This window comes from Photobacterium sp. GB-1, from assembly GCF_003026165.1.
Lineage (GTDB): Bacteria > Pseudomonadota > Gammaproteobacteria > Enterobacterales > Vibrionaceae > Photobacterium.
In genome coordinates, this window is the sequence record NZ_PYOB01000003.1 from 230,686 (window position 1) to 345,907 (window position 115,222).

Genomic DNA, 115,222 nt, shown 5'->3' on the forward strand with positions numbered 1-115,222 from the left:
TATTAGGTAGTTTAAAATGCTTATGTTCAATATACATATTCACTCCTTATATATCTGCCACAAAATTAAATCCAAAATCTATACCAATATTTAATCCTTTTATAACAATAAGTTATTTGTCACATATGTATGGATCCTATGATCTTGCACTTAAAGGGTGAGCTTTTGAACTATTCTGGTGCAGAATTTAACTTTTTATTGGACTGCTTTAGGGCTTTTCCACAACCAGGTTTATAGTTAGCGTAAGTTATAATTAAGCCTGATATTACAATGAAAATTGCACCAATGATGGTATATGTTGTTGGAATTTCATTGAAAAGCCAGTAGCCAAAAATACATGAAAACAATATCTGAAAATAGAAAAATGGCGCTACGTGAGAGGCTTCAGCCACGTTCATGGCTTTGATTAAACACAATTGTGACACGATAGTCACAATTGGAATTGTGAGAAAATAGGGTAATGCTGTTAATGTCGGTGTTTTCCAAATATCAGGCTGAGCAATGAGTAGTATTGTTGCAACTGAACCTAAAACAAAAAACGAGTTAATTAAAACAGAAATAAGAGATATTTTTGAGTCGATAGTCTTGGTTATCAGGTTATAGCCAGAGGTCGTTGCTGCAATAAGTAACGGCAATAAATAGACCCAATGCAAGCCATCGACATTAGTGGGATTGATAACAACAACTACGCCAATAAAGCCTAAGATTGTTGCGATAATTTTTGGTAAGGTTAGGGTTTCTTTAAAAAAAATGGCACCACCGAGCATATACGCTACACTGCTCATTTGTACAATAACGATATAGATTTCTAAAGGGATATATTTTAAAGAGATCACCGAAACTACAGCACAGGTTAGGAACATCGCAGCACGGATCAATAATTTACCGTTGGTGGCCAGTATTGCGGTTTTCGTCTGTTTTGGCATAAAAAGCAGCATAAATACAAACGGGATCGCAAAGCGGAAAAATACCATTTGAACGGGATGGTAACCATGCTGTATCAAATACTTATCAGCGCTGTCTTTAATAGTAAGTGATAGTGTCGCAATAATGATTAAGAGTGCGCCAAGCATATTATTGTATTGAGGTTTCATGATGTTCTAGCCATTTTGCTAAACGTTCTGTATACATATCAAAAAGTAATTATAAAGAGGTATGCTGAACCAGAAAGAAACCAGATGTGAAAATACTTGGATAAAAGCGAGATTTTAACTATTAGGTTACGCCATTGAAAAAAATTGATCAGTTAAAGCTATTACTATCTGTTGTCTATATCAGTATAGCGCCTAAGAATTTAACTCATTCTAATAGGAGAATGAAATCTTGGGAGACGGTTCTCGCTCTCACTATACCCTTTCAGATGGTACTTTTAACCATTAACATCATCCTAGAGAGTTTTTTTAGCGTTCATATTCCTATTGAATTGATGTTTGTTTTGATAGGGGCTGCTACTATTGGACCTGCATTGATGATTAATCATATTGTCAGTAAAATCGATAATGTAAAAAAAGCATGGAACTACATCGAAATAGATAAAGCAGACCGCAAAGAGACAGTCTTTTTTATCGGTGCGTTTTACTTTATTACTCCAATCATTTCGTTATTGCTTATCGTAGGGCTGGTAATTTGGCTTAAATGATCAATCCATAAACGTGCCTTTTACTTTTATAAAAAGATAAAGTGTCAGCGATATTTTCACTACTCCCTAATATGCCTATAATTATACAGAACATGGTAATGATTTTACTTATGGTGTAACACTTGTTGGTACACTAGTACCAAATTCTCACATGATAAATAAAACAGTCATTTATCAAACATTCAGTAAAAATGCGATTGATGTAATAACCCAATAAATTAATGGTTGGAACGCGCCAACTGTTGTTGAAGTAAATGATATTGGAAAAGATTATAATATTACGGTTCAGAATTTAACGGTAAATAATATTACCTTAAACTCTGATTCGGATTGTAATCGATTAATAAAACCATTTAATGTTTGTCAATTAAGCTTTAGCGTTAATAATGAAAAAGATGCTTTTATTGAGTTAGGCTCTTTAGGTAATTCACTAAAAGTGAATGTTGTTAATAAGACCAAATCTGATGACTTAATTCCATATCATCATGACAATAACGATAATTATAATGGTGGCGGTGGCGGCAGTCTTAATTTTATAGTTCTTTTTCTGCTATTTGGTACAGCTTTAGTGCGTAAACGTTGAGTTAGTAGGCAAGTAAAAATAATTTAAAGGTCACTTAGGTGGCCTTTTTTAATGGCTACATAATACAAAATTAATTCTCACCAAGATATTGCATGTAACACACTCAGTAAAACCTTGTATGAAAAATAGCCAGTGGTGTTTTTTGTTGCTCGCAAGATAATATCCTTTTTTGGAGGCGAAACAGGTGATTTACACATTATCTCTCAATGTGTTATGCGATAAATGGATGTAAATTTAGTTGTTTACTCTAAATGATCGATGTTGCACTTTTGTAAATAAATGCTTTGAATTGTTATGTTGTTGTGTATTATGCACTGGCTCGACAGCAAAATAGTGTTATTAGTAACTATCAAATTATAAAAATACAACATAACAATCGGAGATGAGCAATGGATAAATCGCTCTCAAAAAAGATCTTTGTCGGTCTTTTTGCAGGTCTAATAATCGGCACAGCAATCCAATATATTTTTAATGATATCGCACTCTTTGATACTTACTTATTAGGGGCAGCAGAAGGGGCTGGGGGGATGTTTGTATCCCTAATCAAATTGCTTGTTGTACCTTTAGTTTTTGTGTCTATTGTCTGCGGTATCGTGGAGCTAAAAGATGTTAAAGCTTTTGGTCGTCTTGGTGGTAAAACTTTTGCGCTTTACATTATTAATACCATTATTGCGATCAGTGCTGCGTTAGCTGTAGGTATGATTTTCCAACCGGGTAAAGGCGCGAATTTAGCAGGAAGCGTGTCTGAATCCGTTAAACTTACAACAACAGAAACGCCTAATATCTTTGATTTAGTGGTGAATATCGTACCAAGTAACCCAGTTCAAGCTTTTGCTAATGGTGACATGTTACAAATCATCTTTATGGCAATTTTAACGGGGCTTGCGATTCAAGCATTAGATTCACGTGGTGGTCCAGCTATTCGTACTTTTAAAGTAGCTAACGAAATTATGATGAAGCTGGTTGGCTTAGTGATGAGTCTTGCGCCATACGGTGTATTCGCGCTAATGATCCAATTAGGGGCAACACTGGATTCACATACGCTGTTATCTGTTGCAGGTTACGTAGCGTTAGTTGTTAGCATGTTGGTGTTCTGGATCTTCATTTTCTATCCAATGGCTGTAAGCATTGCAACGGGTACATCACCTAAGACATTTTTGCGTGCAACACGTGAGCAGGTTTTATTCTCGCTATCAACAGCAAGTTCAAATGCAACCATCCCAGTTACCATGCGAACCCTAACGGAAAAGTTAAACGTTTCGAAATCTGTTGCAGGTTTTGGTGTACCACTAGGCGCCACAATGAACATGTCAGGCGTATCTATTTATATTGCACTAGCAACCATCTTTGTGGCTAACGCATTTGGTCAACCTATTAACTCTTCAGATATTGTGACATTAGGTTTAACTATCTTGCTACTGTCTGTGGGCGCGGGTGGTGTACCGGGTGGCGGTATCGTGATGGTAGGTGTATTGCTTAACCAATTAGGACTACCTGCAGAAGGTTTAGCTATTGTTGCAGCTGTTGACCGTATTAACGATATGTTCTGTACGTCATCTAATGTAGTTGGGGATACGGCAGTAAATACCATTGTTGCTAAAACCGAAGGTGCTATTGAAGAGCCAGTAAATGCAGAAGTAAATCCTGCTTAAACGAAATTAACACAATGATAAAGCGGAGCTTAGGCTCCGCTTTTTTATAGTTGATGATTGATAATTCGGATTTTATAACTACTTACTGTTTATCTTTCCGTTCCCGTAAATCAATTTTTTCAACTTATTACATCGATTATTCAACTAAAATCAATCCAAGCGACTCTGAATAAAGCTGTAAAACAACTTGGTAATAAAATAGGCTACTGTGTTGAATTCGTTATAGTGAAAGTGCGTTTTTAACTGTGGTTTCAAATTCTTCTTGGGTTTGCTTATTCAATGTATCACTGAAGTAAACCGAGTCTTCACCAACAGGAACTCGTGCATCTGTAATTTTACCTTCGGCCACTGACAGTATGGCATCAGCGACTAAATCTGGTGAAGGTCCATTGTTGATCATATCTACAAGTTGAGGGAGAAGGGCGCTCGCTTGAGTGGCATAAGGCGTATCTTCACTTGTTGTTTTAGTGTTCGCTTTAAGCCCATTTTTTACAAATCCAGTTTTGAATAGACCTGGCGCGACCGTATGAACCTTAATACCAAATGGATTTAGTTCATAGCGTAACGAATCAGTAATACCCTCAACCGCATACTTGCTTGAGTTGTAATGAGTTAACAGTGGAAGACCCATCTTACCTAAGAACGAGCCAACGTTAATGATCATACCGCTTTCGGCTTCACGCATGAATGGAATTACTGCACGACAAGTTCTGAACACACCAAATACGTTTACATTGTATTGGAGTATGAGTTCTTCATCAGTCCCTTCTTCAACACTAGAAACGAGGCCATAACCCGCATTATTAACGAGAATATCAATTTTACCGCTATCTTTGACAATAGATTCAATAGCCGAATTGACGCTATCAGTATTTGTTACATCACAGATAACCGGCGTAATAGTTAGGTCATTAACAGTAAAATCATTTTTTAATGTCTCTCCAGTTTCAGCATTACGAACTCCTCCGTAAACTTTATATCCTTTTGCCGCAAAAAGTTTTGCTGTAGATAAGCCCATACCTGAATTTGAACCTGTAATAAATACCGTTTTCTTATTCATTTTAATATTTCCTTAATCTAGGTCAATAAAGTTGCATTTAAAATACACCTTTAAATTTACAGGTGTCAACAGTTTTGAGGTTTGCAGTGATATGGAATGCTGAATAGCGTTGAAAATCATGGTTTAGCCAAAGTCGAGTGAAGCTTTGTTGAATGTATACGGGGGAATAAATTTTACTGTCGTTGCAAAGTCTCTGTGGATTACAAATAAAATATATAACCCATAACTCCCAATAGTTAATTTAATAAATGTCCTTAAATTGATACTTATAGTCTAAATGTCGTTATTGGGTGCTCATTAAACCCATGTAAGATGTTGCTATCACATCGATATGGGGATAACAAAATGTTAAATACTAAAGACATTCGTAATATTGCGATTGTTGCTCATGTTGATCACGGCAAAACGTCACTTGTAGATCAACTATTAAGACAAGCTGATGCATTAACACGTAGAGAAAGCACACAACGATTAGTGATGGACTGTAATGCTCAAGAACAAGAAAGAGGCATCACTATTTTATCGAAAGTCACGGCAATCGACTGGAAAGGGGTAAGAATAAATATTATCGATACGCCTGGACATGCTGATTTCGGTGGCGAAGTTGAACGTGTTATAGATATGGCAAATGCGGTACTTGTTATTGTTGATGCAGTTGAAGGACCGATGCCACAAACACGATTTGTTGCTCAAAAAGCGATAAATAAAGGTTTGAAACTATTGGTTGCAGTGAATAAAGTCGATCGTCCAGAGGCACAGCCAGAAAAGGCAATTGATCAACTTTATGATTTGTTTGTAACGCTAGGTGCTGATTGCGAGCAGCTCGATTTTCCAGCAGTATCATGTTCAGCGAAAGAAGCATTTGCCTATGACACCTTTGGTGAGGCTGATACTGAAAATGGCATGGCGCCATTGTTAGATATGTTAGTTGAAAACGTCGCTTCACCAACGGTAACCGTTGAACAAGAACCTGTTATTCAAATTCATCAACTTGATTACTCAGAATATCTTGGTTTGATTGGGATAGGGCGTGTTATTTCAGGATCCTTTCATCGAGGCCAAAAAGTAGCAGTTAATGCGCCTGGTGAAGATGCACGTTTCTGTCAGATCAAAGAAGTCTATCATCAACAAGGATTAAGTCGTGTTGCCGTTGATTACGGTGTGGCTGGCGATATTATAGCCTTAACAGGGATATCTGATATTGCGATTTCAGATATTGTTACTTCACGTGGCAATGATGTTGAGCTTGAAGCACTAGAAATTGATACGCCAACTGTTTCTGTGAAATTTAGCGTGAATGATTCTCCTTTTTCAGGTCAAGAAGGTAAGGTATTACAATCTCGAGAATTAGCAGAACGCTTGTATCTCGAAGCTTCACACAATGTATCTCTGCATGTTACTGAGGCAGAAGAGGCAGGCGTCTATGAAGTTTCAGGTCGTGGTGAATTACACCTTGGGGTCTTAATTGAGAGTATGCGTCGAGAAGGGTACGAGTTCTCTGTATCTCGCCCGACGATCTTGTTGAAATCCGATGCAGGTAAGACGCAAGAGCCTTACGAGAAATGTTACGTTGATTGCGCCAATGAATTTATGGGCAAGGTTATTGAAGAGATGGCTTACCGTAAAGCACAATTCGAGCATAGTCAGCCATTGGATAATAGTCATCAACGATTATTATTCTTAGGGCCAAAACGTGGATTGTTAGGTATTAGACATACTTTACTAAGTTTGACCGAAGGTTCTGCAAGTATTCATAAGGAAGATGTTGGCTACGGTAAAAAAATCGTTGGTGATATTGGTTGTAGGCGTGAAGGCGTACTGGTTTCAAATGGTATTGGCAAAGCTTTAATTTACTCTTTATCTTCGTTACAAGAGCGAGGAAGGTTGATGATTAACCATGGTGAACAGGTTTATCAGGGGCAAATTATTGGAGCAGCATCTAATGACACCGATTTATGGGTGAACTGCCGCCAAGGTAAGAACCTCGTTCGGATGTGGAGAACAGTGGCAGATAAAAATTATGCCATGAAAGCCATTATGAATTTCAGTGTAGAGCAAGCACTAACGTGGATTAATAGTGATGAACTGATTGAGGTAACGCCAAAAGCTATTCGTCTTAGAAAAGCGATGTACAGCTATTAGTTTATAACAAAACAGGCTTAACCATTATTGTGCATAAGCGCATGTTTTAAAATAATTACACTTTAAGCCCAGCGAGTTTTGCTGGGCTTTTTTGTGTCTAACATTTATAGCAATAAATCTATTTAATTGTAGAGTTAATCCATTGCTTGTTAGGCTATTAATCTGTTATTTCTCATTGACTAAGTATTGTTCGAATGTTTCTAACTGCACTGGATTATCAATACCAAAGTGCTGTTTTAATATTTGATGAAAAGACGAGACATCATTGATAAAAGTTTCTGTAACGGCATCGGCGTGAGCTAACTTCAAACGGTTATTTAAAAGAATATTATTACCATACTCTGTTCTTGCCACGACAACTACCTGAGTTGTAAATCGTGAGTTGCTATGGGTGGATGCATAATGATTTGCATATTCAATGTCGCCATCACAGACATAACTCATATCTAAGCTATATTGGTTTATCCATTGCTCTTGAACTTTACATTGCAACATCATTCCAAAGAACGCATCTTCGATAAATCGAAAGGTTTGTTTCTCTTCTTTAAGCTCTTGATTAAACGTAATTGGTAGTGGTGCTCTGGGGGTATTTGAGCCAAAACCAGTATCAACAAGCCATTGTTGTTCATTGAAAGTCACAATATTGACTAAATGCCCGCGACCGGATGGATTTTCAGATAAGTGGACTCGAGCTAACTTTTTCTCCACATTAAATTGAAGCGTTTTAAGTACGCGATTCATTAAGCTATTTAATTCAAAGCAATATCCGCCTCGATTAGAATAAACGAGCTTATTAAAGATTTTATCTTCTTCAAGTTCGATCGTATAACCATTGACGATATCAAGATTTTCAAAAGGGATACTGCTATGTTGGCTTTGATGCAGAGCGAATAGAGTCGTTAAATCAGGGGATGTGTTTCCTTGAAAACCGATTTTTTCTAAATAAGCTGATAGCATTTCTTTATTCATATTGGATCTCTAAACTTGTTCTTGCTGAGGGAATGCTTCAATACATTCATTTGTTAAAGCGACTTTGCACCCTCAAGTTAAGTTGAGGTCAAGGGGGAGCTGAATATTATTTACACTTAAGCCATATATTTCATCATTAAGGAAACGGAGCCAAATGTGATGCAGCAAACAATAGAAAGCCAACGCTTAATTTTGAGACCATTTACGCTAACAGATGCTGAACGAGTAGCTAACTTGCTAAGTGATCAAAGAATTTCTGACATGACAGCAAATATACCTTATCCATACTCTGTATCGGATGCACACACTTGGATTCAGGGACATAGCAACATGTTCTTAAGCGGTACAGGTATTGTTTACGCCATCGTTTTAAAACAAACAATGGAAGTCATTGGTACGGTTAGTTTCCCGAAAATAGAAAATGGCGTAGGTGTGCTTGGGTACTGGCTGGGTGTTCCTTTTTGGGGAAATGGTTATGCGACTGAAGCGTCAAGCTTATTAATTTCGTACATGAAAGAGCACTGTGGCTTAACGCAGTTACAAGTAACCCATTTAGCTGATAACGCACGTTCAAGATCGGTTATCAACAAGCTTGGCGTAACCTATAAAGGTAATCAGATAAACCACATGCAAGGAAAAGAGCGTGAGGTTTGTGTTTACCTTTCTACATTATAAGCTCACTTTAATGACACGGTCTGACATTAAAATACATTTGCAAATGTTGTATTGGTAATTATTAAGCTAAATTCTATCAATGACTGATGATATATCACTTAAAAGTAGTTTTGCATCATCGCTTTTCAGCTGTAATAAGGCCATAAAAAGGAGATCAGTGATAACATTCTGTGCGGTTCGCGAAGAAATTGAAGAGCTTCGAAATTGTTTTTCATCGGCAATAGTGTCAATCGTATAGTGGGCTAATTGCCGTAAGGGGCTCTTTTTTATATTTGTTAACGCAATGACTGTCGCGCCTTTGTCGTAAGCTGATTGTGCTGCCATTATTATCTCACGCCGTTTTCCTGAAAATGAAATAGCGATGAGTATGTCGTTTTTCGTTAATGTATTCGCTGTTGCGATTTGCACATGTGTATCTTGTTCAGTGAGTGCAGTAATACCTAATTTTAACAGCTTAAAAGTGAGATCTTTGGCGGTTAATGCTGAACCCCCAATGCCTACAATTTGTATGCGATGCGCTTGATTTAGCCGTTTTACGATAGCTTCAAATTCTGAAAAGTTGATAGCGTTGGTTGTCGCAATCATAGCGTGTGTTTTCTCTTGTATTAACTTTTGTGCAATCGTTATTGAAGAATCATCGCTATGGATCTTGTTATGAATAGGTCTTTTGGGTTCTAGAATGGCATTTTGTTGAGCAAGATCTTCAATTATGGCAAGTTTTAGTGCTGTAAACCCCTTAAAACCAAGCCGTTGAGCAAATTTGATCACACCAGATTGTGAAACACCTACCTTTTTCGCTATATCTTGGCTGACATAGGCACTTAACGAAGCTGGGTCTTCAAGAATAAAGTCTAATATCTTTACTCCATTACTCGATAAGCTACTTCTTTGGTTTTGCATTCGCTCTAAAATACTCATATTTCCCTAATTATATTGAATTAATTATTCAACGAGACCTAAACATTATTCATTTAACCTGAATGGAATTAACTATCTGAATAAATAAGTTATTTTTATATTCTTTAGAATGTTTAAAAGAGTTGTGACTCGTATTTATTCTCTAATTTTGGCACAAAATGAATAATTTTAGTTGTGATAACTATCACTTAAATGAATTTTTTATTCTATATGATGCCTCTCAACAAAACCTCCAAGTGAAGAGAGCAGATAATGAAAATTGATCTAACAACCTTAGTGACAGAAAGCCGAAATAAAGATAGTGAAAACATCGATATGCTATCAACGGTTGAGATGTTGAAAGTTATCAATCAAGAAGACAAGAAAGTGGCACTTGCAGTAGAAGCCATTATTCCTGAAATTGCCAAGGTTGTTGATCTTATCGCTAATGCTTTCCAATCTGGTGGACGTTTGATTTATACCGGTGCGGGTACATCAGGTCGATTAGGTATTTTGGATGCCAGTGAATGTCCTCCTACATACGGTTCTAATCCCGATTTGGTGGTTGGCTTAATTGCTGGTGGTCATACAGCGATTTTAAAGGCGGTTGAAAATGCAGAAGATAATGTTGAATTAGGTGCAAGTGACTTACAACAGATTGGTTTTAATGAAAAAGATGTGCTTGTTGGCATTGCTGCAAGCGGACGTACGCCGTATGTCTTAGGTGCAATGAATTACGCAAAAAGTATCGGTGCAACCGTTGCTACCTTAAGTTGCAATGCGAATAGTCCAATGACGCAGATAGCAGATATTTCATTAACCCCCATTGTTGGGCCTGAAGTGGTAACGGGCTCTTCAAGAATGAAGGCCGGTACTGCACAGAAATTAGTACTAAATATGTTAACCACAGGGGCAATGATCCGTACTGGGAAAGTCTTTGGAAACTTAATGGTTGATGTTGAAGCAACCAACGCCAAACTTATCCAACGTCAAAAAAATATTGTAGTTGAAGCGACAGGGTGCAGTGAATTACAAGCAGCGGAGGCACTTGCGCAGTGTAATAACCATTGTAAAACCGCAATCCTTATGATTTTACTTGATATTGATGCTGAGTTGGCGACTGCAAAACTCGGTAAGCATCATGGCTTTATTCGTCATGCACTTTTAGACCAAAAATAATAAAACAATCGGTTATATCGAGGATCATAAGATGGCCAAAGTAACTGCTTCAATGATGCAAGAGATACTCACTGCAATCGGCGGTAACGAAAACGTTATTAAATGCGGTAATTGCATGACGCGATTACGTCTTACACTACGAGATGACAGCTTAGCTGATCGTGACTCAATCAAACGTATTGCAGGCGTGATGGGGTTAGTTGAAAGTGACGATCAATTTCAGATTGTGTTAGGACCGGGCAAAGCACAAACTGCAGCTGAAATGATGAATAGTATGCTTGAGAACGAGCAAGGTGAGGAGAAAACTTCTCCAAAAACACATTCCGACCTAAAAGATGTGGCTTCTGCACATAAACAGCAATTAAAGAAAAAACAAACCAGTGCAGCACAACGCTTTCTAAGCAAGTTTGCAACTATATTTACGCCTTTAATCCCCGGTTTCATTGCTGCAGGTTTATTACTCGGTATCGCGACCTTGCTGGAACAACTTTTTGTTATAGGGCAGGCCTCGCCTAATGCGCATTTACTTGATTTAATTGCGTATATGAAAGTTTTCAGTAAAGGTTTATTTAGCTTCTTAAGTATCCTTATTGGCTACAATGCGCAGCAAGCGTTTGGTGGTTCAGGGGTAAACGGTGCGATTTTAGCGTCACTGTTTGTACTTGGTTATAACCCAGATGCAACGTCTGGCATTTTCTCTGGAATGAACGACTTTTTCGGCAATGGTATCGATCCACGAGGCAATATTATTGGGGTTCTGATTGCTGCCATTATTGGTGCAGGCGTTGAGAAAAAAGTCCGCCAATATATTCCAGATAATTTAGATATGATCTTAACTTCTATGATCACCTTGTTGATTATGGGCGCTGTTACCTTTGTGATTATCATGCCAATTGGTGGTGAGCTATTTAAGGGGATGTCATGGTTATTTATCAACTTAAATGGTAATCCATTCGGTAGTGCGATCTTAGCCGGTTTATTCTTAATCTCAGTGATGTTTGGTATTCACCAAGGTTTTGTTCCGGTTTACTTTGCTCTTATGGACGCACAAGGATTTAACTCACTTTTCCCGATTTTAGCCATGGCAGGAGCAGGGCAAGTAGGTGCAGCACTGGCTTTATATGCTAAAGCGAAAAAAGAATCTTTGTTACGTCTGCAGGTAAAAGGGGCGATCATTCCGGGATTATTAGGTATCGGCGAGCCGCTTATCTATGGTGTGACATTACCGCGGGTTAAACCTTTTGTTACTGCATGTGTGGGGGGCTCTGCGGGTGGTTTCTTTATTGGGTTAGTATCGTATCTGGGATTACCGATTGGTTTAAATACAGTATTTGGTCCATCTGGTATTGTTGCTTTACCGTTAATGACCTCAAGTTCTGGTATCTTTGCAGGTATGGCCATTTTTACCATTGGTTTGCTGATTGCTTATATCGTAGGTTTTGTCGCAACATGGTTCTTTGGTACGAAAAATGTCGATTTAAGTTAAAATGATAAGGAAGGCTTCTTAGTATAAAAGATGAAGTAAATAAAAAACGGTGCAAAGTGCACCGTTTTCAGGGTAAGTTGAGTTTTTAAAAGTGATATATTTATGGTTTAACTTACCGCTCATAAAAATTAAATTTTTTATATAATAAAGAATCATTAGCTAGATAATGAATTACAAACTTCTTTTGTTACAGTGTCAGTTGTAAAGCCACCAGATCCTGAAAACCAATAACGTATACCAAGTCCATTGTGTATCTCATAGCCGTATTTTTCACATAAGTAAGGAAAGGAGTCTTTTTCTACATCTGATTTATATATTGTCCATTGCCAGTGTGGGTTTCGTAACATGTATGCAATAGTCATTAGTGATTTTTCACTATCAAAATATACTTTAGCTGTAGCGCCTCTCATACCCTCAATTTCAGTATCATTAACACTTTTTGCTATTTCATTCTTAATTTGCGGAGGTAGATTTCCTTGATATTCAGATTCTGGAAGAGATATACTTAATGTTTGACATCCTGTCAATGTAATCATCAAAAAAATAGAGCTAAGAATTATTTTAGACATGATACTTCCTGTTTGACTTACTAATTAAGAATAAAATAGTAGTATTTAACATTAAGCATTATCAAGTAAAAATTTACTTTTATGTATGGGAAATATTCTGAATGTGATAAGTGTAATAATTTGTTAAATTAACGATATAAAATTTTTGGAGCTTTAAGACTTATTATTACGATCTGAAAAGTTAATTATAAAAAAGTTTACCAACACTTGTGCAATAAAGCGGAGCAAAAGGCTCCGCTTTGTCGTTTGTTACTCCAGAGAACGATATAGTTTGAAATAATAATATTATTGAGATATTTCTTTTAACTTATCGATAATGGGTTTTGACGTAATCATCATTGGCTGTGAATTCTCGAATCCCATTTTATTTTCTTTAACTGTGATTCTGGCTTTTGCCGCGATGAAGGCCATTATAAATGAAGCATTTTGTGCAAGCTGTTCTTTAAAGAAAGCTTCACCAAAATAGGTAAATTCAGAGGTGTTGGTACAACCAAATGATGGTTGGCTTGGATTGCTCGCGGTAATAACTAAAGTATGTAAACCTGCAATTTCATTAGCGAATTGTCCTGAGAAACACGATGAAACCACGACAACTTTCCACTTTATTTTTGACTCAACGAGGGATTTTTTAAGATCTTTAGGTGTTATTAACTCTTTATGGTGCGGCCAAAATTTAGAGTGTAAGCCTTTTTCAAAAGAACCATGTCCAGTAAGAAAAAGAAAAACAATATCTTCATTTTTGTCGATAGTATTACCAATATCTTTTAATACATTATCAAGATTCGATAGTGTAGCCATCGGAGCTTCATTGATAGTTGATGAGTGATTAATCAATGTGACAGAGCGTCCTTTGGTATCAAATTTGTTATCAAATAACTGTTGTGCATATTTAACTTCTTTACTAAATACGTTCTGACTAGAGTCTGCAGCAAAACCTACAAAATATAAGTCTGTTTTATTTGGGCGTTGTGGTAACAATTTTGAAGTTTGCTGTTCAACTAAAGATGGTTGAGCTAGCAGAAGTTCCTTCGACGCACAGCCTGAAAGAATTGCGAAAGAAAGTGCGATAAGTATTAATTTAGGAACAGAAGTAATGGGCTGAATGGTTGCATTTAACATGTTCTTTATTGATCTTTTTAGTCATTGATAATTCTTTATACAAAACTGAAGACTTAAATTAGAGCAATAAATACAGTTTATCGAGTGGCTTCACAACCTCATTTGTAATTTATTTACATTGTAAGTATAAAAACTTTGTTAATTAAGAAGCTGAAAGAGTAGGTTTCACGATTATATTTTCTGTAAATAATGAATAAAAAAGCCGCCATAGTTAGGTAGGGAACTATGGCGACAAAATGGTAATACCTAGGTAGTTAGTCGGATATTACCAATGTAGTAGCTATTTATTAAATCTTATTAGTAAAGGTACGGCTAATTACATCTTGTTGTTGTTCACGAGTCAGTGAGTTGAAACGCACTGCGTAACCAGAAACACGAATTGTTAGCTGTGGGTATTTCTCTGGGTGCTCAACAGCATCAAGTAACATGTCACGGTTTAATACGTTCACGTTTAGGTGTTGACCACCTTCAATGCCATCTGTTGTGCCTGCTGCTTCGTGGTGGAAGTAACCATCCATTAGTGCTGCAAGGTTTTGTTTCTGTGTTTCTTCATCTTTACCTAATGCATTTGGCACGATAGAGAAGGTGTATGAGATACCGTCTTTCGCGTAAGCAAATGGGAGTTTAGATACAGATGTTAGTGATGCAACCGCACCGTTTTCATCACGACCGTGCATTGGGTTTGCACCTGGGCCAAATGGCATACCAGCACGACGACCACAAGGGGTATTACCTGTTTTCTTACCGTACACAACGTTTGATGTGATGGTTAAGATTGACTGTGTTGGAATTGCTTCACGGTACATGTGCATTTTCTGAATTTTCTTCATGAAGCGCTCAACAAGGTCGCAAGCGATATCATCAACACGTGGATCGTTGTTACCGAATTTAGGGTAGTCACCTTCGATGTTAAAATCGATTGCTACGCCATCTTCGTCACGTACTGGTGTTACTTTCGCAAATTTAATTGCTGATAATGAATCAGCAACAACAGAAAGACCTGCAATACCACATGCCATAGTACGGCGTACATCGCGATCCATTAATGCCATTAGTGATGCTTCGTAGCTGTAACGGTCGTGAGAGTAGTGGATGATGTTCAGTGCTGTCACGTATTGTGTTGCTAACCAATCTAACATTGAATCAAAGCGTGGCATTAGTGAATCAAAGTCTAATACTTCATCTTCAATTTTTGCTACTTGTGGGCCAACTTGGGCTTTAGATTTTTCATCAATACCGCCGTTAATAGTGTATAGCAGACCTTTTGCAAGGTTAGCGCGTGCACCAAAGAACTGCATGTGTTTACCAACAACTTGTGGGCTTACACAACATGCGATTGCGTAGTCATCGTTGTTGAAATCAGGACGCATTAGATCATCGTTTTCGTATTGAACAGATGATGTTTCAATCGATACTTTCGCTGCGTACTTTTTAAAGGCAATAGGGAGTTGCTCAGACCAAAGAATAGTCATGTTTGGCTCTGGTGCAGGACCCATTGTGTGTAGTGTGTGTAGGTAACGGAATGTGCTCTTCGTTACTAAAGTACGACCGTCAACACCCATACCAGCCATTGCTTCTGTTGCCCAGATTGGGTCGCCAGAGAACAGTGAATCGTACTCAGGTGTACGTAAGAAACGAACCATACGTAGCTTCATGATGAAGTGGTCGATCATCTCTTGCGCTTCTTGCTCGTTGATCAAGCCGTTTTGAATATCACGCTCGATAAATACATCAAGGAATGTTGATGTACGACCTAGTGACATTGCTGCGCCGTTTTGAGATTTAACCGCTGCTAGGTAGCCAAAGTAAGTGAACTGAATCGCTTCTTGTGCTGTGCGAGCAGGTGCAGACATATCGATGCCGTATTTCAAGCCCATTTGACGGATGTCTTCTAGTGCTTGAACTTGATCTGCTAACTCCTCACGTAGGCGAAGTGTTTTTTCTAGATCATGGCCTTGCTCTAGGAATGCTTGAGTTGACTTGTATTGTTCTTGCTTGTCAGCTTTTAGAAAATCAATACCGTATAGCGCTAGACGACGGTAGTCACCAATGATACGACCACGACCGTAAGCATCTGGAAGACCTGTGATAATACCAGATTTACGACATGCTAGGATTTCTTTAGTGTATAGGTCGAAACATGCTTTGTTGTGTGTTTTACGGTAGTCAGTGAAGATCTTCTCTACACTTTCATCCAGTTTGCGACCGTATACTTCACACGAGTTTTTCACCATGCGAATACCACCGTTAGCGATGATTGAACGCTTAAGTGGTTTATCAGTTTGTAGACCTACGATTTTTTCGAGATCTTTATTGATGTAGCCTGCATCGTGAGAAGTAATTGTTGATGGTAAATCAGTATCGAAATCAACCGGCGCGTGAGTGCGGCTTTCTTCTTTAATACCTTCTAGAACGGTATTCCATAGTGATGTTGTTGTTTCTGTAACATCGGCTAGGAAAGACTCATCCCCTTCATAAGGCGTGTAGTTAGTCTGGATGAAGTCACGAGTGTTAACTTCTTGCTGCCAGTTACCTGCGCTAAAACCTTTCCACGCTTCTAACATTTCTGTAGTAGGGATTGTCATAATGTTTACCTCAATAGGTGATATATGCGAATGCGTTATGATGAAACTGACTCACCATAAACTTAAAATCTGATGTGTGTTGAGCACGATCGGCTGATTTAATTCACTGCTTTGGAAGCCTATTTTTTATTATTCAACAGTCGTCATTTCGCTGTCTTAACTGCTTCTTGGCTTGAGATAAATACTATGATTTATAAGGCTATGAGTAAAATGAATGGTTTTCATTTTTTAAATGCATTGAATGCATACATGTGAATAATACATGATGTATAGATAGATATATGTATTAATAAACAATGTGTTATACGTTTATTTGTATCAATATGATGTTAGAAGCATTTTGTTGTGTTTAAGAACTTTAATTCAAAAAAAGTTTAGACTTATTACATTTTTCTATAATTAGGCCCTGATCCGCTTTCTGGTGGCGTCCAAGAAATGTTCTGAGAAGGATCTTTTATATCGCAGGCTTTGCATTGCAAACAGTTACTTGCATTGATTTGAAATTTCACTTGGTTATTTTCTTCAATAACTTCATAAACACCTGCAGGGCAGTAACGTTGGCTAGGTTCATCAAACGCTTTTAGATGTTGGCTTATTGGTATTTGAGCATCTTGTAATTGAAGGTGACAAGGTTGATCGTCAGGATGGCTAATAGAAGCAAGATAGAGTGAAGAGGTTTTATCAAAGCTTAATTGGTTATCAGGTTTGGGGTAACTTATCTTGTTTGTTTTTGATATAGGCAGTAGGCAAGTATGATCTGGCACATTGTTATTAAGCTGCCATTTTGCACGACCACTAAATAGACTTTGCTCTAAATAGGTTGCAATAGCGCCACTCAGTTGACCGAATTTATGGATATTTGCAGTGGTATTTCTCGCTTGATGAAGTTCATCATACAGCCAGCTACTTTCAAAAAGAGCGTTATAGCAAGGCTCGGTATGGGAATGATCACGAATTAACTCACTGTATACCGCGCTTGCCGCTAACATCCCGGATTTCATCGCGGTGTGGCAGCCTTTTAATTTGTTCATATTCAGGGTACCAGCATCACAGCCTATTAATACACCGCCTTGGAATGACTGTTTGGGTAGGGAGGCTAACCCCCCTTTGGTAATCGCTCTTGCACCGTATTCAATTCGTTTTCCGTTTTGAAGAACTTGCGCAAATAGAGGGTGATGCTTTAGCCGTTGAAATTCATCAAACGGGCTAAGGTAAGGGTTACGGTAGTTTAAGTCGGTAATAAGCCCTACTGCGATATGGTTATCACCAAGGTGGTACATAAAAGCGCCACCCGTTGAACTTGATTCGCTTAGTGGCCACCCCAAACTATGGATCACTCTGCCTTGTTGATGCTGTTGCTTGGGAACCTGCCAAATTTCTTTTATCCCTAATGCGTAATGTTGCGGTTGTTTGTGCTTATCGAGCTTAAGTTGTTTTATTAGCGCTTTTCCTAAATGTCCTCGACTACCTTCGGCAAAAATAGTGTAACGCGCATTAATCAGCATACTGGGTTGATAGTTTTCTTTTTTGTGACCTTGTTTGTCTAATCCCATTGCTTTGGTTGTAATCCCCTTTACGGTGCTCATGTAAATGGGTAAATCGGCATTATCACTTGTTACGCTGTCACTCCTTTGGTGTTCAAACTGTATTTTGTCAGCGCAAAAGCCAGGGTAGATTTCGACACCCAATAGCTCGGCTTGTTTTGCTAGCCAACGGCATAACTCACTTAAGCTAACAATATAATGGTCGTGATTTTCAAACACTTTTGGACGTAATAAAGGTGGGATTGAAAATACTGATTGTGAGTTGGTTAACCAATAAAACTCATCATGTTTTACTTTGGTACGGACTGGGCAATCAGTATCTTGCCAGTTTGGTAATAATTCGTTGAGTGCGTGGGGATCAAATAAGGCGCCAGATAAAATATGTCCGCCGATTTCGGCACTTTTTTCTATTACAGCAATAGAGAATGGTCGCTGATGCTCTTTGGCTAATTGCGCAAGTTGGATAGCACTAGCAAGCCCGGCAGGTCCTGCGCCGACGATTAAAACATCAAAAGAGATACTGTCTTGAGCACTTTCTTCCTCTGCCATAGATGACTCCTTTATTGCTTCATTTAACTATAGTCCAGTTGACGTAAACGTAAATTCAACTAGGCTCAAAGAAACAAAGGCGTTCCTGTATTAGCCGTTAAATCAACGACTTCTTATTAGAGGTATGTGATATGGCAGAATCTACAATCCGTATATTAGTGGCGATTAAGCGCGTGATTGATCCTTATGTAGCGATCCGTGTTAAGGATGATAATAGTGGTATTGACGATCATAATGTGAAGAAAACCATTAATCCTTTTTGTGCAATCGCACTTGAACAAGCCGTACAGTTTAAAGAACAAGGGATAGCGTCAGAGGTCGTTGTTGTTTGTATTGGGGATGATAGTTGCAATGAATCATTAAGGACGGCACTCGCGCTAGGGGCCGATAGCGCTATTCATATCAATACTAATCAAACTGAAAGTGACGATGTAACAAATATCACCCCGCTAAAAATAGCAATGCTGTTATCTGTATTAACTATACAGAACAAGAGTGATGTGGTGTTAATGGGGAAACAGTCTATTGATGGCGATAACAATCAAACACCTCAAATGCTGGCGGGAATATTAGACTGCCCACAAGCGACTTATGCTTCAGAGATTAACTATGACAACCCTTCGATATTAGATGAGCTTATTGTGACTCGTGAAGTCGATGGTGGTCTTGAAACTTTGGCGGTTAAAGTTCCTTGTGTGATTAGCTGCGATTTACGACTTAATACACCCAGATTTGCATCACTTCCAAATATTATGAAAGCGAAAGCTAAACCATTAACGACTATTTCGTTGCAAGACTTTATTGAAAAAAATAGCGTGCAGTACCCATCGCTGGAAAATCTGATAAAGACAACGTCTCAAACAATACTTCACTATAACGCGCCAAAACCACGGACAGCTGGGGTTATGGTCGACAATGTTGATGCACTTATTGATAAGTTAAGTCATGAAGTAAAGGTGATCTAATGAAGACAGAAAACATTTTGATTATCGCAGAGCATGATCATCAGAATATTTCGTTAGCTACACGTAAAGTTGTTACTGCGGCAGCTTCATTACAGTGTTTTAGCAAGGGGTTAAGTATCCATATTGTCGTGGTTGGTTTTCAATGTGAATGTGTTGCACAGCAGGCAGCAGAGTTAGCCGATATTGATAAAGTGTTATTGGTGGATGATGCTTGTTATCAGCATGGTTTGGCAGAAAACGTCTCTAAGGTCATTAAGGATATTGAATCAAACTATAGTCATATTTTTATGAGCAGTAGCACATCAGGTAAAGATCTATTGCCGCGAGTATCTGCGATGTTGTGTATAGAGCAATTATCCGATGTGATGGCATTTACTGGTTTAGATGCAGTCGTTCGTCCTATTTATGCCGGTAACGTAACGGTTGAGGTTAAGTCTTGTGAGGCTGTTATGGTGGCAACAATTCGCAGTGCTAGTTTCGAGCCTTGTGGGTTATCGGAGCAACCCGCCGAGCAAGAATTGCTAAAGATAAGTCATTCATTAACCCGTACCCGATTTGTCAGTATGCAAACGAGTAACCATGAGCGACCAGATCTTACTACAGCACGTGTTGTGGTCGCAGGTGGGCGAGGTGTTGCAAGTAAAGATGGATTTTTATTGATTGAGCAATTAGCAGGTACCTTAGACGGTGCGGTTGGTGCTTCTCGCGCAGCCGTGGATGCTGGATTCGTACCTAACGATTACCAAGTAGGGCAAACCGGGAAAATTATTGCTCCAGAACTTTATATTGCTGTTGGGATCTCGGGTGCAGTTCAACATATTGCTGGGATAAAAGATGCAAAAGTGATTGTGGCTATTAATAATGATCCTGATGCAAGTATATTTTCTTATGCCGATTACGGTTTAGTGGGAGATTTATTCGATTTAGTCCCTGAGCTTTCATCTAAATGTAAATAGGGTGCGTTGAGAATAATTTTTCACATTTTATCTTAAAAGGGATGAGTATGTTTCTTAAGCAATACAAGTTATAGAAACTGATCCTTGTTTAAAAAGCACTCTAAATGATGGCATTTTTGTTATATTTGTAAGTTAAATGAAATATTTATAGGTATTCACTAATTATCACTTCCTTTTTGGTTTAAAAGACTAGTAATTTATGGTTGAGTGGTTCATTAATCTACTGTTAAAGTTAAATATTATTTTTCATTATCGTTGTTGTATTTTTATTCTATTTTAAAATCATAGGCTTATTAAAAAACAAATCTTATAGCAATTTAGTGCTAATTTGATATGTGAATAGTTATTCCTTATAAGTAATGCCAGTATTCATTTACTGAATGAAAAACGAATTAAAAGGAATAATTATGAGAAGAGACTCTAGCACATTACTAGGACACCCTAAGGGGCTGTTCTTATTGTTTGGTACTGAACTATGGGAGCGATTTTGCTTTTATGGCATGCGCGCCATTCTTGTCCTTTATTTAACTTCAAAAACAATGGACGGTGGTTTTGGCTGGACAGCAAAAGATGCGCTAAGTCTTTACGCGACTTATACCGGACTTGTCTATCTTACTCCTCTCATCGGTGGTTGGATTGCCGATAACTTTTTAGGACAACGCCGTTGCGTCATGATAGGTGGTGTGGCAATGGCTGCTGCACAATTTGTTCTTGCATTACCTAACTCGGTTGTTGGGGATTCTGCATTGCATGTTTTTTATGCTGGCCTAACGTTGATGATCATCGGTAATGGTTTATTTAAAGCCAATATCTCAACTATGGTTGGTGATCTTTATGATGAAGGTGATAACCGTCGTGATGGTGCATTTACCATTTTCTATATGGGTATCAATTTAGGTTCGCTACTTGCTGGTATTATTGCAGGTACAGCTGTAACAATCTGGGGTTATAAAGCAGGCTTTGCAACTGCTGGTATCGGTATCTGTATTGGTTTAACGCTTCAAATGTTATTTGCACGTCGTTATTTGGGCGATATTGGTATTGAGGCTGCGGCTAAACGTGATGCAGCTAAAAACAAGTCAGGTAAAAAAGAGCCATTAACAAAAGTTGAACGTGATCGCTTAAAAGTTATTATGGTCATGGGTCTGTTCGTTATTGTCTTTTGGGCTGGCTTTGAACAAGCCGGTGGATTGATGAACATTTACACCCAACAGTATACAGATCGTATTATTGGCAGCTTTACTGTACCAACAGAGTGGTTCCAATCACTTAACCCGTTCTTCATTATTACGTTAGCGCCTGTTATTGCTTCATTATGGGTAAAAATGGGCTCGAAGGAGCCAAGCTCACCAATTAAATTTGCAGCAGCATTGTTCTTCCTAGCAATTGGCTTCCTATTCATGGTGGGAGCAGCGTTAGAACAAGGTGGTGATTTAACTGTTAAAACATCAATGCTATGGCTTGTAGGTGCGTATTTCTTCCATACATTGGGTGAACTATGTCTATCACCAATCGGTTTATCGATGGTAACGAAACTTGCACCATTACGCTTATGTTCACTACTAATGGGTGTGTGGTTCTCGTTTAACGCATTAGCGAACTATGCGGCGGGTATTATTGGTTCACATATTGGCGATGCTGGTGCGCTATCTATCTTTGGTGGTATCGCAATTGCTGCAACGCTATCAGGTCTTATTCTTATCGTGTTCTCAGGAAAGTTAGTTGACTGGATGCACGGTGCAGAAGGCCAACCAACGACTGCAATGAAAGAAGCGGAAGCTACACTTGCAGAAGCAAATTAAAATTTAAACGATTCATCTCTTCGTTTAGCCCATAGTTAGGAATAGCTATGGGCTTTTTTGTTATAATTTGAAAAGTAACTGTTAGATATTCGAAAATTAATATGGCAGGTATTAGATAAATGATATCGAAAAAGGCTGTAAGCTTATAGATGCTAAATAACTATAGAATTAAAAATGTAACTTTTTGCTCTAACCGTGCCGTTTTAAGTAATGGTGAAAAACAACAAGTACTGAACTTCACAGAAGCTAAGTTACTCGAAATTTTGTTAAGCAAGGTTAATGAAACAGTGTTCAAGGAAACCTTAAAAGAGTTTGCTTGGCAACATACTGTAGTAACTGATTCTTCTTTAACGAAATCTATCGCTAAGCTCAGGAAAGCGCTGGTCTTTTTTTTCGAGGATGAAGAATTAATAATAACTATTCCAAGAGTAGGCTATAAATTTGTTTCTAACGATGTGATAACTATAGCTAATGTCGAAACGAGTATTGAAGAACCTATTACAATTAAAAGTGATGAAAGTGAAAATCTTCAACCTACTGAATATAAAATAAAATCGAAAATAAGTGTGCGTAATAAAATATTACTTACATTATCGATATTATTAATTGGTGGATCGTTATTTAATTTTTTACGTTTACTCCCTTCTAAAAATGAACAATTTATTGCAGAAGGTTATCATGTAACAGAGCTGACTAGTGGCGGATTTTCTCATACAGTTATCACTCGTAAAGGAATGGAGTTAAACCCAAAGCTTAGCTTTTTATTATCGCAGCAGAAGTGTAACTGCCTATTTTTCGTCGATAAAATTTCAGGCCATTTTAATATTTCTTACTTTGATCCCAAGAATGCAAAAGGGAAAAGCTTTATTTTTGATGAGAAAAACCTTGTTGAAAGGTTAAGAGTAAACTTATCTCAAGGAGAGCAGTAATGAAAATGTGGTTACTGTTTGCTATTTCAGCATGTATATTCGGCTCTTCACTCTGGTTTAGCCATAATCAGTTTGTTAATCACGATAATTTTTCTTCCGAACTACGTGAGTCCACTGAACTACATGGTGATTGGCATATTCTTACCAAGGTTAATTTTACGAACAATAAATATACAGCAGAAGTTTTTGTTGATGGAAGTGGTATTGATGAAACTGCCATTTTTAGAGAGAAAGGGCGTTTGTATAGTTTCTACAATGGTAGTTACCGTGTGAAATCAGATCTTACTTTACTTCAACAAGCAAAAGTGGATAACGCAACAAAAGCATCCCCTTACACACATTTTTTATTTACTTCTCAACAAGGAAAGTATAGAAATTTTAAGATGATATATAACGACCAGCATGTAGTGATTATTCATGTTAATGATAACGACTATGTACAGTTATATGTTAAGAGTAACCCTAGTCAATAAAAATAACGGCGATATGAAATGCAATATCGCCGTTCAGCATCAGATCGAATTAGAAGTGGTATGTCACATTTGTCATTAGCGTTGCTTCGTTTTGGAGGCTAGTTTTTAATAGAGCAAAAGTGGAATCATCCTCAGCAGTATGAAGTGTATAGCCTAGCTCGCCACCAAATGCCCAATGGTTTAAGTTATACTCAGCGCCTGCTTGAAAACCATATACCATTCCATCAAGATTGCTGTTGTCTTCAGCCATTTCGTAGCCTAGGTTAGCACCAGCGGTAAGATTAAAATTATTAGTTAAGTTGAAGACGTAATCATACTTAGCTTTTACTGTATCTAAGCCTGTTGAATCACTTTCGTCTTTAAAAGCCAGTTCTTCATGAGTGTAACCTAAGGTTAAGCGATGATGATCATTAAGCGTTACGCCCCCATGAATACCGTAAATCGCGCTATTGTCCAAATCCGAATCATTATTTCCAAGAGCTGACTTTGCTTCCATTGCGCCAGAAAGTCGTAAACCAAGATCAGCTCCGACAAAGTAATCTTGTTTAATTTCTGCATGTGCTGAAGTAACTGCGAATGCTGAAATAACAAGTGCTAATGGAGTAATAATCTTTTTCATGTTTTATCCTATTTATTGTATGAATTTTAAAACTAAGTGTTTGTCACCCTAAGTTGCTAATTACAATAAGTTGGAATGACCTAAATGCTAAGGGAATAGCAAGGAGAAACGCGGATAAAATATAAATCAAATTAAAACAGTAAGTTAACTTTTTTGTTTTAGAAGTATTTATAATTATTCCTCAAGGAATGAAGTAATAATACATTGCTTTATATTAATTGAGTGGTGTTTTAAATAGACCGGTAGCAATGTTTAACAATCACTACCGATCTTTGTCGACATTAAAGGCTTTTGAGTTTATATATCATCCATGATGTCAGAAGTAAGCTACAAAAAGGTAATGCGACCCATACACCGTCAACGCCAAAAATATGCGCGAACGTAAAGATAAAGATAGAGATCAGGATTAACTTGCCACCAGTTAGTATCGACGCTTCTTTTGCCATGTTAATTGACTGGAAATAGGTTGCACCAATGAGTAATAACCCTTCAAAAGGTAATCCCCAAAAATAAAGGTGCATACCGTTTATCGCAACAGGTTGAAGCAGTTGATTATCACCCGCGAATAAATACACGACATAATCGGGTAAACTATAAAGTATTGTGACGCCAATGAACGCGACAACAAGAGTAACAGCAAAAGCAAGGTTTCGTGCTTTGATCACACGATCTTTTAAACCTGCACCTGTATTAAAACTGGTGATCGGTTGTGTGCCTAATGCAATGCCTTCGAAAATTAAATAGAAGAAAGCCTCCGTATAACTCACGATGCTGTAGGCAGCAACATGAATCGGTTTACCGACCATCAAGAAAGCTTTGTTATGCAAAATTAGTACGACAGATAGGTACATGTACATGAGTAAACTTGAAGTACCGAGTTGTAATATTTGTAAGCAGGTATCAAGTTTAAGTTTGAGGCTTTCCCAATGAATGCGTAGTACTGACTTATTGCTAAAGAAATGCTGTAAACACAATATACTAGTAGCAGCTTGCGATAGCATTGTGGCAATAGCTGCACCTGTTAATCCCCAAGGGATCACCACAATAAATAGCCAGTCTAAGAAAATATTCAGTAGACCACCGAAAATCATGATGTAAGTCACGCGTTTGGGTTGTCCATCATTACGTAATAGTGACGAAAAGGCCATTGAGATAATGGCAAAGAAACCCATACTGAAGTACCAGAAGAGGTAATCTTCTGCCATTGATAGGATCTCTCCCTTTGCGCCAACCCATTGCAGTATATCTGTGCCAAATGTGACCCCTAATCCACAAATAATCAGTGCAGCAATTAGGCATAAGCTGAATGCGTTACCAACAATATTTCTCGCTTCCTCTGTTTTATCTTCACCCAGCTTTATCGAAACTAATGCTGATGCACCCATACCAATAAGAGCACCTATGGCGTAAAGAATGGAGCCAATCGGATAGCCAAGTATGATCGCTGCAAGTCCGTCTTCACCAATAAAGTGGCCCACAAACATGCCATCGACAGCCACATAAATGCCGGTGACCAACATGGCAGCGATAGTTGGAAGTGTATAACGCCAAAATAAACGAAAAATAGAATCGTCACGTAATGATAACGGTTGAGACGATGAGACAGACATAAGAACATTCCGTGTATGGTGATAGGAGATATCACACTAAAACCGTTTAAGTTGCATTACACTTATTCGGTTAGATTAAAAATTTGGCGCATTTTAATCGGAATGGGGCGTTAGTCAATCTTATAAATTGCAGTTAAGAATAGATAACGTAAAACAGGGGATTGATTATCATGTCGTACAAAAGGATGTTTTAGAGACACACTGCCATTTGTTAAATGAAAGCGTTGTTTTACCGACTCAGCAAAACTGCTCTCACTGGGTTGAAGCTTGATTCCTGTTGCAGCATATTCAAGATGATTATCAGGTAATTCACCAAGCCACCAAGCGGGAATTTCCTTACTCGCTTTACTGCGATCGAACCAATGATCAGCAATCACCATAAGGTAATGTTCACCATGAGTAGAAAACTTGTTTTTCACTTGCTCAATAGTATTAAGTAATGCATCTCTACGGGCTTTATTGGCACTAATGAAGTGATGGGCAATCACCCAGATATATGAATGTTCGTGCTGTAAGCAATAGATAGCTTGCGATGCATGTTGGCTTTGATCTGTGTGGGTAATTTTGACAGGTGTGTTTTGTTGGGCACAATTAGCTGCAATACGGCGGCAAAGTGTTTTCGCTAAATGATCTTCTTGCATGCCTCGGCTATGAATCGTTGGGTAGTGTTGCTCACATAGCAACATGCAATCGTGAGCAAATTCCTCAAGGCTCGTTGCTAAAATATCACTGAACAAAATGAATGACCTTCATGAAATAACAGACACAACAACTAAAGATGCAAGGAGTTTATCGTAGCATAAAATTTTGCAATGTCATGTAATTCATGAGGTTTTAATAATAAATGACAAGTAGATAAAAAAAGACCTGTACCAATTGGGATTTAGGTACAGGTTACTAGACAGTGAAAAGCATTCACTAAAATTAATAGGTGTTGTGTGGATTAATTTGATGTCGTCGTTTTCTGATCTCTGTTGATACCAAGGTTAGTTAATCCACGTTTAAATTTGTCTCTGCGACTTAATAAAAGCAAGCTTGCAATAACGATATAGATGACTGGTTCAGTAATACCAGATTTGACAGACCATAAATAATGAATTGGGCTCAATAATAAAGCAAGGTATACCCAGTTATGAAGTTTTTGCCAGCTTGTTCCTAATATACGTTGTAACTTCTGAGTAGAAGTCAAAGTCAATAATAATAAAATTAGCCAGCTAATTGCACCAATAGCTAAATACGGACGTTGAGTGATTTCCTCACCGACTAAAGACCAGTCAAATCCTAAGTCAAGCGAGACATAAACACTCAAGTGTAGCAATGCCCAAAAAAAGCTATATAAGCCCAATACTCTCCGTGTTTTTACCAAAGCCCCTTGTTTTAAATACATGGCAATTGGACTAATAAGCATTGTAATAAATAATGTATTCAATGCCGCTTTTCCTGTGAAGTGTTCAATGTCCTTAACTGGATCAGCACCAAAACCACCATTGAATGTTTGGAGAACTAATACAGTAAGAAAGAATAAGCTAACGGCATGAATTATTACTTTCAGCCAAGTAATATGTTGAGGGGTTAGCTTTAAAAAACGCTTCTTTCTTTGAGATTTCATTATTAGTAGTTCCTTTTTAGATCCATGCCTTTATACAAGCTCGCAACAGCATCCGCATAACCGTTAAACATGGTGGTAGGCTGACGTCGACTACTGAATATATTCCCTTCTCCTATAAAACGTTCACTTGCTTGACTCCAACGAGGATGATCGACTGTTGGGTTTACATTGGCATAAAAGCCATATTCATCAGATGCTAAGATGTTCCATGTTGTTGGTGGCTGTTTGTCCGTTAACGTAATACGTACAATCGATTTAATGCTTTTGAAGCCATATTTCCAAGGTACGACTAAACGAAGTGGAGCGCCATTCTGTGGCGGGAGAGTTTTACCATATAACCCAACAGACAAGAGTGTAAGAGGGTGTAGCGCTTCATCAAGGCGTAATCCTTCCACATACGGATAATCAATGCCGCCACCTAATGAGCGAGATGCTTGTCCTGGCATTTGCTTTGGATCATAGAGGGTCTGAAACGCGACATATTTCGCGCGACTAGTCGGATCGGCACGTTTAATAATATCGCTTAAGCTAAAACCAATCCACGGAACATTCATAGACCATGCTTCAACACAACGTAGCCTGTAAATGCGCTCTTCTAATGGAAACAAAGAAAATAAGTCATCATAGTTAAGCGTTAAGGGTTTATTAACAAGGCCGTCAATCTTTACTTGCCATGGATCAGTAACAAAATTTTCAGCCCGAATAGCAGGTGATGATTTATCCGTACCAAACTCATAAAAGTTATTATATTGAGTGATCTTATTTTCCGGTGTGAGTGAAAGCTTTGGATCAGATAACGGTGATTTTATTGTAGAAAGTGGACGTCGGTTATCGATCGTTTTCTGATCGTCATTTGAAAACACATCAAAAATACCCGCCGTTGCATTAGAAGCTAACGGAAGACTTGCTGCTGCAATACCTAACTTTTTTAAAATATCGCGGCGTTGATGATAAATGGACTCTGGCGTGACATCATTTTCACTTAAATCCCATTTGTTTGTTCTCTTAATTAGCATAACGTTCCCTACAAAAATGGCTTAAATTAGTAGACCTGATAAAAGCTGTAAAAATTTCATACGATACAAATTATTTGAAATTTCAATAAACAGTACGTAAGAAGTCTGAGTAGTAGATGCTATATAATGAATTTTTATTTTGGAGGAATGAAGGTGGCAAGACATTCATATGACGCTGATCTTGAACTACAGCATATCTATATTGAAGTGCATGCGGAGCGGTATCATCACCTTAAAGCATTTATAGAAGCGTATTACTGTTTTACCCATGGTGCCGTCACCAAACAAGATAAGCCTGATTGGCAAGCAATTTTTGATGTAGGTATTCGAACAACAAATGCTGCGAAGATCATGGATCGTAAATTGCTTATTAGAGATATGTTAGTGCCGTTATCTGTATTAATTGGTTATATGAAAGCCATGGTAAGAGATGATATTTTGACGATTGAAGGTTTGCGTAATTTATTAAATGAGCAATTGAAGTATGTGGTAATGACTCGTGAAGAATATGCTTATTTATCCAAGCAAGGGCTACGCGATGCAATGCCAATAAGCTTTTACCTACGTGAGCATAAACACTATAAGCAGATTTCAGCGCGTTATGATGTGGCAGGTATCACATTAGTCAAGTAGGTCGTATGAAAATACTGCGTATCTATTGATAGTCGTAAATAGCGCATATATTCTTGGCTTACATGTGTACGCTGAATGTAGAGTGATTATAGGATGACAACTCAACAGCAAAAACCCCCTGTACTTTGGTTAAATGTCGCCGTGTTTAGTGTGACGTTACTTGTTGCGATAATTGGTGTTCCGCTTTATGCGTACCAATATGGTTTCGATTGGACACAAATATTAATGTTAGTTGTAGCATTTAGCTTTTGTGGTATGTCTATTACGGCGGGATATCACCGTTTATGGTCACATAAAACTTATCAAGCTAATGCAATGCTCCGTTTCATTTTTGCAATTGGCGGTGCATTTGCTTTGCAAAATAGTATCTTGCATTGGTCTTCAGATCATCGTATTCATCACCGCCATGTTGATAACAATGATAAAGATCCTTATTCAGCGAAAAAAGGTTTCTTTTATAGCCATATTGGCTGGATGTTACGTGATTACCAAGGGAGCCGATACCATGACTACGACAATTGCCGTGATTTACAAAAAGATAAAATAGTAATGTGGCAGCATAAATATTATTTATGGCTGGCGATGGGTACCAATTTTGGTATTCCATTAGCTTTCGGGTTTATTCATGGTGATATTTGGGGGGCACTATTGCTTGTTGGCTTTCTCCGATTAGTACTCAGCCATCATACGACTTTTTTCATCAATTCATTGGCGCATATTTGGGGGGCTCAGCCTTATACTGATAGAAATACCGCACGTGATAACGGATTATTGGCTTTTTTAACTTTTGGTGAAGGTTATCATAACTATCACCATATTTTTGAAAATGACTATCGAAATGGTATTTGCTGGTGGCAGTTTGACCCAACTAAATGGTTGATTAAGGCCTGTTCATGGATAGGTTGGACAAGAAATTTAAAAGTTACGCCTGCTGACCGAATTGAAAAAACCAAAGCAAAAATGCAATTTAAACGAATCCAACAACAATTGAGTAAGATGCCGAACAATGTCGCAAGGCTAACGCAGCTTCAGCAAGAGTATGAAGCTTTGATTGCTAAAATTTCAGATTATTATCAAGCAAAAAAGCGTTTACTGGATCTTGAGAAGCAAAAAATTGCCAATAGCTATGATGATTTTGAGTTTATGCAGCAGTATAAATCTATGCAAGCCCGACTAGAACAACAACGGCGTGCATGGAAAGGTTTGATGCAACAATATACGACGTAGCTTGCTAAACCCCATAGTATTGAAACAGTAATTAAAGAGTTGTTAAGTTTACCGTAACTTAACAGCTCTTTTTTTGTATAAACGGTATAGTAGTATAGATATAATTAATTTTACTATTATTCGCATAGTTAAGTTATGTAACTGATTGATTAAAATGATCTGCTTAATCTAAAACATAACCCTCGCTAGTAGAAATTGCTTATATAAAGTACTATGGATTGTAGAGATTTGTTTATAGTTTGTATTAGAGAGTAATACTGACTATGCAACAAAATGTTTGGGTTTGTTGCAAATAGACTCAGGAATTTTTTAACGGAGACATCGTTTTGTACCGCGCATTGCTTCTTTCACTTACTTGTTTGGTATCTTCTGCTGTAAATGCAATTGAATATCAATTACCAACCGATGGTAGTAATATCGTTGGTACACCTAACTATTACGAAGTACAAAAAGGGGATAGTCTTGCTGATATCGCCAATAAGTATAATGTTGGTTTTTTAGGTATGATGGCTGCGAATAAAGGTATTGATCCTTTTCTTCCTGCTCCTGGACGTTTACTTGAGGTACCAACCAAGGTTGTATTACCAGATGTTGCTCACAAGGGTATTGTAGTCAATCTTGCGGAACTTCGTTTGTATTACTTTCCAAAAGACGATGCATCAAAAGTTTATATCTTCCCTATTGGTATCGGTCGAGTTGGACGTGAAACCCCAAGTATGACAACAAGTATCAATGAAAAAGTGAAGAATCCAACATGGACACCGCCTGCTTCTATTCGTAAAGAACATGCCGCAAGAGGTGATATTCTTCCCGCAGTTGTACCGGCAGGGCCTGATAATCCGTTAGGCGACTATAAAATGCGTTTAGCTTATGGTCATGGAGAATATCTAATTCACGGCACTAATAAAGATTTTGGTATTGGTATGCGTGTTAGTGGTGGCTGTATTCGTATGAACCCATGGGATGTTGAGTGGTTATTTCCACACGTTGCGTTAGGCACACAAGTGCGCATTATTAATCAACCTGTAAAGTATTCAGTTGAACCTAACGGACAGATCGTTGTTGAAGTACATGCGCCATTATCGAAAGATGAATCACAAATGGGTGAAAAGAAAGTTGTAACGGCACCTGCGAAATTGATTGATGACTTGAATTACGATAATGATGCTTATCAGGTACTTACTAAGGCATTAGATAACCAAAGTGGTATTCCTGTTGTTTTGAATTAATTATATTTGAAATGATATCAAACGAGAGCATATGCTCTCGTTTTTTTTGTCTTAACAATGTGTGTAATAACAAATGTGATGGATTTGATGACGTATCTTAATAATTAATAGTCATAAGTATGTTTATATAAATATTCGAATTAAGTGTATTTAAAATTAACTTATCAACCGTAAGATCGTTTCTTCTACTTAGGTTAAGTTACAAATTAAAACGGGTTAAAGGGAAGTTTTGCTGCTTAGAATAGGGAGCTGAATACTTGATAGAGGCAATTAATGTTAAGTATTAAACAGAGGAATGATTGATACCATGAATGTATTTATTGGTCTTTCTTATGACAAAAAAGAGATGGCTTATAAAAAGCCATCTCCTTAAAGTACTTAAGCTAAGACAAATTACTTAGTGTAAGAACCAGCAATGTTGTCGATACGCTTGTTAGCACGCATTGCTTCTTGGTAAGCCGCGTCTGATGCTGCACGAGAGTCGTTTACAGCGCTAACGATTTGGTCTTGTTGACCTTGTAGTGCACTTACTTGCTCAGCTAAAGTGTCTACTTTGTTAGTAAGAGTTTGCATTTTGTCTGCTTCAGTGCTTGAACAACCTACTAAAGATGCAGATAGTAGAAGACCAGCTAAGATAGTTACAGTACGTTTCATTTTTTATAAATCTCCATATTGATTGTGCCACTACAACTGAGTGTGAAAGATTGAGTTGGCAAATTCATTATGGCATAACTTCTTAAAATTGCTCATTAATTTTTTTCGGTTAGATCAAAAAATTCACGTAAACACTGAATTTTTGGTTAAAAAATAAACAATTATGACATTAAATTTTCATACCGTTTTAGTGACTAACTATGCGTAATGCCGCTTGTAATAAGGGCTGGCGCTATATTTATGACTTCAAATAAATTAAAACGTCAGGTTTATGTAAAAAAAATATATTAACAAAAAAAGAAATATAACAGGCGAATTAATGAACGAAAATGCAAATAGAAAATGAGAGTAAGTTCACATGATTTTGATTATCAATTTCGTATCTAAATATCGCTCAATGTTAACTTAGTTGTATATATTGTTGTGTCGTTCATGATTATGATGCATTGGGTACACTTTTAATGATGTTAGGAATTACGGAAATAAGTGGTGCAGGGCTAAGAAGGTGTGGCACTTTATCAATAAGTTCACCGTTAGGTAATAAGAAGTAAAAATAGGAATTGTGATCAATCGTATATTCAAGCGCTGAATCTTTTAAATCTGTCCGTATGTAAAGTACACCGTATTTCTCAGCGAGTTCCTTCGTTTGTTCTTGCGTTCCTGCCATACCTGAAATAGATGAATGGAAATGTTTTGCATAGTTAGCCGTTTTTACTGCAGTATCTCGCTCTGGATCTAATGTTATAAATATTGGCCAGATGTTTTGGCGTTGCTCTTCAGGAATTTGTTTTAAGGCTGCAGACATAACTGCTAATGATGTTGGACATACATCTGGACATTGTGTGTAGCCAAAATAAACTAAACGTATTCTTTGATCTTCGGGATTATAGAGGTCAACGGCCTCGTTGCCTGATTCTAGAAAATTTAGAGGGTAATGAGGCTCTATAGCGAGTGATGGGTCGCGGCTATCAAGTATATAGCTTGTTGTTAGTCCTGCGAGTAATGCGATGGCTAGAATAACCCATTGGTATTTCATTTGTTTATCCTTAAACAAGTTTAATCGTACAACTGTGATTATGCTTTTAGCTATCTTATAAGTGTAGGTATGTTTAATACTTTTGTGAGGTATATTTATCCTTGCTCTAAAATATAGAAATGATAAAAAAAGCAGCCAGATGGCTGCCTTCTTCAATGAGCGTTATAGGTAAATTATTTTTGCTCAGTTGCTGCAAATTTTTCTAATCCCCAAACAACCAGAATACCTAAAACCATTGCACAAATAGCGTATCCGATCAGTGCGGGTTGTCCAGTGACTTGCTCGAAGTTAAAAGGTGATAAGTTATGTTCAAGTAATGGTACTTGTTCACCATGTGAATTTACACGCCAACTCACCACTTCTTTCCAAGGCCAGATCTTACTTAATGTACCGATCATTAAACCAGTTAAGAACGTTAGTGCAATATCACGGTAGCTACGAAGAATCCATGATAAGAAGTGAGAAAACGTTAATAGCCCTGCAGCACAACCTATTGCGAAAAGACCAAGCGTAACAACATCAATAGATTTAGCTGCCGCAAGGATCGGTGCATACATACCTAGCAGGAGTAATATAAAGCTTCCAGATATTCCAGGTAAAATCATGGCACAAATTGCAATAGCACCTGCAATAAGTACATTGATAGGTGTTGGCTCCATTGCGACAGGGTGAAGGACGGTAATTCCATAAGCAAATACAGCACCGATAACAATGGCAATGAATCGATTAATCGACCATTTTTCCACTTGTTTGAACATATGAATAACAGAGATAATGATCAAACCAAAGAAAAATGACCATAATGGAATTGGATGGGTTTCTAGCATCCAAGTAATGAGTTTAGCGAAGGTAAAAATACTGGTTAGAATACCGGCGAATAAACAGATCAAAAATGTACCGTTGATATGTTCAAATGCGCCTTTAAGCCCTTCTTTTCGAATGATGCCAATAAGCGATGGGTTAATACGACGGATGCTCTCAAGTAAGGTGTCGTAAATACCAGTGATAAAGGCGATAGTACCACCAGAAACCCCAGGGACAACGTCTGCAGCCCCCATAGCCATGCCTTTTAGAAAGGTGAAAAGTTTAGTCATTAGATTATGTATCTCTATGATAGCCAAAAACATTTGGTGCATTATATAAGTAATGAGAAAGATACTACCATAAATCTTACTTTTAATATCTTGGGTTATTTGTAACAAAAGCATGACTGATAGTAATAAATGAAGTGACGATAAATTCTTTGACTAGTTGTTATAAAGCGGCAAGTTTGCCTTTTATTGCACTTTTAGCGAAATCAGCAAAGCGTTCACATGGTTGCTGATGAAAAGTGAAATTTGCTTGATCATTGCCAATAATATCAAGCAGTAATAGTTCTGCTTGATATTTAGCTTCTAATAATTGGTCATTATTAAAATAGCTAAGTACAGGTGAAATCAGCTTTTTATCTACTTTTTGTAAAGAATAATAGCATTGGTTAATTGCGATATTATCATTGAATAACTCTAAGGCTTGAAAACGAGTTTTGATTTGCTCTTGTGAGTGTAATAATCGTAGGAGTTTATCCCAGCGCTCTGCTGCTAATATTCCCATAGCTACATACTCTGAACGTTGGTAACTTTTTAATAGCATACGCTCATAGTCATCTCGAATACCATTATCATTAAGATCTGAACCAAATAATTTAGTATGGTCGGTGGTGTCTGGCATTGTATAAGGACGAGGAACTTGATGGCTGCTGACATTCTTATCAGCCAAGATTTCAAGTGCTCTAAATTGGTTAAGAGGAAGATCTACATTATGCTGTGTGATTTTTTCAGGAGATAATTTTATTACGCGAGCTATATCTTCGTCTGCTTTTGCAGTTAAGGCTGGAAAATATGAAAAAAATAATAAAGCTATAGTGAATACTTTTTTCATATGATGCGTTCTTTGCTCCCATTGATTGTATTTTTATTTAATCATTACGCTATTTTATATAAAGAGCAAATTTATCTTAATGAAAATGAGATCGTAAGATAATAAAAGAATGGTAGTTGTAATAATGAGTATTAAAATTCACGTTTTCAGTCACATTCTTCTACAAATTACTTTAAAAACATGAGTCTATGATGAAATGAAAAGACAGCTGTTATGTTCAGCTTCGATTTAGTTTAGAACTCTATACTGTATGTGTAAATTAAGAGTAGAAAACATCAAATTATCTAATAAAAGATATTTACTCATATTATATTGTAATATAGGAATGATATGCCAGAGCACATATTCGAAGTGTTATTAATTATAGCTGCAATAGTTATTGCGTTAAGTGTATTTTTAATCGCTGTTACAAATTATGCTTAGCTCTCTATCAAAGAGTTATAACACAAGATAATGTGTTAAAAAGTTTGATAGAGAGCCTAAATAATTACGGGTTTTGCTCTGCTAGTTTTTCCATCATTCGGTTATGTACAACTTCAACAATCAGATCTGGTTGGAACTTAGAAATAAATTTATTGCATCCTACTTTCACTGTCATTGCTTCATTGAAACTTCCACTCAATGAGGTATTAAGAGTAATGTATAAGTTTGACATGCGAGGATCATGACGAATTTTATGAGTAAGTCGATAGCCATCCATTTCAGGCATTTCTGCATCAGTAAACATCATCAATATTTCATCGGTTACCGTTTTACCTTCATTACACCATTGATCTAATAGATTATAGGCTTGCTGGCCATTGTTTGCTTCAAATACTTCGATGCCAATTTGAGCGAGTGTTGACTTAATTTGATTACGTGCAGTAGGGGAGTCATCAACAATAAGAATTTTATGTCCTTGTAGATGCTGACTGATATCTCTGCTCAATAATTCATCAGAAATTTTAATATTGTAATTAATAATATTCGCGAGCACCTTTTCAACATCAATTATACCGACAAGATGTTTTTGGTTATCACGATGTATTTCACAAATAGCTGTAAGGAAATTATTCTTGCCTACTTGATCGGGTGGTGGCTGAATATCTTTCCATGTCATGTTAACGATATTCATTACTTGTCCGACTAAAAATGCCTGCACCGAACCATTATATTCAGTCACTATTAGGTTACTCAGTTCATTAATATCGGTTTCTTTCATACCTATTGAGGTTCGAAGATCGATAACAGGGATAGATACGCCACGAATAGATGCCACCCCTTTAACATTTATATGAGATCCTGGAAGAGAATTAAGGTGGGGTACTTTAACGACTTCACGGACTTTGAACACATTGATAGCAAATAGTTGCTGGCTGTTAAGCCTGAAGATAAGTAGCTCTAGTCTGTTTTCTCCTACTAATTGGGTTCGTTGATTAACACTGTCAAGAATTGTTGCCATGTTTAACCGTCCTTAGTTAGAGTGATTGGCCTTATAGAGTAATTAAGCTCTATCGACAGATAAAAAGATTTATTGAATGAAATAGAAAGTAAAAAAGAAGGTTTAATGTTAAACAGTGAGCTAACTCTTAATTCTATGATTGTTATTTGAGGATGTAGCAGTATGACTTTAGCTATGATGATCATACAGCTCGTTGCTTCAATGTGACGTAGATTAAATAGACAACAAAAACAGTAGAAAAAAGGGTTAAAATTAACCATTTATTTATATCGCTAAAAAATAACCTCTAATTTTAAAACTTTGGATAAATTAACTCATAATCTGTGATTTTAGTCTTATTGTGATAGTGTTTTCATCTACCTTTCTTCGGGTTTACTGGTAAATCTTCTAAATGTAGCGTTAAAACAAGAATGTTACTTATTTATCAATAGATTAACAATTGGCAGTTATATTAATATAGTCGCCTTTATTTTCAAAGTGTTAAGTGCTTATTGCTTGTTATTTAACAATTAATACATAATTCTTTCAAAAATGAAATCTTTCAATTCATATATACATAATGCGTTCAAAATGAGAAAATATACCTAGTAGCAATATTATTGATTTTTCGCTTCACAATTGGAGAGGCAAATATGAAACTAGCATTGATTTTTTTACTGTCATCGATCGGTGGTGTTTTATCTGGTGACCATTTTCATTCATTTGCTGCCGGCTTTGGTATTGCAGCCATTTCTGTAGGAACAGCATATTGGTTAGCATTTCGTTCAACTCGCTACCCGCAATTAGCATTATTATTACTGTTAATGGGAATGATGGCTAAACTTTCCGTAACGATTGTAGGCGTTATGTGGGGATTAAAAGCTGAAGTGATTAATTCACCGTTTGTATTCTCGTTATCTTACTTATTCTTCTCTATTGTTGTTACATATGGCTACTTTAAATTAAGAGAGTTTCAAATGTCTATGGCTGGTAAGCGTGTTGTTATCAATACACAGCAAGAAGAAAGAGATGAAAGTAACAATAAAACGCCAAGACACTTATCTCAACTCTCTACTAATTAACTATAAAGTTTAGATAGGGCAATAATTAATCAAATTTTAAGGCCAAGTCAGAGATTGACTTGGCCTTTTTATTTTTAACCTGCTTATAAATAGTCTTTAATCAATAGCTACAGGCTATCGCTAGATAGAAGCAATAAAAAAATCCAACAGTAAGATCACCGTTGAATTTTAATCAGATACCAAGTTAACTATTTTACGTGGCTAACTTAGAAAACGTGTTTACCCATTTGGAAGACGTGCTTAACTTGGTTGTCGTCAGAAAGCAACGTGATGTTTGCTTTGTAGCCTTCTTTTAACATACCGTACTCGTTTTCGATCTTAATCGCTTTTGCTGGGTATAGTGTAGCCATACGTAATGCTTCTTCACGAGATAGGCCAACGTGATTAATCAAGTTGTTTAAGCCTTGAATCATCGTAACTGCAGCACCAGCAATAGTACCATCAGCGTAGAAACACTTACCATCTTTAACGTAAGCTTTAAGACCTGCCATATCGAACTCAGTCATGTCTGTACCAGCAGGTGCAACAGCATCAGTTACCATGAATAGTTGTTCACCCATGATATCATGTGCAATTCGAACAGAAGGGTATGAAGCGTGAATACCATCAACGATAATACCTGCATGTGGCTTTTTATCGAAAATGTAGCCAACAACGCCAGGTTCACGAGAACCAAGTGGTGTCATCGCGTTATATAGGTGAGTTGCCATTTCTAGGCCTGATTTCTCATTTACTTGATCGTAAGTAGCGTTAGTGTGACCAAGAGAAACGGTAATGCCTGCTTCACGAACAATATCGATTACTTTTTGTGACGTATTTTCAGGAGCAACGGTTAAAACACAAATTTTATCTGCGTTATCAGCAAGGTAGTGGGCTGTTTTTTCGTCAAGCTCACGAATGAATTCTTCACGGTGTGCGCCTTTTTTCTCTACGCTGATAAAAGGACCTTCAATGTGAAGACCTAAAATACCTTGTTGTTCAGGCTGCTCTGTAGCTTCAACCATTTCAAGTACTTCAACTAATGAAGCACCGTCACTTGTAATAAAAGTTGGTAAGAACTGAGTTGTACCACTTTTTAAGTTGGTCTCGTTCATGATCTCAAGTGTTTTACTACTTATTGCAGTATTAAGTAGTACGCCACCACAGCCATTAATCTGAAGATCAATAAAGCCAGCAGAAGCTAAGAAGCCTTTACCATCAACCACTGTTTCAGGAAGTTCTGATTGGTTTACGTCAGCCATTGGAATGATACGTTGAATAACATCATCTTTAACAAAAATAGCTTGATTGTTAAGAGTCGTTTGTCCATCAAATACATTAACGTTGATAATTGCGATCATGGGTATCTCACTTGTAAATTGGTACTGCTAACAACAAGTGTCACAGTAAATACATCATCTTTTATACAATGTCTCGTCAATTGAACTTAAATGGCAACGACACATCGATTGAAAGCATTAAAATAATCTTATTTTTCTATGTGAATTAAGATACCTGTTTAGTTAATGATTCGTCAAATCCTTTCATTAAATAAACAGCAAAAGTACCCATAATTGGCCTTTAAATATTCACTGAAAGCATGGTGGGGAATGATTTTTTTAATTAGACAATAAGTGGGTTATTCTTATTTGTACCGTAATTGTATAGTAATTGATATATATATCATCACTTTATTCCAGGTATATCAGTATGCGCTATCTGTAGGGGGAGATGATTATATGACATTCCCTAAGGCAGTTTAGTAATTGGTTATTGCACTAGGAACATTAGAGGAAAGCATATATTACCACCTAAGATTGTGGTATTGGGTGTCAATGTTTAGTTTTGGGCGGTAACTCGCCGCTGCTTTTTTTGGGGCTGTTTTTTCTGCTGTCTTTTGTCACTAAGTGGCTGCTCGGATATTACAGATGTCGTTGCTACACAGAGCTTATAACATGGTTTTAGTTTAACTTATTTAGCCATGCCAGTTATTGCCACTATGTTGACGTTATTGATGTTATTGATGTTATTGATGTTATTGATGTTATTGATGTTATTGATGTTAAAAATACGACCGCTTGATTAATAAACAACGCTTTTTACTGATAAACAAAAAGGCATGACGCGAGAAGTTATCCTTTTTCTTTTTGCACTCAAGTGGGCATTTGGGCAAAATAGCGCCTTCTCATTATTAGTACTGTTAAAGCGCTTATTTAAGCGTTCGTTACTATCCATACTGTATAGGAGTTGTCATGCTGTGGATTGACTGGCCATTTTTATTGTCTCAGGTGTTATCTCAATTTTCTATTGGCGCGTTTATTGTCATTGGCGTGATTATGCTATCGGGGAAACTATGTTTTGGACAATCTGATAGGGTACTTAAAAACTTTCCCCTGATCTGGTTGTTGTTAATTACTGCAATGTTATTGCGAGAAGGCATGTTAATGCTATCGCAAATCCATAGTCAATCAAGTTTTGGTCTTGATACCTTTTTCTGCTTAACAATTTTGATTTTTACCATGGCTTATTGGTTATGCGAAAAACATTTAATTGGCAGTGATAAATGGCGTAAGTCTTTTTTATTCTTGATCGTGGTTTGGAGTGGACTGTACTTTATTGAAGGGGTGATTAATCATGGTATTAGTTACTCGCTAGCCATTCAGTTTATCGCCAATGTTCTTATAGGTGGAAGCTTAGTCGCACATTGTATGTTAGTAAAATCTGAGCATAAGTTAACAAAACTTAATACCTTTTTACCTGTATGTGGTTTAGTACTTGGTGTTGTGACGATACTATCGAATATGCAGGGTATGAGCTTATTGGTACATCAGGCTGAACTCGGCAACTTAACGGGCTTTGTCGTACGAATTTCAAGTATTGGCTTGCTGGTTTTAGCATTAAGCTTATGGTTAATGCCGATTATTACAAAGAGTAAACCCGTTACGGTGATGCTCGTTATCAGTAGTGTTATTATGTCTGCAGCGAGTTTCCTTATGGCTCTATCAATCTAGTAACAGTGTCAATAACAGCTCTACTAATATCAATGCATTAAAGGCATAGCGTTATTCTATAATGCAATGCCTTTTTATTACACTTTCAGCTAAAAAGGTAAGCGCTGCTTACTTAGACAACGTTCACTTAATTAAATTGAGTAAGGCTTTGAATCTACCGCCATTGGCGACCCGCTGTAATTCGAACAATACCATTTCTGTTGTACTGATTTGTGCACCTGCACGTTGCATTTTATTCACTGCAATCTGTTTGTTTTCTTCTGTCCGTGAACTTATCGCATCACTTACTACAGTGACTTGGTAGCCTTCAGAAATCAGATCAATAACGGTTTGATAAACACAAATATGTGCTTCAATGCCAATAATGATGATCGACTTACGTTGTTTTAATTGTAGTTGCTCTACAAAACTAATATTTTGAACGGCACTAAAGCTTTCTTTAGAAATGGGCGTTAATCCTTGCTGAGTAAGAGGTTGTGCTATTTGAGGAATCGTTGCGCCAAGTTTATCGGGTAACTGTTCAAGCCATAATGTTGGTAAATCAAAGAGCTCGGCGCCTTTTACCATAATTTCAGCTTGTCGAAAAAAGTGGTCCTTTTGGTGCATTAGTTGCGCGAGGTTGCCTTGTATGTCAACCACAACCAATATTGAATGGTGAATATCAAGCATTGCGCGATTCCTTATGTCTATTGAAAAAGTAATGGTTTGTAACCATATTGCTCTTTACAGTGTTGTTTAGAAACGGAACAATGCAAAGTGACTAACGTAAAATAAATGTAAACAAAGGAAGTATTGTCAGATTATGGCTGAGAGAAAATCAAACCCGTTAAGTGAAATTGTTTTTAACGTTATTATACCGTCAGTGATTCTGATGAAGTTTAGTGGCGGTGATCAACTCGGTGCGGTAGGCGGATTACTAGCAGCATTGGCATTCCCTGTTATTTTTGGCGGTTATGAGCTTATTCGTTATAAGAAATATAACTTTATAGCTTTGCTAGGTATTGTCAGCGTTCTTCTAACAGGCGGTATAGGTTTACTTGAACTTGATACTAAGTGGTTAGCGATTAAAGAAGCCTTGATCCCTGGACTTATCGGAATTGTTGTTTTTGGCTCAACATTTACCAAGTTTCCAGTTGTACGCAAATTAGTATTAAATGACAGCGTGCTTAATTTAGGACTCATAAATGAGCGTTTAAAAGAAAAGAACAACGAGCATTTATTTGATCGCTGTCTAACGCAGTCTAATTACATGTTTGCTAGCACGTTTCTTTTTTCATCTGTGATGAACTATATTCTGGCGACAGTGATTGTAACCAGCAAATCAGGAACTGAAGCATTTAATGAAGAGTTGGGACGTTTAACATTGTTAAGTTACCCGATGATAGCAATTCCATCTATGTTGATGATGATGGGTATATTCTATTTTGTATGGCGTCAAATTCGCCGTATGACACAGCTAGAAACGGCCGAGATATTTAAGTCGCAGTAATGTCGTTTTTCATCAAAATGTAAGCAGTGAATCACTCACTGCTTTTTTTGTATCAAAGTAAGGTGTGTTACCGTTTTATTTTTAAGATAATGCTTACAGGGAAAACATAATTCAAACTTTTGAGTAATAATTTAGACATGTAGTTTAAAAACGGACATGTCATGAAGCTAACCTCAATAATATTCACATCACTAGTAATAACGGCTTGCTCAACGATTGAAGTGGCTAACTCTTCAGATAAAGAAGGAATGAAGTTTGTTGATAAACATTGCGCTAACCACCCGTCCCAACGAGGTTCTCATTTCTTTAGCTCATTTCTAGATACCCAATATCAAAAAATTACAGAGCTTAAAGGTTTTATTAGTGATCAAAATTACAAGCAACTCCATATTGCCTTGTCACAATTTAACGAGCACTGGGAAATACTCAACCAGCAAAGTTACGAAGCATGTGAAAAGCTAGCACGTTGTGAATTTATAAAAGAGCAGTACATAGCATCATTTAATAGACAACAAAGAAACAGAATAAAACTTGATGCAGATAAGCAAAATATGTGTGATAAAAGTAGCTTTGAATTTGATTTAAGCCGAGTAAAAATGGTGTCATTTTATAGTGATGTTGAACGTTTAGAGCTTGTTCGTGAAGAGCAATAATCAATATGTGTCACACACGAAGTTCTGTTTAACCTAATATATACAGTGAAATTATATTCTTATAAGTTAATAACTTATTGTACTTTTTTGTGTTTATAGCTCTAAACCTGCATGGCATAGGTTATCTGTTTTACGCCTGTTTAATACTGAAAAATATCAAAAATTCCCCTAAAAGCACTTTTAATGATATTGTATTTGACACTATATTGTTAAATATAGAGATATTTTAAATTGAAGTTTTATTGTCGTAGCGGGTAGTTACGTTATTTTATCATTAATTCTAGGGGGATATTATGGCTTCAAGCCGTAAAATTAGTAAAGAGAGAATGGCGCTGAAGATATCATTAGTAGGAACAATTTTTGTTGCTACGCTAGGTATTGGTTACGGTCTGTATGTTGGTTCTAATGCTATTTTATTAGACGGTATGTTCTCTTTTTTAAGTATGGGGATGACAGGACTTAGTCTTTATACGGCGTACTTAGTTTCAAAACCGGATGATGAACAGTTTCAATTTGGTTATGCCCATTTTGAACCTCTTATCAACGTGGTAAATGGTCTATTAATTTTAGTAACATGTTTATTTGCCTTTGTGACGGGCATACAAACAATAATGCAAGGTGGTCACGACATTATTTTGGGAGACGCGATTGTCTATGCTGTTCTTTCAACCGTCAGTTGTTTTTCGATTTACTTTTTTGAAACCTCTATTGCACGCAGTGTTGATTCAGAATTAGTCCGAGTTGATTCGCAAGAATGGTTAGTTGACGCGATCTTAAGCGCTGCAATATTGGTTGGTTTTATCTTAGTTATTATATTTGATGCAATGGGTTATTCTAAGTGGAATGCCTATGTCGATCCCATTCTTGTTACAACATTATCAATCGCAGCATCAGTATTACCGATAAAGGTATTAAGACGAAATCTAAAGGAAGTATTGCTTGTCGCACCACAAGACAGTGTTCAAGAGCACGTCGATCAAGTTATTGCAGAGCTTTCTGAAAAGTATGACTTCGATGATTATACTCATCATTTTGCTAAAATCGGTCGTCAGTATGATTTAGAAATTAACATCTTGGTAAAAGATGAAAAAAGATGGACGACAAAACAACAAGATAATATTCGTCAAATCATATGGGATAAGTTGGAGGCCGATCTTGGTGAAACATGGCTTTCTGTTAGTTTTACCGGTCAAGAACGTTGGCTATAACATAGTCTAAATAGAACTTAGGTTTAATGTTAGGATAATTGACTGCGAATCAGGGCTTATCCTAACTAACATTTTGTAATTATACTTTTTCGAATCATTTATATTGAATTTTACAAAATGATAACCTCTGTGGTGAAATAGATATAGGAATCTTGTATTATTTCTTCGCTCTAAAAATTATCTTTGTTTAATTAAACACGAAATAAGAGTTAATTTTTAGCCAATGTTGAAAATTATTTTTATCACAGGTGAATCATGGACACTGCTTTAGTTATAGCATTCATTGTGGGTGCATTTTATATCATTCTTAAAGAAAAAAAATGCACTAAGAATATTGATTATAGCAAGGATAGTTTATAATCCTTATTACGAAGAACAGAAATTAAAAAAAGCGCTATGATTAGCGCTTTTTTTATTGCCAAAAAATTAAATTATTATTGTGATTTAAATCTTATTTTAATGAAATGGAGATAAATTAAAGTTTAAGTTTAACAAACATTATTATTTCATTGATAGGTTTCTTAAGTATGTTCTATTCTAATTTGGTATTCAATTTGTGAAAGTTTGACTGTGTTGATTTGTTTTTATAAATTAGAGTGTAAGTCTTAAGTTGAAATGAATATTTTATAACATGTGATCTCTGCTGGTATTTAATCTTCTCTATGGCTTGTCTAATAATGCTTTAGGTTTTAACTTTATTATAAGTAATGATTTTTATAGAGATCTACATGGATGGTAGATTATGAATAATAACAATGATGGTTTATTCAATGTTTAAGAAAGAGAGATTAACCAAAACGATTGATGATATTTTTTTGATGCGATTTTCAGGCCATATTGGTATTGGTTTAATGTTTTTTGTTATATTAGTCGGTTTTGGTTTTACGACTCTTGCACCATATTTTGCAACTAAGCATTTATCAACAAAAATTCAAACAGATACTGATGAATTGGTTAAAACTCATATTCAAAATATAGGCGATTATCAAGACTTTATTACGAATCTTAGCCGCAATTTTGATTTTACGTGTAGTGAGAAAGAGCAGGAGCAATTAAAACGTATTGCCTATAGTAATTATCTTATCCGTAAGATTTCTTTAACCCCCTCAGGCAAAAGTACTTGTTCGAGTTTTTATGAAAAAAATCATGGTCAGCATGTTGAATCTCGGAAAATTAAAACTTATGGCAATATGATGTCGTTATGGTTATCTTCTGAAAAAAATAGTCTGCAACGTATTTTTGAAGTTCGGTGGCAAGGTAACAAGGGGAGTTTGGTTCTGTCCTTAGAACCCATCGTTGAAGAAATCTTACGAAATAAATACTGTGAAGGTTGTGTTTTAACATCTATATCAGCAGATAATGAATTGGATCGATTAGGTTGGCAAGGTGATAATAAATCATACACGGCTGAACCTATATATGAAGTTTTAATGCCTAATGGTTTGAAATTTTCTAATTACATTAAGTTGGAATTATTAGATAAAGAGTCACAATTATTAAGGATGCCTCTCTTTTTAGCTGGTGCATTTATTGCTGGATTTTTAATTTTGTTGCGGCGTTTATTCATTAGACGACGTTTATCGTTACATGCATTAGTACAACGAGGGATAGTTAAACGTGAGTTCGTACCCTATTACCAACCTATTATTAATTTAAAGGCCAAAGAACTTTATGGTTGTGAAGTACTTGCTAGGTGGAAGAAAAAAGGGGCTGGATTAATATCACCAATGGAATTTATTCCTTACGTTGAAAAAAGTGGACAAATTATCCCTATTACTAATTTATTAATTGAGAAAGCGATTAAAGATTTGAGCACTATCAACTGGCAGTTAACCGATAGAGTGATCAGTATTAATCTTGTACCGCAACAATTAGAAAATATACAGATAATGAATGAGTCATTAGCATTATTCAGCAATTCAAAGATCCCTATTAAACAGGTTGCTTTTGAAATTACAGAACGAAAACAATTTGAAGATCTTACTATTGCCTCTGAGGTTATCCAATATCTTAAAGCTCAGGGTATTGATATTAAATTAGATGATGCAGGCACAGGGTATGGTGGGTTCAGTTATATTCAAGAATTGAACTTGCGGAGTTTAAAAATCGATAAGATGTTCGTTGAAAATATTGGTACGACGGATATAAAACTTTCTCTGCTTGATTCTATTATAGCCTTCGGCAAACAGGCTGGAATGGAAATGATAGCAGAAGGCGTCGAGACGAAAGAGCAATCCGATTACCTTGTTGAGCGTGATGTTTATCTTCAGCAGGGGTATTATTTTGGTATGCCAATGAATGCTGAAGAGTTTTCGATTTATAATATTGAGATTAAAAATAAGAATAAGCTTTTGGCTATTTAGATAAGATAACGAGTTATGGATAAAGAAAAGCCGACATAATGTCGGCTTTTTTGTTGGTAATGATTACAGTAACCACGTGTTAAACGTTTTTCTCTTTCCACTCTTGTGCAAGACGAGAAACGGCATCTTGGCTTTCTTTCCACATACGAGTATTGATCAAATCACTATACTCAGCGGTTGGTTTTTTTAACAATGTTTCTAAAATAGGGACTGGAATCTGTGGTAATCCATCAAGGGCCTGTACAGCACCTTCACGGTTATTACATAACATCACCATGTTACAACCAGCTTCTTGAGCTGCGATAGCTCGTTCGCTATAGCTGCCTAATACGTCAGCTCCTTTCATATTAAGATCATCAGAGAAGATCACGCCTTTAAAACCTAGCTCTTTACGTAATACCTGTTTTAACCAATATTCTGAACCACTTGCAGGTTTTTCGTCATAAGCATCAAATACAACGTGTGCTGGCATGATGCCTTGCAGCAGGTTGTTTTCAATGAGATGTGTAAATACGGTCATATCATGGTTCTTAATATTATCCCGTGAATCGTAAGGCGTTTCTAAGTGAGAGTCGGCTATCACACCACCATGACCAGGGAAGTGTTTACCGGTTGCAGCCATGCCAGCCTGCGCCATACCACTTACAAATTGGCTTGCATAACGGATAATGTCTTGTGGGGAATTTGAGAAAGCGCGATCACCAATCGCTTTACAGTCGTAACCAAGATCAAGTACAGGCGCAAAACTAATATCAATATCCATCGCGAGTAGTTCAGCAGCCATTAGCCAGCCACCTTGCTTAGCAAGCACTTCTCCATTTTTAGACGCTGCAAAAGCGCGAGCAGGTGGTAGTTGGGTAAATTCTTCGCGGAAACGTTGAACACGTCCGCCTTCTTGATCGACACCAATCAGTAAAGGGCGTTTAGCCGTTTTTCGAATCTCTTTAACTAACGCTCTAAGTTGCTCACGATTGTCATAATTTCGGGCGAAAAAGATGATACCGCCTACTGTAGGATGTTGAATAATTTCGCGTTCTTCTGCATCAAGTTCATAACTTGATACATCAAGCATTAAAGGTCCCATGACGGCACTCCGAGTAACATTATATTAGGCGATAAATTACCATAGTCAGTTTTATCCGCAATTTTTAATGTGAATTTAGGCATCATCATAATGGAATTTTTTAGGGGATGAACACGGTTTAATCATTTCCAATATCAGTATTAAATTAAAGTAATTATGGTGATCTTTGTTGATTATTTTATGAAATGGAATGTAGTATTACTTTCTTTGTGTGATCTTAGTTGATTAATTTGAACAGGTCTTAGGTTACACTCAATACAATTCTGTCATCGCAAAAGAGTGAGTCATGTCGGTACTTATAGCAATCGCTTTAACAACAGGAATTTTATCTGGGATTTGGGGCTGGGTAGCTGTATCTCTGGGCTTATTAAGCTGGGGAGGATTTCTTGGCTGCACGACATATTTTGCTCTTCAGCGCGATGGTATAAAAGGCGTTGGGTTAAGCATTGCAACAAACTTAAGCGGTGTTTTTTGGGCGATGGTGATCATTAAGTTATCATCTTTAGTTCATTTTGAGATTATTGGTTACGTTGTCACTGCTCTAGTTGCATTTATGATGTGCGCACAAGCAAAAAAATCGTGGTTATCTTTTATCCCTGGTACCTTTATAGGCTCATGCGCAACGTTTGCTGCAAATGGTAATTGGCAATTGGTTATACCATCATTGGTTGTGGGTGTAGTATTTGGCTATTTAATGAAAAGTTCTGGTTTATGGCTACACGCGAAACTCGCAGAAAAAAAAACGGCTCGCGCTGAAATAGAGTTACCCATCACCCAGGATTAAGTAAACAATCTTACACATTGCTCATTAACCAGCGTTATAAAAATGCCGCTAGATTTATGCTTAAAAAAGCGATTAATCAGCGGCATTGTTATATGTAATGATAAATTTATATTTGTCTATTTACGATGTATTAGCTATGACTAGGCACAAAAATACCATTACGCTCGATACACAGCTTTTTCAATGCTGGTCGGTGTTGGTCTTTAGACGCTAATACACAAACTCGCATTCCCTCATTCAGTAATTGTTTCGCACGAGCGATGACGTTCTCGTGTTCGTAACTTTCACGATCAGCATCTCGACGGCAAAGGTCGACAAAAATATCATTCTTCCCTTCAGGGTAGAGAACAAACTCTGATTGCTGCATCAAACGTAATGCTTTCAGTGTTAATAATTCAGGGTCGTTACCTGTTTCGATTAAATACAAGTTAGCGCCTGTATCTTGGTATGATGCTAATAATTCACTAAAAGCCTGTTCTAATTCTTGCTCTGTTGTTGCTGTTTCAACTGCTGGTAGACGAAAGAATGTCTCCCAGAACTTTCGACGTTCATCAACGGTTTTGTAATGCTGTTTTATTCGAGTACGCTGCTGTCCTGAATAATGAGCTAATAAGCTTAAGTTTTGTGGTAATTGTGTTTCGAAACGTTCTCGTAAGTAACGAACCAAAACAGGTGATGCGCCACCACTTGAAATGGCAACTTGCATTGGTGAACGATCAATCATGGATGGCGTTATAAAATCACAATATGCAGGATCATCAACAACATTTGTCCATATCTTTAATGCATTAGCATCATGATAAACTTGATGGTTGAGTTCACGAGAATCGGTTGTCGCCCAAACTTGGTCAAATTGTGTAAGAAGTGACTTTTTATAACGGGCTTTTAGATATTCAAATTTACCTTCATCGAGTAGTGATACAAGATGAGGGTGAAGCTCTGGCGAGACAAGCGTAATGTTAGCTTGGGCTTTAAGTAATAGATCTACTTTGCGGCAGGCCACTTCACCACCACCCACGACTAATACTTTTTTATGGGTTAACTTTAGAAAAACAGGGAAAAAATCCATTTCGTATATCCGTCAAATCGCTCATTTTTATTTTGAGTTGTGCAACAAGCTAATGTTTACTAAGAAATCAATCAGTTCATAAAGGTTACTAATTTAGTACCATGAAAAGATTATTAAGAGCAAGTTTAACATTGTAATCATTTAGCTGTGTTTAGTTACCTTGGTTTCGGCGATAGTAAAGTATGAGAAGAGTTAGCAGGAGGCTATAAAAGGTTACTGTACCGCCACTTTCTGTTTGTTCTGCAGCCGCAGTTACGACAGTTTGCGTATTGTCTCTATTATTTGAAGGATCTTTTATTACGGCAAAAGGATCGATATTCAGCGTTGGTTGTAATGAGGAATCATTAAGTGTGAATGTTGAATTATCATAATCTTGTATTTGTTGTTCTATCCAATCTCGATGGGTAGAAACCTGGGTATATTGCCCTGTAAGCTGATTATATTGGTTTTCTGGGTTGTCATTTCGATTTGAACATTTTGCCCCATTACTGGTTAACCCGATTAACCGAATGCCTTTATCACTATCAGATACTGCTTGATGATTTTGCCAGATAAGCGGGCCGCCAGAATCACCGCTACATACATCTTTAATTAAGCCATTAATGTTTGAATCTGCGCAGACAATATGTTCATTACCGATATTGAGCCCAACGCATTGGTTATCAGGAACACCGGCTAAACTAATTACTTGTAATGTAGTTGGATAACCTTTTCTAAGAGTGTCTCCCCAACCAGAAGCAATAGCAGTGACAGGAGAATCCATATTGGTCGCCCAAGTGTTGCTGAATATATTATCAGCTATGATTTGTTCATTAGGAGTAGCTAGTTTAACTGACTGGGCAATACCATACATTGAACGATTAACGCGAAAGAGCGCTATGTCATTGATAAAATTGTCTTCATTATAATTAGGATGACTGATCTTCTTTACGATATTAAAAAAATGCTTTTTATCAAGATTTGCAAAATTACCATCTTGAATCATGCTTGTACCAACGATGGCAATATCACTAATGTTTGATGAGTTGCAGTGTGCTGCTGTTAGTAACCAATACTCACTTATCACAACAGCGCCACAGCTGACACTGTCGAAACCTTTTTGTTTGAGTGCCGCTTGCCAAGGTATCAGTTGTGAATCATAAAGGGTAGCATCGGTACCATTAATGGCCTTGGCTGTTGCTTGTGCATTAACTGGTGTATTCGCTAACGCAGATGATTGGTAGCTAAAAGCAGCAAAAATACCGACTAAGTACGTTAATTTTTTTAGCCATAAATGCAATGTCATGTGCAGCTCCATCTTGAACTGTTGTTTATTAAAGCGTAGCTACAACTGTTTAAAAAATTACTAGTAGTGTGTCATTTATCGCAAAAAAATGAATTTGTATTATTTTCGATACATAATAGTGATAACTGAACTCCAGAAAAATTTTGCTGATGAATTTAGAATCTACGATATATTTTCATTATCTGGATTGAGTTATGTTTAAATCATGTATTGGTTTTGGTATTGCAGGTAACTTTGCTGGGCATTTAGAACAAGCGGGTGAAGCGAGGGATTTTTTAGATATAGAAGTAAAAGAAGAAGTTCAACCCAAAGGCATTTTTCCTTTTTATGTGCCTTCTAATACAAATTCATTCTTAACGGTATACCCACTTTCATCTACGCGCATTACGCCATCAAACAACGCTGATAATTTACAGATTGAGCCCGAAGTTGCGCTTATTTGTGATATTAAATATCAACAAAAAAGTACTGGTGAAATCAATGTTGTTAGTTTAATTCCACGTCAGTTTGCAGCGTATAATGATTGTTCTATTAGAAAGCCTGATGCGAATAAAATTAGTGAGAAAAAGAATTGGGGAGCAAACAGTAAAGGGATTTCAGAAACCTTGATTGATATCGACCATTTCCAAACTGGTGGGATATTAGATCGTTTCCGTATCGCAAGTTTTCATCGTTCTAATGGTCAACTTCATTGCTATGGTGAAGATAGCCCAGTAGTTGGATATAGCTACTTTCACCAAAAGCTGCTTGATTGGGTTATTGAACGTATGAATCACCAGCAGGATATTGGGCCAACTGAAAATATTAACGCGCTACTAAATCAAGCTGATCACCCAAAGCAAGCCATTATTAGTATTGGTGCAACTCGCTATACACCATACGGAGAAACACACTTCTTACAACCAGGCGATGCCAGTATTGTGGTTGTATATGATGGCATTTTATATAGTAGTGCAGATGTACTGCGTATGGCTGAAAACAATGATTGGCAAAGTAATGGGCTATCTGTATTGGTACAAACTGTTGATTAAGTAGTAAGATCAATTTGGTTAATAGCATAAACAAAGGATCCGTCATGTCGACATCAGTACCACATCAAGACTTAGTTTCAGTGCAATGGTTACATCAAGCATTAGCGAATAATGCACAGAACAATCTTGTCGTATTAGATGCTACGTCTTTTATGCCCGGCGTTGATCGCTCTCCAGAGCAAGAGCTGATTGAACAACGTATTCCACGTGCACGCTTTTTTGATTTTAATAACAAGCTAGCCGATCCAGATACCGATTTACCGCATATGTTACCGTCGGCTGAGCAGTTCTCACTCGAGGTAAGCAAACTAGGTATTAGTAATAATACCCATGTCGTGATTTACGATAGCTTAGGCATGTTTTCAGCGCCACGTGGCTGGTGGATGTTTAAAACGATGGGACACAATAATGTTTCTGTTTTAGATGGTGGGTTACCGGCATGGATAGAAGCAGGGCTTGAACTCGAATCAGGTGAACTAGAAAGTATAATCCCAATGGATTTTAACGCCCAGTTACAATCAGAATGGGTGATAGATGCTAAACACCTTAATGAATTACTCACTGATAAAAATGTTGCTGTGATTGATGCAAGGCCACGTGCACGCTTCTTGGGCTCAGTGAAAGAGCCGCGTGAGGGCATTCGAAGTGGTCATATGCCTAATGCAAAAAATCTACCGTTTGGTGAATTGCTTGATAATGGCCACTTTATTGCGCTAGCCGAGATAAAAGCCAAGTTTGATGTGTTATCAACACCAGAACAGCGTTTAATTTTTAGCTGTGGCTCAGGTGTGACAGCATGCATTTTAGCTTTAGCTGCAAATTTGATTGGCCGTAAAGCGCTCACTGTTTATGACGGTTCGTGGACAGAATGGGGTGCAACTGAGTGTTACCCCGTTGTTAAATAAATATCGTTAAAATAGAAATATAAAGGCGAGCAGTGTAATAGCATGATAATTAATACTGCCGCCTTATTTCTATTGGTTATTAAGGTGAGGTATTTAATTTGTAACGATCAGGCTTTCTCATCAATAGCAACATAGCCCTTATCTTTGATAATACTTTGCGCTTGGTTAGAAAGGACAAATTTAATAAATTGTTGCGCATCATTGGCTAAGCCTTTTTGTTTAAACATCAACAAAAACGGTCGAGCAATTTTATATTCGCCTGATTCAATATTGGCAGCAGTCGGTAAAACATTATCGTACGAGAGAGCCTTGACTGAATCATCAACAGAGCCAAGAGAGACATAGCCAATTGCATGTTTATTACGTGAAACTAAACTTTTCACCATGCCATTGGTACTTACCACCAGTACGCGTGGGCTGATATTAGAAACAGTAAAGCCAGAAACTTGTTTGGTTAACCCAAAAAAGTGTTCAAATGAAAAACGAGAGCCTGATGCATTTTCACGGCTCACGACTGCCATATCTAAATCTTTACCGTTAATTGATTTCCAGTTAGTGATTTTACCTTGGTAAATAGCAATAAGTTGCTCACGCGTCAGATTTGTTACCGGATTCGCTTTATTTACTACAAGCGCAATACCATCATAAGCAATAGTAATGGCTTTATAGTTATTATCTAATTCAGCACGAGAAATGACACGGGAGCTCATACCTATTTCAGCGGCACCTTGCTTAACAGCATTAATACCCGCGGTTGAACCGATACCTTGAACTTCAATTGTGGTGTCTTTATGCGTTGACGAGTAGGTATCTGCAAGCACATCCATAATGTGACTTACCGATGTAGATCCAACAACGGTGACTGTTTCTTTTGCTTGTACATTGAATGATATACATACGCCTAATGCGAGTAAGCGAATTACGGTTTTAAGCATTTTTTACTCCATGAGCTTCATTATTTCGAGCGTATGTTATTACGATAGTGTGACGGGTTTGTGAATCTCATAACTAAAAGTCATGTGTTGGCGAGTTAATAGCAACTAGAAATAGTCACTGTAAAAGGTTAATACCATGAGAGTATATAGTTAATATCATTGCCAATATAAGATAAAATTTTGAATCAACTTAGTAAAATGCTAAAGTCGATTAACAGATGTAACATTAAGTGTAGGGATTTACATTTAATGATTGAGGTAGGCGCCGTACAGCGTTAGTAGGAAATACACAAGGTTGGTTATATGCTTAAAATGGCAACAACAGCAACATCACCGAATAAAGCAATTTTATCTGAACGGATTCAAAAATTGATTAAAGGGCTTTCTAATGGCGTTTATGAACGTGAGGAAGTGATTAAGCTGTGTTTGCTTGCGGCATTAGCAGGAGAGAGTGTTTTTCTTTTAGGGCCACCAGGGATCGCAAAAAGTTTAATTGCAAAACGATTAATTCAGGCTTTTGATGATAGCAAATTTTTTGATTACTTGATGACGCGTTTTTCAACACCTGAAGAGGTGTTTGGACCTTTATCTATTCAAGAGTTAAAAGACAATGGTAAATATGTCCGTTTAATTGATGGTTACTTACCGACAGCACAAGTGGTTTTTCTTGATGAAATTTGGAAAGCCGGCCCTGCTATTCTAAATACGTTATTAACAGTGGTTAATGAACGTACATTCAAAAATGGTCAAGACATACTACCTGTACCTATGCGCTTGTTGATCACCGCATCTAACGAGTTACCTGATGAAGATAGTGGCCTTGATGCTTTATATGATCGAATGCTCGTTCGTGTATTCGTTAATCGTATTCAAGAGAAAAAGAACTTTAAAGCCCTATTGATGGGGGAAGGGCCAACACTACAAGAAATAGATCCAAGTCTCACTATTAAAGATGAAGAGTATGTTAACTGGCAGCAGCATATTGATGAGATCCAATTAAGTGAAGAGACCTTTGAACAAATCTTTAAGCTTAAATCAATGGTTGAAGAGCATGTTAATCAAACCGATGTGATTGATAGTGACAGTGAGTTGTATATCTCTGATCGACGTTGGAAAAAGTCGGTACGGCTATTAAAAGCCAGCGCGTTTTTTAATGGTCGTAGTGAAATCAACCCACTTGATTTGTTACTGTTGCAAGATTGCTTATGGCATAGCCCAGAATCGCGTAATGTTATTTGTAATATCATTAATACATTCGCGACAGAACATGCCTTTAATCAGACTCACTCAAGTTTAGACGCTAATGAAGCAGAAACTATCATCAATAAGATTAACAATGATGTCGTTGAAAAATTGGCTGTGCCTTTTACTAAAGAAAGCACTATGCGTAAAGAGTGGTTTAAATATAACTTTGCGACAGCCGCAAGATTTAACGTTAACAACAACCCTCGTATGATCAAATTGGTGATGCTACAGCAAAATCCATCAGTCTCGGAACAAGAGCCGGGTGATAGCCGATGGGTATACGTAGATGGTGATGAGTTTGATAAGAAAATTAGGACGGGTAAATGTGATATTTATGGTTTTGTAAATAAGAACACGCATTTGTGTCGCTTACAATTTGAAATTGATGCGCAAAACCGCCTAACCATTAAAGATATTGCTAATCGCTCGGTATTAGTAGGCATTGCAGGTAATAAAGGTATCACTGAAACTCAGCAACAAACATGGCAAGACGGTGTTGACGGTGCCATGGCAAAAATAGTTGATGCAGAGCATAACATTAAAAAGTCACGTGCAAGTTTCCACGGAGCATTACCGCATAACTTTATCAATGATGCTTTTCCTGCACTGATTGAACAAAGTCTATGTGATGCTGCAGATAAAGTGGCAGAGCTTAAAGGGCTTGTCGAAAAGAGTGCATTTCGCATTACCCATCTTTCTGAGTATTTTGCCAAATAATGCTTGTTGTTAAGCAGTTTATCGTTAGGTGTAATCAACACCTAACGGTAGGCACGAAAAAGGAGAATCGCGTATGCCAGTCTCTGAAGGATTAAACTTCGCATTGATGCTTGCTGAATCAGGCGTTATTGATAGTGCTGTTCATGAAGTCATGGTACGTCCGCAGTTATTAATGGCGGCAGAATCTAGCCCTGGTGTTAAAACGGCGATGAAAAACCAAGTCATGAAATGGCGAGGGCAAATGATCCGTCAAACCGCTAAGGGAACGGTGGTAGAACGGTTTCATGACGAAATAGAGCTTTATCAACAAGTCTGTAAATGGGATCAAGATTATTTTATCGAGCATGCTGATGAAGTCGTAAAAAAGCTGGAAGGGCAGTCTTCGTTTTATTTCAAAGCAAAAAATCTTGTAGCCAAAGAACACCAGAAACATAACCCGATGTTTCAACGATTCTTTTGTGACAAGTGGTATGAGTATATTGCTTATGCCTTAAAAGAAGCGCAAGAATCGGAAATTGAAGAAAATAAAGAAGATTTGTTGAAAGACTTGTATCAGCGTATTGAAACGTTAAAGCAAGTGGAAGAAGTAACTGAAGCTGGCGATGAGAAAAAGGCCGGTCGTTTATGGGATATGGCAAAAGCGAAATTGACGCAGACTGATGTCGATGTCATGAAGAAAATTGCTAAGTTTTTAAAAAACAATAACGGCTTGCAAGATATTGCTGAGAAGTTAGGGCGTATGGCCAGTGAAGTCGATGATCCTAATAAAGAGCGCGTAAAAGCAGAAGAACTTAAACTGGTGGAAGAGAAAAGTGACAATGTCACTGATGATATTGTCGGGATCCATGAAAGTGACGATCTCGCCAAACTCTTACCTAATGAAGCAATGTTTTTAGCCTATCCTGAATTAGAAGTGGTGTTCTATAAACACTTAGCCGATAAACGCTTAATGAATTACCGTATGCAAGGTACGCAGCGTAAACTACGTAAGGTAAAAGCGTATAAGCGACAAACTAAACAGGTAGATCAAGATAAAGGCCCATTTATTGTTTGTATTGATGCTTCAGGTTCTATGTCGGGTTTCCCTGAAAATTGTGCCAAAGCACTGGCTTATGGCTTAATGCAAATAGCACTTGCTGATGAACGTGATTGTTATGTCATTATGTTTTCAACTCAACAGATTACGTACGAGTTGACGAAGCAAGATGGGTTAAGCGAAGTGGTTAACTTTTTATCTTATTCATTTCATGGCGGTACGGATCTTGGTCCTGTATTAGATCAATCGATTGATTTGATGAGTGACGGTAAATATAAAAACGCTGATCTCGTGGTGCTATCTGACTTTATTGCGCCTAGCCAGCCTGAGGCTATGTTAAGCCGAGTAGAAAAACTGAAAGCCCAGAAGAACCGTTTTCATGCCGTTAACCTGTCAAAATACGGCAATCCAGAACTTTTAGAGATGTTCGATCATTGTTGGTCTTATCACCCTTCTAAATTAAGTCAACTAGGTAAATTATTCCGTATTCGTTAATGTTTACATTATTCGCGCTATAGCTTAATCCTGTAACGCTATAGCGCAAATATCTGTTTTTTCTTTTTATGTTCTGCGCTATTTGATTTTAAAGTATTCAAGCAATGCATTACGCCATTCATTACTCTGCCTAAATTGTAGTAATTCTCGGTTTACTGATTCTTCGTAAGGGCTTTGCTCTATTAACGCGATACCATAATTTTGCTTTTCAAATTGATAAGGTAAGACAGTTAATTTTTCATATTTACCGTTTTGTTTTGCGATCTTTAGCTCGTATTTTACGATTGCATCATCATTCACGGCAGCATCGATTTCACCACGTTCTAAAGCATCCAACATTTCAACGACTGTGTCGTATTGACGATGGGCAATACTGTGACGAGTTAAAAATTGCGACGACGTTGAAGCAGTCTTTGCGCCAGTATTAACATTCGCTAAATCGTTGGGGCTTTTTATATCGCTATTAATTAATCCGATAGTAAATGTACTGGCTAAAACTGCGGTGATACTGGCAATAAACAGGGTTGTGAAAACCGCCAGTGCAACGGTTAGTACTCGTCCTGTTAGCGTTTTAAATTCGTAATAATTAAAAGGTCCTTTGGTAATAAATAACAACCCTAGAATAAAACCTTCAATTAATTGCGCGGGTCTTGAACGCATCGAGTAAAGCTTGTCATTAACACGGTGCTCTAATAAATAATAGAGGCCACCGATAATTGCCGCAGCCGTGACAAAAATAGCAATAATGGTTAAGAGGTGTCTGTTAGTTATAATACTTTTAAATGTATCGAAATGACTGGCAGATTTAACAACAATTGCAAGATGCGTTTCGTAAAAAGAGTGCGAAAAATCAATGATTTGCTCTCGCTCTGGTGTGATCGATAAACACGATAACCCAATATCGATTTCTTTTGCCGCAACCGCTTGTAATAGATCTTTTAAAGGGTAATTTTTGAAGGTGTAAGGGATCTCCAACTTTTCAGCTATTTGCTGCCATAGTAAAATACTTAATCCTGTATATTCACCAAATTGATCTTGCATAACAAAAGGAGGGCAAATATAAGTGCCGATGACCAGTTCCTTGTTGCTTAACGCAGCCGTTGTCAGTTCATGTGATGTATCAACAGCTTGATGGTTTGACTTTTGGGTATCCGTTATTGCTGTCACTGGTGTATTTGCGATGGCGATATGTGAATAACTTCCCGCAAAAATAACGATTAATAGCACGAGTAAAGGCAGGTGATGGTACTTAGCGAGGCGTGGAGAACAGTAAATAACAAAAGTATTTTCTTGCGACATTATTAACTATCCTTTTGTTGTTTTTATTATTAAGTATAAATCCTTTCTCTTGTTTTGATTTTTGTACTGATGCGATATTGGATTTAAAAATGACAAATAAGCAGTGGTAAGAGCTGATAATTTGTATTTTAGAACTAAACAACACGTCAAATTATTAAGATATAGCAATAATAAGTGGACGATTTAGCCATTTATTTAATCATTAACACCTTAAACACTAAGTTTATCATCGATAAGCATGTACAATGCTGCGCTTTGATAAGATCCAATTCTGCGAGAAGCAAAGATGACCCAAAAGAAAAACGCACAGCCTAAGCAAGGCTTACACCCACGTAACCCACATCGTGCGCGTTATGATTTTGCGACACTAATTAAAGCAACCCCAGAGTTAGATCAGCATGTTAGCGAAAATGCTTATGGTGATCTTTCTGTAAACTTCTCCGATCCACTCGCAGTTAAAACATTAAACAAAGCGTTATTAAAGCATTTTTATCAAGTGGATCATTGGGATATTCCTGCTGGTTTTTTATGTCCTCCAATTCCTGGTCGTGCCGACTATTTGCATTACATTGCTGATTTATTAGCGCAATCTAACGAAGGGGCGATTCCTCAAGGTAAAGGTATTCGTGGTTTAGACATTGGTATCGGTGCAAACTGCGTCTACCCAATTATTGGACATCGTGTTTATGGCTGGCAATTTGTTGGTTCAGAGATCGATCCTCTTGCTGTGAAATCAGCAAAATTCATTGCAGGTAACAATCCACGTTTAAAAGGCGCTATTCAAATTCGTCTACAAAAGAATGCTGATAATATCTTTACAGATACGATCAATGATGAAGAAGTGTTTGATTTTACGTTATGTAATCCGCCATTCCATAGCTCTGAAGAAGAAGCAATGGCAGGTTCTGAACGAAAAGTTCGTAACCTTGCAGCAAATGCGAATAAGAAACAACAAGCTCGTTCTCGCGGTAAAGTATCGCCTGCTTTTAATAATGCGAAGTCATCAACAACACCTGTATTAAACTTTGGTGGTCAAAAAGCTGAATTGTGGTGTAAAGGCGGTGAAGTCGGTTTTATCAAAAAAATGATCAACCAAAGTGCAAGTAAGTCTACACAGTGCTTCTGGTTTACAACCTTAGTATCGAAGAAAGAAAACTTAGGTGTACTTTACAAGCAACTTGAGAAAGTGGGTGCGGTTTCGGTAAAAACTATTGAAATGTCACAAGGTCAAAAGATCTCACGTCTTATTGCTTGGACGTTCTTAAACGAAGAACAGCAACAAGAATGGCGCCAAGAGCGCTGGAGCTAATTTAGCTTTTGCTATAAATAAGCGATGTATTTATCAATACATCGCTTTATGATTGGTTCTCATTAATATCCAAAGATTACACAGAATTAGAATCATAGAACATACCACTATGTTAATTTAATGTTGCTTCCTCTAGCAGTCCAATAAGCTCACTCTCTGTTTGCGGTATTCTTGCCAATTCTAATAGAGGAGAATCACCTCCTTTCAGCATATAAGCCGTATTTGTGCAGTGATCATGATGGAACCATTTACCGTTAATACAAAGATCGGTATAGCATCTTTTATCTTTTCTTAATTTCATACCACCTCCTGTTAACAATAAGCTTCTTTCCAAATCATCATGATGATTTAGATCAAGTTAAGGTATTGTTAATTAAATATTAACGATAAGTGTGTTTTAAGCCTTATAGGCGCTCTCATTCGTCATCACAATACTTATACAATAAAAAAACTTGTACAAGGTGATCTATTTGTCTACATTGATTGTACAACAAGAAATAACTGTACAACTTTGGAGGCGGGTATGGGTATCCCTGTAGGAATCAGTTCATGTGTATTAGGCGAGAAAGTACGCTTTGATGGCGGGCATAAACGTAATCGTTTTGTAGCAGAAGACTTAGCTGAATACTTCAGCTTTAGAGCGGTATGTCCTGAAATGGCTATTGGGATGTCTACGCCGCGTCCGGTGATTCGTTTACAAGATAATGGCATTGAAGTACGGCTTGTTGATAGTAAAGATAATGCTATTGATCACACTGATAAAATGAAGGCGTTCGCCGATGAAATTATACCTAGTTTTGAGTGGTTACGTGGCTATGTGGTGTGCGCTAAATCACCTTCTTGTGGTATGGAACGAGTTAAATTGTATTTAGAAAATGGTAACTCAGTACCAGGCGGATCTGTTGGTATCTATACCAAGCGTCTAATGGAAGCAATGCCATGGTTACCTATTGAAGAAGATGGCCGACTATGTGATCCAGTACTGCGAGAGAATTTTATCTTCCGTGTTTATGCACTTGATGATCTCTATCGTAGTGTTGACGGTGGTATTACTCGAGGAAAAATCATTAAGTTTCATTCTCGTTACAAACTTTGCTTAATGGCACATCATCAAGAGTCTTATCGTTCGCTTGGACGCTTAGTATCGAAAATTCATGAGTGGGATGATTTAATTGAGTTCTTCTTAACTTATCGTCAGCAATTTATGGACGCTCTGAAAAACCGTGCAAGCCGTAAAAATAACACCAACGTGTTAATGCATATTCAAGGTTACTTTAAACGTGATTTAGATAAGGATCAAAAAGCAGAGTTACGTGATGTAATTATGCGCTATCGTGAGGGAAATATTCCTTTAATTGCCCCGCTAACACTTATTAATCATCACTTAACAGTAAACCCTGATGAATATCTTGCAACGCAAGCATATTTATCTCCTTACCCTGAAAAACTAAAGCTTCGTTTCTCATTGTAATAATGAAATTAAGGGTAAATATAGTGAATCAATTCAACCCTAAAAAGTTGTTAAACAGTAAGTGGACTGCTGCAGTCCCTAAAAATAAAGAAAAACATTTTATTATTACTGAACTTGAAATTAACGAAGAAGGTAAAGTTCTGTATTGCACGATGGAAGCAATAATGTCTAAACGTGAATTTATGATCATTTGGCAAGATTTAAGAAATACTTCGTTATGGCATCAAGGGTGGAAATAATGCAAGTATTGTTATTAATAAAAAGATATAACCATTCATCATTGAATGATTACTTTTAATATTAACAAAAATTATTTTCACCTTAAGCATAAGAAGGTATTGTTGTTAAGTGTCACGGAGTATTTATGGCGATTATAGTAGGAATAAGTGGTTGCCTTTTAGGACAACAAGTACGTTTTGACGGTGGTCATAAGCGTTTCAAATTCGCAGACGAAGAGTTAAGTGATTATTTTGAGTTCAAGCCTATTTGTCCAGAGGTTGGCATAGGCATGACAATCCCACGTCCAGTTATTCGTTTATTGGATAACAGCATTGATATTCGTTTAGTTGATAGTAAAGATAATACACTTGATTATACTGACAAAATGAACGAATTTACTGATAATGTTTTACCTTCATTAGAAACATTGTGTGGTTACATTGTATGTGCCAAATCGCCTTCTTGCGGTATGGAGCGAGTTAAACTTTATCTTGATAATGGTCACTCAGTACCTGGCGGTTCTGTTGGTATTTATACTAAACGCCTTATGCAGAAAATGCCTTGGTTACCGATTGAAGAAGATGGTCGCTTATGTGATCCGGTATTAAGGGAGAACTTTGTTTTTCGGGTTTATGCACTTAATGATTTATATGAGAGTGTTAAAGGTGAGGACGGAATTACTAGTAATAAATTAATGAAATTCCATGCTCGTTATAAATTAGCGTTGATGGCAAGCCACCCAGCAACGTACCGTAAGCTTGGTCAGTTATTAGCTAAAAGTCATCAATGGAACGATATTAATGCGTTCTTTGTAGAGTATCGTCAATTATTAATGGACGGTTTAAAGCATCGTTCAAATTGCCAAACGAATACGAATGTACTGCTACATATTCAAGGTTACTTTAAACGTAATTTAGATAAACAACAAAAAGCAGAATTACGCGATGTTATTATGCGCTATCGTGAAGGTAACCTGCCATTAATCGCACCGTTAACACTCATCAATCATCATTTAGCATTAAACCCTAATGAGTATTTATCAAAACAAGCTTATTTAGCGCCTTATCCTGAAGCATTGAAGTTACGTTATTCATTATAAATACGTATTGTGGTTTTTAAGATGTAAACGCCATATGTTGAACTAAAATAACCATTAGGCTACATCAATAGATTATTAAATGTAGTCTGTATACTTATTATTCTTTTCAATTATTCAAGGTAGAAAAATGAAAGACGAAACGCTATCCATTCACAGTGGTTACGAAACCGATCCGACAACTAAATCAGTCGCAACACCAATTTATCAAACGGTAGCCTACGAGTTTGATGATGCACAGCACGGTGCTGATCTTTTTAATCTTGAAGTGCCGGGCAATATTTATACCCGTATCATGAACCCAACCAATGACGTATTAGAAAAACGCATGGCTGCGCTTGAAGGAGGTATTGCGGGTTTAGTGGTCAGTGCTGGAAGCGCGGCGATTAACTATGCGATTTTAACCCTAGCTCAAGCAGGGGATAATATTGTATCAACACCACAACTTTATGGCGGAACCTATACGCTATTTGCTCATATGTTACCAAGCCAAGGGATTGAAGTTCGGTTTGCAAAAGATGATAAACCAGAATCTATGGCTGCGTTAATCGATGAAAAGACCAAGGCGGTTTATTGTGAAAGTATTGGTAATCCTAGTGGTAACATCATTGATCTCGAAAGAGTATCTCAGTTAGCACATGATAAAGGCGTACCTGTTATCGTCGACAACACTGTTGCAACACCTGTGCTATGTAAACCGATTGAATTTGGCGCTGATATTGTTGTTCACTCATTGACTAAATATGTGGGCGGACATGGAACAACATTAGGTGGCGTCATTGTTGATTCAGGGAAATTTCCATGGGCACAGTACAAAGATAGATTCCCTGTATTTAGCCAACCAGAACCGTCTTATCATGGTGTTGTATATAATGAAGCGTTTGGTGAAGCGGCATTTATTGGTAGAGCGCGAACTGTGCCACTAAGAAATACAGGTGCTGCGCTGTCTCCGGTGAATGCGTTTATGCTGATGCAAGGTTTGGAAACCTTATCATTACGCATGGAGAGACATACTGAAAATGCACTTAAAGTTGCACAATATCTCGCTAACCATGAGCAAGTGAGTTGGGTTAACTATGCTGGTCTTCCTGATTCGGATTATTACGAGTTATCACAAAAATATACCAAGGGTAAACCCTCTGCCATATTGTCGTTCGGACTGAAAAATGGTTATGAAGCAGGTGTTCGTTTTTATGATGCACTCGGTTTGTTTAAACGGTTAGTGAATATTGGTGATGCTAAATCACTGGCTTGTCATCCTGCCTCAACCACACATCGACAAATGACACCAGAAGAGCAGAGTCAAGCTGGTGTTCATCCTGAAATGATCAGACTTTCTATCGGCATAGAACATATTGATGACATCATTGCTGATTTAGAACAAGCACTTAACGCATAGCGTTTTTCAATATGGCAATCATTATTTTGATTGCCACAATACTTAGCTTATTTCTAATTACTACTCACGACCTCTTTTTTTGATGTGATACAACTCTAACTTCAATCTTGTACAAGGTTAAATTATTGTACAAGTTGGAGGTTTAACACTATAGTTATACATGAAAGAGCAGTTGTACAAGTTTGTATTGTTATGTTCTTAAACTAATTATGAAATTACGAATGAAGGTAATAATTTGAACGTTGAAATTAAGTTGTATTCAATTAGTGAAGTATCTGAAGCTACGGGTGTTAACTCTGTAACCTTACGTGCTTGGCAACGCAGATATGGTTTATTAGTTCCTCAACGAACACCTAAAGGTCACCGTCTTTATACCGATAGCGATATTGCTAAAATTCATGAAATTTTAACTTGGTTAGCCAAAGGAGTATCAATTGGTAAGGTTAAACCTTTATTAGAAGGTACTGCTGAACATCATGAATTAAATGTTGAAAAAATAGAAATGGTTGACGAAACCATCTGTTTAATTGAGCAGGGTAAAGTACAACAAATAGAAAAACGCGTACGTGAAGCATTAAAACTTTATCCATTTAATGTTTTAGAAGAGCAATTTTTAAAGCCAATTGAGCAACATATAACACGCAGTGATAATCCATTAAAAACATTACAAAAAAGTGTGTGGAACTCAGCACTTACTCAATGTTTTATTACTGTATTAGCGAAAGTTAATTCAGATAAAAATCCCCCAAGTCTCGTGTTAAGTTTTTCATCTTCAGATAATCACTTTGTGTGGCAACAGGCCTTAAAATTAGCGTATGAAGGTTATTACGCGATTGTTTTATCTGATTTATTAGGAAAAGTAACAGGATTGTCAGCATTTTTAACAGAGCATGACATTAACCACGTCTATATCGTTGGAGAAAACAAACTTGATAATAAGCAGTTAGCTGATATTGAAATAATAGAAAAAGAAAGCAATGTTCAAGTTTCTTTCATTGGAAGCATAAAAATGATCCACAAGCAGTAGAAGTAAAAAGATCCACCAGCATTATTATTTTAATAAGCTAATAGGAGTGATGATGACAAATAAAACAGTAAAAGAGCAGCACGTTATTATTTGGTTTCGTTCAGATTTACGTGTTGTTGATAATACAGCATTAAATCATGCAATCGATAGTGGACTTCCTATTATCGCACTCTTTATTGCAACGCCTATGCAGTGGCACCAACATAATATGGCGGCAGTTCAAGTAGACTTTGTTCATCGTCGGTTACAAGTATTAAAGCAACAGTTGGCTAAACAAAATATTCCTTTGCAAGTTATTGAAGTTAATGACTTCTCAGAATCGGTTAAGGTTATTGAGCAAGTTTGTTTTGATTATAATGCTGTGCATGTTTTTGCGAATAAACAATATCCAATTAATGAGCATAAACGTGATATAGCTGTAGGGGAATTGCTTGCAAAAAATAGTATAAAATTCAGTATTTTTGATGATAATTATATTTTGCAGCCTGAAATGGTTTTGACCCGTGATGGGGAATTATTCAAAGTTTTCACCCCATTTAGAAATGCATGGATCAAGCGTTTCTTATTATCACCTAGTTACCCCGTAACAAATAAGGGTGACACTGTAACTAGTGACGTGGTGATTAAGTTATTGTCTGCCTGTCATCAAATCAAAGCTTTCAACTATCCCATTATCGATAGTGTGTTATGGCCAGTAGATGAAGAAACTATTGCACAAAGATTAGAAACGTTTTGTGAAACTAAAGCCGAATCATATCACCAAAACAGAGATTTTCCCGCGATTGATGGCACTAGTTGTTTATCCCCATATCTTGCTATTGGGGCGCTTTCAGCTAGGCAGTGTCTGCATCAGCTATTGCAGCACTTTCCAAATGCATTAGAAATTAATAAGGATGATGGCGCTTTTACATGGTTGAACGAGATTGTTTGGCGTGAGTTTTATGGTCATTTACTTCATCGCTACCCTGAATTAAGCCAACATCAGCCATTTCAAAAGTTTACTCAGTTTGTCAAATGGAAAGATGACGCAACATTACTTAAAGCATGGCAAGAAGGAAAAACGGGGTTTCCTATTGTCGATGCCGCTATGAGGCAATTACGTGCAACAGGTTGGATGCATAATCGTTTACGTATGATCACTGCAAGTTTTCTAACGAAAGACTTGTTATGTGATTGGCGTGTCGGTGAGCAGTGGTTTATGCAGCACCTCATTGATGGTGATTTCGCTTCCAATAACGGAGGTTGGCAATGGGCCGCATCAACAGGTACCGATGCACAACCTTATTTCAGAGTATTTAATCCAACACTACAAGGGCAACGATTTGATCCAAAAGGTGATTTCATCCGTACATGGGTTAAGGAATTAGAACATGTTCCGGATAAATACATACACACGCCGCATCAATGGGCGAGTGCAGAATCACTGAATTATCCATTGCCAATTGTCGATCATAAGGAAGCCCGTCTAGTCGCAATTGAGTCTTTTAAACAAGCAAAGGCTTATATGGATATTCATCAATAACACTGGTGGAGGAATAAATAATGGACGCAGTGATAAACCCTGCATTAATTAAGTTTTTTAATGTGTATGGACAACTAGGAAAGGACAACCTCTCTCAACTGTCTGACGTTTATCATCATTTAGTTATTTTTGAAGATCCTGCACATAAAATTGAAGGTTTTAGTGCTTTAGAAGCTTACTTTTTTAACCTTTATCAAAATATAAATAGCTGTCGATTTATTATTAATAGCTATGTAGAAGATGATCATGAAGCGTTTGTTCAATGGACAATGCACTTTTCACATCCTCGATTACAAAATGGCAAAGAACGTAGTTTAGAAGGCTGTACTCAGCTGAAATTTGAACAAGATAAAGTGATTTATCATCGTGATTATTTCGATATGGGGGAAATGATTTATGAAGGTCTACCCATGTTTGGACGCATTATTCGACACATTAAATCAAGGTTAGGGCAATGAATCAGGTATTGATCACAGGTGCTAGTTCAGGGATTGGCAAACAGCTTGCATGTGATTATGCAGATGACGGGTGGCGTGTTATTGCTTGCGGTCAAAATGCGCAGCGTTTAAATGAATTAGAAGAAGAACATCAAGCGATAAAAACATTACGTTTCGATGTAACAGATTTTGAAAGCACACTATCAGCGCTTACATCCTTAGAGACTCTACCAGAGTTAATTATTTTAAATGCCGGCACGTGTGAATACATTGATGAAGGAAAAATTGATACAGCATTAGTTAAACGCGTTTTTGATGTCAATGTTTACGGAGTTCTCCATTGCATAGAAGCCTTACAAGCGCGATTTAATGAAAAAACGCATTTAGTCATTATCAGTTCTTCTGCCAGTTTCGTTGCTTTACCACGTGCAGAAGCCTATGGCGCTTCTAAGGCTGCAATGAGTTATATCACTCAAGCACTTGCTGTTGATCTCGCTTATTTGAATATGAAAATTACGTTAGTGAATCCTGGTTTTGTAAAAACGCCATTAACAGATAAAAACGATTTTACGATGCCAATGTTAGTGTCACCCGAACATGCTTCAAAAAAAATAAGATCAGGTATTGCTGCAGGAAAAAAAGAAATTAGTTTTCCTGCCACCTTTACACTGTTTCTTAAAACTATTGCGCTTTTGCCAATTACATTTCGATTGGCAGTAATTAAACGAATGACGGGGAAATCATAATGAAAATAGCCATTATAGGTTCCGGTATTTCAGGCTTGACGTCCGCTTGGTATTTACATCAAGAACACGAAGTTACTGTTTACGAGGCAAACAGTTATGTCGGTGGGCATACTGCAACGGTAGATGTCACTGTAGATAGTGGTGATTATGCCATCGATACTGGGTTTATTGTTTTTAATGATCGTACTTATCCAAACTTTGAAAATTTGCTTGAACAACTTGAAATAACAGGTAAGCCAAGCGAAATGAGCTTTAGTGTTCACAATGAGCGTACGGGGCTTGAATATAATGGGCATACTATTTCATCACTGTTTGCCCAGAAACGTAATTTATTGAACCCGGCTTTTTATCGCTTTTTGTATGAGATCACCCAGTTTAATAAGCTTGCTAAAAAGGTTGTAGGTGATAGTGAGTTAATGAATCAAACGCTAGGTGATTTTTTAACTCAGCATCAGTTTAGTGATTACTTTGCTGAAAATTATATCTTACCGATGGGGGCTGCTATTTGGTCTTCAACGTTATCTGATATGAGACGTTTTCCCTTAGCTTTCTTTCTGCGTTTTTTCTTAAACCATGGTTTGTTAGACATAACTAATCGTCCACAGTGGCGTGTAATACCGGGTGGTTCTCGTGAATATGTTAGAAAAATGATGTCTTATATCGGAGATTGTATTCAACTAAATAGCCCTGTCTCTTCGGTGAAGCGTAGTAAAGGCAAGGTAATTGTTACGGTTAATACTAAGCAAGAAGAATTTGATCAAGTGATTTTCGCTTGTCATAGTGATCAAGCGTTAAAAATGCTGTCTGACGCAACATCAGAAGAAAACTACGTGTTATCAGATATTCATTATCAAGAAAACGAAGTGGTTCTTCATACCGATACTTCGTTATTACCAAAACGTCAGGCTGCATGGGCATCTTGGAATTATTCGTTACCTAAATCTCGTGATGCTCGAGAACGTAACTTAGCGTCACTGACTTATAACATGAATATACTTCAAGGCATTCTAGCTCCTGAAACATTTTGTGTAACCCTTAACCAAACTGAATCGATAGATAAAGACAAAATACTGCGCAAATTTGTTTATTCTCATCCTGTTTTCAATACGAAAAGTATTGCGGCTCAGCAGAAACGTCATTTAATAAATGGACAAAATCAAACATGGTTCTGTGGTGCGTATTGGTATAACGGTTTTCATGAAGACGGGGTACGTAGCGCGTTAGACGTTGTCGAAGCAATAAAAATGCAATCATTGACGCAATCAGAAGATGAAATGGTAACAGCGAAATCTCTGAATGTTTCTAATGAACCATCATATAACTGTGTCATACGAAGTTATTAGTATGGGGAAAGATAATCAGCTAAAAAGCGGCATCTTTCAGGGATGGGTTAGGCATCGACGTTTTACACCAGTGGATCATAGATTCACATATTCTATGTTTATGCCCCATATCCACTTAAATGAATTAGATCAGTTGGATAAACAAGTAAAAGGCTTTGGATTATCACTGTTTAATTTCGCTCGATTTCGACGTGATGATTACGTAAAAGGTGATCCTGATTTAGCACAAGCTGTAAAAGATAAGGTCTATGCGCTAACAGGTAAAATGATTGATGGCAATGTCACTATGCTATGTCACTTACGTTATTGCGGATTGTATTTCAGTCCTCTTAATTTGTATTACCTCCATGATGATGAAGGTCAATGGCAATATATGTTAGCTGAAGTCAGTAATACACCTTGGAACGAACGTCATTACTATGCGATACCGGCCCCGCAATATTGGCAGGGGCGTGAATATAGTCATGATAAGGCGTTTCATGTTTCACCTTTTAACCCTATACATCAACAGTATCATTGGCGATTAACAGAGCCTGATAGCAATTTGCTGGTTAACTTGGCTGTGAGTCGATACAAAGATTGCATCTCTCCGAGCAGGTATTCGGGTGATTCGAAAAATAGCCATCAAAAAGTATTTGATGCCACCATGCAGATGCGTAAGCAAAACTTCACATCTGCAATACTTATCAAGCAATTACTGCTTACACCGATTATGACAATAAAGGTTGTTATAGGTATTTATTGGCAAGCGCTTAAATTATTTATTAAAGGCGTACCAATTTATGATCACCCAAATAACACACCGTATGAAAAAGTAAATAAACACAAGATTAAACGAGGGAATGACAATGCTTAGAAGCGACGTACAACAATCATCATCAGTTAATGTATCAGCCTCTGATCATGCATCTCGGCATATTTTATTTAAAGTATTAAAACACCTTTCTAATGCGGGCTTAAGTGTATCTGATTCAACGGAAGGCACCGTCTTCTTTGGTGACAAACAAGCACCGCTACAAGCGAGTATTAATGTCCATAACCCGCTTTTTTATAAACGCTTACTGACGGATGGCAGTATTGGTGCAGGTGAAGCGTATATGGAAGGCTGGTGGGATTCACCAAACTTAACCAATGTAGTACGGGTTTTGGCTAAGAACCTGACAACGTTAGATAAGCTAGAAGCAAAAATGGGGTGGATGAGTCGAATCTCCGAACAGATTGGGCACTTGCTGCGTAAAAATACCATTAAGAATGCGCGCAAAAACATATCAGCACATTACGATCTTGGTAACGATCTTTATCGTCACTTTCTTGATCCTAATATGCTTTATTCTTCGGCTATTTACCTCAATAAAAATGACACGTTGGATCAAGCACAATGGAATAAGATGGATCGTTTGTGTCAGAAATTAAAATTGACTGAAGACGATCATTTACTAGAAATTGGTACTGGATGGGGCGGTATGGCGATTCATGCAGCGAAATACTACGGCTGCCGTGTTACCACTACTACGATCTCTGAGCAACAATATTTATGGGCAAAAGAGCGAGTTGAAAAAGAAGGTCTATCTAATCGTATCACCTTACTTATGGACGACTACCGCGATTTAACGGGGCAATACGATAAGTTAGTATCGGTTGAAATGATAGAAGCAGTCGGTAAGCAATACCTTAAAACCTATATTGAAAAGTGTCAGTCATTATTAAAACCAACTGGCTTAATGGCGATTCAAGCAATCACAATTGCCGATCAACGTTATGATAGTTACAGCCGCGGCGTTGATTTTATTCAAAAACACATATTCCCTGGCGGTTTCTTACCTTCAATTACCGTATTGCTTGAAAATCTAACACAGCACAGTGATTTCGTGATGCGAGATATTAAAGATATTGGCTTAGATTATGCGAAAACTCTTGAAGATTGGCACCAGCAATTTAATGAGAATGCCGTAGCATTAGAGAAATATGGCTACGACGAAAGGTTTATGAGGATGTGGCGTTTTTACTTTGCTTATTGCGAAGGTGGTTTCTTAGAGCGCACCATTAGTACTATTCAATTTGTCGCAAGTCGCCCGCAATGGAGAGAGTAAATCCATTGGCAAACAAACTAAAAGTACTATTGGCCGGTATGGTGTTTAACTTCTATTGGTTACTTGCTGTTTGGGGGCAATATCGTTTTAGTTACATCTTGGTTTTCATACTTATAGCCACATGGTTTATGGAATCTAAGGCGTGGCGTTTCTCTGTATTAGCATCGATACCCGGTATCGTGATCGATTCAATGCTCAGACATTGGCAGGTATTTGATTTTCCAATACCGAATCGAACACCACTTTTCTTTAATGTTGAGAGTATTGGTTTGATCCCAACATGGCTTATATTGCTTTGGTTGGGTTTCACAACCTTTGTTTGGGTTCTACGCACATCAATTAGTGGCTTTGCTACACATTGGTTGCTGGTGGCTGGCAGTCTGGGCGGTGCATTGAGTTATTGGTCTGGAATGAAATTAGGTGCGGTAATTTGGCAGCTAGAAACATTAGATACATTCTTTGTGCTGATAGTGATCTGGTTTGCGGTATCGGCGTATCTTTTATGGTTACTCCGTATTTTAAATAAAGATCCAAATAACTCGACAGCTTAGGAGCAATAAATGCGATCACTTATTATCTATTTTGGTGTATTGATGTGCTCCAATATTGCAATAGCAGAATCAGACAATAACAATAAACCGATAAAAAATAACGCATCTTCACAGCTGCAGACCCTGAGTGATAAATACCCATGGCATCAATGGAAAAAAGTGGGTCAAGCAACACTTGAATGGGGAATATGGGATATTTATAACTCAGAGCTTAAAACGCCAACAGGGCGTTACAAGGGTACTAAAGATGATTTAGCCTTAATTATTCGTTATTTACGTAATATAGATAAAGATGCGTTATTAGATGCGACTGAAGAGCAATGGCAACATTTAGGTTATAGCAGCCAACAAATAACACCGTGGCTAAAAACGTTATCAACCATATGGCCAGACGTTAAAAAGGGCGACAGATTAACCTTCATTCTCCGTAATGGTGAAGGGCAGTTTTATCAACAAGGTAAGCCACTAGGGAATGTTCTATCACCATCGTTATCACAAAGCTTTATTGCTATTTGGTTATCACCAAAGACATCGTATCCGGAATTACGTCAGCAGTTAATTGGAAAATAGCGAGCATAAATTCTCTTACTCTGCATGTTAATCATTCAAAGTGAGACTATGGAATAAGGTCATGGCATGAAAAAAATAACCTCAATATTATTAGCATTAATGTTGCTTTTAACAGGGTGTACAGCGTCTATTTCTGATTATAAATCTTCACAACCCAAGTTTGATTTATTTGGTTACTTTGCTGGTAAAACAACGGCATGGGGAATGCTGCAAGATTATAAAGGTAAACAAACACGCCGATTTACGGTTGATATAGTAGGTACAGTAAAAAAGGATACATTAACCCTTGTCGAAGACTTTGTATTTGATGATGGTGAAACCCAACAGCGTATTTGGACGATAAAAAAACAAGCAGATGGACGATATACCGGAACGGCGGGTGATGTTATTGGTGAAGCACAAGGAGTTGAGGTCGGTAATGCATTGCAATGGCAATATAACTTAGCGATTCCCGTAGATGATACAGTTTATAATATTACATTTAATGACTGGATGTATCGCCAAGATGAAAAGCACATGTTCAATGTTGCAACCATGACCAAATTTGGCTTTGAAGTAGGTAAAGTGACGTTGTTTTTCCAAAAAAGATGATTAATTTAAATATGTAATACCATATTTTCTCTATCTATTTATTACGCAATAATAAGCCAGTTTGATTGACTGGCTTTTTTGATCGAATTATCACGTCATAAAGATACTATGTTATACGGTTACTATTATAGTGAGCTTTGTTTCTAATTTTTAGTCAATGAGTTTATAAATCATGAATTATAAATAGTAATTTAAAAGACATAATCAAATAACGGATTTAGGAAAATAATAATGCTTAAAAAATGGAATGAAAAATGGTTCAAACGTTGGAGCATACGGCGTGAAAAAGGGCAGTTGCATTATGTTCTTTCTCAAACAGCAATTTATGTTTTTTTCTTAATAATTGGTTTGTTTTTACAAACGTTACTTTTTTCTAATCAATCTAAATGGGATGTGTTTTTACCGAATACAGCAAAATACGCACTGTTTTGGTTTGTCATGGGCTTAATAGTAAATTACTTTGGATGGATATTTGCTGAAATTCGATATCAAAATGTGATAAAGAAAAAGAAAGAAGAAAACGGTAACCATTAAATACGAGAGATCGTTCTCTTCTAGCACATCTTTAATCAAAAGATTAGAAGCCTACATCTAAACAGGCTTTGATTTAACTAAACTCGATGCTGGTTATCACCCAAAACCACGCGACATTGCAACGATACGTTTTAATACCCAACGGATAAGCAGAGGTGTGCGGTTATCTTTCTCATCGCGAGTATATTTAACGATTGCCAATGCCATATCGGGTTTCGCTGTTTTTCTTAGTACCTTATGAATGATCTTACGCATTGGTATTTTAGTATCAGTGATATTCGCTAAGTCACGAAACAAAGGTTCATAGCCATTTTTATATAAGAAATGTTCAATGTCTTTTGCTGGCAATACTGTCAAGCGTTCACGCTCGGGATCATCGCCAAGCATATTACGGACTTTCTCTGCATATTTCTTACCCGCTAGATCACCATCAGCCACTAAATGCCATTCAATACCGAGTATCTTTGCCAACTTGATCAATGGCTTTAATCCACTTTGCGCAAACTCAATAATTTGAATCCCTTCTGCGGCAAGGTTATAACCATTTAGGTGTGCCATTTCATTAAATAACCATACTTCCGTTTCCCCTTCAACTAACAGCCATACTCTTGCAAAGAAAGCACTCGGGCGATGCATGCGTACGTGAAAAGTGACTTTACGGGTATCATCTTTACTCAACTCCCCATTATCTACACCATATACTTCCGTTTTATATGGCTGACGTATCAACTTCTTGATCGCGGTTAACGGCGCAGAAGTTAAAAGCTCAGGGCTGTTGGTCGTTAAGATCTTTTGCATCGGCATATTTTGAATAAACGCCCATGCTTGATGGAGCATGATCGGATGCAAACGACCTTCTGGATCTTCTAAGATCATAATAGGTCGTGAAATGCGTTTTAACTCGACAGGACCCCTTGCACGAATATATTCATTCAATAACCCCATTAACAATAAACGCGCTTGCTTTGTCATGTGGGGCTGAATCAATTGATCAAACGGATTTGCATATAAACCATGTGTATTGGTTTGTTGTAATGAAGAGTAGTGTGGCGATAATGCTTTACTACGCTGGTGGGGCGCAAAGGCAAAGTAGTGATCAACTAATGATCGTAACGTAGTAATACTACTTTTAATTTCTGCTGTACTGACATGACCGGGCTGTGTCATTAACCGTCGACAGGTATTATCTAAACGTTTTTGTACGCGAAGCTCTTGCGGCGTTTGCGTTAATGGCTGCTCATTATTACCGTCATGACGTTCTTCGTGAAGACGTCTCGAATCACGAATACGAACAATAGGGTGAAGCACCATTAGCTGTCGAATCAACTTATCCGTATCAGGATGTGAAATGCCATGACCAGTTGAATGTAAAAATTGTCTATTAGTAATGATCTTATCGTTTTCAATATGGCTGTGAATTTGATAATAAAAATGCTTTATACCGTCTTTTTCTGAGAGAAAAGGCTGAAACCCACGGTAGCGACGGGCATTATGTTCACCTTTATAATCTTCATTCCAATGTAAAACAATCTGAATTTCTGTCGCTCGCTCATTACCTAACGCATGATCGATATGGAAATCGGAAAAGTTAAACTCGTAAAACTCAGCATCTGGAGACAATGCTAAACAAAGCGCATCGAGCAAAGAGGATTTACCCCACGCATTTTCACCAATTAGGACGGTTAACTCTTTAAAAGACAAGGATAAACGCTTAATACCACGGAAACCGGATATTTCAATTCTTTCTAAATGCATAAAACTCTACAAACCTCGTTTATTCCTGTATACGATATAGTAAATCAATCGTTGACTCGCAAGAACTGATCACATATTCATAGCATGATATGCTTTAAATAGTTATATGATTTCAAACAAATAATAATAGAAGGAAGAGTTAGATGGCTAAGATAATTCACTCAATGATCCGTGTGTTAGATCTTGACGCTTCATTAAAGTTTTACAAAGAAGCATTAGATTTAGAGATTGCTGAGCGTTTAGATTTTGAAGGGTTTAGTCTGGTTTACTTACGCAACAATGAAAATGATATGGAGCTTGAGCTGACTTGGAATGAGGGAACGGAAGAACCGTATACCCATGGTACGGGTTATGGTCATATTGCTGTCGCTGTGGATGATTTAGAAGCTGAACATGCAAAATTAACGGATTGTGGTTATGCGCCTTTAGAGATTAAAGAGTTTTTCCGTGAGGGGACGTTATTAGCGAAGTTTTTCTTTGTACAAGATCCGGATGGTTACAAAATTGAGTTTTTACAACGCCATGCTCGTTATCAGTAACATTTTAGCAAAGATGATTTAATGGATAGTAAGATGATAAATAGCAATTAGTCTTACTATTCATTAAATGATCATCATGAATCATGCTATATTGATATTTATCACAGTTATTTTGTCTTATAGTGAAATCGTTTAGGCTAAATAGGTGACTTAAACTAAACATATCTCTCATTCATATGAGTCCTTCAGGGAGAGACGTAATTTTTTATGACAAAGAATAATAAAAAAGCAAAGATTACATTTGCTCATATCAATGATACGCATTCAAATTTTGAACCATCATCTATATCACTGAATTTACCTGAACACGTTTTAGATACTGAATCCTCGGTTTATGCCAGTTGTGGTGGTTTTTCTCGTATTTCATCGGCAGTAAGTGAATTAAAAGCTGAAGCCTATTTGAATCAACGTGAATTCATGTTTTTACACGCAGGTGATTGTTTCCAAGGCACGTTATATTTCTCATTATATAAAGGTATGGCTAATGCTGTACTACTAAATGCGATTGGTGTTGAAGCGATGGCATTGGGAAATCATGAACTTGATATGGGTAACGACTGTGTCGCTGATTTTCTTGATCATACGCATTTCCCGTTACTGGCTGGTAATTGGGATCTGTCACAAGAAGTTCAAACCAAGTCTAATCCGCTGCGAGATAAAGCCAATGTTTACGGTTATGACAATAGCACTGCAACCGCTAAATATATTGTAAAAGATGTGCATGGTGAGCCTGTTGCGATTTTTGGTGTCGCGATCGAAAATATGGCCGGCATTGCGAACCCAGATCCCGATACTCACTTTATGAATGTCGAGACGGTTGCGCGTAATACTGTTCAGTATCTACATAAGCAGGGTATCAATAAGATTGTTGTGTTAAGCCATCTAGGCTATGACCACGATATTGAGCTTGCTCAAGCTGTTGATGGAATAGGCGTCATTATTGGTGGCCATACTCACACCATGCAAGGTGATTTCACCAACGTTGGTTACGGTAAAACTGATCAATACGCACACACTGTTAATAATACCTGTGTTGTACAAGCGGGTTGTAATGCATTGGCGGTAGGACATATAACATTAGAGTTTGCTGAAGACGGAACAATTGAGCAGGCGTTTGGTGCTAATCAACTATTATTAGGTCGTCAATTTACGGTAGATGCAAGCCGCACCGAGCATTTAGAAAGTGATGATCATGAAATCGTTCGTCATTTTTTAAGCCAGCAAGATAACATTCGTTTTGTAGTGAAAGATCCTATCATTGAAAATATACTCAATGAGCACTATCGCCCTGCGGTACGTGCACTGCAAACTGAAGAAATTGCTGTTATTAATGAGCCGCTTCGTCATATTCGTATTCCTGATCAACGAGGTCCAAGTCAAATTGCTCCTTGGGTGGTTGAAAGTTTCGTCTGGAAAGCCCGTGAGCTAGGTCATAACGTCGATTTTGGTATTCATAACGCTGGTGGCGTTAGGTGCTCATTAAATCCAGGTATTATTACACCAGCAGATATCGCAGGGAAATTACTACCTTTTGCTATTGGTATTATGATTTATAGCGTTAAAGGTAAACGTATTCGTCAAGCGCTTGAAGGAGCGATTGATAATGCGATTAGTAACGGTGTAGATGGGACTGGTGATGGAAGTTTTCCCTATGTAGCAGATCTTCGTTACACCTATCGTTGTTGTGCTGTGAAAGGTACACGCATTGAGTTATTAGAGCATTTACAAGACGGTAAGTGGATACCTGTTGAAGATGATAAAGTTTATAGTTCCGTTTCATCGGGCTATACCGCAACAGGTAAAGAAGGCTATGCGCCATTATTAGATTACGTTAAAGAGCCTATGCCGCTTAACGTTACAATGGCTGATGCTTTTGAAGCTTATGCAAAACAGAAAAAATACTTTGATGTACCAGTAGATAATAATACGGTTTATATTCCCTGTACTGGTAATCAAGATGTCGCCTAAATACTAGGTAAACTCATCGATAGAAACAAAGCTTAAGCCGACTAACAATTTACCGTTAGTCGGCTTTCTTTTTATCGACAAATGAATCTTGGTTTTCAAACTTAGTCTTGGCGATGAGTTTAAGAAGAACAGGTAATGTATAAGTCGGAATTTGAATCGCTGCCATCAGTGCTAAATATTCAAATCCTAAATAACTGCTTGCTATGGTGTAGGTAAGTAATACATTACGATTAGTTGCAGTAATGGCATACAGCGTTTTGGCTTGTTGATTTTTCTTATAATAGGTTAAGTAAGTGATACCGAAAAATAATCCGCAAAGTAAACAGCCTAGCAGTAAATAGCTCATCCCTTCGTGTAATGAACGTTCAAACATTTCCCTCAAAGGAGCGACAAGTCCAAGCGGAAAAGCAAAAATTAGCAGAACGGTTAACTTAGATATTCTGTGATGAATTTTCTGTAATAGTGTTGGGTTTATCATTTTGTAGCAAAGCGCAGAAATAGCCATTGGTCCAATAATGAATATCGTTAGTCGTTGTATATATTGGATAAAATCCAAAGTTACTGTGTCACTTTGAAGTAACGTAAGGTTAAAAAATAATATGATTGGCATCATTAATGTTGAGGCAATCGTTAATGCCATCGCATGCAATACATCAAAGCCTAAGGTTTTCGCTATGGCAGGGGTCGCAAATAATGTACCTGTCGCCGTTACCGCCGTTATAGCGATAAATAGTGGGGTTGAAATGTTAAAGATATATAGCAATACAGCGGCGAATAAAGTGAGCCCTAGGCTATGGAAAAGCGCATAAGACCAAACACTTTTAGATAACAACTTGCGGATAAGTAACTCTTGTTTAATTCCTAATAAAGTAAAAAGCATCAGGAAAAACAAGATATACGGTAAAGCAGGGAAGACAATACGACTAATACTTGGAAAGCTAAAACCGACGATACCTGCAGACATCAATAAAATAGCAGAATATTTATTAAGAAAAAAAAGCATAAGTTAAAAATCCTTTTGTTAACTTATTGTTATCATTGTTTTTGTTTAAATACAAAAAAAGATTCTATTTGAAACAAAAAACTAAACATTTAGTAATGTAATCGTTCTTAATAGTCTTTTGTGCTTTAGGGTAATAATCGTTAGTAATCAAGTGTTAACACATAAGAAAAACTAATGCTATGAAAGAAATATTGTCATTTATAGGTTATGTAAACAGACGATAAACTACTCGTGTTTATTGAATTTAATACCTTTTTCAGGGGCAATCATGGCACATACATTTGATGTGGACGCAGCTACAACGTTACATCTTCAGGATAAAAAAAGTTACGAAGTAACGATCAAAGGATTGATTGCACACCTATTTGATATTGTATTTAACCGATCAAAAAAGTCAGTCGCTTACAGTATTGAAGATATCCCAGTTCATTTACAGAAAGATATTGGCATCTATCGATAACATTTTGTATTGAGATTTTTAAAGTCGGCATGATTGCCGGCTTTTTTTTGCTTAAAATTCCGCTATAACCGCCTAAAAATAGTGGGTACTATTTGGCTTTAGTTAAAGTAAAATATTCATTGCTAAAAATAAAAATATTATTAAATGATTTAGTCGTAGGAGTATAAAAATGGGCTTTTTTTCAAAGCTATTTGGTTCTAAAAAATCAGAGGTTACCACTCAGGAAGTTGAGCCAACTCTTTATAATGGTTACTTAATTTATCCTGAGCCGAAGCAAGAAGGAGGGCAATTTAGAATCGCTGGAAGAATTTGTAAAGAGATCGACGGAGAATTAAATACACACCACTTTATTCGTTCAGATTTACTCAGCTCTCGTCATGATGCGGAAACATTTATGATTAAAAAAGCAGAAATGTTTATTAAACAAATGGGCGATAAAATGTTCAAATAAAAGCTGTAGTAATATTCAACAAATTTCATTGCAATTGTAATGGTATAAAAGTATCTTTTTAAACATTAAAAATGAATTTTACATTATATCATTATCCTATTGTGAATATTCATATGACAAAATTATCAGTTAAGCATATTTAAAGTTGGTTGTTTTTTAAAACAATAAGTTGATTAGGTTAAATATTGTTTATTGAGTATATAGCTGACAATTATCGTTTTAGAGTCAAAAGCAGATAGAAAGTGTGATTCAGTCATTATTTTCAAATGTACTATTATGGATGCTAGAAATATAAATGTAGTTTAATTTCAGTAGTATAATGACAGTCACTAGGGTTTTTGGCTTGTAGATATGGGGATTTTTGTATTTTTACTACAAAAAGCTTGATGTTGCTTGCTGGGTTGGATACAAAATGATTATGTTTTAGCCAATGTACAGGGAATAATAATGCAGATTGGTGTACCGAGAGAGGTACTCGCTCATGAGACGCGAGTAGCTGCAACACCTAAAACGGTCGAGCAGATATTGAAAATGGGGTTCAGCGTTGTTGTTGAACAAGGAGCTGGACGTTTAGCAAGCTTTGATGACGCTGCTTATGAAGCGGCAGGGGCAACGGTTGTCTCAACTGATGAAGTATGGCAATCGGATCTTATTTTTAAAGTCAATGCACCGCAGGTTAATCCTGTAACAGGTGTAGATGAATTTGAGCTCATCAAAGAGGGTGCAAGCTTAGTTAGTTTTATTTGGCCTGCTCAAAATCCTGAATTATTAGAAAAACTATCGTCTAAAAATATTAATATTATGGCGATGGATTCTGTACCGCGTATTTCACGTGCACAGGCGCTTGATGCCTTAAGCTCAATGGCAAATATCGCAGGTTACCGTGCTGTTGTTGAAGCCGCTCATGAGTTTGGTCGATTCTTTACTGGTCAAATTACCGCTGCAGGTAAAGTGCCTGCAGCGAAGGTCCTCGTTGCTGGTGCTGGTGTTGCAGGTCTTGCCGCTATTGGTGCTGCTGGTAGCCTTGGTGCGATTGTTCGTTCTTTTGATGTTCGTCCTGAAGTTAAAGAACAAGTTGAATCAATGGGCGCTGAATTCCTAGAAGTTGATTATAAAGAAGATACTTCAACGGGAGATGGCTACGCTAAAGAAATGTCTGATGAATTCAATAAAGCGGCTGAGCGTTTATACGCAGAGCAAGCGAAAGATGTCGATATCATCATTACTACCGCACTTATCCCTGGGCGCCCAGCACCAAAATTGATCACCAAAGAAATGGTAGATTCAATGAAATCAGGCAGTGTTATTGTCGATCTTGCTGCTGCGAATGGCGGTAACTGTGCATACACTGAAGCAGATAAAGTTGTTACGACACCAAATGGTGTAAAAGTTATCGGCTATACAGATATGGTTGGTCGCTTACCAACACAGTCTTCTCAGCTCTACGGAACAAACCTTGTTAACTTACTTAAACTGCTTTGCAAAGAGAAAGACGGTAATATTGATATCAATTTTGATGATGAAGTATTACGCGGTCTAACGGTTGTTAAAGCGGGTGAACTAACATGGCCTGCGCCACCAATTAAAGTTTCTGCGGCAGCTCAACAGCCAAAAGCGGCGGCTAAAGTTGAACCTAAAGTTGAAGAGCCTGCATCACCGGTTAAGAAATTTGGCTTAATGGGCGCGGGGATTGCGCTATTTGCTTGGATTGCTAATTATGCTCCAGCAGAGTTTTTAACGCACTTCACTGTATTCGTCCTTGCATGTGTCGTTGGATACTACGTGGTTTGGAATGTATCCCACTCTTTACATACTCCTTTAATGTCAGTAACTAACGCTATCTCGGGTATCATTATTGTTGGTGCTTTGCTCCAAATCGGGCAGGGAAATGGGGTGGTATCCTTCCTCGCGTTTATTGCTGTTCTCATCGCTAGTATTAATATCTTTGGTGGCTTTACGGTGACCAAGAGAATGCTAGAAATGTTCCGTAAAGATAAATAAGGAGTAACACATGTCTGCAGGAATCGTACAAGCAGCTTACCTTGTTGCTGCCGTACTGTTTATCATGTCTTTAGCGGGACTGTCTAAGCAAGAAACAGCACGAAACGGTAATTACTTTGGTATTGCTGGTATGGCAATCGCTCTGATTGCTACTATCTTTGGTCCTCACACTGAAGGCACAGTTTGGATTATCCTTGCGATGATCATTGGTGGTGCAATTGGTATTTTCTATGCTAAAAAAGTAGAAATGACAGAGATGCCAGAGCTTGTTGCTATGTTACACAGCTTTGTAGGTATGGCTGCGGTATTAGTAGGTTTTAATACTTACTTAGATCACGGTGACCTTACAGGTGTAATGTTAAACATTCACTTGGTTGAAATTTTCCTTGGCGTATTTATCGGTGCCGTAACTTTTACCGGTTCGTTAGTTGCATTTGCTAAGTTACGCGGATTAGTTTCATCATCAGCACTAATGCTTCCTCACCGTCACAAATTAAACCTGTTAGCGCTTGTTGTTTCAGCACTATTGCTAGTTTGGTTTGTACAGTCAGAAGGTTCATTAACGGCGCTAATCTTAGTAACACTTATTGCGTTTGTATTTGGTTACCACCTTGTTGCTTCAATTGGTGGCGCTGATATGCCAGTGGTTGTATCCATGCTTAACTCTTATTCTGGTTGGGCTGCAGCAGCGGCGGGTTTCATGTTAGCAAACGACCTTCTAATCGTAACAGGTGCATTAGTAGGCTCTTCTGGTGCTATCCTTTCTTACATTATGTGTAAGGCGATGAACCGTTCATTTATTAGTGTTATCGCTGGCGGTTTTGGTTCGGATGGTACAGCAGCAAGCTCTGATGAAGAATACGGCGAACACCGTGAAGCTTCAGCAGAAGAAGTGGCTGAAATGCTAAAAGATGCACGCTCAGTTATCATTACTCCAGGATACGGCATGGCGGTTGCTCAAGCGCAATATCCTGTTCACGAGATCACAGATAAGTTACGTGCAAAAGGCATTGATGTTCGATTTGGTATTCACCCTGTTGCTGGTCGTCTACCTGGACACATGAACGTGCTATTAGCTGAAGCAAAAGTGCCTTATGACATCGTGTTAGAAATGGATGAGATCAATGATGATTTCCCACAAACTGATGTTGTACTTGTTATTGGTGCAAACGACACTGTTAACCCTGCCGCGATGGAGGATCCTAACAGTCCAATCGCTGGTATGCCTGTACTTGAAGTCTGGAATGCCAAAGAAGTGGTTGTGTTTAAGCGTTCAATGAGTACTGGTTATGCTGGGGTTCAAAACCCATTATTCTTTAAAGATAATAGCCATATGTTGTTCGGCGATGCTAAAGACTCATGTTTGAAAATACTTGAGCACCTGTAAATCGTTAATAGTAAAGTAAACAATGCCACTCACATGAGTGGCATTTTTATTTCTAATCACTATTTAATAAATAACGCCAAAGCAATGTTTCGCTCGAATCGGGCAAATAACGTAGAGAGATCCGTCAACACAACATGCATAAACTTAATACTCTTTTGATTGAGTAAAAGAAGCCGAAGCAACGAAGGCTTCACATGTCACTCTCTGGTGAGTCTCTAAAATAGATAATGATTATCCTTTTTAAGTATAAAGTCTTTGCCTTATGGCATAAATTGACCGATGTTTAATGTTTGCATTTTTTTACATGACATAACTTTGACAATTTAGTGAGAAACAATGTTAAAGTATATGAATGAAAACGTATGTACTTTTATTCTCACTCTTATTTACTACTGCTAGCCATGCTGAAGGTGTTTCATTACCTGAAAGATTGGCGGCTGTTCGAACAGATTTATTGGAAAGTGAACCTGTATCTACATACGACTTTCGTAAACTACAAAGTACCTATCCAGCACCTTTACTGTTGCCTTCTAGCTTATTACCTCAAACTAAAAAGTATCCTCTTTCAGCACTGAGGCAGCTATATCAAAACTCGTTAACATGTAAGGGCCCGTGGCCTTATTCACCATTGGTAACACAGCCTGTAGTTTTTACTCGAGCTATTTGTAATAAGACAACGTTACCAAAAGGGTGGTTTGTTCGTTCAGGATATATTCATCCCGGCGGTGGTAGTTATGCATATCGTTATTTAGCTGAACACCCAGGAAAGGTGTCAGAACTCAGTAAGTTTTTGCATATTAAAGAACACCCATTAGCGTCATCGACAACCTTACTTGGTCGTTTACAACGAATGAATAGCGATGAAATTAAAGTATTAATCTCTGGTGCTCGTTTCTTCATTGCGAACGGTGAACTATGGGTACGAAATGGTAATGTCTATAACCTTTATAACCAGTCAACATGGTTAAAGGTCTTAGCCCGTCATGGTTTGCATTTAAAACGCTTAAATCGTCATGATTTTTGTTTAGCTCAGAATGGAAATATATGTTGGCGTGAAGAGAATAAGTCGCACTTAACGTATTACTTACTGGTATGTTTGTTGGTAAGTAATGCATTATTACTGGTAAGTTGGGGAGTTTATCGTTTCCGTATTCGTCGCCGAGATATGCAAGAACGCATGTTAGTTCTACAAATTTTGACGCATGAATTAAGAACGCCTATAGCAAGTTTAGCGATGACTGTTGAAGGATTTAGACGCCACTTTGATGAATTACCAGAAGGTCTGTATGATGAGTTTAGGCGTTTGACTGATGATTCAAGACGATTACGACAGTTAGCTGAAGCAAGTAAAGATTACTTACAAGCTAACCAACAACAATTAAGTACGCAAGAAGTTGAATCCGTCAATGAATGGTTAGGCTATCTTGCTGAAGAGTATGATGTAACTTTACATCTTGCTGAAGATAGAAGTGTTCACGTAAATATTTATTGGCTTGGTACATGTTTAGATAACTTATTTTCTAATGCTCATAAATATGGCGTAGCACCAATTACATTAACAACTTCATACTATGATGGAAAACTTAAAATTGTGGTTCAAGACCAAGGCCCATTAACTGCCAAAGATTGGTCTAAACTGCGTAAACCTTTTGTTAGTGAACAAGGTTTAGGTTTAGGTTTGACGATTGTAGAATCAATGATTAATAGAATGGGGGGGAAATTGAAATTAATAGGCCCACCAACCACCTTTATATTGGAGATACCGTGTGAATCAAACTCTGCTACTGGTTGAAGATGACCGCAACCTTGCTGATGGTTTACTCGATTGCTTAAAGCAAGCTGGTTATAACTGTTTATATGCAGATTGCGCTAGTAAGGTAGACGCTTTATGGAAAGAGGCCGATCTTGTTGTTCTAGATCGTCAATTGCCTGAAGGTGACTCATTAAATTATTTAGGCTCATGGCTTAAAAAGAAGCACGTTCCTGTTATTTTATTAACTGCAATGGTATCGATTAACGATAAAGTTGTTGGTTTAGATTCTGGTGCAAAAGACTATCTAACGAAGCCTTTTGCTGAAGAAGAATTACTTGCACGAGTACGCGTACATCTTCGTGGTGACGATGAAGATACTGCAGCAGCTAATATCATTAAAGTCGGCGATATCATTATCAATCAAGAAAGCCGTGAAGTCATTTTTGATAATGAAAATATTACGTTAACGCGTACTGAATTTGAACTTCTTGTATTCTTATCAAAAAATGCAGGTCGTGTATTTACACGTGACGAATTACTTGATCAAGTTTGGGGTTATAACCACTACCCAACTACACGTACGGTTGATACTCATATTCTGCAATTACGTCAAAAATTACCAGGTATTGATATCGAAACATTACGTGGTGTCGGCTACCGTATGAAGCCATAAGTACTGGTTATTAAATGAGAAGAATAACCTTTTTCTTGTGTCAGTTAGGTATTATTAACGCTTTGTTCTTAATACCTAACGCCAACGCAGCTTGGTTTGTAGATCAAAGCTCTTATGCGGCTGCCCATCGACATTTACTTGAAGGTCAAACTGATAAATCATTTGAATCGATTATAGAGGCTTGGCAGCAATCTCCGACAACAGATCAGAAAGCGAATCTTAATGGTTTGCTTGATCTTGCGATTACAGAGGACTGTGGCCATAGCCTTGATAATACAGTTTTACCTTCTTGGTTATCCAAGTTATCGATTGAGCGTTCTGTGGTTCAAAACATTAATCAGCAGTTACTTAAGTTATCGATTGTTGGTTCAACACGAGTTAACATTACGAAGATCAGTTTTTCTAAGTGGCCTAATGATAATTTAATTGATGCCAAACCTGTGGTTGATGATGGTGGTTACTTTACGGTTGATGCGAAAAAGCTCGATCATAAAGTAGAAGCAGGATTATATAAGTTGACGATTATCGCTGATGGTGAACCCGCTTGGAATAAATGGATTGTGCTTAATGAGCCGCCAGCCAAACAGAACTTAGGTTGGAAAGACAGCAATTCATGGCGTATTGATCATGTGGCTAAATTGAATTCATCATGTCCTGCACCGAGTTTGTCGATAAAACTGTATGACTTAAATGATACAGATTGGCGACCACTATGGAGCGAACAAACGGACATTTATCTGCCGACTAAGTTACCCAAACTTAATATCCCTGAAGGGCGATATTGGCTTGATGTTGGCTTAATTAAAAGTCGATGGCAAGGTGAGATATCTATTTTAGACATTCAAAGTATCACTCGACCCATTGATTACTCTGATGATACTCATTAAGTTTAAAACCACTTTCTATCAGTGGTTTTTTTATAACCTTAAACATGTATAATTAATGCATGTTTAAGGTGGTGAAAATTATGCAAATTATCGACAAAGCAAAAGAAGATAAAATACCTGCAATTTTACGATTAGGCTTTCGACCGTTTTTTCTTGGAGCAAGTGCTTTTTCAGTTATCGCAATGATAATGTGGGCATTGTTCTGGTCAGGTGAGTTTCAATTATCTAGTTTTATGTATTCAAATCCTATTTGGTGGCATAGCCATGAAATGCTATTTGGATTTTCAGGCGCAGTCATTATTGGTTTTTTATTGACGGCTGTACAAAACTGGACAGGGCAAACAAGTATTAAAGGCACTAAACTACTTCTGGTTTTCAGCTTTTGGTTGATTGCTCGTATCGGCTTAATGATGGGCTCAGTTAGCAGTCTTTGGCTGTTTATTGATACATTATGGATTGTCGTGGCTATCTACTATCTTGCAATACCAATCATAAAAGTTAAACAGTGGCGTAATCTTTTCTTTGTACCCGTTTTACTACTGTTTGCTTTTACCAATATTCAATTTCATTTCATTGCATTAGGCAAGAGTCATCAATCTATTGCTGATATTGCTTTACCTGTCGTGCTTGTCGTTACTGTGATTACCTTAGTTGTTGGTGGTCGGGTTATCCCATTTTTTACTTCACGCGGAACAAATACTGAAGTTATTAAACGAATTAAAACGATTGAATATCTTTCACTTATACCTGCTTGGTTGTTGCTGCTGGCGACATTCTTTATAAATAACGCAACAATAAATGGGGTTATTGCTCCGTTGTCGATCGTTGCGGCTACAACTAACTTTGTTCGTCTTTATCGCTGGCGCACAATCTCAACACTCCGTATTCCACTGTTGTGGTCTTTGCATCTTGCTTACTTGTCGTTAATTATTGGTTTATTTTTGCTTGGTTGCAGCTTTTACACAACAGCGATCAGTGAGTCTATTGCTATTCATATTATTACCATCGGCGGACTAGGGGGAATGATACTAGCAATGATCTCGCGTGTATCTTTAGGACACACTGGTCGTAAATTGCAAGTTGGGCGTTTTATGCAGGTTGCGTTTATTGCGTTATTTTTGTCATTACTAGCACGAGTATTACTGACTACTGTCGCGCCTGCTTTGTTACTTGATGGCTATGTGATTTCTGCAAGTTTGTGGGCTGTTGCTTTTGGGATTTTCACCATCGTCTATTTTCCAGTACTCACAAAGCCCCGTGTTGACGGTCATCCAGGGTAAGTGACTAAAGTGAGAGTCTGTATTGATAAGCTTGATAATCAGTGACATTATCGGCTATTCACTCTAAAATAATGCTTCGTTCATCAACAAGAAGATAGTTATGTACAATCACACTCCAACGCTCAATCATGAACAACAACAAGAAGCTGCTGAGCGTATCCATGAGCTGATGGCGCAAGGTATTAGTAGTGGTGAAGCGATAATGATTGTTGCTCACCAGATCCGAGAAGCGGATATAAAGCGTCGTGAAGCGGCTGGTGAAACCTTCAGTGATGAAGAAGAGTAATAAAAAGAAGAGCTTAACGGCTCTTTTTTTATAATTGGATACTTTTATTTCAAATAAAAGCTTGTTCAATTGTATGCTTTTATTATACAAATAATAAAAACATAATTTTATTAGGGTAATTATATGAATGACCGATATTTACAGGCTCAAGCTTTTGCTAAAAGTCGACATGGCGAGCAAAAATACGGAGATTATCCTTACTACGTACATTTAGATACAGTTGCTGAATTTGCACGACCATATGGTATTGATGCAATGATTGTAGCTCAACTACATGATGTGATTGAAGATACTGATACCAGCTTTGACGAGTTGGCAGACTTATTTGGTTTTACCATTGCTGACGCAGTGAATTACGTCACTGATGTGAAGTTAGAAGATCGAGCGAAACGAAAATTAGAGATAAATCAACGGTTACTATCACTTGATCCAGCTGAAGATGCAGCACGCTTAGCATTAATTGTTAAAACCTGCGATCGCTTAGCTAACGTTCAATCAAGCAGTAATAATTCACGCCGCCATTTCTTAATGTATCAAGCTGAGCATGACGCTTTTAAGCATGCTGTTTATCGTGCTGGTCTCTGTGATCCTTTATGGCAACAATTAGACGCGCTTATTCATTCAAAAGATTGTGTTAACTGTGCTTAGTGCATGAAATTTTGTGGTTAGTTAATAAAAAAGCCCGTGTATTTGATAAATACACGGGCTTTTTTATAAGTTGTTTATGACGACATATAGCTGTCAGTCATTATTCCTCATCGTAAATCGTCGGAATAGGTTGGCGCTTATGTTGGGTTGCTTTATAAATAGAGATTAAGCGATCGCGGACAAAATCGGTAACGGGTTTGCCTTCTAAGAAGTCATCAATCTGATCGTAAGAAACTTGTAAAGCATCCTCGTCAGCTTTTTGTGGCGCTAATTCTTCTAGGTCAGCTGTAGGTACTTTATAAACTAATTGTTCTGGCGCACCAAGTTTTGCTGCTAGAGCACGAACTTGACGTTTATTTAAACCAAATAGAGGTGCCAAATCACAAGCACCATCACCAAACTTTGTATAAAAACCGGTAATGTTTTCAGCTGAATGATCGGTACCAATAACTAAACCGCCGACAAGCCCTGCAATCTCGTATTGAGCAATCATACGTGTGCGAGCTTTTACATTGCCTTTCACGAAATCAACTTTAGCGTTGTCGCTAGGAATAAGCCCAGTATTTTCTAATGCAAAAAGGGTGCTTGCATGAGTGCCATCAACACCATTTTTAATATTAACGCTGACAGAGTGACTAGGCTGGATGAAGCTTAATGCGAGTTGTGCTTCGTCTTCATCTTGTTGTTCACCATAGGGGAGACGAACGGCAATAAACTGGTACTCGTTGCTGTTAGACACTTGGTTTAAACCATCAACAGCAAGTTGAGCAAGGCGACCACATGTTGTTGAATCCACGCCACCACTAATGCCTAGTACAAGTGATTTACAGCCTGATTGTTTAAGTTTTTTTTGAATAAATTCAACTCGGCGTTGGATTTCAAAATCAACGTCAATGACTGGTAGCACGCGCATTTCAGTGCGGATAAGCTGTTCCATGGTATATGAATCCTTAAGAGAGTTAGCCCAAATATTAATCATTTGAAGCGATATAATGGATAAATGAGAGATAAACCATTACACCTTTGGCAAAATCATGCGATAACTCGTTATTATGATCAATGCTAAAGATAGATATTACTAAAATTAAGGGGCATTTTCCTATTAAATGCTTAAATAATAGTTACATCATTAGAAATCTCTAGTGTGAATATAAGTAAATTGATAGAACAAAAGGTTTGATGGATGAAACAAACACTTGCTATATTCGGTAGCGCTTTTAATCCGCCTAGTTTAGGGCATCGTTCGGTTTTAGAACGATTAACGCATTATGACGAAGTGCTTTTACTTCCAAGTTACAATCATGCTTGGGGTAAGAATATGTTGGATTATTCATTACGTTGTGAGTTAGTTTCTGCTTTTATCGATGACATTTCCCAAGATAATCTCGTGCTGTCCACGTTAGAGCAAGATATCGCAGTAGGTGATGAGGCGATAACAACCTATGCGGTACTTGTTGAATTACAAAAGCGTTACCCAAACCATCAAATTACATTTGTTATTGGCCCTGATAATTTCTTGAATTTTGGAAAATTTTTCAAGTCAAATGAAATACTTAGTCAATGGCAAGTGCTTGCATGTCCTGAAACGGTGCCGATTAGAAGTACGCTAATTCGAGAAGCATTAGCTAAAAATCAAAATATCAGTGATTTAACAACGGCAAGTGTTAGCCAGTTATTAATGACAGACGAGCGTTATCATTTTTAACTTTAGGGGATATGGCGAAGTGTTTAAACAAATCTCATTTGGTGTTTTTTGTTGCTTATTATTTATGTTTTCTTCGTCAACTTACGCTTTCAAATGCAAAAATTATTATTCTTTAGATACTGTTTCTCAGCCTTTTAGTATCGATTATCTAAATAATACCAAAGACTGCTCAGCACCTATTTATAGCATTGATCGCAACAATAATATAAACCATTCGCTAATGTTTTCACGCCACGATAACGCTATACCATGGAAAATTGATTCTAATAGTTATGGTGATAAATTCTGGCTACACTGGGATGATAAATTTGCAGACTCACCTGTTTTAATGGATCACAATTCATCGACGTTTTATGGTTTAGGTTTTTGGATGCCGACTAACGATGATGATGAAGCATTCACAAGTGCAGCGGGGGCTGAAGATTGGATATTAAACCATGGACTGCAAATGAGTTTAGGCTTTGGTGATATTAGTGGTCAAAAACCACGCGTGAGGTTTGATTATCGTTGGCATAATAATAGCCATGTTGAAGATGGCGTATCAATGCAAGTTCATATCCCTCTGAATTAAAAAACGCCCATGTTAAGGGCGTATTTCATTTAGCGTAAGCTTTCACCTAAAATTGGCAAAGAAAGTGCGTCTACCATTTGTTCTGTCGTATTCAATTGAGCCGCAATTTGTGGGAGCTTTCGTCCTGAACGACTTAGCTTAAGTACTTCTCGCATTAGAATGCAGGCTTCACACTCTTTTACTGTCATATTCATTACAGATTCAAGGCTTGATATAGCTGTTTTTTCAGTTATTTTATTGCCTTTTAGCATTAATGCTAATGAATTATGATGCTGCTTATTGATCGCTGGACAAAGTGATTGAGTCGACACAGAAAGTTTTTCAACTTTATCTGCAATGACTTTTAATAAACGACCTTCTGCGCCATCCCATTTATGATCTTGAACGGGAGATTTTGCCAATTCATCAAGCACAGCTCTTACGAGCGATGACACAACAAAAAAGCCTGCATCAGTGCATAGTGGCTGTGTCATACGAACCGAAAAGGCCACTTGGTAAAATGTTGCACCAGGTAGCACTGTGATGGCATGTAAACAATCAAATGGGATCCAGAAACCATGACCCTTAGTGATCATGTGCTCTTGTTTACCTAATCGGATTAACACACAACCATTCGTTACAACAATAAAGTAAGAAGATTGGCTCTTTTTGCGTGAACCAACAAAAAGAAAAGGGTGTTCGTTATTTGAAAACTCAATAGCTTGTTTCATACTGACTCTCTTACACATAAGCATGCACATCTTCGTGTTTTTTTCTATTAGCGTCAACAAAGAGGGTTATGTATTAACTAAATACTGTAGATATCATTTCTTAACATGATCAAATTGGTGCAAAAAATAGCAGCTACGATGAAAAAGTAGACAATTATATGAGGTATGACCTCCAACCATCACGGTTATTGACAGAGGTTGTTTGGTTAATCATTATTTATTAGTAAAATAACTCAGTTTTTTCAACATGAAGCATTACTGTGCATATAGATAACGATATTTATAAAGAAATTCGCCCGTATAATGATGATGAAGTCAGTGGTGCGATTCAACGACTCATTGATGATAAAGATTTTATCAACGCTATTTTAAAGTACCGTTTCCCACATGCGTCGGGCATGTTTGGTTGGTTGCTTATTCCCCTTATTAAACGTTTCCTTGTGAAGAAATGGTCAGGCATTAAATCGGTCAAAGATATTCAAAATCAAGTTGCCAAATATATGCAAGGAACTATTGAACATTCATGTGACGGTGTAACGTGCACAGGCCTAGATAAATTAGACCCAAATAAGGCTTACTTATTCGTTTCTAATCATCGTGATATCGCGATGGATCCTGCAATGGTTAACTGGTGTTTATTTAAAGAGAACTTCAACACAGTACGTATTGCCATTGGTGATAACTTACTGAAGAAGCCTTGTGCAACAGAATTAATGCGTTTGAATAAAAGCTTTATTGTAAAACGATCCGCAAAAGGGCCACGTGAATTGATGAAATCACTTGGACTGCTTTCAAGTTATATCTCTCACTCTTTAGAAACAGGAAACAATATTTGGATTGCTCAAAAAGAAGGGCGTGCCAAAGACGGTAACGATAAGACAGATCCTGCTATTTTAAAAATGTTCTTTATGGAAGGACGTAAGCAGAAAATTCCTTTTTCCGAGTTTATGAGTAACTTAAACATTGTCCCTGTCGCGATTTCTTATGAAAACGATCCTTGTGATGTGGCTAAAGCTGAAGAACTTTATCAAAAAGCATCAACCGGTAGCTATGAAAAAGGTGAGTTTGAAGACATCGAAAGTATAGTACAAGGTATTGTAGGGCAAAAGCGTCGTATCCATATTAGCTTTGGTGACGTCATCAACAATGCACCAGAGACGCCTGAAGAATTAGCTGAAGAAATTGATCGTCAAATTACTGAAAATTACCATTTATTCCCAGCCAATTTCATTGCTGCGAATATTGATTCAGACATAGTGACAGACGAAGAAAGAAACAAGTTTGCCCAAAAACTTGAAAATCATAGTGACAGTGTTAATGATATCTTAAAGCAGATGTACGCGTTGCCTGCACTAAAAAAACAGCAACAACACTCTATGTAATAGCTATAAAACGATGTCGATTTTTTCTATTAATAAGGAACGGCATCGTTTTTTAATACACACCGAAGTATGGATCATAAGTAACAATAATTGCTTTAGGTATGATTATTTCAGCGCCATTTTTCCAATTATCATCGATATGTTGATATAGATTAGACTCTTCCTCAGATACCAATAACAGTTGAATCCTTTCTTCTTCAATATCGAATTGAAGTGCAATATAAGACGCTATATTAAATAGCCGCTCGTAACCTAAATCCGTCGTTATATGTTGAATAATAACAATATAGGTTTGATGATAATTTTTAAGAGCGTAACCAAAGTTATTCAATACTCTTTTAGTATCAACGGTTAATTTGTTGCTGTTATCACTAAAATAGACAACATTGTACTGATCTTGGATTTCAACTAATAATGCTTGCTTTGGTATATAAGCTTTAATTTGTGTTGTGCTCTGATTTATAGGACTAGCGTCGCTAAAATTATGTATCGCATAAGCTGGAAATGTGATGAATGCGACAGCCACTAAAATTGTAATTATAGTTACTGAATAGTTAAATAATCTATTAGTGATGAAGTTAGAAAAAAATGACGGCATAACATGCTCATTGTACTTGTATGATTATCAGTTTAGTACAATGAACATTGTTATAGCCTAAAATTAAGGTTATTCGTCTTATTTGTGATTATCTATGATTGGATTGATATTTTTATAGGGGGGTAGAGACATCCGCTCAGCCATATAATCAATGAAACAACGTACTTTGGGTGCAAGATATTTACGTCTAGGGTAAACAGCATAAATAGGTAATTCTACTGTCGTTTTCCAATCATTAAGTAAAGTGATTAACTTATTTGTTTTAATCTCGTCCGTTAGCAGATAGGTTGAGAGATAAGCAATACCTAAACCACTGACTGCAGCATCAAGCACTGCAGGTGCATTATCAATACGATAATTACCATTAACTCGAATGGATTGCTTTAATCCATCTCGTCCAAATTCCCAGTTTACATATTTACGCTCGCGGCTTTGGTAGGTAATACAATTGTGTTGACGTAAATCACCAGGGATAATGGGCTCACCATGTTGTGCTATGTAATCAGGGGAAGCGACAACGACGAATTCACATTTGGCGAGCTTTCGGGCTACCATTCCTTCAGGTGGATGTTCATGAATAGCAATCCAGCAATCAAAGCCTTCTTCTAAAAGGTTTGGGCGGTGATCAAATAAACTAATTTCAAGCTCTAGTTCAGGATTTTGCTTTTGAAACTCAGCTAATGCGGAAGTGATGTGAATATTACCGAAAGATTGAGCGATGCCAATTCGTAATAGACCTGTAATTTCATTTCGATATCCCGCCACCATAGCTTCCGCTTCATTAACAGTATCAATTAATTGTTGGCCATAGTCTGCGTATTGCACGCCAATTTCAGTTAATACAACGGTACGTGTACTGCGTTGAACAAGCTGACAGCCTAACCTTTCTTCTAAACATTTTATTTGCTTACTTACCTGAGACTTTGATATTCCCAAACGATCAGCAGCTTTCGTGAAATTTTGTTCATGACCAATAGCAGCCAGTATTACCATCTGTTGCAAATTATCAAGCATTTGGTATTCCAAGTTACGCTGTCACGATGATATGGCGTAACAAAATAATCGATTAACACTATCTATGCATTATGATTTTTTGCCTCATAAACATCAATCTATATGTATGAATATAAATAATAACTTACATCATTTTAAACGATTTAAATAATTAGAACGGAAACGTTATGATAGCGCTATTGCTAATGGAGGAATGCATGTTTACCGTTTTTACCACCTTTTTATTATTGGGTCTATATAGCTTTGGCGGCCCAGCAGCACATATTGGTTTCTTTCAACGTTCTTTTGTAAAAGAAAAAAAATGGATTTCTGATGATGATTTCACTCATGCTGTAGCGTTATGTCAATTTTTACCGGGCCCTGCCAGTAGCCAACTTGGTATGTATATTGGTTATAAGAAAGCGGGATATTTAGGCGCCGTTGCTGCCTTTATGGGTTTTACTTTACCTTCTTTTGCATTATTAACAGGACTTGCCATTGTTAGTAGCAGTGTAACGTCTAACTCTGTTGTTGATAGTTTAATCATCGCGGCAAAACTACTTGCCGTTATCGTCGTTGCTGATGCGCTATGGGGAATGGCTAAAAAGAACTTAACGACAGCCCTAACAATTACCGTGGCAGTGGTGACAGCTATTTGGGTCTATTTTAGTTCCGGTCTACTTGGTCAAGTGTTGCCTATCTGTGTCGCGGCAGCTGTTGGCTACGCATTGTCATTTAAAACGCAGATTACACCAACAAATAAACTAACGACTAGCATAAAACCACACCTTGGTATTTTAGTTACATTTGGCGTGTTGTTAGTGGGGTTACCCTTATTAGCACCTTACAATAGCGGTATTAATTTATTTAATATCTTCTACCAAGCAGGGAGTTTTGTTTTTGGCGGTGGGCATGTTGTATTACCACTCCTACAACCAATGATGGAAGGGTTAGTAGGGGAGTCTACCTTTATTAATGCTTACGCATCTGCACAGCTTGTACCTGGTCCAATGTTCACTATGGCTAGTTATTTAGGTGCTTCGATAGACGGTATACACCCAGTGTTAGGTAGCTTGATAGCAACCATTGCTGTGTTTTTACCTGGCAGTTTATTACTATTTGCATTTATTCCAGCATGGAAAGCGTTGTTTGAGCATCAACGATTAAAACAATCAATCACTTTAGTCAATGCTTGTGTTGTTGGACTATTAGCCAGTGCTTTTGTTAGTCCAATTATTACCAGTGGCGTTAAAACCGGATTTGATGTTGTAGCAGTTGTGGTTGGATTTATTGCGTTTAAATATTTCAAATGGCCAGTATGGGTGTTAGCTTTGATGCTTTTCACAACCAAATATTTGATCTTAACTTAATAACATCAATTAGTTAAAAAGAAGGGCTGCTTTATGCAAGCCCTTCTTTTATAGAATAATCGAAACAGCTTATAGGCTTGGATGTGGTATAAATATTAACTCCTAATGCACTATAACTTTATAACCTATAATGAAAACAACTTACCAATCGAGAACTAATTGATGATTTTTAATAATTAATTCAGGCTTAGTAGATTTAAGCAACGCTTGTTTCATTTCGTTTTCATCTAGCTTATAGACAGGTTTGGTTGATAGCACCTGTCCAATAAGTGAAACAAATGGAGTGATAACCGGTTTAGTCAGTATGTTATTAAACTTCTCCGGTTTTATTGCCAATGATTCAATATTTAAACCACGTAAATATATCGCCCCTTCATTTTGATTATAATAGGGGATGGCACTGAAATTTGCTTTAACAACAATATCTTGAGGTGGTTGGCCAGCAAGCTCTAGTTGAGCGCTAGCTGTAGTATCAACACTAACACGATTGTCCGCGACACGGCCAATGCCTACTTTTACTTTTTCAAACTTACCTGTTGCGTAGGCGATACCTTGAATACCAACAGAGCGTTCAACATTCGTTTCTTTGTTTATGTAGTTTTGCATCTCACTTTCAGTGATACCGTAACTACTACAGCCAGCAAAGAAGAAGGCAGAACTCACAATAATCAGAGCTTTTAAGCGCATAAAAAACCTTAAGAAAAATATATATGCTTTATTTATAGCTCATATTAATAAAAAAAAGCACGTAAACCTACGTGCTTAATACTCTCAAACAAATATTAACTGTTAGCAAACAAAACAGAGATATCATAGTTATCACGGCTAAGTGAGCTTTTAAGTTTTGCTAATGAGGTAACTTGTAATTGGCGAATACGTTCTCTTGTCAGTCCCACTTCTTCTGCAACTTCTTGCAAAGTCTGTGCTTCATAACCTTGTAAACCAAATCTTCTACATATGATTTCTTTATCTCGGTTATTTAAACAATTGAGTACGTTGGATGTTATTTTTTGGATTGCTAAATCATCAACATGTTCATCAGGTTTTGCACTGTTTTCATCTGCAATTAATACCGCTATTGACTGATTACTTGCTTCATTTGAGAATGATTGATCGTACGATACAATAGGAGTGTCATAAGAAAGGGTTGTCGATACATCATCAAGGGTTTTATTTAAAACTTCAGCAACTAACTCTGTACTTGGTTCCTGATTGTTTTTCTTTACTAATTGTTTATGCGTCCGAACAATGGTGTTAATTTCTTTTGATACATGAACAGGTAAACGTATCGTTCTTCCTTGATTATGTATTGCACGTTCTATTGTTTGTTTTATCCACCATGTAGCGTATGTTGAAAATCTAAACCCTTTTTCTGGATCAAATTTTTCAACAGCTGTCATTAATCCGATATTACCTTCATCAATTAAATCACTGATATGTATGTTACTGCCTCGGTATTTTTTTGCGATACTTACGACTAATCGTAAATTACTCTCAATCAATACATTTTTACTATTAGCATCACCGCACAAGCTTTTTCGGCTATATAAAATTTCTTCTTCTTTCGTTAAAAGTGGCTTTTCTGATATTTCTTTTAGGTATAAATGAACGATATCCCCGCCATGTGGAAATTGTTCTTCTTTGTTTATATCCATTTCAGATCCCTTTATGATATTTATATTTAAAGTTTATAAGCCAACTATCAATAAGCAACGAGGCTCACACTATCATAAAGATTTATTCTATTCACCCATTTTATTAATCAGTTAATAAAAAATTAATACTACTTCACATTATAAATTCAATAAAAAATACCTACAAAGCATCCACTAGTCACTATAGAAATAAGATCTCACGTTTTAATAATAAAAACTATAAATTTTATGAAATCTTACCAACCACTAATAGCACCTAAATGATATTGATTCTCATTTGTATCGATGTATGATGAAGTTATTGTTTAAGGAGTTAGCTATGGTCTCTACCACAATTTCTGTTAAGCCCGAAATGGCTATCTTCAGTTTAAAACTAAAGAAAAAACTACTACTTCTAGGTCCAGCATTCATTGCGGCTATTGGTTATATTGATCCCGGTAATTTTGCTACAAACATTGAAGCGGGCTCTTCTTTTGGCTATCAGTTATTATGGGTTGTTCTTTGGGCAAACCTAATGGCTATGTTGATCCAATACCTATCTGCAAAGTTAGGTATAGTGACGGGGAAAAATCTCGCGGAACATTTACGAGAACATCTACCCAAATGGGCGATAGCTCCATATTGGATTCAGGCCGAAATTATAGCTATGGCGACGGATTTAGCTGAATTTATTGGTGCTGCTGTTGGTTTCCAATTATTGTTTGGTATTAGTTTAATGGAAGGAGCAATAATAACAGCCATAGTAACAATGGCTATTTTATTATTAAGTAATAAAAGCCAGAAACCATTAGAAGTTGTCATTGCAACATTATTATTAGTCGTAGCTGTTGTATATGTTATTGAACTTTTCTTTGCTCATCCTGCTGCAAGCGAGATGATAAAAGGTCTTGCTATTCCAACGTTAAATAGTTCACATCAAATTTATTTAGCTGCAGGTATTTTAGGTGCAACAGTAATGCCGCATGTTATTTATTTACACTCGGCGCTATTTAAAAATACTTACGGTGAAACAAAAGCAAAAAGATTAAAATCAACACGTTTAGATGTACTCATTGCAATGGTTATTGCAGGTTTTGTGAATATTGCAATTGTGGCAATGGCAGCAGCCGTTTTCCATTATTCAGGTAATCAAGATATTGCTGGGATTGAAACGGCGTACAAAACATTAACGCCACTTGTTGGACAAGCGGCATCTACATTGTTTGCTATTTCTCTTATCGCATCAGGCTTATCATCGACTGTTGTTGGCACGATGGCTGGAGATGTCGTAATGCAAGGTTTCGTAAAATTTAAGATCCCTTTGTTATTACGCCGTCTTGTTACAATGATCCCATCATTTATCGTTATCGGGCTTGCTATTAATACCACTGAAATTTTAGTGATGAGTCAAGTCGTTCTTAGTTTTGGTATTGCATTAGCTATTATACCGTTACTCATTTTCACTAATAATGAAAAACTAATGGGTGAGTTTAAAAACAATAAATACGTTAGTTATGCAGGTATTGTTATCATTGCTCTTGTTGTTGCCTTGAACATATACCTAATGGTGACACTTTCTTAAATAATACATCCAATCAATTAGATGAATAAAAGCCAAACGTCACTTGTTTGTTATTTATTGGCAGTTTTTTTGTTTCATCAATAAACGTAGTGCTTTATTTTTATATTTAAATTCTTTTTTAGCTTTCTCTGATGCAACGTTTAAGATCATTTTAGAACGCTTTTCTAAGCTTTCTAGTTTCGTTTTTAAGCCTTCACAAGGTATAACACTGTATTGATTCTTATACTGTTTCACACTTTGAGCCTCAGAAGGGAAAGAGATAAGTAAAAAAATCGAAATTAATGAGCTAATGACACACATTTTCATGATAAATACTCCTTTCTATGGCGTATTATATTTCATAAGTGTTAATTACTAGTATTAAGTTTTACAATAAATGTGAGGTAAGCAGTTATTTTATAAAATACATAAGGTTATCAATTACATTACCGACTCGGAACTACACCTTTTAAATCATCATCAGTACGTCTATCGTAGCGTTGGGTTGTCGTAATACTACTATGTCCCATAAATTTACTGACTAATAATAAGTCGTAACCTGAACGCAAAAGATTAGTTGCCACTGAATGTCGAAAATCATGGGGTGAAACAATACGAGAAAAACCTAACATATTGAGTTTTTTACACAAATCATTAAGTGTTTGTGTTGTTAAACGCATATAAGTCAATGTTTGGTAACGATTAATAGTGCAAAATAATGCAGGTAAATTCGGGTTAAAATCTTGCAAACGAATGGCTAGCCATTTTTCCATCGCGTTATATAAATCACTATTTCGAGAGAAAGGAACATAGCGCTCCTTATTACCTTTACCAACAACACGTAGCTGGCACCGATCCATATCAATATCAAAGGTATTTATATTGACCACTTCTGCTCGCCGTAAACCTGCCTCATACATTAACCAAAAAATAGCATTATCTCTCAATGCCTTAGTTTCATTCTTTTGATTAAGCGTAATAGCTGAAATATGATCTAATTCATTATAGCTAAGGTATCTGCCACTGGATTGACGAGATCCCCTCGGTAATTTAATTGCTTTTATACGTTCTAAATTTTCAACTGAGATCAACTCAGCGAGCCAGGCATGTTGAGCTACACCGCGTAACATGCGAAGTAAATTATCAGCAGTTGCTGGCGCATAGGCTTTTTTTTGATCGCTTATTTGGTTATCTATTCGATCACTTAAAAACGATTGCATCGTTGATTGAAGAATAGGGGCATATAAAATACCAGTCCAATCAAAACGCTCAATACAACTTCGAATACAAAAACAACTAAAGGCCTCTAACATCACTTTTGATTGTTTTGATAATTCAAACGCATAGTGCTGAGGTAAAATCGGTTGAAGCCAACCACTTTCTATCGTTGAGTTTTTAAAACTTCCAAGATCAAAAACTGCGACACGATCTTTAAATTCAACAACACGAGAGGCAGGTAAGTTTTGATTATCTCTAAGAAATTTAGCTACATTCAATAAAGCGTTAAGTAATGGCTTTACTTGTAAGTTCTTTATTGGCTCATTCGCACTAAAGTAATGATTTTTCATTTTAGCTTTTTGTTTAGCGCGAGCAATCAGAAATGACTTAACTGCATCAATCAGCTTTTCTTGATTATTAAATAGTTCAATCCAATCAATGAGTTGGAAGCTATCTCCCAATACATAGCGTGCAAGCCTTTCAAGTGAATAACGCGCATTAGCTTGACCGCCGGTGGTGTCAGTCGCTGATAATGAATACACATAAGATAACGCAGGATTAGTCGAAGCATAATTTATATGATTAATGCGTTCTGCTAATTGTGTTTGCTGACGTAACGATGTGGTTCTTAAACTCGCGGCTCTTGGATCGATAGGGAATTTGTTCTGCATTACATAAGTTATTTTAGATCTGCTATAAGAGATATTATATAAGACTGATATTTAATTACTATATAAATCGGTTAGTTAGTCGAAAGATCTGGATCATCAACAAAGATATACTGACTGTTATTAACCCCTTTTTTTTGTTGGTATTTTAAATAAATTAAGAGATTAACCTACGAATTATTGATTCATAAAAGTGTTACACTGTCACGTATGGGTTGTAAACTTAATACGCTGAATTAGAAAGTTATTACTTATAATTAAAGTTAATGGAGATAAAAGGATGTAGGTATGAACTTGTTAAAGAGAGCTATTTGGCTTTGTTGCCTTTTTTCTACTTCAGTAAGTGCAACGAATATCTATCTCAAGCAATTTAATGAAATAGATATGAGCCTTAACAATTTAGTGTTAGATATAAGTTGCGGAAAGTTACCATCAATATCGTTTACGGGTGATGAACTCGAAATGGTGATGTTACAAGTGAATGATGCGACACTTAAATTATATTCTACAGATAAAGATAACCCTAAGGTTAACATTACGGCTCGTGTTATTGTTTCTAAACCTTTGAATAAAATTGATATCGCTAATCACGCAAAGGTAAATATTGATGGCTGTGCCCTAGATGAAACTACATTCACCGCTAATGTATCGAATAAAAGTTATGCCGAACTTCACGGTTCAACAACGAATCTCGATATAACTGCAACAGACAATTCGCATGTGAAGGTCGGTATTGTTGCTGAAAAAGTTATCGTTAATGCCTTTCAATCATCATCTATTGAGATCAATAAACCCATTGGAGTTTTAAAATTATCACTCGCCACTGATTCTTTATTTTCTTTAACATCAGGCGTTAACCTTGTTGAATTAAACATGAAAGAGGAGTCAATTGCCACTATGTGCAATACGGCGAACAGTACAATACATGGTTCTATGGAAGATGATTCATCAATCACAATAAATAAAGCTGCTGATTCAACAATTGTCGCTAGTGACAATAGTAAAATAACGTATTGTTATCAGAACTGACGTTTTATAGTAAATATGTAATGGTAGTCTTAATTTGATAGGGGTCGATCATGACAATACAAACAGTCACATTTTCATTTAATAACAAGCTTTCCATCGCGGAAAATATAATCGAATATGTACAAAGCCATGAAGATAAATTTTCACCCGCTTTGTTCACTAAACATGATCAACAAGATCTTCGATATCAATTTGCAACAGCTAGCCTACATGTTGATATGGTAGAAATGGCACAAGATTCAAATAGTGGTGTGATCAGCGTAAGTTACGGCATTCATTTTTTCTGGCCCTGTAATAACCAAGATGAAATTGATCACTATAAAGAAACACTAAACTTTGTAATAAGAGAGGAGAAAGTAACGATTGAACTCGTTGAACATGAACCATGGATTGTGCTGTAAACAAAAACAGCCACTCAGAAGAATGGCTGTTTTAGATAGCATCTAATTATTCGTCACTCTCAAAACCAAATACACGATCTTGGATATACACCATATCGCAATCAGTTTTGTATAAAACACTATGTATTCTGTTCGCTTGAATATAACCCGTTTGGCCTGCAGTTAGCGTCATTTCATCACCATCTTTAGCGAGTTCACCATCTTTCTTGACGTAAAATTGAATAACAATTTCACCTTTAACAATGATCGACATGTCATCATTAGGATGATGATGGGGTGCTTCAAACGTACCAGCTTCCCATCGTTCAAGTAAAGCTGTTACACAGTTTTCATTCTTTTCATCTGTATCTCGGAAACTAAAACCTGGCATATCAGGTTCTTTTGTAAAATCAGACCAGATGTTTTTAGAAACAAAATCACTCATAATAAAACCATATAACTATTTGAAGATATAGTTATTATAGGTGAAGAAAGTTATTTTATAGATAGCCAAAAAAGAAAGATAAAAAACCAAATTGACGTGCTACAAAATCAGATTAAGAATCTTATATCTTAATTAATACATATCGTGATCGTTGTATAACCAATCGTCTGCTTCATCAAACATGTCCTGTAGCAATGCTTCAACGCGTTCTTTATCATCGGCAAAACCACCAAGCACTGTGAGATTATTTCCACCACCAAGACGAACACGAATATTTGCATCCGGCCAGTTCATTAATACTCTTCTGTTAAATTCATCATCAATCTTTGAAAAATGAGCATCAGATAGGTTGAGTTTATTAAGCATTAATTCAATACGCATATAGTAATTACATCCAACTGTATATAACAACACTGATTTTATAAACAGTAGTAACTAACATCAATTCAAGATTTAAATCGTTGTAATTAGTTGTATTCATTAATACTGTTGCCCAATAACAACAGAGATCTTTGTCACATCTTTAATGATAGTTAATCAAAATAACGTTCATTTGATACTGTCATAACGCCATTTATTAACCCACACTGAAAAAGCGATTAGCATTTCAATAAAAATAATTTACAGCTTAAACAATAAGTATCAAAAATAAATATTTTAAACGAAATTTGGAACTTATTGTTATTCCTTTTTGTCAAAATAGTTCTATCATTATTCCAACAGCAAATAATAGGATATAAAAAATGACAACTTTCACATTACATAGCCAAGACATTGTAGAAGGCCAATTAAAAGACAAGCGCTTTTCATTTAACAGCTTCGGACACGACGGTGATAACGTTTCTCCGCAGCTATCATGGGAAAACGCACCTGAAGGAACAAAAAGTTTTGCAATAACTTGTTTTGATCCAGACGCCCCAACAGAAAGCGGATTTTGGCACTGGCAAGTGATCAATATCCCAGCATCGACTACATCACTTGAGCAGGGCGCATCAGGCAAACTTGCGGCTGGTTTAGAGATGCGTAATGACTATGGGTTTAACGGTTACGGCGGCGCTTGTCCTCCTGAAGGTCACGGTATGCATCGTTACCAATTTACAGTATGGGCACTGCCAGTAGAAAAACTTGAAGTGCCAGATGATGCATCATGTGCATTAGTTAGCTTTATGCTAAACGCAACAGCATTGGGCAAATCAACGATTACCCCAACATATGTTCGATAAATAACGCTTATATTAATAATCATTGAGATAAACCTTGTGTCTATTTATTGTGTATCATCAATAACCAGTCACAAGGTTTATATAAAAAAAACATGTCAGGCATAATCAAACTTAATTATTATAATGGTAATCGACCGCAGCACCTGCGTAATGTACCGATTATTTACCCTTCCATTTTCTGGATTCAACAGGGTAATAAACAATTGCATTGGCAAAATGACTGGATCACCTTCAATAGCAATAACTGGTTATTGGCACATGGCAATACATCATTGACCTTTATCAATACCCCTAACCAAACCCAATTTTTCTCAACCCAACTGAGTTTTTTGATCCGACCAACGGATGAGCAAATTCAACGGTCGCAAGAAAATCAGAAAGACGGTTTAACACCTGAATATAGCCTAGATGGAACGGCGAAATACTTATGGCAAAGTATAATAACAATGCCGAAGGATATTCAGCCCAACGTGCAAACACATATCGTTAATGCATTATTTGAGCATCTTGCTAACAATGGTTATCTTCATCAGTTATTTTCAATGCGAAATTTAAGCTGGCGAGACAAGTTAACCCAATATTTTAATGATGATCCCAAAGCCAATCATTCAATTGAATCGGTCTGTGATCATTTCGGATTAAGTAAATCGACATTAATTAGGCGCTTAAAAGACGAGAATACCCAATTTAGGGATGTATTAGCAGAACTGAGAATGGGTTATGCATTAAGCTTATTGCAAACTAAGCCATATTCACAAATAGAGCTTGCGCATTTATGTGGTTACAAATCAGAAGCCCGATTTGCACAACGTTTTCAACATCAATTTGGTCTGAGCCTAAAACAATATCAAAAAACATTTGAATACCACCATTAAGATAAATACCATTCTTTTATTTTAGCGATAATGGTATTTATCTTTATATTCAATAATATCAATCCATTAACGGATAAATAATGTCTCTAATTGAAGGGCAATGGCATCCGCTAATTGGTGCGTTGAAATGTTACGTTCTATAGTATGCAGTGGCATATTGCCAGACTCTACCACACTTAACCAATCAGAAATCATCGCATCAAACCCTTTGGTTGCTAACATTGGCATCCAATCTTCTGATGTTAAAATTCTTTCTTCATTATTTAGCCAGCGTTGACCACGCATAAAAGAAGTAAATTGGTAAGACTGGTTATGATAAGTGGCAGAAACACATTCATTGGTAATGCCGTTTAAACGATTCATCGAAGCATGTAGCAGACATTGTCCTGCTTGCCATTGCACATCAACACGTGAAAGCTGATCACCAAACATTTGATGAGTAACATAAACATCATCGAGTGTCGATTTAGTATTTAAGTTAACGCTATCAAGTGCATGAATAAAATCATCAAAGATAAAGGTGTGAATATCACCAACCAGATTATGGCGATTTTTCTCCCAACGCAGTGAATGTAATTCACCAATATTTCCGGAAGCTAACTCTGGTAGATGTTTGTTAAATAGAGGGATATGACGACGGTTAAAACCAACATAAAGTGGGGTGTTATGTTGTTCTGCAAGCTCGTAAAGACGTTCAACGTGCTCTGCATTATCAACTAACGGTTTATCAACAAACGTAGGAATACCTTGCTTTATACACCAATGCGCTATGTCATAGTGACTACGTGTTGCAGCATGGATCATCACCGCATCTATATTCTTTTTATTTAATTGGCGGTAATCATCAAAACAACAAGTGACATTATGCTTATCAGCTAATGCATTTAAAACGGTAGGGTTGCGTGTACAAAAAATTAACTCTACATTTTTCAGTTGCGTCATAATTGGAAGATACGCTTTCTGTGCAATATCACCTAGCCCAACAATTCCTATTCGCATTTTTAACCCTTAACGTATTGGTTTTATGAACCGAAATGCTTTATATCTCAAAGAAGCTGAAGCTAGGCTTAAGACATTCACTTTAACGGTGTTTATTTTCCGAACTCTCTTGGCTTAAAGTAGGATCATCATACTTTTTCATTTTCTCATTAAATTTGTCTTCTCGTTTATGATAGATAGATTGTAATGAAATTAAACAGATAATGCAGCTTGCCACACATTTTAAAAGGGAAATAATAATGCAATGGGGCAGTGTGGTTGTCCGATGTAATGTTAAGTAAAATAACTCACAAGTATAAACAATAGTAGATACTAACGACGCGTAAAAAAAGATTTTGTTTGTTGCTATGGGCATCTTCACAATAATAACTCTGTTTAATATGCTTCTATCTATAAAACGTAACATAATACCCCTTAAGAATAACAGCGATTGAGAAAATATTTTATAAATTAATTACATAGAGTGATGATTTTATACATTAAGGCCATTTTTTGAACTAAAATTAGTCCGAACAACATTCAAATGCTAAACAACCGTTAGTAATATTTTGAATTACTAGACCAATATAGAATGTAAGCTTATGTTTATATAAATAGCCTAATTGCCAATGGCTGAACGATATACCTAATGAAGCTAATCAGAAAAGGGATGAAATTGAACACAAATGCGTTAACATGGTTATGAAACATCTTACAGCATGGGGCATTCACCAAGCGATTAAGCCCTAGCATCATTAAAATACTCACAGAGCTCAATCTTGGTGTAGGCTTTACTCTGTATCCTATCATTCTATTAGAATGAGGGGATTATCAATAAAATTAGCAACATAAAACATTAGTAAAAGCGATGAGATCAAATAGATTGATAAATTGAGATCATAGTTTCCGAAATATAACCGTTTTATTTAGCACATTAATCATGTTCAATACGCAATAATATTATTTATAGATTATTCTATTTACACAGTTTTTGGGATAGCACATGCTTTCAATATTCAACGCTGCAGAAATGTTCGCACTTATTCTTACTCTCGCGACCTTAATAACAGGTGTTATTTTCGCGCTAGATAAGTTCGTGTGGCAACCTAAACGAGAAGGGGTTAAACAGGAGAACACAGGTTGGGTTGCTCAAGCACGCTCAATGTTTCCGGTGTTATTTGCTATTTTAATTATTCGATCATTTATTATCGAACCTTTTCAAATTCCAAGTGGCTCTATGCAGCCGACATTAGTACCTGGTGATTTTATTGGGGTAGAAAAGTTCGCCTACGGCCTACGCGATCCTATTTTCCACAAAACATTAATACCAACAGGTAAGCCACAACGTGGTGACATAGCAGTATTTATTGATCCATCAAATCCGAAAATTGATTTAATCAAACGCGTGGTTGGTTTACCGGGTGATACTATTATTTACCAAAACAAAACCCTTTATATCAAACCAGCTTGTAACGGACAGAAAGTATGTCCAGTAGCAAAAGAAGTACCAAAACAATATGTTGGCTTAACTAATTTCACTGAATTAGGTACACAGCTAAACGAGTATAAAGAAGAACTGGGTAAGGTGACTCACCACATTCTGCGTGATCCAACTTTACCAGAGCAAATTAATCGTTATTACCAACAGCCAGGTCAACCAATGGGTGTATGGGTAGTGCCAAAGGGTCATTACTTTGCAATGGGTGACAACCGAGATAATAGCTTAGATAGCCGTTACTGGGGCTTTATGCCAGAGCAGAACTTAGTAGGTAAAGCGACCTTCATTTGGATTAGCTTTACTTTCAACCATAACCCAGACTCAATGTGGCCACATTGGTTACCTAATGGTGTTCGCTTCAACCGTATCGGTAGCATTCATTAGAACGATAACCAAACAATAAGATAAAACCAGAAAAACCGACATGCTAACAACATGTCGGTTTTTTTATTAGTCTGTAATATTTTGAATCAGATTATACTTATCTGACTCTTTCTTCGTTACCCAGTGCTCGCCACTTGCTGGTGCAGAATCTAGCGTGTACATGTAGAAATCGACACCTTTATTCCTAGCTCTTACAGGTTGTGCTGCACAGACAGGTATTGTTACACCGAAAGAGAATTCTTATACAGTAGAAGCGACTGGCAGCAGTGCGCAAGAAGCAAAACAAATTGCAAATGCGACGGCAAAAAAGACATGTAAAGATTTAGGTAAATCCTTCTATGTGATTTCTGAACAGAGTAATTTCGATCATGCCGTTGATGAGAAAACCACTGAGCTTGCAAACACGGCGAGCAAGTTTTTCTTAGGTGGTGATGTATTAAACTCTGAACATAAAGTTATGATGGAATTTAACTGTAAGTAACTAGCTTCTATAAAATATGGTTCCAATAGGGCATATACCTCTGCGTGTATGTCCTTTTTTATGTTTTAAGCACTAGTACAATTAGCGTTGTAAATCACTTAGTATCAACGCTTTCCTTTAAAGCCCTACAATAATTGCCGATATATATCCCTGATTTTAGTTGGTTTTTGTCATACACCGACTTAGCTATACTGCGCAAGTTTTAAACTCACTATTATAAATAGAATACATAAAGCACTGGATTTACGCTCCAGCTCGCAGAAGGAAAAAACATGTCTCAATACGTTGTATGTGCGCTGTATAAATTTGTCGCATTAGATAACTACCAAGAAATTCGCCAACCATTAACTGAATTGCTCGAAGCCAATCACATTCGTGGCACACTGCTTCTTGCTAGTGAAGGGATAAACGGCACCGTAGCAGGTAAACGAGAATCTATTGATGCGTTACTAGCTTGGTTTAAACAAGATCCGCGCTTAGCCGACGTTGTTTATAAAGAATCATTTAATGCAGAGCAGCCATTTAACCGCACCAAAGTAAAACTTAAGAAAGAAATCGTTACTATGGGTGTGGAGGGGATCGATCCTCGTCACGTGGTGGGAACCTACGTAAAACCTAACGAATGGAACGCATTAATTTCAGATCCTGATGTTGTTCTGGTTGATACCCGTAACGATTACGAAGTCGATATTGGTACATTCAAAAACGCCGTAAATCCAAATACAGAAACCTTCCGTGAATTCCCGCAATACGTAAAAGACAACCTCGATCCTAACAAACACAAAAAGGTTGCGATGTTCTGTACTGGCGGCATTCGTTGTGAAAAATCAACTGCATACATGAAAGAGCAAGGGTTTGAAGAAGTCTATCACCTTGAAGGTGGCATTCTTAAATACCTTGAAGAAGTCCCACAAGAAGAAAGCATGTGGGAAGGTGACTGCTATGTGTTTGATGGGCGAGTTGCTGTTAACCACCAACTAGAAAAAAGCGATTACGATGTGTGTAATGCCTGTCGATTGCCAATCACACAAGAAGAGCAATTATCAGAGCATTTTGAAAAAGGCGTAAGTTGTCCAAAATGTATTGATAAACACAGCGAAGAGCAAAAAGCCCGTTTCCGTGAACGTGAAAAACAAGTGCAATTAGCGAATGCACGTGGTGAAACCCATGTCGGCGGTGATGCTGCTCAACTAATAGAGCAACGTAAAAAAGCCAAACTTGCCCATAAAGAGCAGCAACGAGCGGCTAAAAAGTAAGATAAAACAATATCTGCTTTCAAATGATAAAACACAAAAGGAATAGACATTTTTAACTAGAAAGAGTTATTTGTGTTTATTCCCTTTTTATTAATGCAGTTTATGTGTTGATATTTCACCTAATGTTATATGCATACAGTCAATCAATAGTCAGCTAGATACTCTTCATATAACTACAAATAATACAGTATTCAGTTTCCATCCCTAATCTATTCATATACTTGCCGATCTACAAGTGGGTGGGAAAAATGCTTCCACAACGGAATGAGTATCAACGTATTATCCGCTACAGGGGATAACACAATAATATCCTCTATAGCGGATAAATTGTAAATATCCGCTATAAGGGATATACTTTAAATATCCTTTATAGCGGATAATTTAAAGTGGGAACCATGCAAATCACATCAGCTAAAATGCTCGCCAATGCAGTACGAGATCAACGTAAAGCCCAAAGCAGAACCCAAAGTGATACAGCTAAACTGGTCGGTATTAAACAAACCACCGTATCTGCGTTCGAAAATAACCCAGAAAGTACCAAGCTAGAAACACTTTTTAAATTACTCGCCGCATTAGATCTAGAGCTGCATGTTCAACCGCGTAACACAAACAGCGAACCACACACCAGACAACAGAAATGGAATGAGGAGTGGTAAACATGGATGTGTTAACGGTTGCAATGAATGGGATCTTAGTCGGCAGCTTAACCAAAGCAAGCTCTGGTGCGATATCGTTTCAATATGATCCAACATGGTTATCACGAGCAGGAGCCCGTGCGATCTCACTTTCTATGCCGTTACGCCACGATGCTTATCATGGTGATATTCCTTACAACTTCTTCGATAACTTATTGCCTGATAACGAAGAAATTCGCAGCCGTATTCAATCTCGATTTCAAGCGGCTACCAAACGCCCCTTTGATCTATTAAGTAAAATAGGCGGCGATTGTGTTGGTGCTATTCAGCTTTATTCACCACAACATAGCCTACAGGATGTAAGGCAAATACAAGCAGAGCCATTAACCGAATCTCGAATGGCACAGGTATTACGAGGTTATCAAAGTGATGCGCCACTCGGCATGCTAGATGATATGGACGACTTTCGTATCTCTATAGCCGGCGCACAGGAAAAAACGGGCTTGTTATGGTATCAAAATCAGTGGCATTTACCGTTAGGTTCGACCCCAACCAGCCATATTCTAAAGTTACCAATCGGGATCTTACCGCACAAAAACATAGACTTAAGCGATAGCTGTGAAAACGAATGGTTATGTTTAAAAATCGCGGCAGCATTTGGCTTTGAAGTGAACGATGCCAGCATCATCAATGTTGAAGATGTAAAAGCATTAGCGTTAACGCGCTTTGATCGTCGATGGTCACAAGACGGCAGTTGGTTAATGCGTTTACCCCAAGAAGACATGTGCCAAGCGTTAGGTGTTGCGCCGGCATTAAAATATGAATCGGACGGTGGGCCAAACATTGCCAGTATCATGCAATTTCTATTAGGTTCACGAACATCAACCCAAGATCGAGAAGTGTTTTTCAAAGCACAGATCTTGTTTTGGTTGTTAGCAGCCATTGATGGACACGGTAAAAACTTTAGCTTATTTCTAGAACCTGAAAGCCGTTACAGCATGACACCGCTATACGACATTATTTCTGCTTATCCTTTAATGGATTCAAACAGCATACCGAAACAGAAAGCCAAAATGGCAATGGCATTAACGGGCACCAAGAAATATTACAAATGGCAAACCATTCAGCCTCGGCATTTTTTAAGTACAGCCAAAGCGGTTGGATTTTCTACCCAGCGTGCCAATGAATTAATGACTGAAATGAAAAACCAAGCGCCAAGTGCGATAGAAAAAGTCCGACAGCAATTGCCCAACGATTTTCCTACTGATATTAGTGAATCGATATTTAACGGGGTATTAAAGCAAGCAGGGCGATTGGCATAAAAACAAGTATAAACAAGGCATAAGCAAACAACCCATGCCTTAAATACGCTTGCTTTAAATACTCTTGCTTTAAATACTCGGGCCTTAATACTTATGCCTTCAGAATTAGGGCTTAATTAGCAAAGAGTAGGATAGTCGGTATAACCGTGATCATTACCGCCAAATAGCGTCGCGCCATCCAGTTCTGCTAATGGTTGTTGGTGCTGTAGGCGTGAGACAAAATCAGGATTAGCCACAAACGGACGACCAAACGCTACCAAATCTGCATAGCCTTTATTAAGCACTTCATCCGCACGCGCTTGCGTATAACTACCTGCAACAATGATCGTATTAGTGAAATACTCACGCAGATCAATTCTAAACTGCTCGGGGATCACTGGCGCATCATCCCAATCCGCTTCTGATAAATGCAGGTAACCAATGTCACGGGCTTGAAGTTGTTTTGCTGCCTCTAAAATAGTCGGCACAATATCAGGGCAATTCATATCTTTAAAAGTGATGAAGGGCGCAAGTCGAACACCCACTTTGTTAGCACCAATGATATTACTAACAGCATCAACAACTTCTAGTAAAAAGCGAATACGATTTTCTCTAGTGACACCGTAACTATCTGTACGATGATTAGAGTTAGTACGCAAGAACTGATCGATAAGATAACCATTACCACCGTGAATTTCGACACCATCGAATCCCGCATCAATGGCGCGTTTTGCAGCATAAGCAAAATCTGCGATAACCCGATCAATATCTGCTTGTGTCATAGCTCTTGGTTCAACACAATCGACCATGTTGCCATTGCCTTGTTCATCTGCAATCCACACCTTGGTTTCAACAGGTTTAAGTGCCGATGGCGCAATCGGCTTCTCACCATTTTGGAATACAGGGTGAGACACACGACCTACATGCCATAGCTGACAAAACATCGCCGCGCCGTTTTTATGTACCGCTTGTGTTACCGAATTCCAACCCGATACTTGCTCATCGGTATAAACACCAGGCGTAAACGAATAGCCTTGCGAATCATCCGAAATCTGCGTCGCTTCAGAGATAATTAATCCAGCACTGGCACGTTGTTGGTAATAACTCGCCATCATCGTGTTTGGAACATTACCCGGCTGACTACTACGCGCACGTGTCATCGGTGCCATAACAATACGGTTTTGTAGATTCAATTCGTTAAGCTGTGTTGATTCAAAAAGCTTGCTCATTATCGACACCTTATTTAAGTAGTGGTACGTGGGTTTTAACGCTGACTGATTCCATCCAATCTTTTACTGTGTTGTCCCACTTGATCTCAGGCGCACTAAAGAACCCACGTAAAATAGAGAACATAATCGCGCCATCAATCAAACGAACAGCTTGGCTCGTTTCTAACTGCAAGATCGTTTTTGCTTGCTTAATAAGAGACTCAACGTCATTAGCGATATTCACGATATCTTGCAATAACGCATCAAAATTTAGCTCGTCTGATTCTTTCTTTGCTCGCCAAGCTTGTCGGGCAGAAACCGTTTCAAACTCAGGTAACGCCATGTTTGACCAACGTGGATAGCCGATTTTTTGTAATGGAAGAAACGCGTTTTTTTGCCAATCAAACACAGCCTTAGAAATATCAATTGTCTCGCTAGACTGCGCTAACTCAATGAAATACTGAATAATATCTAAGCTTTCTGCTAAGGCTTCGCCATCATCTTTAATCAAAAGAGGCACTTGCTTAGTACCGATGAGCGCATTTGTGGTTTTGTCGTCATCATAAGCAATACACGTTACTGTCAGTGGGATATTCAACATTCCAGCCACATAACGGACGCGAGCACTAAAAGGGCAATGTTCATAAATATAAAGCTTCATCGTTATTTCCTATCTAGCTATTTTTGTTTTGATGGCGTCAGTATATTCATTGGATAGAATTTGATAATTGGGGTAAATTTAAAAAGATTATTCGGCTGAGCTGAACAATAAACAAAAGGAGAGGGCATGGATAAGTTTTCTGATATGACGTTATTTATCAGTATCGTTAAAAATCAAGGCATGGCCACAGCAGGCAGAGAGTTAGGTTTATCTCCCGCAACGGTAACAGCTAGGCTGCAAGCATTAGAAGATCGCTACGGTGTTAAGCTACTTAATCGCAGTACTAGGCATATCTCTTTAACTGAATCTGGTGCGCTGTATCATCAAGCCTGTTTAGAGATCATCGATAGCGTAAAAGAGACAGAAAACTTACTTCAAACCGGTAGCCAAGAAGTACGAGGGACGCTAAAGATCTCGGCGCCACGAGACATAGGCAAACAATACATCTCACCAATCATCTCGGCATTTTGCGAACGATACCCAGACGTAGTGCCGTACTTATATTTAGACGATAAGCTCACCAACTTAGCAGAATCGGGGATTGATATTGTGATACGTTACGGTGAACTGGCAGACAGTAACCTTATCTCTCGTAAACTTGCAGCCAGCAGGCGAGTGTTATGTGCAACGCCCGAATACTTGGCAAAAAAAGGCACGCCCGTTACACCGCAAGATCTCGCCGATCACCATTGTTTAGCCATGATCCGCAGTAATGAAGAACTGAAAACATGGCACTTTACAGACGACAACCAACAAACAGTGATAACCCTAGTACCCAAACGCTTTTCAGATGATGGCGAAGTGATCCGCCAATGGGCATTAGATGGAGCAGGCATTGCGTTAAAATCGATATTAGATATTCAGCACGACATACAAGAGCAACGATTGGTGACAGTACTTGATGGTTACATGAAGAACTTCAATGCATCGATATCTTCAGCCAGTGCGGACTTAAACGTGATTTACCAAAGCCGCCAGTATCAACCTAAACGGCTTCGATTGTTTATTGAGTTCTTGTTAGAGCGATTTGGTGAAAGGTTGTGAGAGTAATTTTGCTAATAAAGGTACTAATATGTAGTATTTGCAAAAAACAAATATAGATATTAGATAAATGACCTTATTTATCATTAGCATAGAATGCCGTATAAAGCGGTAATAAAGTATAAACAAAATTTAACTATGCTGCTTTTATAAGGTCTTTTATTTCATCCTTATTTTTTTTACATAAATCAGCAGCTGAAACCCCTTTAAAAATACTTAATCTATCACTGAACTCTATAAGTGACTGAGCATGATTATTACAAGGTTCGTCAAACTGGTCGAGTAATTCATTTAACTTTAACTCTTCAGTGATTGTATAACATGTGTCCTCGTCTATAACTTGTATGTAAACTAAAACTGGAGGTATGAGCTCTAATTTACTCCAAATATAACTATTTCGATTTCTATCCAATTCTACATTTTGGCGAATTGTCATCAAACGAGTTACATCATCTAATTCGCGATTTAGAAGATCATAAAACTTCAAATCTTTTAAATCACAAATTCGTGTCCAGTCGAAAATAGCAGCTTTGATATTTGAATCTAATTTGCTTTCATGATTCAAAAAAGCATTTAGTTGAATAAGTAAAGTCCGAACAGTCCAATCAACTTTCTCTTTTCCATCATCAGATAAGATAATGCTGATTGCATAAGGAACTGTTACTTTCTCTGCCATTAGTTCATCTAAATGTTTAATATGACAATCAATTAAGTGATCTATTCGAGTTATTTTATGTTGCTTGGTACTCTCATTTATTGATATGAACAACAAACTAACACTGATAAGGGTAACAACTGGCATTGCCATATTAGTAAAGTTTTGGGTCAGAGCATTAAAACTTTCCAAATTTAGACCAAAAACAGGAAGATTAATAATTATTAAATAAGTAGCTATAAAAACTACAAATATCACAAATGATAGAGTAACTAATAAACTAGGCTTTAATTTTCTTAGTATTGATCTTGATAATTTCATAGTCATGTTTGTTATATTTATTATATAGG

The 115,222-nt window shown here is 37.3% G+C and carries 112 protein-coding genes (1 of these 112 cut by a window edge); 69 read left to right on the forward strand and 43 right to left on the reverse strand.

Features of this window, described 5'->3' with window-relative positions:
- Positions 1-37: the 5' end (the start) of a hypothetical protein gene (locus C9J45_RS05385; protein ID WP_107207234.1), read on the reverse strand. 257 nt of this gene lie to the left of the window's left edge; the window shows 37 of its 294 coding nt (coding positions 1-37); it begins with the start codon at positions 35-37; its stop codon lies off the left edge, out of view.
- 133 nt (positions 38-170) lie between these two features.
- The gene (locus C9J45_RS05390) at positions 171-1,094 is read right to left on the reverse strand and encodes a DMT family transporter (protein WP_107207233.1); all 924 of its coding nucleotides are present in this window, start codon (positions 1,092-1,094) and stop codon (positions 171-173) included.
- A gap of 134 nt (positions 1,095-1,228) precedes the next feature.
- On the opposite strand from C9J45_RS05390, the gene C9J45_RS05395 reads away from it, so the two are divergent.
- From C9J45_RS05395 to C9J45_RS05405, 3 genes are all read left to right on the forward strand, one after another.
- Positions 1,229-1,639 (forward strand): hypothetical protein, encoded by a 411-nt coding sequence (locus tag C9J45_RS05395; RefSeq protein WP_146144064.1) that lies wholly within the window; start codon positions 1,229-1,231, stop codon positions 1,637-1,639.
- Positions 1,640-2,075: 436 nt separating this feature from the next.
- Complete coding sequence (locus C9J45_RS21890) at positions 2,076-2,222, forward strand: GlyGly-CTERM sorting domain-containing protein (protein WP_158260217.1); 147 nt, start codon at positions 2,076-2,078, stop codon at positions 2,220-2,222.
- Positions 2,223-2,611: 389 nt separating this feature from the next.
- A complete protein-coding gene (locus tag C9J45_RS05405) occupies positions 2,612-3,874 on the forward strand; it encodes a dicarboxylate/amino acid:cation symporter (protein ID WP_107207231.1) in 1,263 nt (420 codons plus the stop codon).
- Between the two features lie 220 nt (positions 3,875-4,094).
- Here the strand turns inward: C9J45_RS05405 and C9J45_RS05410 are convergent, their stop codons facing one another.
- Positions 4,095-4,934 carry an SDR family oxidoreductase gene (locus tag C9J45_RS05410; RefSeq protein WP_107287586.1) on the reverse strand — a complete coding sequence of 280 codons (840 nt, stop codon included), beginning with the start codon at positions 4,932-4,934 and terminating at the stop codon, positions 4,095-4,097.
- 345 nt (positions 4,935-5,279) lie between these two features.
- Here C9J45_RS05410 and C9J45_RS05415 point away from each other — a divergent pair, with 345 nt between their 5' ends.
- Entirely contained in the window at positions 5,280-7,076 is a 1,797-nt protein-coding gene (locus tag C9J45_RS05415; protein WP_107207229.1) for a GTP-binding protein, read from the forward strand.
- 165 nt (positions 7,077-7,241) lie between these two features.
- On the opposite strand, the gene C9J45_RS05420 is transcribed toward C9J45_RS05415, so the two are convergent.
- Positions 7,242-8,045, reverse strand: coding sequence for an arylamine N-acetyltransferase (locus tag C9J45_RS05420; RefSeq protein WP_107207228.1), 804 nt, complete (start codon positions 8,043-8,045; stop codon positions 7,242-7,244).
- Positions 8,046-8,204: 159 nt separating this feature from the next.
- On the opposite strand from C9J45_RS05420, the gene C9J45_RS05425 reads away from it, so the two are divergent.
- Positions 8,205-8,720, forward strand: coding sequence for a GNAT family N-acetyltransferase (locus C9J45_RS05425; protein WP_107207227.1), 516 nt, complete (start codon positions 8,205-8,207; stop codon positions 8,718-8,720).
- Positions 8,721-8,786: 66 nt separating this feature from the next.
- Here the strand turns inward: C9J45_RS05425 and C9J45_RS05430 are convergent, their stop codons facing one another.
- Positions 8,787-9,638 (reverse strand): SIS domain-containing protein, encoded by an 852-nt coding sequence (locus tag C9J45_RS05430; RefSeq protein ID WP_107207226.1) that lies wholly within the window; start codon positions 9,636-9,638, stop codon positions 8,787-8,789.
- A 252-nt stretch (positions 9,639-9,890) separates the two neighbouring features.
- Here C9J45_RS05430 and murQ point away from each other — a divergent pair, with 252 nt between their 5' ends.
- Positions 9,891-10,796 (forward strand): N-acetylmuramic acid 6-phosphate etherase, encoded by a 906-nt coding sequence (gene murQ / locus C9J45_RS05435; RefSeq protein WP_107207225.1) that lies wholly within the window; start codon positions 9,891-9,893, stop codon positions 10,794-10,796.
- Positions 10,797-10,827: 31 nt separating this feature from the next.
- Positions 10,828-12,282 carry a PTS N-acetylmuramic acid transporter subunit IIBC gene (murP, locus tag C9J45_RS05440; protein WP_107207224.1) on the forward strand — a complete coding sequence of 485 codons (1,455 nt, stop codon included), beginning with the start codon at positions 10,828-10,830 and terminating at the stop codon, positions 12,280-12,282.
- 155 nt (positions 12,283-12,437) lie between these two features.
- Here murP and C9J45_RS05445 read toward each other — a convergent pair whose 3' ends face one another.
- The 4 genes from C9J45_RS05445 to C9J45_RS05460 form a co-directional block, all read right to left on the reverse strand.
- Positions 12,438-12,851, reverse strand: a complete 414-nt coding sequence (locus C9J45_RS05445; RefSeq protein WP_107207223.1) for a hypothetical protein — start codon at positions 12,849-12,851, stop codon at positions 12,438-12,440.
- 285 nt (positions 12,852-13,136) lie between these two features.
- Positions 13,137-13,970: a C13 family peptidase gene (locus C9J45_RS05450; RefSeq protein ID WP_107287585.1), complete on the reverse strand. Its 834-nt coding sequence runs from the start codon at positions 13,968-13,970 to the stop codon at positions 13,137-13,139.
- 287 nt (positions 13,971-14,257) lie between these two features.
- Complete coding sequence (gene pflB, locus C9J45_RS05455; protein ID WP_107207221.1) at positions 14,258-16,555, reverse strand: formate C-acetyltransferase; 2,298 nt, start codon at positions 16,553-16,555, stop codon at positions 14,258-14,260.
- A 383-nt stretch (positions 16,556-16,938) separates the two neighbouring features.
- Positions 16,939-18,648: an electron transfer flavoprotein-ubiquinone oxidoreductase gene (locus C9J45_RS05460; protein ID WP_107207220.1), complete on the reverse strand. Its 1,710-nt coding sequence runs from the start codon at positions 18,646-18,648 to the stop codon at positions 16,939-16,941.
- A 131-nt stretch (positions 18,649-18,779) separates the two neighbouring features.
- On the opposite strand from C9J45_RS05460, the gene C9J45_RS05465 reads away from it, so the two are divergent.
- The 5 genes from C9J45_RS05465 to C9J45_RS05485 all read left to right on the forward strand — a co-directional run bounded on the left by C9J45_RS05465 (position 18,780) and on the right by C9J45_RS05485 (position 23,773).
- The gene (locus tag C9J45_RS05465) at positions 18,780-19,613 is read left to right on the forward strand and encodes an electron transfer flavoprotein subunit beta/FixA family protein (RefSeq protein WP_107262104.1); all 834 of its coding nucleotides are present in this window, start codon (positions 18,780-18,782) and stop codon (positions 19,611-19,613) included.
- Positions 19,613-20,569 (forward strand): electron transfer flavoprotein subunit alpha/FixB family protein, encoded by a 957-nt coding sequence (locus C9J45_RS05470; protein WP_107292267.1) that lies wholly within the window; start codon positions 19,613-19,615, stop codon positions 20,567-20,569. The genes C9J45_RS05465 and C9J45_RS05470 overlap by 1 nt, the downstream gene beginning before the upstream one ends.
- A gap of 407 nt (positions 20,570-20,976) precedes the next feature.
- Complete coding sequence (locus C9J45_RS05475; protein WP_107287583.1) at positions 20,977-22,371, forward strand: peptide MFS transporter; 1,395 nt, start codon at positions 20,977-20,979, stop codon at positions 22,369-22,371.
- 149 nt (positions 22,372-22,520) lie between these two features.
- On the forward strand, positions 22,521-23,300 hold the full coding sequence (locus C9J45_RS05480) for a winged helix-turn-helix domain-containing protein (RefSeq protein ID WP_107287582.1): 780 nt from the start codon (positions 22,521-22,523) through the stop codon (positions 23,298-23,300).
- Positions 23,300-23,773, forward strand: coding sequence for a hypothetical protein (locus C9J45_RS05485; RefSeq protein WP_107287581.1), 474 nt, complete (start codon positions 23,300-23,302; stop codon positions 23,771-23,773). Before C9J45_RS05480 ends, C9J45_RS05485 begins: the two co-directional genes overlap by 1 nt.
- Before the next feature lie 49 nt (positions 23,774-23,822).
- Here the strand turns inward: C9J45_RS05485 and C9J45_RS05490 are convergent, their stop codons facing one another.
- The 5 genes from C9J45_RS05490 to msrP form a co-directional block, all read right to left on the reverse strand.
- Positions 23,823-24,392: an outer membrane beta-barrel protein gene (locus tag C9J45_RS05490; RefSeq protein WP_107287580.1), complete on the reverse strand. Its 570-nt coding sequence runs from the start codon at positions 24,390-24,392 to the stop codon at positions 23,823-23,825.
- A 281-nt stretch (positions 24,393-24,673) separates the two neighbouring features.
- A complete protein-coding gene (locus C9J45_RS05495) occupies positions 24,674-26,002 on the reverse strand; it encodes an MATE family efflux transporter (RefSeq protein WP_107287579.1) in 1,329 nt (442 codons plus the stop codon).
- A gap of 110 nt (positions 26,003-26,112) precedes the next feature.
- Complete coding sequence (locus C9J45_RS05500) at positions 26,113-26,739, reverse strand: hypothetical protein (RefSeq protein ID WP_233217636.1); 627 nt, start codon at positions 26,737-26,739, stop codon at positions 26,113-26,115.
- A 206-nt stretch (positions 26,740-26,945) separates the two neighbouring features.
- Positions 26,946-27,611 carry a protein-methionine-sulfoxide reductase heme-binding subunit MsrQ gene (msrQ, locus tag C9J45_RS05505; protein ID WP_107247184.1) on the reverse strand — a complete coding sequence of 222 codons (666 nt, stop codon included), beginning with the start codon at positions 27,609-27,611 and terminating at the stop codon, positions 26,946-26,948.
- Positions 27,612-27,613: 2 nt separating this feature from the next.
- Positions 27,614-28,627 (reverse strand): protein-methionine-sulfoxide reductase catalytic subunit MsrP, encoded by a 1,014-nt coding sequence (gene msrP, locus C9J45_RS05510; RefSeq protein WP_107247185.1) that lies wholly within the window; start codon positions 28,625-28,627, stop codon positions 27,614-27,616.
- A 147-nt stretch (positions 28,628-28,774) separates the two neighbouring features.
- On the opposite strand from msrP, the gene C9J45_RS05515 reads away from it, so the two are divergent.
- From C9J45_RS05515 to C9J45_RS05525, 3 genes are all read left to right on the forward strand, one after another.
- A complete protein-coding gene (locus C9J45_RS05515; RefSeq protein WP_107262095.1) occupies positions 28,775-29,260 on the forward strand; it encodes a hypothetical protein in 486 nt (161 codons plus the stop codon).
- Between the two features lie 93 nt (positions 29,261-29,353).
- Positions 29,354-30,487: a fatty acid desaturase gene (locus C9J45_RS05520; protein ID WP_107262093.1), complete on the forward strand. Its 1,134-nt coding sequence runs from the start codon at positions 29,354-29,356 to the stop codon at positions 30,485-30,487.
- A 326-nt stretch (positions 30,488-30,813) separates the two neighbouring features.
- The gene (locus C9J45_RS05525; protein WP_107247188.1) at positions 30,814-31,716 is read left to right on the forward strand and encodes a L,D-transpeptidase family protein; all 903 of its coding nucleotides are present in this window, start codon (positions 30,814-30,816) and stop codon (positions 31,714-31,716) included.
- Between the two features lie 393 nt (positions 31,717-32,109).
- Here the strand turns inward: C9J45_RS05525 and C9J45_RS05530 are convergent, their stop codons facing one another.
- From C9J45_RS05530 to C9J45_RS05550, 5 genes are all read right to left on the reverse strand, one after another.
- Positions 32,110-32,370 (reverse strand): Lpp/OprI family alanine-zipper lipoprotein, encoded by a 261-nt coding sequence (locus C9J45_RS05530; protein ID WP_107207210.1) that lies wholly within the window; start codon positions 32,368-32,370, stop codon positions 32,110-32,112.
- 436 nt (positions 32,371-32,806) lie between these two features.
- Positions 32,807-33,406 carry an SCO family protein gene (locus tag C9J45_RS05535; protein WP_107292268.1) on the reverse strand — a complete coding sequence of 200 codons (600 nt, stop codon included), beginning with the start codon at positions 33,404-33,406 and terminating at the stop codon, positions 32,807-32,809.
- 173 nt (positions 33,407-33,579) lie between these two features.
- The gene (locus C9J45_RS05540; protein ID WP_107207208.1) at positions 33,580-34,500 is read right to left on the reverse strand and encodes a DUF368 domain-containing protein; all 921 of its coding nucleotides are present in this window, start codon (positions 34,498-34,500) and stop codon (positions 33,580-33,582) included.
- 160 nt (positions 34,501-34,660) lie between these two features.
- On the reverse strand, positions 34,661-35,326 hold the full coding sequence (locus C9J45_RS05545) for a hypothetical protein (RefSeq protein WP_107292269.1): 666 nt from the start codon (positions 35,324-35,326) through the stop codon (positions 34,661-34,663).
- A gap of 487 nt (positions 35,327-35,813) precedes the next feature.
- Entirely contained in the window at positions 35,814-36,767 is a 954-nt protein-coding gene (locus C9J45_RS05550; protein WP_107207206.1) for a chemotaxis protein CheV, read from the reverse strand.
- A 632-nt stretch (positions 36,768-37,399) separates the two neighbouring features.
- On the opposite strand from C9J45_RS05550, the gene C9J45_RS05555 reads away from it, so the two are divergent.
- Positions 37,400-37,828 (forward strand): NADH:ubiquinone oxidoreductase, encoded by a 429-nt coding sequence (locus C9J45_RS05555; RefSeq protein WP_107207205.1) that lies wholly within the window; start codon positions 37,400-37,402, stop codon positions 37,826-37,828.
- 206 nt (positions 37,829-38,034) lie between these two features.
- Here the strand turns inward: C9J45_RS05555 and nagA are convergent, their stop codons facing one another.
- The gene (gene nagA / locus C9J45_RS05560; RefSeq protein ID WP_107207204.1) at positions 38,035-39,168 is read right to left on the reverse strand and encodes an N-acetylglucosamine-6-phosphate deacetylase; all 1,134 of its coding nucleotides are present in this window, start codon (positions 39,166-39,168) and stop codon (positions 38,035-38,037) included.
- A gap of 891 nt (positions 39,169-40,059) precedes the next feature.
- On the opposite strand from nagA, the gene C9J45_RS05565 reads away from it, so the two are divergent.
- Positions 40,060-40,818, forward strand: coding sequence for a hypothetical protein (locus C9J45_RS05565; RefSeq protein WP_107207203.1), 759 nt, complete (start codon positions 40,060-40,062; stop codon positions 40,816-40,818).
- Between the two features lie 123 nt (positions 40,819-40,941).
- On the opposite strand, the gene C9J45_RS05570 is transcribed toward C9J45_RS05565, so the two are convergent.
- Positions 40,942-41,487 carry an isochorismatase family protein gene (locus tag C9J45_RS05570; protein WP_107207202.1) on the reverse strand — a complete coding sequence of 182 codons (546 nt, stop codon included), beginning with the start codon at positions 41,485-41,487 and terminating at the stop codon, positions 40,942-40,944.
- A 133-nt stretch (positions 41,488-41,620) separates the two neighbouring features.
- Here C9J45_RS05570 and C9J45_RS05575 point away from each other — a divergent pair, with 133 nt between their 5' ends.
- The 4 genes from C9J45_RS05575 (at position 41,621) to C9J45_RS05590 (ending at position 46,531) form a co-directional block, all read left to right on the forward strand.
- Positions 41,621-42,307 carry a VC0807 family protein gene (locus C9J45_RS05575; protein WP_107207201.1) on the forward strand — a complete coding sequence of 229 codons (687 nt, stop codon included), beginning with the start codon at positions 41,621-41,623 and terminating at the stop codon, positions 42,305-42,307.
- A gap of 161 nt (positions 42,308-42,468) precedes the next feature.
- Positions 42,469-42,960, forward strand: coding sequence for a hypothetical protein (locus C9J45_RS05580; RefSeq protein ID WP_107207200.1), 492 nt, complete (start codon positions 42,469-42,471; stop codon positions 42,958-42,960).
- Positions 42,961-43,253: 293 nt separating this feature from the next.
- A complete protein-coding gene (locus tag C9J45_RS05585) occupies positions 43,254-44,168 on the forward strand; it encodes a cation diffusion facilitator family transporter (protein WP_107207199.1) in 915 nt (304 codons plus the stop codon).
- Between the two features lie 770 nt (positions 44,169-44,938).
- Positions 44,939-46,531 carry an EAL domain-containing protein gene (locus C9J45_RS05590; protein ID WP_107261006.1) on the forward strand — a complete coding sequence of 531 codons (1,593 nt, stop codon included), beginning with the start codon at positions 44,939-44,941 and terminating at the stop codon, positions 46,529-46,531.
- A 79-nt stretch (positions 46,532-46,610) separates the two neighbouring features.
- Here C9J45_RS05590 and nagZ read toward each other — a convergent pair whose 3' ends face one another.
- Positions 46,611-47,615 (reverse strand): beta-N-acetylhexosaminidase, encoded by a 1,005-nt coding sequence (gene nagZ, locus C9J45_RS05595; protein ID WP_107261004.1) that lies wholly within the window; start codon positions 47,613-47,615, stop codon positions 46,611-46,613.
- 286 nt (positions 47,616-47,901) lie between these two features.
- Between nagZ and C9J45_RS05600 the strand changes: the two genes are divergently transcribed.
- Positions 47,902-48,399 (forward strand): DUF1097 domain-containing protein, encoded by a 498-nt coding sequence (locus C9J45_RS05600; RefSeq protein ID WP_107247194.1) that lies wholly within the window; start codon positions 47,902-47,904, stop codon positions 48,397-48,399.
- 130 nt (positions 48,400-48,529) lie between these two features.
- On the opposite strand, the gene C9J45_RS05605 is transcribed toward C9J45_RS05600, so the two are convergent.
- On the reverse strand, positions 48,530-49,468 hold the full coding sequence (locus C9J45_RS05605; protein WP_107247195.1) for a siroheme synthase: 939 nt from the start codon (positions 49,466-49,468) through the stop codon (positions 48,530-48,532).
- A 151-nt stretch (positions 49,469-49,619) separates the two neighbouring features.
- Positions 49,620-50,753 (reverse strand): trypsin-like serine protease, encoded by a 1,134-nt coding sequence (locus tag C9J45_RS05610; RefSeq protein ID WP_107247196.1) that lies wholly within the window; start codon positions 50,751-50,753, stop codon positions 49,620-49,622.
- Between the two features lie 194 nt (positions 50,754-50,947).
- On the opposite strand from C9J45_RS05610, the gene C9J45_RS05615 reads away from it, so the two are divergent.
- Together C9J45_RS05615 and C9J45_RS05620 are read left to right on the forward strand one after the other, a co-directional pair.
- Complete coding sequence (locus tag C9J45_RS05615) at positions 50,948-51,784, forward strand: DUF5718 family protein (protein ID WP_107247197.1); 837 nt, start codon at positions 50,948-50,950, stop codon at positions 51,782-51,784.
- Positions 51,785-51,828: 44 nt separating this feature from the next.
- Positions 51,829-52,689 (forward strand): sulfurtransferase, encoded by an 861-nt coding sequence (locus C9J45_RS05620; protein WP_107261002.1) that lies wholly within the window; start codon positions 51,829-51,831, stop codon positions 52,687-52,689.
- A 107-nt stretch (positions 52,690-52,796) separates the two neighbouring features.
- Here C9J45_RS05620 and C9J45_RS05625 read toward each other — a convergent pair whose 3' ends face one another.
- Positions 52,797-53,624: a phosphate ABC transporter substrate-binding protein gene (locus tag C9J45_RS05625; protein ID WP_107207191.1), complete on the reverse strand. Its 828-nt coding sequence runs from the start codon at positions 53,622-53,624 to the stop codon at positions 52,797-52,799.
- A gap of 303 nt (positions 53,625-53,927) precedes the next feature.
- Here C9J45_RS05625 and C9J45_RS05630 point away from each other — a divergent pair, with 303 nt between their 5' ends.
- Together C9J45_RS05630 and viaA are read left to right on the forward strand one after the other, a co-directional pair.
- A complete protein-coding gene (locus C9J45_RS05630) occupies positions 53,928-55,586 on the forward strand; it encodes an ATPase RavA domain-containing protein (RefSeq protein ID WP_107207190.1) in 1,659 nt (552 codons plus the stop codon).
- Positions 55,587-55,659: 73 nt separating this feature from the next.
- A complete protein-coding gene (viaA, locus tag C9J45_RS05635) occupies positions 55,660-57,117 on the forward strand; it encodes an ATPase RavA stimulator ViaA (RefSeq protein WP_107292270.1) in 1,458 nt (485 codons plus the stop codon).
- A gap of 78 nt (positions 57,118-57,195) precedes the next feature.
- Here viaA and C9J45_RS05640 read toward each other — a convergent pair whose 3' ends face one another.
- Complete coding sequence (locus C9J45_RS05640; protein WP_107292271.1) at positions 57,196-58,416, reverse strand: transporter substrate-binding domain-containing protein; 1,221 nt, start codon at positions 58,414-58,416, stop codon at positions 57,196-57,198.
- Between the two features lie 286 nt (positions 58,417-58,702).
- Between C9J45_RS05640 and rlmF the strand changes: the two genes are divergently transcribed.
- Positions 58,703-59,725 (forward strand): 23S rRNA (adenine(1618)-N(6))-methyltransferase RlmF, encoded by a 1,023-nt coding sequence (gene rlmF, locus C9J45_RS05645; RefSeq protein ID WP_105062264.1) that lies wholly within the window; start codon positions 58,703-58,705, stop codon positions 59,723-59,725.
- 112 nt (positions 59,726-59,837) lie between these two features.
- Here rlmF and C9J45_RS05650 read toward each other — a convergent pair whose 3' ends face one another.
- Complete coding sequence (locus C9J45_RS05650; protein WP_107207186.1) at positions 59,838-60,026, reverse strand: hypothetical protein; 189 nt, start codon at positions 60,024-60,026, stop codon at positions 59,838-59,840.
- A gap of 222 nt (positions 60,027-60,248) precedes the next feature.
- Here C9J45_RS05650 and C9J45_RS05655 point away from each other — a divergent pair, with 222 nt between their 5' ends.
- The 15 genes from C9J45_RS05655 (at position 60,249) to C9J45_RS05725 (ending at position 73,321) form a co-directional block, all read left to right on the forward strand.
- Positions 60,249-61,196 carry a DUF523 and DUF1722 domain-containing protein gene (locus tag C9J45_RS05655; protein WP_105062262.1) on the forward strand — a complete coding sequence of 316 codons (948 nt, stop codon included), beginning with the start codon at positions 60,249-60,251 and terminating at the stop codon, positions 61,194-61,196.
- 23 nt (positions 61,197-61,219) lie between these two features.
- Positions 61,220-61,435, forward strand: a complete 216-nt coding sequence (locus tag C9J45_RS05660) for a TIGR02450 family Trp-rich protein (RefSeq protein WP_107260992.1) — start codon at positions 61,220-61,222, stop codon at positions 61,433-61,435.
- Between the two features lie 125 nt (positions 61,436-61,560).
- On the forward strand, positions 61,561-62,514 hold the full coding sequence (locus C9J45_RS05665; protein ID WP_107292272.1) for a DUF523 and DUF1722 domain-containing protein: 954 nt from the start codon (positions 61,561-61,563) through the stop codon (positions 62,512-62,514).
- A gap of 127 nt (positions 62,515-62,641) precedes the next feature.
- Positions 62,642-63,910, forward strand: a complete 1,269-nt coding sequence (locus C9J45_RS05670) for an O-acetylhomoserine aminocarboxypropyltransferase/cysteine synthase family protein (protein ID WP_107292273.1) — start codon at positions 62,642-62,644, stop codon at positions 63,908-63,910.
- Between the two features lie 235 nt (positions 63,911-64,145).
- Positions 64,146-64,937 (forward strand): MerR family transcriptional regulator, encoded by a 792-nt coding sequence (locus tag C9J45_RS05675; protein ID WP_107292274.1) that lies wholly within the window; start codon positions 64,146-64,148, stop codon positions 64,935-64,937.
- Between the two features lie 52 nt (positions 64,938-64,989).
- Positions 64,990-66,459 (forward strand): deoxyribodipyrimidine photo-lyase, encoded by a 1,470-nt coding sequence (gene phrB, locus C9J45_RS05680; protein ID WP_107207182.1) that lies wholly within the window; start codon positions 64,990-64,992, stop codon positions 66,457-66,459.
- A 20-nt stretch (positions 66,460-66,479) separates the two neighbouring features.
- On the forward strand, positions 66,480-66,917 hold the full coding sequence (locus C9J45_RS05685) for a nuclear transport factor 2 family protein (protein WP_105062257.1): 438 nt from the start codon (positions 66,480-66,482) through the stop codon (positions 66,915-66,917).
- On the forward strand, positions 66,914-67,642 hold the full coding sequence (locus C9J45_RS05690) for an SDR family NAD(P)-dependent oxidoreductase (RefSeq protein ID WP_105062256.1): 729 nt from the start codon (positions 66,914-66,916) through the stop codon (positions 67,640-67,642). Before C9J45_RS05685 ends, C9J45_RS05690 begins: the two co-directional genes overlap by 4 nt.
- A complete protein-coding gene (locus tag C9J45_RS05695) occupies positions 67,642-68,985 on the forward strand; it encodes an NAD(P)/FAD-dependent oxidoreductase (protein ID WP_107291210.1) in 1,344 nt (447 codons plus the stop codon). The genes C9J45_RS05690 and C9J45_RS05695 overlap by 1 nt, the downstream gene beginning before the upstream one ends.
- Position 68,986: 1 nt before the next feature.
- Positions 68,987-69,841, forward strand: coding sequence for a DUF1365 domain-containing protein (locus C9J45_RS05700; RefSeq protein ID WP_107207179.1), 855 nt, complete (start codon positions 68,987-68,989; stop codon positions 69,839-69,841).
- A complete protein-coding gene (locus C9J45_RS05705; protein ID WP_107292275.1) occupies positions 69,834-71,075 on the forward strand; it encodes a cyclopropane-fatty-acyl-phospholipid synthase family protein in 1,242 nt (413 codons plus the stop codon). The genes C9J45_RS05700 and C9J45_RS05705 overlap by 8 nt, the downstream gene beginning before the upstream one ends.
- A 5-nt stretch (positions 71,076-71,080) precedes the next feature.
- Entirely contained in the window at positions 71,081-71,626 is a 546-nt protein-coding gene (locus tag C9J45_RS05710) for a DUF2878 domain-containing protein (RefSeq protein ID WP_233217637.1), read from the forward strand.
- A 9-nt stretch (positions 71,627-71,635) separates the two neighbouring features.
- Complete coding sequence (locus tag C9J45_RS05715) at positions 71,636-72,196, forward strand: chalcone isomerase family protein (protein ID WP_107292277.1); 561 nt, start codon at positions 71,636-71,638, stop codon at positions 72,194-72,196.
- Positions 72,197-72,262: 66 nt separating this feature from the next.
- Positions 72,263-72,787: a DUF3833 domain-containing protein gene (locus tag C9J45_RS05720; RefSeq protein WP_107292278.1), complete on the forward strand. Its 525-nt coding sequence runs from the start codon at positions 72,263-72,265 to the stop codon at positions 72,785-72,787.
- Between the two features lie 231 nt (positions 72,788-73,018).
- Entirely contained in the window at positions 73,019-73,321 is a 303-nt protein-coding gene (locus tag C9J45_RS05725; RefSeq protein WP_107207174.1) for a hypothetical protein, read from the forward strand.
- Between the two features lie 96 nt (positions 73,322-73,417).
- On the opposite strand, the gene C9J45_RS05730 is transcribed toward C9J45_RS05725, so the two are convergent.
- On the reverse strand, positions 73,418-75,076 hold the full coding sequence (locus C9J45_RS05730) for a DUF2813 domain-containing protein (protein ID WP_107207173.1): 1,659 nt from the start codon (positions 75,074-75,076) through the stop codon (positions 73,418-73,420).
- A gap of 143 nt (positions 75,077-75,219) precedes the next feature.
- Between C9J45_RS05730 and C9J45_RS05735 the strand changes: the two genes are divergently transcribed.
- Both C9J45_RS05735 and C9J45_RS05740 read left to right on the forward strand, forming a co-directional pair.
- Positions 75,220-75,615 (forward strand): VOC family protein, encoded by a 396-nt coding sequence (locus C9J45_RS05735; RefSeq protein WP_107207172.1) that lies wholly within the window; start codon positions 75,220-75,222, stop codon positions 75,613-75,615.
- A 207-nt stretch (positions 75,616-75,822) separates the two neighbouring features.
- Positions 75,823-77,583: a bifunctional UDP-sugar hydrolase/5'-nucleotidase gene (locus C9J45_RS05740; protein WP_107207171.1), complete on the forward strand. Its 1,761-nt coding sequence runs from the start codon at positions 75,823-75,825 to the stop codon at positions 77,581-77,583.
- Positions 77,584-77,638: 55 nt separating this feature from the next.
- On the opposite strand, the gene C9J45_RS05745 is transcribed toward C9J45_RS05740, so the two are convergent.
- Positions 77,639-78,586 (reverse strand): hypothetical protein, encoded by a 948-nt coding sequence (locus tag C9J45_RS05745; RefSeq protein WP_107292279.1) that lies wholly within the window; start codon positions 78,584-78,586, stop codon positions 77,639-77,641.
- 268 nt (positions 78,587-78,854) lie between these two features.
- Between C9J45_RS05745 and C9J45_RS05750 the strand changes: the two genes are divergently transcribed.
- From C9J45_RS05750 to C9J45_RS05795, 10 genes are all read left to right on the forward strand, one after another.
- A complete protein-coding gene (locus C9J45_RS05750; protein WP_107207169.1) occupies positions 78,855-79,046 on the forward strand; it encodes a hypothetical protein in 192 nt (63 codons plus the stop codon).
- Between the two features lie 169 nt (positions 79,047-79,215).
- Positions 79,216-79,497 carry an HlyU family transcriptional regulator gene (locus C9J45_RS05755; protein WP_107207168.1) on the forward strand — a complete coding sequence of 94 codons (282 nt, stop codon included), beginning with the start codon at positions 79,216-79,218 and terminating at the stop codon, positions 79,495-79,497.
- A gap of 447 nt (positions 79,498-79,944) precedes the next feature.
- Positions 79,945-81,498: a Re/Si-specific NAD(P)(+) transhydrogenase subunit alpha gene (pntA, locus tag C9J45_RS05760; RefSeq protein ID WP_107247213.1), complete on the forward strand. Its 1,554-nt coding sequence runs from the start codon at positions 79,945-79,947 to the stop codon at positions 81,496-81,498.
- A gap of 10 nt (positions 81,499-81,508) precedes the next feature.
- The gene (pntB, locus tag C9J45_RS05765) at positions 81,509-82,885 is read left to right on the forward strand and encodes a Re/Si-specific NAD(P)(+) transhydrogenase subunit beta (protein WP_107207166.1); all 1,377 of its coding nucleotides are present in this window, start codon (positions 81,509-81,511) and stop codon (positions 82,883-82,885) included.
- A gap of 352 nt (positions 82,886-83,237) precedes the next feature.
- The gene (gene vxrA / locus C9J45_RS05770) at positions 83,238-84,677 is read left to right on the forward strand and encodes a sensor histidine kinase VxrA (protein ID WP_107207165.1); all 1,440 of its coding nucleotides are present in this window, start codon (positions 83,238-83,240) and stop codon (positions 84,675-84,677) included.
- Positions 84,652-85,311 (forward strand): response regulator transcription factor, encoded by a 660-nt coding sequence (locus tag C9J45_RS05775; protein WP_005365159.1) that lies wholly within the window; start codon positions 84,652-84,654, stop codon positions 85,309-85,311. The genes vxrA and C9J45_RS05775 overlap by 26 nt, the downstream gene beginning before the upstream one ends.
- A gap of 14 nt (positions 85,312-85,325) precedes the next feature.
- Complete coding sequence (locus C9J45_RS05780) at positions 85,326-86,198, forward strand: DUF2861 family protein (protein ID WP_233217638.1); 873 nt, start codon at positions 85,326-85,328, stop codon at positions 86,196-86,198.
- A gap of 80 nt (positions 86,199-86,278) precedes the next feature.
- Positions 86,279-87,478, forward strand: coding sequence for an NnrS family protein (locus tag C9J45_RS05785; RefSeq protein ID WP_107292280.1), 1,200 nt, complete (start codon positions 86,279-86,281; stop codon positions 87,476-87,478).
- 100 nt (positions 87,479-87,578) lie between these two features.
- Positions 87,579-87,764, forward strand: a complete 186-nt coding sequence (locus tag C9J45_RS05790; RefSeq protein WP_005365166.1) for a YoaH family protein — start codon at positions 87,579-87,581, stop codon at positions 87,762-87,764.
- Between the two features lie 123 nt (positions 87,765-87,887).
- Positions 87,888-88,412 (forward strand): HD domain-containing protein, encoded by a 525-nt coding sequence (locus tag C9J45_RS05795; protein WP_107207162.1) that lies wholly within the window; start codon positions 87,888-87,890, stop codon positions 88,410-88,412.
- A gap of 100 nt (positions 88,413-88,512) precedes the next feature.
- On the opposite strand, the gene nadE is transcribed toward C9J45_RS05795, so the two are convergent.
- Positions 88,513-89,349: an ammonia-dependent NAD(+) synthetase gene (nadE, locus tag C9J45_RS05800; RefSeq protein ID WP_107207161.1), complete on the reverse strand. Its 837-nt coding sequence runs from the start codon at positions 89,347-89,349 to the stop codon at positions 88,513-88,515.
- A 246-nt stretch (positions 89,350-89,595) separates the two neighbouring features.
- On the opposite strand from nadE, the gene C9J45_RS05805 reads away from it, so the two are divergent.
- Positions 89,596-90,117, forward strand: coding sequence for a nicotinate-nicotinamide nucleotide adenylyltransferase (locus tag C9J45_RS05805; RefSeq protein ID WP_107292281.1), 522 nt, complete (start codon positions 89,596-89,598; stop codon positions 90,115-90,117).
- Between the two features lie 19 nt (positions 90,118-90,136).
- Complete coding sequence (locus tag C9J45_RS05810; RefSeq protein ID WP_107207159.1) at positions 90,137-90,688, forward strand: hypothetical protein; 552 nt, start codon at positions 90,137-90,139, stop codon at positions 90,686-90,688.
- A 29-nt stretch (positions 90,689-90,717) separates the two neighbouring features.
- Here the strand turns inward: C9J45_RS05810 and C9J45_RS05815 are convergent, their stop codons facing one another.
- Positions 90,718-91,398, reverse strand: coding sequence for an AraC family ligand binding domain-containing protein (locus tag C9J45_RS05815; RefSeq protein WP_107207158.1), 681 nt, complete (start codon positions 91,396-91,398; stop codon positions 90,718-90,720).
- A gap of 260 nt (positions 91,399-91,658) precedes the next feature.
- On the opposite strand from C9J45_RS05815, the gene C9J45_RS05820 reads away from it, so the two are divergent.
- Complete coding sequence (locus tag C9J45_RS05820) at positions 91,659-92,780, forward strand: 1-acyl-sn-glycerol-3-phosphate acyltransferase (RefSeq protein ID WP_107247394.1); 1,122 nt, start codon at positions 91,659-91,661, stop codon at positions 92,778-92,780.
- A 52-nt stretch (positions 92,781-92,832) separates the two neighbouring features.
- Here C9J45_RS05820 and C9J45_RS05825 read toward each other — a convergent pair whose 3' ends face one another.
- Positions 92,833-93,378 carry a hypothetical protein gene (locus C9J45_RS05825; RefSeq protein ID WP_107260969.1) on the reverse strand — a complete coding sequence of 182 codons (546 nt, stop codon included), beginning with the start codon at positions 93,376-93,378 and terminating at the stop codon, positions 92,833-92,835.
- Between the two features lie 78 nt (positions 93,379-93,456).
- Entirely contained in the window at positions 93,457-94,392 is a 936-nt protein-coding gene (locus C9J45_RS05830; protein WP_107207155.1) for a LysR family transcriptional regulator, read from the reverse strand.
- 197 nt (positions 94,393-94,589) lie between these two features.
- Here C9J45_RS05830 and chrA point away from each other — a divergent pair, with 197 nt between their 5' ends.
- Positions 94,590-95,741, forward strand: a complete 1,152-nt coding sequence (gene chrA, locus C9J45_RS05835; protein ID WP_107292282.1) for a chromate efflux transporter — start codon at positions 94,590-94,592, stop codon at positions 95,739-95,741.
- Between the two features lie 141 nt (positions 95,742-95,882).
- Here chrA and C9J45_RS05840 read toward each other — a convergent pair whose 3' ends face one another.
- Positions 95,883-96,428, reverse strand: coding sequence for a DUF1439 domain-containing protein (locus C9J45_RS05840; RefSeq protein WP_107287562.1), 546 nt, complete (start codon positions 96,426-96,428; stop codon positions 95,883-95,885).
- A gap of 95 nt (positions 96,429-96,523) precedes the next feature.
- The gene (gene rpoS / locus C9J45_RS05845) at positions 96,524-97,396 is read right to left on the reverse strand and encodes an RNA polymerase sigma factor RpoS (protein ID WP_107207152.1); all 873 of its coding nucleotides are present in this window, start codon (positions 97,394-97,396) and stop codon (positions 96,524-96,526) included.
- Between the two features lie 319 nt (positions 97,397-97,715).
- Here rpoS and C9J45_RS05850 point away from each other — a divergent pair, with 319 nt between their 5' ends.
- A complete protein-coding gene (locus C9J45_RS05850; RefSeq protein WP_304589087.1) occupies positions 97,716-98,957 on the forward strand; it encodes an Nramp family divalent metal transporter in 1,242 nt (413 codons plus the stop codon).
- A 54-nt stretch (positions 98,958-99,011) separates the two neighbouring features.
- Here the strand turns inward: C9J45_RS05850 and C9J45_RS05855 are convergent, their stop codons facing one another.
- Together C9J45_RS05855 and C9J45_RS05860 are read right to left on the reverse strand one after the other, a co-directional pair.
- Positions 99,012-99,263: a hypothetical protein gene (locus C9J45_RS05855; protein WP_107207151.1), complete on the reverse strand. Its 252-nt coding sequence runs from the start codon at positions 99,261-99,263 to the stop codon at positions 99,012-99,014.
- Between the two features lie 119 nt (positions 99,264-99,382).
- Entirely contained in the window at positions 99,383-100,825 is a 1,443-nt protein-coding gene (locus C9J45_RS05860; RefSeq protein ID WP_107247397.1) for a tyrosine-type recombinase/integrase, read from the reverse strand.
- Positions 100,826-101,110: 285 nt separating this feature from the next.
- Between C9J45_RS05860 and C9J45_RS05865 the strand changes: the two genes are divergently transcribed.
- Both C9J45_RS05865 and C9J45_RS05870 read left to right on the forward strand, forming a co-directional pair.
- Positions 101,111-101,851 (forward strand): GIN domain-containing protein, encoded by a 741-nt coding sequence (locus tag C9J45_RS05865; protein WP_107292283.1) that lies wholly within the window; start codon positions 101,111-101,113, stop codon positions 101,849-101,851.
- A 50-nt stretch (positions 101,852-101,901) separates the two neighbouring features.
- Positions 101,902-102,252 (forward strand): hypothetical protein, encoded by a 351-nt coding sequence (locus tag C9J45_RS05870; protein WP_107207148.1) that lies wholly within the window; start codon positions 101,902-101,904, stop codon positions 102,250-102,252.
- 46 nt (positions 102,253-102,298) lie between these two features.
- On the opposite strand, the gene C9J45_RS05875 is transcribed toward C9J45_RS05870, so the two are convergent.
- A complete protein-coding gene (locus C9J45_RS05875; protein WP_107207147.1) occupies positions 102,299-102,676 on the reverse strand; it encodes a cupin domain-containing protein in 378 nt (125 codons plus the stop codon).
- Positions 102,677-102,808: 132 nt separating this feature from the next.
- Complete coding sequence (locus tag C9J45_RS05880) at positions 102,809-103,057, reverse strand: DinI-like family protein (RefSeq protein WP_107207146.1); 249 nt, start codon at positions 103,055-103,057, stop codon at positions 102,809-102,811.
- Between the two features lie 362 nt (positions 103,058-103,419).
- Between C9J45_RS05880 and C9J45_RS05885 the strand changes: the two genes are divergently transcribed.
- Both C9J45_RS05885 and C9J45_RS05890 read left to right on the forward strand, forming a co-directional pair.
- A complete protein-coding gene (locus C9J45_RS05885) occupies positions 103,420-103,899 on the forward strand; it encodes a YbhB/YbcL family Raf kinase inhibitor-like protein (RefSeq protein WP_107207145.1) in 480 nt (159 codons plus the stop codon).
- 92 nt (positions 103,900-103,991) lie between these two features.
- Positions 103,992-104,774 (forward strand): helix-turn-helix transcriptional regulator, encoded by a 783-nt coding sequence (locus C9J45_RS05890; protein WP_107207144.1) that lies wholly within the window; start codon positions 103,992-103,994, stop codon positions 104,772-104,774.
- 66 nt (positions 104,775-104,840) lie between these two features.
- Here the strand turns inward: C9J45_RS05890 and C9J45_RS05895 are convergent, their stop codons facing one another.
- A complete protein-coding gene (locus C9J45_RS05895; RefSeq protein ID WP_107207143.1) occupies positions 104,841-105,773 on the reverse strand; it encodes a Gfo/Idh/MocA family protein in 933 nt (310 codons plus the stop codon).
- A gap of 982 nt (positions 105,774-106,755) precedes the next feature.
- Between C9J45_RS05895 and lepB the strand changes: the two genes are divergently transcribed.
- The 5 genes from lepB to C9J45_RS05920 all read left to right on the forward strand — a co-directional run bounded on the left by lepB (position 106,756) and on the right by C9J45_RS05920 (position 111,328).
- On the forward strand, positions 106,756-107,634 hold the full coding sequence (gene lepB, locus C9J45_RS05900; RefSeq protein WP_107207142.1) for a signal peptidase I: 879 nt from the start codon (positions 106,756-106,758) through the stop codon (positions 107,632-107,634).
- A gap of 340 nt (positions 107,635-107,974) precedes the next feature.
- Positions 107,975-108,115 (forward strand): hypothetical protein, encoded by a 141-nt coding sequence (locus C9J45_RS21730; protein WP_233217639.1) that lies wholly within the window; start codon positions 107,975-107,977, stop codon positions 108,113-108,115.
- 272 nt (positions 108,116-108,387) lie between these two features.
- The gene (locus C9J45_RS05910) at positions 108,388-109,371 is read left to right on the forward strand and encodes a rhodanese-related sulfurtransferase (protein WP_045127444.1); all 984 of its coding nucleotides are present in this window, start codon (positions 108,388-108,390) and stop codon (positions 109,369-109,371) included.
- A gap of 395 nt (positions 109,372-109,766) precedes the next feature.
- Positions 109,767-110,027 (forward strand): helix-turn-helix domain-containing protein, encoded by a 261-nt coding sequence (locus tag C9J45_RS05915; protein ID WP_107292284.1) that lies wholly within the window; start codon positions 109,767-109,769, stop codon positions 110,025-110,027.
- Positions 110,028-110,029: 2 nt separating this feature from the next.
- Complete coding sequence (locus C9J45_RS05920; protein WP_107207140.1) at positions 110,030-111,328, forward strand: type II toxin-antitoxin system HipA family toxin; 1,299 nt, start codon at positions 110,030-110,032, stop codon at positions 111,326-111,328.
- Positions 111,329-111,444: 116 nt separating this feature from the next.
- On the opposite strand, the gene C9J45_RS05925 is transcribed toward C9J45_RS05920, so the two are convergent.
- Together C9J45_RS05925 and C9J45_RS05930 are read right to left on the reverse strand one after the other, a co-directional pair.
- On the reverse strand, positions 111,445-112,536 hold the full coding sequence (locus C9J45_RS05925) for an alkene reductase (protein ID WP_107292285.1): 1,092 nt from the start codon (positions 112,534-112,536) through the stop codon (positions 111,445-111,447).
- A 10-nt stretch (positions 112,537-112,546) separates the two neighbouring features.
- Positions 112,547-113,176 (reverse strand): GrxB family glutaredoxin, encoded by a 630-nt coding sequence (locus C9J45_RS05930; protein WP_107292286.1) that lies wholly within the window; start codon positions 113,174-113,176, stop codon positions 112,547-112,549.
- Between the two features lie 126 nt (positions 113,177-113,302).
- Here C9J45_RS05930 and C9J45_RS05935 point away from each other — a divergent pair, with 126 nt between their 5' ends.
- Positions 113,303-114,220 carry a LysR family transcriptional regulator gene (locus tag C9J45_RS05935; RefSeq protein WP_107292287.1) on the forward strand — a complete coding sequence of 306 codons (918 nt, stop codon included), beginning with the start codon at positions 113,303-113,305 and terminating at the stop codon, positions 114,218-114,220.
- A 133-nt stretch (positions 114,221-114,353) separates the two neighbouring features.
- On the opposite strand, the gene C9J45_RS05940 is transcribed toward C9J45_RS05935, so the two are convergent.
- On the reverse strand, positions 114,354-115,222 hold an 869-nt coding region (locus tag C9J45_RS05940; protein WP_233217640.1), incomplete at its 5' end, for a hypothetical protein.

Bases quoted from the DNA above. Each gene is read 5' to 3' on its own strand.
- C9J45_RS05565 (WP_107207203.1), top strand. From the start codon at position 40,060: ATGCTGTGGATTGACTGGCCATTTTTATTGTCTCAGGTGTTATCTCAA.
- C9J45_RS05495 (WP_107287579.1), bottom strand. From the start codon at position 26,002: ATGTCTGTCTCATCGTCTCAACCGTTATCATTACGTGACGATTCTATT.
- C9J45_RS05545 (WP_107292269.1), bottom strand. From the start codon at position 35,326: ATGAAAAAAGTATTCACTATAGCTTTATTATTTTTTTCATATTTTCCA.
- C9J45_RS05805 (WP_107292281.1), top strand. From the start codon at position 89,596: ATGAAACAAACACTTGCTATATTCGGTAGCGCTTTTAATCCGCCTAGT.
- C9J45_RS05855 (WP_107207151.1), bottom strand. From the start codon at position 99,263: ATGAAAATGTGTGTCATTAGCTCATTAATTTCGATTTTTTTACTTATC.
- C9J45_RS05445 (WP_107207223.1), bottom strand. From the start codon at position 12,851: ATGTCTAAAATAATTCTTAGCTCTATTTTTTTGATGATTACATTGACA.
- C9J45_RS05575 (WP_107207201.1), top strand. From the start codon at position 41,621: ATGGCTGAGAGAAAATCAAACCCGTTAAGTGAAATTGTTTTTAACGTT.
- C9J45_RS05935 (WP_107292287.1), top strand. From the start codon at position 113,303: ATGGATAAGTTTTCTGATATGACGTTATTTATCAGTATCGTTAAAAAT.
- C9J45_RS05780 (WP_233217638.1), top strand. From the start codon at position 85,326: ATGAGAAGAATAACCTTTTTCTTGTGTCAGTTAGGTATTATTAACGCT.
- C9J45_RS05620 (WP_107261002.1), top strand. From the start codon at position 51,829: ATGTCGACATCAGTACCACATCAAGACTTAGTTTCAGTGCAATGGTTA.
- C9J45_RS05490 (WP_107287580.1), bottom strand. From the start codon at position 24,392: ATGAAAAAGATTATTACTCCATTAGCACTTGTTATTTCAGCATTCGCA.
- C9J45_RS05460 (WP_107207220.1), bottom strand. From the start codon at position 18,648: ATGGCAGAGGAAGAAAGTGCTCAAGACAGTATCTCTTTTGATGTTTTA.
- C9J45_RS05685 (WP_105062257.1), top strand. From the start codon at position 66,480: ATGGACGCAGTGATAAACCCTGCATTAATTAAGTTTTTTAATGTGTAT.
- C9J45_RS05730 (WP_107207173.1), bottom strand. From the start codon at position 75,076: ATGCATTTAGAAAGAATTGAAATATCCGGTTTCCGTGGTATTAAGCGT.
- C9J45_RS05920 (WP_107207140.1), top strand. From the start codon at position 110,030: ATGGATGTGTTAACGGTTGCAATGAATGGGATCTTAGTCGGCAGCTTA.
- C9J45_RS05420 (WP_107207228.1), bottom strand. From the start codon at position 8,045: ATGAATAAAGAAATGCTATCAGCTTATTTAGAAAAAATCGGTTTTCAA.
- murP (WP_107207224.1), top strand. From the start codon at position 10,828: ATGGCCAAAGTAACTGCTTCAATGATGCAAGAGATACTCACTGCAATC.
- murQ (WP_107207225.1), top strand. From the start codon at position 9,891: ATGAAAATTGATCTAACAACCTTAGTGACAGAAAGCCGAAATAAAGAT.
- C9J45_RS05785 (WP_107292280.1), top strand. From the start codon at position 86,279: ATGCAAATTATCGACAAAGCAAAAGAAGATAAAATACCTGCAATTTTA.
- C9J45_RS05830 (WP_107207155.1), bottom strand. From the start codon at position 94,392: ATGCTTGATAATTTGCAACAGATGGTAATACTGGCTGCTATTGGTCAT.
- C9J45_RS05630 (WP_107207190.1), top strand. From the start codon at position 53,928: ATGCTTAAAATGGCAACAACAGCAACATCACCGAATAAAGCAATTTTA.
- C9J45_RS05825 (WP_107260969.1), bottom strand. From the start codon at position 93,378: ATGCCGTCATTTTTTTCTAACTTCATCACTAATAGATTATTTAACTAT.
- pflB (WP_107207221.1), bottom strand. From the start codon at position 16,555: ATGACAATCCCTACTACAGAAATGTTAGAAGCGTGGAAAGGTTTTAGC.
- C9J45_RS05615 (WP_107247197.1), top strand. From the start codon at position 50,948: ATGTTTAAATCATGTATTGGTTTTGGTATTGCAGGTAACTTTGCTGGG.
- C9J45_RS05600 (WP_107247194.1), top strand. From the start codon at position 47,902: ATGTCGGTACTTATAGCAATCGCTTTAACAACAGGAATTTTATCTGGG.
- C9J45_RS05840 (WP_107287562.1), bottom strand. From the start codon at position 96,428: ATGCGCTTAAAAGCTCTGATTATTGTGAGTTCTGCCTTCTTCTTTGCT.
- C9J45_RS05740 (WP_107207171.1), top strand. From the start codon at position 75,823: ATGACAAAGAATAATAAAAAAGCAAAGATTACATTTGCTCATATCAAT.
- C9J45_RS05860 (WP_107247397.1), bottom strand. From the start codon at position 100,825: ATGCAGAACAAATTCCCTATCGATCCAAGAGCCGCGAGTTTAAGAACC.
- C9J45_RS05580 (WP_107207200.1), top strand. From the start codon at position 42,469: ATGAAGCTAACCTCAATAATATTCACATCACTAGTAATAACGGCTTGC.
- C9J45_RS05885 (WP_107207145.1), top strand. From the start codon at position 103,420: ATGACAACTTTCACATTACATAGCCAAGACATTGTAGAAGGCCAATTA.
- C9J45_RS05890 (WP_107207144.1), top strand. From the start codon at position 103,992: ATGTCAGGCATAATCAAACTTAATTATTATAATGGTAATCGACCGCAG.
- C9J45_RS05695 (WP_107291210.1), top strand. From the start codon at position 67,642: ATGAAAATAGCCATTATAGGTTCCGGTATTTCAGGCTTGACGTCCGCT.
- C9J45_RS05670 (WP_107292273.1), top strand. From the start codon at position 62,642: ATGAAAGACGAAACGCTATCCATTCACAGTGGTTACGAAACCGATCCG.
- nadE (WP_107207161.1), bottom strand. From the start codon at position 89,349: ATGGAACAGCTTATCCGCACTGAAATGCGCGTGCTACCAGTCATTGAC.
- lepB (WP_107207142.1), top strand. From the start codon at position 106,756: ATGCTTTCAATATTCAACGCTGCAGAAATGTTCGCACTTATTCTTACT.
- pntB (WP_107207166.1), top strand. From the start codon at position 81,509: ATGTCTGCAGGAATCGTACAAGCAGCTTACCTTGTTGCTGCCGTACTG.
- C9J45_RS05850 (WP_304589087.1), top strand. From the start codon at position 97,716: ATGGTCTCTACCACAATTTCTGTTAAGCCCGAAATGGCTATCTTCAGT.
- C9J45_RS05895 (WP_107207143.1), bottom strand. From the start codon at position 105,773: ATGCGAATAGGAATTGTTGGGCTAGGTGATATTGCACAGAAAGCGTAT.
- C9J45_RS05915 (WP_107292284.1), top strand. From the start codon at position 109,767: ATGCAAATCACATCAGCTAAAATGCTCGCCAATGCAGTACGAGATCAA.
- C9J45_RS05550 (WP_107207206.1), bottom strand. From the start codon at position 36,767: ATGGCAACAATTCTTGACAGTGTTAATCAACGAACCCAATTAGTAGGA.
- C9J45_RS05705 (WP_107292275.1), top strand. From the start codon at position 69,834: ATGCTTAGAAGCGACGTACAACAATCATCATCAGTTAATGTATCAGCC.
- C9J45_RS05795 (WP_107207162.1), top strand. From the start codon at position 87,888: ATGAATGACCGATATTTACAGGCTCAAGCTTTTGCTAAAAGTCGACAT.
- C9J45_RS05570 (WP_107207202.1), bottom strand. From the start codon at position 41,487: ATGCTTGATATTCACCATTCAATATTGGTTGTGGTTGACATACAAGGC.
- C9J45_RS05555 (WP_107207205.1), top strand. From the start codon at position 37,400: ATGAAACTAGCATTGATTTTTTTACTGTCATCGATCGGTGGTGTTTTA.
- C9J45_RS05715 (WP_107292277.1), top strand. From the start codon at position 71,636: ATGCGATCACTTATTATCTATTTTGGTGTATTGATGTGCTCCAATATT.
- C9J45_RS05735 (WP_107207172.1), top strand. From the start codon at position 75,220: ATGGCTAAGATAATTCACTCAATGATCCGTGTGTTAGATCTTGACGCT.
- msrQ (WP_107247184.1), bottom strand. From the start codon at position 27,611: ATGAAATCTCAAAGAAAGAAGCGTTTTTTAAAGCTAACCCCTCAACAT.
- C9J45_RS05665 (WP_107292272.1), top strand. From the start codon at position 61,561: ATGGCGATTATAGTAGGAATAAGTGGTTGCCTTTTAGGACAACAAGTA.
- C9J45_RS05690 (WP_105062256.1), top strand. From the start codon at position 66,914: ATGAATCAGGTATTGATCACAGGTGCTAGTTCAGGGATTGGCAAACAG.
- C9J45_RS05470 (WP_107292267.1), top strand. From the start codon at position 19,613: ATGAAGACAGAAAACATTTTGATTATCGCAGAGCATGATCATCAGAAT.
- rpoS (WP_107207152.1), bottom strand. From the start codon at position 97,396: ATGGATATAAACAAAGAAGAACAATTTCCACATGGCGGGGATATCGTT.
- C9J45_RS05590 (WP_107261006.1), top strand. From the start codon at position 44,939: ATGTTTAAGAAAGAGAGATTAACCAAAACGATTGATGATATTTTTTTG.
- C9J45_RS05650 (WP_107207186.1), bottom strand. From the start codon at position 60,026: ATGAAATTAAGAAAAGATAAAAGATGCTATACCGATCTTTGTATTAAC.
- msrP (WP_107247185.1), bottom strand. From the start codon at position 28,627: ATGCTAATTAAGAGAACAAACAAATGGGATTTAAGTGAAAATGATGTC.
- viaA (WP_107292270.1), top strand. From the start codon at position 55,660: ATGCCAGTCTCTGAAGGATTAAACTTCGCATTGATGCTTGCTGAATCA.
- C9J45_RS05610 (WP_107247196.1), bottom strand. From the start codon at position 50,753: ATGACATTGCATTTATGGCTAAAAAAATTAACGTACTTAGTCGGTATT.
- C9J45_RS05640 (WP_107292271.1), bottom strand. From the start codon at position 58,416: ATGTCGCAAGAAAATACTTTTGTTATTTACTGTTCTCCACGCCTCGCT.
- C9J45_RS05585 (WP_107207199.1), top strand. From the start codon at position 43,254: ATGGCTTCAAGCCGTAAAATTAGTAAAGAGAGAATGGCGCTGAAGATA.
- C9J45_RS05415 (WP_107207229.1), top strand. From the start codon at position 5,280: ATGTTAAATACTAAAGACATTCGTAATATTGCGATTGTTGCTCATGTT.
- C9J45_RS05750 (WP_107207169.1), top strand. From the start codon at position 78,855: ATGGCACATACATTTGATGTGGACGCAGCTACAACGTTACATCTTCAG.
- pntA (WP_107247213.1), top strand. From the start codon at position 79,945: ATGCAGATTGGTGTACCGAGAGAGGTACTCGCTCATGAGACGCGAGTA.
- C9J45_RS05530 (WP_107207210.1), bottom strand. From the start codon at position 32,370: ATGAAACGTACTGTAACTATCTTAGCTGGTCTTCTACTATCTGCATCT.
- C9J45_RS05465 (WP_107262104.1), top strand. From the start codon at position 18,780: ATGGCAGAATCTACAATCCGTATATTAGTGGCGATTAAGCGCGTGATT.
- C9J45_RS05925 (WP_107292285.1), bottom strand. From the start codon at position 112,536: ATGAGCAAGCTTTTTGAATCAACACAGCTTAACGAATTGAATCTACAA.
- C9J45_RS05720 (WP_107292278.1), top strand. From the start codon at position 72,263: ATGAAAAAAATAACCTCAATATTATTAGCATTAATGTTGCTTTTAACA.
- C9J45_RS05390 (WP_107207233.1), bottom strand. From the start codon at position 1,094: ATGAAACCTCAATACAATAATATGCTTGGCGCACTCTTAATCATTATT.
- C9J45_RS05515 (WP_107262095.1), top strand. From the start codon at position 28,775: ATGAAGGTGGCAAGACATTCATATGACGCTGATCTTGAACTACAGCAT.
- C9J45_RS05535 (WP_107292268.1), bottom strand. From the start codon at position 33,406: ATGAAATACCAATGGGTTATTCTAGCCATCGCATTACTCGCAGGACTA.
- C9J45_RS05485 (WP_107287581.1), top strand. From the start codon at position 23,300: ATGAAAATGTGGTTACTGTTTGCTATTTCAGCATGTATATTCGGCTCT.
- C9J45_RS05605 (WP_107247195.1), bottom strand. From the start codon at position 49,468: ATGGATTTTTTCCCTGTTTTTCTAAAGTTAACCCATAAAAAAGTATTA.
- C9J45_RS05655 (WP_105062262.1), top strand. From the start codon at position 60,249: ATGGGTATCCCTGTAGGAATCAGTTCATGTGTATTAGGCGAGAAAGTA.
- nagZ (WP_107261004.1), bottom strand. From the start codon at position 47,615: ATGGGACCTTTAATGCTTGATGTATCAAGTTATGAACTTGATGCAGAA.
- rlmF (WP_105062264.1), top strand. From the start codon at position 58,703: ATGACCCAAAAGAAAAACGCACAGCCTAAGCAAGGCTTACACCCACGT.
- C9J45_RS05625 (WP_107207191.1), bottom strand. From the start codon at position 53,624: ATGCTTAAAACCGTAATTCGCTTACTCGCATTAGGCGTATGTATATCA.
- C9J45_RS05875 (WP_107207147.1), bottom strand. From the start codon at position 102,676: ATGAGTGATTTTGTTTCTAAAAACATCTGGTCTGATTTTACAAAAGAA.
- C9J45_RS05870 (WP_107207148.1), top strand. From the start codon at position 101,902: ATGACAATACAAACAGTCACATTTTCATTTAATAACAAGCTTTCCATC.
- nagA (WP_107207204.1), bottom strand. From the start codon at position 39,168: ATGATCGCAATTATCAACGTTAATGTATTTGATGGACAAACGACTCTT.
- vxrA (WP_107207165.1), top strand. From the start codon at position 83,238: ATGAAAACGTATGTACTTTTATTCTCACTCTTATTTACTACTGCTAGC.
- C9J45_RS05475 (WP_107287583.1), top strand. From the start codon at position 20,977: ATGAGAAGAGACTCTAGCACATTACTAGGACACCCTAAGGGGCTGTTC.
- C9J45_RS05880 (WP_107207146.1), bottom strand. From the start codon at position 103,057: ATGCGTATTGAATTAATGCTTAATAAACTCAACCTATCTGATGCTCAT.
- chrA (WP_107292282.1), top strand. From the start codon at position 94,590: ATGTTTACCGTTTTTACCACCTTTTTATTATTGGGTCTATATAGCTTT.
- C9J45_RS05540 (WP_107207208.1), bottom strand. From the start codon at position 34,500: ATGACTAAACTTTTCACCTTTCTAAAAGGCATGGCTATGGGGGCTGCA.
- C9J45_RS05755 (WP_107207168.1), top strand. From the start codon at position 79,216: ATGGGCTTTTTTTCAAAGCTATTTGGTTCTAAAAAATCAGAGGTTACC.
- C9J45_RS05520 (WP_107262093.1), top strand. From the start codon at position 29,354: ATGACAACTCAACAGCAAAAACCCCCTGTACTTTGGTTAAATGTCGCC.
- C9J45_RS05910 (WP_045127444.1), top strand. From the start codon at position 108,388: ATGTCTCAATACGTTGTATGTGCGCTGTATAAATTTGTCGCATTAGAT.
- C9J45_RS05405 (WP_107207231.1), top strand. From the start codon at position 2,612: ATGGATAAATCGCTCTCAAAAAAGATCTTTGTCGGTCTTTTTGCAGGT.
- C9J45_RS05700 (WP_107207179.1), top strand. From the start codon at position 68,987: ATGGGGAAAGATAATCAGCTAAAAAGCGGCATCTTTCAGGGATGGGTT.
- C9J45_RS05450 (WP_107287585.1), bottom strand. From the start codon at position 13,970: ATGTTAAATGCAACCATTCAGCCCATTACTTCTGTTCCTAAATTAATA.
- C9J45_RS05425 (WP_107207227.1), top strand. From the start codon at position 8,205: ATGCAGCAAACAATAGAAAGCCAACGCTTAATTTTGAGACCATTTACG.
- C9J45_RS05865 (WP_107292283.1), top strand. From the start codon at position 101,111: ATGAACTTGTTAAAGAGAGCTATTTGGCTTTGTTGCCTTTTTTCTACT.
- C9J45_RS05480 (WP_107287582.1), top strand. From the start codon at position 22,521: ATGCTAAATAACTATAGAATTAAAAATGTAACTTTTTGCTCTAACCGT.
- C9J45_RS05430 (WP_107207226.1), bottom strand. From the start codon at position 9,638: ATGAGTATTTTAGAGCGAATGCAAAACCAAAGAAGTAGCTTATCGAGT.
- C9J45_RS05725 (WP_107207174.1), top strand. From the start codon at position 73,019: ATGCTTAAAAAATGGAATGAAAAATGGTTCAAACGTTGGAGCATACGG.
- C9J45_RS05745 (WP_107292279.1), bottom strand. From the start codon at position 78,586: ATGCTTTTTTTTCTTAATAAATATTCTGCTATTTTATTGATGTCTGCA.
- C9J45_RS05790 (WP_005365166.1), top strand. From the start codon at position 87,579: ATGTACAATCACACTCCAACGCTCAATCATGAACAACAACAAGAAGCT.
- C9J45_RS05410 (WP_107287586.1), bottom strand. From the start codon at position 4,934: ATGAATAAGAAAACGGTATTTATTACAGGTTCAAATTCAGGTATGGGC.
- C9J45_RS05815 (WP_107207158.1), bottom strand. From the start codon at position 91,398: ATGAAACAAGCTATTGAGTTTTCAAATAACGAACACCCTTTTCTTTTT.
- phrB (WP_107207182.1), top strand. From the start codon at position 64,990: ATGACAAATAAAACAGTAAAAGAGCAGCACGTTATTATTTGGTTTCGT.
- C9J45_RS05930 (WP_107292286.1), bottom strand. From the start codon at position 113,176: ATGAAGCTTTATATTTATGAACATTGCCCTTTTAGTGCTCGCGTCCGT.